Annotated in this window: 106 protein-coding genes, 9 pseudogenes and 1 riboswitch (2 of these 116 only partly in view); of the genes and pseudogenes, 54 read left to right on the top strand and 61 right to left on the bottom strand. The window is 70.8% G+C overall.

What is annotated here, in order from left to right; all coding sequences use genetic code 11:
• The 3 genes from IH68_RS0103390 to IH68_RS59070 all read left to right on the top strand — a co-directional run.
• On the top strand, nt 1-511 hold the 3' portion of the coding sequence (locus IH68_RS0103390; RefSeq protein ID WP_078912295.1) for a TetR/AcrR family transcriptional regulator. Its footprint begins 119 nt before the window's first position; the window shows 511 of its 630 coding nt (coding positions 120-630); its start codon lies beyond the left edge, outside the window; the stop codon is at nt 509-511.
• 372 nt (nt 512-883) lie between these two features.
• Entirely contained in the window at nt 884-1,171 is a 288-nt protein-coding gene (locus tag IH68_RS59075) for an IclR family transcriptional regulator domain-containing protein (protein WP_051833127.1), read from the top strand.
• Nucleotides 1,107-1,439 (top strand): IclR family transcriptional regulator domain-containing protein, encoded by a 333-nt coding sequence (locus tag IH68_RS59070; RefSeq protein WP_267883713.1) that lies wholly within the window; start codon nt 1,107-1,109, stop codon nt 1,437-1,439. Before IH68_RS59075 ends, IH68_RS59070 begins: the two co-directional genes overlap by 65 nt.
• A gap of 337 nt (nt 1,440-1,776) precedes the next feature.
• Here IH68_RS59070 and IH68_RS0103380 read toward each other — a convergent pair whose 3' ends face one another.
• The 17 genes and pseudogenes from IH68_RS0103380 to IH68_RS0103300 form a co-directional block, all read right to left on the bottom strand.
• Nucleotides 1,777-2,388, bottom strand: coding sequence for a helix-turn-helix domain-containing protein (locus IH68_RS0103380; RefSeq protein WP_030928054.1), 612 nt, complete (start codon nt 2,386-2,388; stop codon nt 1,777-1,779).
• Between the two features lie 9 nt (nt 2,389-2,397).
• Complete coding sequence (locus IH68_RS0103375) at nt 2,398-3,210, bottom strand: alpha/beta fold hydrolase (protein WP_234341172.1); 813 nt, start codon at nt 3,208-3,210, stop codon at nt 2,398-2,400.
• Nucleotides 3,211-3,230: 20 nt separating this feature from the next.
• A pseudogene (locus IH68_RS49535) lies at nt 3,231-4,473 on the bottom strand (thiolase family protein).
• A 1-nt stretch (nt 4,474) separates the two neighbouring features.
• Nucleotides 4,475-5,118: pseudogene (locus tag IH68_RS49530) on the bottom strand (CoA transferase subunit B).
• Nucleotides 5,119-5,874 carry a CoA transferase subunit A gene (locus tag IH68_RS0103360; RefSeq protein WP_030928049.1) on the bottom strand — a complete coding sequence of 252 codons (756 nt, stop codon included), beginning with the start codon at nt 5,872-5,874 and terminating at the stop codon, nt 5,119-5,121. It abuts the pseudogene before it with no gap.
• Nucleotides 5,874-6,170, bottom strand: a complete 297-nt coding sequence (catC, locus tag IH68_RS0103355; RefSeq protein ID WP_030928046.1) for a muconolactone Delta-isomerase — start codon at nt 6,168-6,170, stop codon at nt 5,874-5,876. Before catC ends, IH68_RS0103360 begins: the two co-directional genes overlap by 1 nt.
• Before the next feature lie 18 nt (nt 6,171-6,188).
• The gene (gene catA, locus IH68_RS0103350) at nt 6,189-7,058 is read right to left on the bottom strand and encodes a catechol 1,2-dioxygenase (protein ID WP_030928044.1); all 870 of its coding nucleotides are present in this window, start codon (nt 7,056-7,058) and stop codon (nt 6,189-6,191) included.
• 47 nt (nt 7,059-7,105) lie between these two features.
• Nucleotides 7,106-8,209: a mandelate racemase/muconate lactonizing enzyme family protein gene (locus IH68_RS0103345; protein ID WP_030928041.1), complete on the bottom strand. Its 1,104-nt coding sequence runs from the start codon at nt 8,207-8,209 to the stop codon at nt 7,106-7,108.
• Between the two features lie 9 nt (nt 8,210-8,218).
• Nucleotides 8,219-9,271 (bottom strand): NADH:ubiquinone reductase (Na(+)-transporting) subunit F, encoded by a 1,053-nt coding sequence (locus tag IH68_RS0103340; protein ID WP_030928038.1) that lies wholly within the window; start codon nt 9,269-9,271, stop codon nt 8,219-8,221.
• Between the two features lie 81 nt (nt 9,272-9,352).
• Complete coding sequence (locus IH68_RS0103335; RefSeq protein ID WP_030928033.1) at nt 9,353-9,673, bottom strand: phenol hydroxylase subunit P4; 321 nt, start codon at nt 9,671-9,673, stop codon at nt 9,353-9,355.
• 1 nt (nt 9,674) lies between these two features.
• Nucleotides 9,675-11,219 (bottom strand): YHS domain-containing protein, encoded by a 1,545-nt coding sequence (locus IH68_RS0103330; RefSeq protein WP_030928029.1) that lies wholly within the window; start codon nt 11,217-11,219, stop codon nt 9,675-9,677.
• Nucleotide 11,220: 1 nt separating this feature from the next.
• Complete coding sequence (locus tag IH68_RS0103325; protein WP_030928026.1) at nt 11,221-11,508, bottom strand: MmoB/DmpM family protein; 288 nt, start codon at nt 11,506-11,508, stop codon at nt 11,221-11,223.
• Complete coding sequence (locus IH68_RS0103320; protein ID WP_030928023.1) at nt 11,505-12,521, bottom strand: phenol 2-monooxygenase; 1,017 nt, start codon at nt 12,519-12,521, stop codon at nt 11,505-11,507. The genes IH68_RS0103325 and IH68_RS0103320 overlap by 4 nt, the downstream gene beginning before the upstream one ends.
• A 51-nt stretch (nt 12,522-12,572) precedes the next feature.
• On the bottom strand, nt 12,573-12,971 hold the full coding sequence (locus IH68_RS0103315; protein WP_030928020.1) for a hypothetical protein: 399 nt from the start codon (nt 12,969-12,971) through the stop codon (nt 12,573-12,575).
• Nucleotides 12,972-13,184: 213 nt separating this feature from the next.
• Nucleotides 13,185-14,342 carry an acyl-CoA dehydrogenase family protein gene (locus IH68_RS0103310; protein WP_030928009.1) on the bottom strand — a complete coding sequence of 386 codons (1,158 nt, stop codon included), beginning with the start codon at nt 14,340-14,342 and terminating at the stop codon, nt 13,185-13,187.
• A 162-nt stretch (nt 14,343-14,504) separates the two neighbouring features.
• Nucleotides 14,505-15,410 (bottom strand): LysR family transcriptional regulator, encoded by a 906-nt coding sequence (locus IH68_RS0103305; RefSeq protein WP_030928007.1) that lies wholly within the window; start codon nt 15,408-15,410, stop codon nt 14,505-14,507.
• A 50-nt stretch (nt 15,411-15,460) separates the two neighbouring features.
• Nucleotides 15,461-16,627 (bottom strand): PucR family transcriptional regulator, encoded by a 1,167-nt coding sequence (locus IH68_RS0103300; protein ID WP_030928005.1) that lies wholly within the window; start codon nt 16,625-16,627, stop codon nt 15,461-15,463.
• Between the two features lie 153 nt (nt 16,628-16,780).
• Between IH68_RS0103300 and IH68_RS0103295 the strand changes: the two genes are divergently transcribed.
• The gene (locus IH68_RS0103295) at nt 16,781-18,274 is read left to right on the top strand and encodes a long-chain-fatty-acid--CoA ligase (RefSeq protein ID WP_030928003.1); all 1,494 of its coding nucleotides are present in this window, start codon (nt 16,781-16,783) and stop codon (nt 18,272-18,274) included.
• A 92-nt stretch (nt 18,275-18,366) separates the two neighbouring features.
• Here IH68_RS0103295 and IH68_RS0103290 read toward each other — a convergent pair whose 3' ends face one another.
• Nucleotides 18,367-20,712: an ATP-binding protein gene (locus IH68_RS0103290; protein ID WP_030928000.1), complete on the bottom strand. Its 2,346-nt coding sequence runs from the start codon at nt 20,710-20,712 to the stop codon at nt 18,367-18,369.
• Nucleotides 20,713-20,766: 54 nt separating this feature from the next.
• On the opposite strand from IH68_RS0103290, the gene IH68_RS0103285 reads away from it, so the two are divergent.
• Nucleotides 20,767-21,105 (top strand): helix-turn-helix domain-containing protein, encoded by a 339-nt coding sequence (locus IH68_RS0103285; protein WP_199931838.1) that lies wholly within the window; start codon nt 20,767-20,769, stop codon nt 21,103-21,105.
• Nucleotides 21,106-21,356: 251 nt separating this feature from the next.
• On the opposite strand, the gene IH68_RS0103280 is transcribed toward IH68_RS0103285, so the two are convergent.
• Nucleotides 21,357-22,139, bottom strand: coding sequence for an SDR family NAD(P)-dependent oxidoreductase (locus IH68_RS0103280; protein ID WP_199931831.1), 783 nt, complete (start codon nt 22,137-22,139; stop codon nt 21,357-21,359).
• Between the two features lie 200 nt (nt 22,140-22,339).
• Nucleotides 22,340-24,934 (bottom strand): flavin-containing monooxygenase, encoded by a 2,595-nt coding sequence (locus IH68_RS0103275; RefSeq protein ID WP_030927988.1) that lies wholly within the window; start codon nt 24,932-24,934, stop codon nt 22,340-22,342.
• Between the two features lie 254 nt (nt 24,935-25,188).
• Here IH68_RS0103275 and IH68_RS0103270 point away from each other — a divergent pair, with 254 nt between their 5' ends.
• Together IH68_RS0103270 and IH68_RS0103265 are read left to right on the top strand one after the other, a co-directional pair.
• Nucleotides 25,189-27,210, top strand: coding sequence for an NADPH-dependent 2,4-dienoyl-CoA reductase (locus IH68_RS0103270; RefSeq protein WP_030927986.1), 2,022 nt, complete (start codon nt 25,189-25,191; stop codon nt 27,208-27,210).
• Between the two features lie 226 nt (nt 27,211-27,436).
• A pseudogene (locus tag IH68_RS0103265) lies at nt 27,437-27,685 on the top strand (ATP-binding protein); the annotation flags it as partial.
• 12 nt (nt 27,686-27,697) lie between these two features.
• Here IH68_RS0103265 and IH68_RS0103260 read toward each other — a convergent pair.
• From IH68_RS0103260 to IH68_RS0103235, 6 genes are all read right to left on the bottom strand, one after another.
• Nucleotides 27,698-28,582 carry an SDR family NAD(P)-dependent oxidoreductase gene (locus tag IH68_RS0103260; protein ID WP_051833122.1) on the bottom strand — a complete coding sequence of 295 codons (885 nt, stop codon included), beginning with the start codon at nt 28,580-28,582 and terminating at the stop codon, nt 27,698-27,700.
• Nucleotides 28,583-28,618: 36 nt separating this feature from the next.
• A complete protein-coding gene (locus IH68_RS0103255) occupies nt 28,619-30,190 on the bottom strand; it encodes an AMP-binding protein (RefSeq protein ID WP_030927980.1) in 1,572 nt (523 codons plus the stop codon).
• 225 nt (nt 30,191-30,415) lie between these two features.
• Nucleotides 30,416-31,714, bottom strand: coding sequence for an acyl-CoA dehydrogenase family protein (locus IH68_RS0103250; RefSeq protein WP_030927978.1), 1,299 nt, complete (start codon nt 31,712-31,714; stop codon nt 30,416-30,418).
• 40 nt (nt 31,715-31,754) lie between these two features.
• Entirely contained in the window at nt 31,755-32,585 is an 831-nt protein-coding gene (locus IH68_RS0103245; protein WP_030927976.1) for an enoyl-CoA hydratase/isomerase family protein, read from the bottom strand.
• Nucleotides 32,586-32,616: 31 nt separating this feature from the next.
• Nucleotides 32,617-33,843 (bottom strand): thiolase family protein, encoded by a 1,227-nt coding sequence (locus tag IH68_RS0103240; protein WP_030927974.1) that lies wholly within the window; start codon nt 33,841-33,843, stop codon nt 32,617-32,619.
• Complete coding sequence (locus IH68_RS0103235) at nt 33,840-34,964, bottom strand: saccharopine dehydrogenase family protein (RefSeq protein WP_030927971.1); 1,125 nt, start codon at nt 34,962-34,964, stop codon at nt 33,840-33,842. Before IH68_RS0103235 ends, IH68_RS0103240 begins: the two co-directional genes overlap by 4 nt.
• 232 nt (nt 34,965-35,196) lie before the next feature.
• Between IH68_RS0103235 and IH68_RS59680 the strand changes: the two genes are divergently transcribed.
• Entirely contained in the window at nt 35,197-36,804 is a 1,608-nt protein-coding gene (locus IH68_RS59680; protein ID WP_420718968.1) for a helix-turn-helix domain-containing protein, read from the top strand.
• Here the strand turns inward: IH68_RS59680 and IH68_RS0103215 are convergent.
• A pseudogene (locus IH68_RS0103215) lies at nt 36,780-37,139 on the bottom strand (DNA helicase); the annotation flags it as partial. The gene IH68_RS59680 and the pseudogene IH68_RS0103215 sit on opposite strands and share 25 nt — an antisense overlap.
• Before the next feature lie 96 nt (nt 37,140-37,235).
• On the opposite strand from IH68_RS0103215, the gene IH68_RS56235 reads away from it, so the two are divergent.
• The 6 genes from IH68_RS56235 (at nt 37,236) to IH68_RS0103185 (ending at nt 41,256) form a co-directional block, all read left to right on the top strand.
• Entirely contained in the window at nt 37,236-37,559 is a 324-nt protein-coding gene (locus IH68_RS56235) for a hypothetical protein (protein WP_030927957.1), read from the top strand.
• A gap of 394 nt (nt 37,560-37,953) precedes the next feature.
• Entirely contained in the window at nt 37,954-38,553 is a 600-nt protein-coding gene (locus tag IH68_RS0103205; RefSeq protein WP_030927954.1) for a helix-turn-helix domain-containing protein, read from the top strand.
• The gene (locus IH68_RS57725; RefSeq protein ID WP_234341169.1) at nt 38,523-38,825 is read left to right on the top strand and encodes a transposase; all 303 of its coding nucleotides are present in this window, start codon (nt 38,523-38,525) and stop codon (nt 38,823-38,825) included. Before IH68_RS0103205 ends, IH68_RS57725 begins: the two co-directional genes overlap by 31 nt.
• Nucleotides 38,826-39,277: 452 nt before the next feature.
• Nucleotides 39,278-39,913 carry an ATP-dependent Clp protease proteolytic subunit gene (locus IH68_RS0103195; RefSeq protein ID WP_030927951.1) on the top strand — a complete coding sequence of 212 codons (636 nt, stop codon included), beginning with the start codon at nt 39,278-39,280 and terminating at the stop codon, nt 39,911-39,913.
• Nucleotides 39,914-39,920: 7 nt separating this feature from the next.
• Entirely contained in the window at nt 39,921-40,229 is a 309-nt protein-coding gene (locus tag IH68_RS0103190; protein WP_030927948.1) for a hypothetical protein, read from the top strand.
• Nucleotides 40,230-40,567: 338 nt separating this feature from the next.
• A riboswitch (cyclic di-AMP (ydaO/yuaA leader) is annotated at nt 40,568-40,779 on the top strand.
• Between the two features lie 3 nt (nt 40,780-40,782).
• Nucleotides 40,783-41,256: a C40 family peptidase gene (locus IH68_RS0103185; protein WP_030927945.1), complete on the top strand. Its 474-nt coding sequence runs from the start codon at nt 40,783-40,785 to the stop codon at nt 41,254-41,256.
• Between the two features lie 219 nt (nt 41,257-41,475).
• On the opposite strand, the gene IH68_RS0103180 is transcribed toward IH68_RS0103185, so the two are convergent.
• Complete coding sequence (locus tag IH68_RS0103180; protein WP_030927942.1) at nt 41,476-41,934, bottom strand: ATP-binding protein; 459 nt, start codon at nt 41,932-41,934, stop codon at nt 41,476-41,478.
• A gap of 213 nt (nt 41,935-42,147) precedes the next feature.
• On the opposite strand from IH68_RS0103180, the gene IH68_RS0103175 reads away from it, so the two are divergent.
• Nucleotides 42,148-43,008, top strand: a complete 861-nt coding sequence (locus IH68_RS0103175) for a helix-turn-helix domain-containing protein (protein WP_030927939.1) — start codon at nt 42,148-42,150, stop codon at nt 43,006-43,008.
• Nucleotides 43,009-43,017: 9 nt separating this feature from the next.
• Nucleotides 43,018-43,245 (top strand): DUF397 domain-containing protein, encoded by a 228-nt coding sequence (locus IH68_RS0103170; protein WP_030927936.1) that lies wholly within the window; start codon nt 43,018-43,020, stop codon nt 43,243-43,245.
• An 87-nt stretch (nt 43,246-43,332) separates the two neighbouring features.
• Here IH68_RS0103170 and IH68_RS0103165 read toward each other — a convergent pair whose 3' ends face one another.
• Nucleotides 43,333-44,469, bottom strand: coding sequence for an 8-amino-7-oxononanoate synthase (locus IH68_RS0103165; RefSeq protein WP_030927933.1), 1,137 nt, complete (start codon nt 44,467-44,469; stop codon nt 43,333-43,335).
• A 147-nt stretch (nt 44,470-44,616) separates the two neighbouring features.
• Here IH68_RS0103165 and bioB point away from each other — a divergent pair, with 147 nt between their 5' ends.
• The 3 genes from bioB to bioD are packed head-to-tail and all read left to right on the top strand — an operon-like array spanning nt 44,617 to nt 47,802.
• Nucleotides 44,617-45,810 carry a biotin synthase BioB gene (gene bioB, locus IH68_RS0103160; protein ID WP_030927930.1) on the top strand — a complete coding sequence of 398 codons (1,194 nt, stop codon included), beginning with the start codon at nt 44,617-44,619 and terminating at the stop codon, nt 45,808-45,810.
• Nucleotides 45,803-47,083 carry an adenosylmethionine--8-amino-7-oxononanoate transaminase gene (locus IH68_RS0103155; protein ID WP_030927927.1) on the top strand — a complete coding sequence of 427 codons (1,281 nt, stop codon included), beginning with the start codon at nt 45,803-45,805 and terminating at the stop codon, nt 47,081-47,083. Before bioB ends, IH68_RS0103155 begins: the two co-directional genes overlap by 8 nt.
• Nucleotides 47,084-47,085: 2 nt before the next feature.
• A complete protein-coding gene (bioD, locus tag IH68_RS0103150; protein WP_030927924.1) occupies nt 47,086-47,802 on the top strand; it encodes a dethiobiotin synthase in 717 nt (238 codons plus the stop codon).
• A 17-nt stretch (nt 47,803-47,819) separates the two neighbouring features.
• On the opposite strand, the pseudogene IH68_RS49520 reads toward bioD, so the two are convergent.
• The 7 genes and pseudogenes from IH68_RS49520 to IH68_RS0103115 all read right to left on the bottom strand — a co-directional run bounded on the left by IH68_RS49520 (nt 47,820) and on the right by IH68_RS0103115 (nt 52,716).
• A pseudogene (locus tag IH68_RS49520) lies at nt 47,820-48,289 on the bottom strand (SRPBCC domain-containing protein).
• A gap of 35 nt (nt 48,290-48,324) precedes the next feature.
• Nucleotides 48,325-49,470: a pyrroloquinoline quinone biosynthesis protein PqqE gene (gene pqqE / locus IH68_RS0103140; protein WP_051833120.1), complete on the bottom strand. Its 1,146-nt coding sequence runs from the start codon at nt 49,468-49,470 to the stop codon at nt 48,325-48,327.
• The gene (gene pqqD / locus IH68_RS0103135) at nt 49,467-49,739 is read right to left on the bottom strand and encodes a pyrroloquinoline quinone biosynthesis peptide chaperone PqqD (RefSeq protein ID WP_030927918.1); all 273 of its coding nucleotides are present in this window, start codon (nt 49,737-49,739) and stop codon (nt 49,467-49,469) included. Before pqqD ends, pqqE begins: the two co-directional genes overlap by 4 nt.
• On the bottom strand, nt 49,736-50,488 hold the full coding sequence (pqqC, locus tag IH68_RS0103130) for a pyrroloquinoline-quinone synthase PqqC (protein WP_051833118.1): 753 nt from the start codon (nt 50,486-50,488) through the stop codon (nt 49,736-49,738). Before pqqC ends, pqqD begins: the two co-directional genes overlap by 4 nt.
• On the bottom strand, nt 50,485-51,384 hold the full coding sequence (gene pqqB / locus IH68_RS0103125) for a pyrroloquinoline quinone biosynthesis protein PqqB (RefSeq protein WP_030927913.1): 900 nt from the start codon (nt 51,382-51,384) through the stop codon (nt 50,485-50,487). Before pqqB ends, pqqC begins: the two co-directional genes overlap by 4 nt.
• A gap of 8 nt (nt 51,385-51,392) precedes the next feature.
• The gene (gene pqqA / locus IH68_RS0103120; RefSeq protein WP_030927910.1) at nt 51,393-51,533 is read right to left on the bottom strand and encodes a pyrroloquinoline quinone precursor peptide PqqA; all 141 of its coding nucleotides are present in this window, start codon (nt 51,531-51,533) and stop codon (nt 51,393-51,395) included.
• A 46-nt stretch (nt 51,534-51,579) separates the two neighbouring features.
• Nucleotides 51,580-52,716 carry a PQQ-dependent sugar dehydrogenase gene (locus IH68_RS0103115; protein ID WP_030927907.1) on the bottom strand — a complete coding sequence of 379 codons (1,137 nt, stop codon included), beginning with the start codon at nt 52,714-52,716 and terminating at the stop codon, nt 51,580-51,582.
• Between the two features lie 1,021 nt (nt 52,717-53,737).
• Here IH68_RS0103115 and IH68_RS56230 point away from each other — a divergent pair.
• Nucleotides 53,738-53,953 (top strand): hypothetical protein, encoded by a 216-nt coding sequence (locus IH68_RS56230; RefSeq protein WP_159403633.1) that lies wholly within the window; start codon nt 53,738-53,740, stop codon nt 53,951-53,953.
• Here IH68_RS56230 and IH68_RS0103110 read toward each other — a convergent pair.
• Entirely contained in the window at nt 53,903-56,284 is a 2,382-nt protein-coding gene (locus tag IH68_RS0103110; RefSeq protein WP_234341218.1) for a helix-turn-helix transcriptional regulator, read from the bottom strand. The two genes, IH68_RS56230 and IH68_RS0103110, sit on opposite strands and share 51 nt — an antisense overlap.
• Before the next feature lie 118 nt (nt 56,285-56,402).
• On the opposite strand from IH68_RS0103110, the gene IH68_RS0103105 reads away from it, so the two are divergent.
• Entirely contained in the window at nt 56,403-57,089 is a 687-nt protein-coding gene (locus tag IH68_RS0103105) for an esterase/lipase family protein (RefSeq protein WP_030927901.1), read from the top strand.
• A gap of 79 nt (nt 57,090-57,168) precedes the next feature.
• Complete coding sequence (locus IH68_RS0103100; RefSeq protein ID WP_030927898.1) at nt 57,169-57,864, top strand: class I SAM-dependent methyltransferase; 696 nt, start codon at nt 57,169-57,171, stop codon at nt 57,862-57,864.
• 9 nt (nt 57,865-57,873) lie between these two features.
• Here IH68_RS0103100 and IH68_RS0103095 read toward each other — a convergent pair whose 3' ends face one another.
• Nucleotides 57,874-58,248 carry a hypothetical protein gene (locus tag IH68_RS0103095; protein ID WP_030927895.1) on the bottom strand — a complete coding sequence of 125 codons (375 nt, stop codon included), beginning with the start codon at nt 58,246-58,248 and terminating at the stop codon, nt 57,874-57,876.
• 4 nt (nt 58,249-58,252) lie between these two features.
• Nucleotides 58,253-58,492 carry a hypothetical protein gene (locus IH68_RS0103090; protein ID WP_030927892.1) on the bottom strand — a complete coding sequence of 80 codons (240 nt, stop codon included), beginning with the start codon at nt 58,490-58,492 and terminating at the stop codon, nt 58,253-58,255.
• Between the two features lie 198 nt (nt 58,493-58,690).
• On the opposite strand from IH68_RS0103090, the gene IH68_RS0103085 reads away from it, so the two are divergent.
• From IH68_RS0103085 to mug, 9 genes are all read left to right on the top strand, one after another.
• A complete protein-coding gene (locus IH68_RS0103085) occupies nt 58,691-59,536 on the top strand; it encodes an ABC transporter ATP-binding protein (RefSeq protein WP_030927889.1) in 846 nt (281 codons plus the stop codon).
• A 4-nt stretch (nt 59,537-59,540) separates the two neighbouring features.
• Entirely contained in the window at nt 59,541-62,108 is a 2,568-nt protein-coding gene (locus IH68_RS0103080) for an ABC transporter permease (RefSeq protein WP_030927886.1), read from the top strand.
• A gap of 46 nt (nt 62,109-62,154) precedes the next feature.
• The gene (locus IH68_RS0103075) at nt 62,155-63,033 is read left to right on the top strand and encodes an LLM class F420-dependent oxidoreductase (RefSeq protein ID WP_030927883.1); all 879 of its coding nucleotides are present in this window, start codon (nt 62,155-62,157) and stop codon (nt 63,031-63,033) included.
• Between the two features lie 60 nt (nt 63,034-63,093).
• Complete coding sequence (locus IH68_RS0103070; RefSeq protein WP_030927881.1) at nt 63,094-63,519, top strand: GNAT family N-acetyltransferase; 426 nt, start codon at nt 63,094-63,096, stop codon at nt 63,517-63,519.
• Nucleotides 63,520-63,687: 168 nt separating this feature from the next.
• On the top strand, nt 63,688-65,034 hold the full coding sequence (locus IH68_RS0103065; RefSeq protein WP_030927867.1) for a hemolysin family protein: 1,347 nt from the start codon (nt 63,688-63,690) through the stop codon (nt 65,032-65,034).
• On the top strand, nt 65,031-66,044 hold the full coding sequence (locus IH68_RS0103060) for a hemolysin family protein (RefSeq protein ID WP_030927864.1): 1,014 nt from the start codon (nt 65,031-65,033) through the stop codon (nt 66,042-66,044). Before IH68_RS0103065 ends, IH68_RS0103060 begins: the two co-directional genes overlap by 4 nt.
• A gap of 67 nt (nt 66,045-66,111) precedes the next feature.
• The gene (locus IH68_RS0103055) at nt 66,112-66,894 is read left to right on the top strand and encodes an SGNH/GDSL hydrolase family protein (protein ID WP_030927862.1); all 783 of its coding nucleotides are present in this window, start codon (nt 66,112-66,114) and stop codon (nt 66,892-66,894) included.
• A 182-nt stretch (nt 66,895-67,076) separates the two neighbouring features.
• Complete coding sequence (gene purB / locus IH68_RS0103050) at nt 67,077-68,519, top strand: adenylosuccinate lyase (RefSeq protein ID WP_030927860.1); 1,443 nt, start codon at nt 67,077-67,079, stop codon at nt 68,517-68,519.
• A complete protein-coding gene (gene mug / locus IH68_RS0103045; RefSeq protein WP_078912287.1) occupies nt 68,516-69,067 on the top strand; it encodes a G/U mismatch-specific DNA glycosylase in 552 nt (183 codons plus the stop codon). The genes purB and mug overlap by 4 nt, the downstream gene beginning before the upstream one ends.
• Here the strand turns inward: mug and IH68_RS0103040 are convergent.
• Genes IH68_RS0103040 through IH68_RS0103030 form a run of 3 tightly spaced genes read right to left on the bottom strand, consistent with a single transcriptional unit; the run spans nt 69,045 to nt 71,145 of the window.
• Complete coding sequence (locus tag IH68_RS0103040) at nt 69,045-69,458, bottom strand: hypothetical protein (RefSeq protein ID WP_030927856.1); 414 nt, start codon at nt 69,456-69,458, stop codon at nt 69,045-69,047. The two genes, mug and IH68_RS0103040, sit on opposite strands and share 23 nt — an antisense overlap.
• Before the next feature lie 41 nt (nt 69,459-69,499).
• Entirely contained in the window at nt 69,500-70,222 is a 723-nt protein-coding gene (locus IH68_RS0103035) for an ABC transporter permease subunit (protein ID WP_030927854.1), read from the bottom strand.
• A gap of 2 nt (nt 70,223-70,224) precedes the next feature.
• Nucleotides 70,225-71,145, bottom strand: a complete 921-nt coding sequence (locus IH68_RS0103030) for an ABC transporter ATP-binding protein (RefSeq protein WP_030927852.1) — start codon at nt 71,143-71,145, stop codon at nt 70,225-70,227.
• Nucleotides 71,146-71,253: 108 nt separating this feature from the next.
• On the opposite strand from IH68_RS0103030, the gene IH68_RS0103025 reads away from it, so the two are divergent.
• The 3 genes from IH68_RS0103025 (at nt 71,254) to IH68_RS0103015 (ending at nt 74,397) form a co-directional block, all read left to right on the top strand.
• On the top strand, nt 71,254-72,411 hold the full coding sequence (locus IH68_RS0103025; RefSeq protein ID WP_030927850.1) for a sensor histidine kinase: 1,158 nt from the start codon (nt 71,254-71,256) through the stop codon (nt 72,409-72,411).
• Nucleotides 72,412-72,425: 14 nt separating this feature from the next.
• Nucleotides 72,426-73,088: a response regulator transcription factor gene (locus tag IH68_RS0103020; RefSeq protein ID WP_030927848.1), complete on the top strand. Its 663-nt coding sequence runs from the start codon at nt 72,426-72,428 to the stop codon at nt 73,086-73,088.
• Between the two features lie 151 nt (nt 73,089-73,239).
• Nucleotides 73,240-74,397, top strand: a complete 1,158-nt coding sequence (locus tag IH68_RS0103015; protein WP_030927845.1) for an ROK family transcriptional regulator — start codon at nt 73,240-73,242, stop codon at nt 74,395-74,397.
• A gap of 70 nt (nt 74,398-74,467) precedes the next feature.
• On the opposite strand, the gene IH68_RS0103010 is transcribed toward IH68_RS0103015, so the two are convergent.
• Together IH68_RS0103010 and IH68_RS0103005 are read right to left on the bottom strand one after the other, a co-directional pair.
• Entirely contained in the window at nt 74,468-75,229 is a 762-nt protein-coding gene (locus IH68_RS0103010; RefSeq protein ID WP_030927842.1) for a GntR family transcriptional regulator, read from the bottom strand.
• A 190-nt stretch (nt 75,230-75,419) separates the two neighbouring features.
• The gene (locus IH68_RS0103005) at nt 75,420-76,304 is read right to left on the bottom strand and encodes an RNA polymerase sigma-70 factor (protein ID WP_030927839.1); all 885 of its coding nucleotides are present in this window, start codon (nt 76,302-76,304) and stop codon (nt 75,420-75,422) included.
• Nucleotides 76,305-76,414: 110 nt separating this feature from the next.
• Here IH68_RS0103005 and IH68_RS0103000 point away from each other — a divergent pair, with 110 nt between their 5' ends.
• Together IH68_RS0103000 and IH68_RS0102990 are read left to right on the top strand one after the other, a co-directional pair.
• Complete coding sequence (locus tag IH68_RS0103000; protein ID WP_030927836.1) at nt 76,415-77,068, top strand: NADPH-dependent F420 reductase; 654 nt, start codon at nt 76,415-76,417, stop codon at nt 77,066-77,068.
• Between the two features lie 109 nt (nt 77,069-77,177).
• A complete protein-coding gene (locus IH68_RS0102990; protein ID WP_030927834.1) occupies nt 77,178-78,008 on the top strand; it encodes an alpha/beta fold hydrolase in 831 nt (276 codons plus the stop codon).
• A gap of 93 nt (nt 78,009-78,101) precedes the next feature.
• Here the strand turns inward: IH68_RS0102990 and IH68_RS52640 are convergent.
• Nucleotides 78,102-78,887, bottom strand: a pseudogene (locus tag IH68_RS52640) (EamA family transporter); the annotation flags it as partial.
• A gap of 47 nt (nt 78,888-78,934) precedes the next feature.
• Between IH68_RS52640 and IH68_RS0102980 the strand changes: the two are divergent.
• From IH68_RS0102980 to IH68_RS0102965, 4 genes are all read left to right on the top strand, one after another.
• Nucleotides 78,935-80,422, top strand: coding sequence for a PLP-dependent aminotransferase family protein (locus IH68_RS0102980; RefSeq protein ID WP_030927827.1), 1,488 nt, complete (start codon nt 78,935-78,937; stop codon nt 80,420-80,422).
• Nucleotides 80,423-80,607: 185 nt separating this feature from the next.
• Nucleotides 80,608-82,191, top strand: coding sequence for an alkaline phosphatase D family protein (locus IH68_RS0102975; protein ID WP_030927823.1), 1,584 nt, complete (start codon nt 80,608-80,610; stop codon nt 82,189-82,191).
• A 193-nt stretch (nt 82,192-82,384) separates the two neighbouring features.
• Entirely contained in the window at nt 82,385-83,821 is a 1,437-nt protein-coding gene (locus tag IH68_RS0102970; RefSeq protein WP_051833116.1) for a GNAT family N-acetyltransferase, read from the top strand.
• A 158-nt stretch (nt 83,822-83,979) separates the two neighbouring features.
• Nucleotides 83,980-85,671 (top strand): DUF885 domain-containing protein, encoded by a 1,692-nt coding sequence (locus IH68_RS0102965; RefSeq protein ID WP_030927817.1) that lies wholly within the window; start codon nt 83,980-83,982, stop codon nt 85,669-85,671.
• An 11-nt stretch (nt 85,672-85,682) separates the two neighbouring features.
• Here the strand turns inward: IH68_RS0102965 and IH68_RS52635 are convergent.
• The 3 genes and pseudogenes from IH68_RS52635 to IH68_RS0102950 form a co-directional block, all read right to left on the bottom strand.
• Nucleotides 85,683-85,865, bottom strand: a pseudogene (locus tag IH68_RS52635) (SDR family oxidoreductase); the annotation flags it as partial.
• A 137-nt stretch (nt 85,866-86,002) separates the two neighbouring features.
• The gene (locus IH68_RS0102955; RefSeq protein ID WP_030927815.1) at nt 86,003-86,521 is read right to left on the bottom strand and encodes an immunity 21 family protein; all 519 of its coding nucleotides are present in this window, start codon (nt 86,519-86,521) and stop codon (nt 86,003-86,005) included.
• Nucleotides 86,522-86,592: 71 nt separating this feature from the next.
• A complete protein-coding gene (locus IH68_RS0102950) occupies nt 86,593-87,075 on the bottom strand; it encodes a rhodanese-like domain-containing protein (RefSeq protein ID WP_030927813.1) in 483 nt (160 codons plus the stop codon).
• 128 nt (nt 87,076-87,203) lie between these two features.
• Between IH68_RS0102950 and IH68_RS0102945 the strand changes: the two genes are divergently transcribed.
• A complete protein-coding gene (locus IH68_RS0102945) occupies nt 87,204-87,650 on the top strand; it encodes an Lrp/AsnC family transcriptional regulator (protein WP_030927812.1) in 447 nt (148 codons plus the stop codon).
• Here the strand turns inward: IH68_RS0102945 and IH68_RS0102940 are convergent.
• Together IH68_RS0102940 and IH68_RS0102935 are read right to left on the bottom strand one after the other, a co-directional pair.
• Nucleotides 87,644-91,141, bottom strand: coding sequence for an AAA family ATPase (locus IH68_RS0102940; RefSeq protein ID WP_030927811.1), 3,498 nt, complete (start codon nt 91,139-91,141; stop codon nt 87,644-87,646). The genes IH68_RS0102945 and IH68_RS0102940 overlap by 7 nt on opposite strands.
• Nucleotides 91,138-92,301, bottom strand: coding sequence for an exonuclease SbcCD subunit D (locus IH68_RS0102935; protein ID WP_030927810.1), 1,164 nt, complete (start codon nt 92,299-92,301; stop codon nt 91,138-91,140). The genes IH68_RS0102940 and IH68_RS0102935 overlap by 4 nt, the downstream gene beginning before the upstream one ends.
• Before the next feature lie 213 nt (nt 92,302-92,514).
• Here IH68_RS0102935 and IH68_RS57720 point away from each other — a divergent pair.
• The 5 genes and pseudogenes from IH68_RS57720 to IH68_RS49510 form a co-directional block, all read left to right on the top strand.
• Nucleotides 92,515-92,907, top strand: a pseudogene (locus IH68_RS57720) (MFS transporter); the annotation flags it as partial.
• A gap of 74 nt (nt 92,908-92,981) precedes the next feature.
• On the top strand, nt 92,982-93,326 hold the full coding sequence (locus IH68_RS59675; RefSeq protein ID WP_234341168.1) for a hypothetical protein: 345 nt from the start codon (nt 92,982-92,984) through the stop codon (nt 93,324-93,326).
• A gap of 156 nt (nt 93,327-93,482) precedes the next feature.
• Nucleotides 93,483-93,620 (top strand): annotated as a pseudogene (locus tag IH68_RS59670) (alkene reductase); the annotation flags it as partial.
• Between the two features lie 70 nt (nt 93,621-93,690).
• Nucleotides 93,691-93,834: an alpha/beta fold hydrolase gene (locus tag IH68_RS56960; protein ID WP_199931839.1), complete on the top strand. Its 144-nt coding sequence runs from the start codon at nt 93,691-93,693 to the stop codon at nt 93,832-93,834.
• Nucleotides 93,835-94,039: 205 nt separating this feature from the next.
• On the top strand, nt 94,040-94,588 hold the full coding sequence (locus tag IH68_RS49510; protein ID WP_051833114.1) for a TetR/AcrR family transcriptional regulator: 549 nt from the start codon (nt 94,040-94,042) through the stop codon (nt 94,586-94,588).
• A gap of 112 nt (nt 94,589-94,700) precedes the next feature.
• Here the strand turns inward: IH68_RS49510 and IH68_RS0102920 are convergent, their stop codons facing one another.
• The 4 genes from IH68_RS0102920 to IH68_RS0102905 form a co-directional block, all read right to left on the bottom strand.
• The gene (locus tag IH68_RS0102920; protein WP_030927809.1) at nt 94,701-95,327 is read right to left on the bottom strand and encodes a YigZ family protein; all 627 of its coding nucleotides are present in this window, start codon (nt 95,325-95,327) and stop codon (nt 94,701-94,703) included.
• A gap of 25 nt (nt 95,328-95,352) precedes the next feature.
• Nucleotides 95,353-95,907: a SixA phosphatase family protein gene (locus tag IH68_RS0102915; protein ID WP_030927808.1), complete on the bottom strand. Its 555-nt coding sequence runs from the start codon at nt 95,905-95,907 to the stop codon at nt 95,353-95,355.
• The gene (locus IH68_RS0102910) at nt 95,904-96,665 is read right to left on the bottom strand and encodes a hypothetical protein (RefSeq protein WP_030927806.1); all 762 of its coding nucleotides are present in this window, start codon (nt 96,663-96,665) and stop codon (nt 95,904-95,906) included. Before IH68_RS0102910 ends, IH68_RS0102915 begins: the two co-directional genes overlap by 4 nt.
• 156 nt (nt 96,666-96,821) lie before the next feature.
• Nucleotides 96,822-97,154 carry a DUF190 domain-containing protein gene (locus tag IH68_RS0102905; RefSeq protein ID WP_030927804.1) on the bottom strand — a complete coding sequence of 111 codons (333 nt, stop codon included), beginning with the start codon at nt 97,152-97,154 and terminating at the stop codon, nt 96,822-96,824.
• 153 nt (nt 97,155-97,307) lie between these two features.
• On the opposite strand from IH68_RS0102905, the gene IH68_RS0102900 reads away from it, so the two are divergent.
• The 3 genes from IH68_RS0102900 (at nt 97,308) to IH68_RS0102890 (ending at nt 100,863) form a co-directional block, all read left to right on the top strand.
• A complete protein-coding gene (locus IH68_RS0102900) occupies nt 97,308-97,715 on the top strand; it encodes a CoA-binding protein (protein WP_030927801.1) in 408 nt (135 codons plus the stop codon).
• Between the two features lie 210 nt (nt 97,716-97,925).
• Nucleotides 97,926-99,563, top strand: coding sequence for an APC family permease (locus tag IH68_RS0102895; RefSeq protein ID WP_030927798.1), 1,638 nt, complete (start codon nt 97,926-97,928; stop codon nt 99,561-99,563).
• Between the two features lie 79 nt (nt 99,564-99,642).
• Complete coding sequence (locus tag IH68_RS0102890) at nt 99,643-100,863, top strand: 4-hydroxybenzoate 3-monooxygenase (protein WP_037884506.1); 1,221 nt, start codon at nt 99,643-99,645, stop codon at nt 100,861-100,863.
• A gap of 12 nt (nt 100,864-100,875) precedes the next feature.
• Here IH68_RS0102890 and IH68_RS0102885 read toward each other — a convergent pair whose 3' ends face one another.
• Nucleotides 100,876-101,235 (bottom strand): ArsR/SmtB family transcription factor, encoded by a 360-nt coding sequence (locus tag IH68_RS0102885; RefSeq protein WP_037884505.1) that lies wholly within the window; start codon nt 101,233-101,235, stop codon nt 100,876-100,878.
• Between the two features lie 60 nt (nt 101,236-101,295).
• Between IH68_RS0102885 and IH68_RS0102880 the strand changes: the two genes are divergently transcribed.
• A complete protein-coding gene (locus tag IH68_RS0102880; protein ID WP_030927788.1) occupies nt 101,296-102,372 on the top strand; it encodes a cation diffusion facilitator family transporter in 1,077 nt (358 codons plus the stop codon).
• A 209-nt stretch (nt 102,373-102,581) separates the two neighbouring features.
• On the opposite strand, the gene IH68_RS0102875 is transcribed toward IH68_RS0102880, so the two are convergent.
• Together IH68_RS0102875 and IH68_RS0102870 are read right to left on the bottom strand one after the other, a co-directional pair.
• On the bottom strand, nt 102,582-103,136 hold the full coding sequence (locus IH68_RS0102875; protein WP_030927785.1) for a YbaK/EbsC family protein: 555 nt from the start codon (nt 103,134-103,136) through the stop codon (nt 102,582-102,584).
• Nucleotides 103,137-103,168: 32 nt separating this feature from the next.
• Complete coding sequence (locus tag IH68_RS0102870) at nt 103,169-103,741, bottom strand: helix-turn-helix domain-containing protein (RefSeq protein ID WP_030927780.1); 573 nt, start codon at nt 103,739-103,741, stop codon at nt 103,169-103,171.
• Nucleotides 103,742-103,856: 115 nt separating this feature from the next.
• On the opposite strand from IH68_RS0102870, the gene IH68_RS0102865 reads away from it, so the two are divergent.
• Entirely contained in the window at nt 103,857-104,714 is an 858-nt protein-coding gene (locus tag IH68_RS0102865; RefSeq protein WP_030927777.1) for a DMT family transporter, read from the top strand.
• 7 nt (nt 104,715-104,721) lie between these two features.
• On the opposite strand, the gene IH68_RS0102860 is transcribed toward IH68_RS0102865, so the two are convergent.
• Entirely contained in the window at nt 104,722-105,486 is a 765-nt protein-coding gene (locus IH68_RS0102860) for an acyltransferase (protein WP_030927774.1), read from the bottom strand.
• A gap of 129 nt (nt 105,487-105,615) precedes the next feature.
• Between IH68_RS0102860 and IH68_RS0102855 the strand changes: the two genes are divergently transcribed.
• The 3 genes from IH68_RS0102855 to IH68_RS0102845 all read left to right on the top strand — a co-directional run bounded on the left by IH68_RS0102855 (nt 105,616) and on the right by IH68_RS0102845 (nt 107,700).
• A complete protein-coding gene (locus tag IH68_RS0102855; protein ID WP_037884504.1) occupies nt 105,616-106,227 on the top strand; it encodes a hypothetical protein in 612 nt (203 codons plus the stop codon).
• Nucleotides 106,224-106,667: an RDD family protein gene (locus IH68_RS0102850; protein WP_030927768.1), complete on the top strand. Its 444-nt coding sequence runs from the start codon at nt 106,224-106,226 to the stop codon at nt 106,665-106,667. Before IH68_RS0102855 ends, IH68_RS0102850 begins: the two co-directional genes overlap by 4 nt.
• A gap of 505 nt (nt 106,668-107,172) precedes the next feature.
• A complete protein-coding gene (locus IH68_RS0102845; protein ID WP_030927765.1) occupies nt 107,173-107,700 on the top strand; it encodes a gamma carbonic anhydrase family protein in 528 nt (175 codons plus the stop codon).
• Nucleotides 107,701-107,788: 88 nt separating this feature from the next.
• Here IH68_RS0102845 and IH68_RS0102840 read toward each other — a convergent pair whose 3' ends face one another.
• The 3 genes from IH68_RS0102840 to IH68_RS0102830 all read right to left on the bottom strand — a co-directional run.
• The gene (locus tag IH68_RS0102840; protein ID WP_030927763.1) at nt 107,789-108,433 is read right to left on the bottom strand and encodes a DedA family protein; all 645 of its coding nucleotides are present in this window, start codon (nt 108,431-108,433) and stop codon (nt 107,789-107,791) included.
• Nucleotides 108,434-108,519: 86 nt separating this feature from the next.
• On the bottom strand, nt 108,520-110,079 hold the full coding sequence (locus tag IH68_RS0102835; RefSeq protein WP_030927760.1) for a carboxylesterase/lipase family protein: 1,560 nt from the start codon (nt 110,077-110,079) through the stop codon (nt 108,520-108,522).
• Nucleotides 110,076-112,488, bottom strand: the 3' portion of a protein-coding gene (locus IH68_RS0102830; RefSeq protein WP_030927758.1) for a beta-glucosidase family protein. The gene runs 53 nt beyond the window's last position; only the last 2,413 of its 2,466 coding nucleotides appear in the window; its start codon lies beyond the right edge, outside the window; its stop codon occupies nt 110,076-110,078. The genes IH68_RS0102835 and IH68_RS0102830 overlap by 4 nt, the downstream gene beginning before the upstream one ends.

The following is a 112,488-nucleotide window of genomic DNA, read 5'->3' as shown; positions in this document are numbered from 1 at the left end:
GCTGCGGGAATCCGGTTACGAGGCCCTGACCATGGACGCCGTGGCCGCCCGGGCCCAGTGCAGCAAGGCCACCCTTTACCGCCGGTGGACGGGCAAGCCGGAGCTGGTCGCTATGGCGCTACGCCATCAAAAGCTTGCCACCCTTTCCCGTGTCGACACCGGATCCCTGCGAGGTGACTTCCGGGCGATGGTGGCGCAACTGGACGAACGGCAGATGATGGAGAACGCGTCGCTCATGCGCGGCCTCGTCCAGGCCGTGCACACCCATCCCGATCTGTTCCAAGCGCTGCGTGACCTGCTCGTACACCCGGAGCTGACGGGACTCGACAAGGCGCTCGCCCGGGCGGTCGAGCGGGGTGAGATCAGCGCGGCCTCGCCGACCCTGACCTACGTGCCACACATGCTCCTCGGTGCCCTGATCGCCCGTCAGTTGATCGAGGACAAGTCGGCCGATCGAGCCTTCGTGAGCCATTACCTCGACGCCGTTGTCCTCCCCGCCCTCGGCGCCTGAACCGCCGCACAACGGCGTACGGCACAACAAGCGTCGTGCAGCGCCACAGCGCCCCTCTCGCCCCACCTGACGTGCGCCACTCTCGTACGGTGGGCGCTTCTGGCCGTCGTCGCCGTAATGCACTATCGCGATGCGGCCGATACCGGTTCGTCTTCTCCCTCCACCTGGCGTTGTGCCAGGCGGCGGGCCGCCTGGATCGCGACATCGTCACTGCCCGGATCGTATCGGCGCGCGCCCGCCCGCTCTGTAGGTGTTTGCACTCCTCAGGCTTGGCGCCGCGCCGCCAACATCGGATCGTCCCCCACCGACAGGCAGGCGCCCTCGACACTCAGCCGAGACCTGTTCGCCCCGAGGCCGTTCCGTGCGACGCCGGTGCTGCTCCACGAGCAGCTGCTGCCGCATCTCGCGGACCTGTACGAGCTGACGCACGAGACCGTGCACCTGGCGGTCCTACGTGGCACCGACATCGTGTACGTCAACAAGATCCAGGGCCACCGGGCGACCCGCTCCCCCTCCCGGATCGGCGCCCGCCTGCCCGCCTACTGCACCGGCGTCGGCAAGGCCCTGCTCGCCTTCGACCCCGACGCGGCCGAGGCTGCCCTCGGCCGGCCTCCCGGCCCGCACCCAGTACACCCTCGCCGACCCGCGACGGTTCCGTGAGGAGCTGCGGCGCATCCGCCAGGACGGCATCGCTTACGACCGGCAGGAAGCCGCCCCCGGTCTGACCTGCGTCGCAGTGCCGATCATGGGTGCCTCCGGACGTCCGGTGGCGGCGCTCTCGGTCGCCGGCGCCCACCACCGCTTCGAGCCGTCCCGATACGCCCCGGCCCTGCGCCGCGTGGCCTTCGAGGCAGCAAGCGCCCTCACCGCAGCGAAGGGACGCCAAGCGGCAGCGCCGTACGACGTGAGCAGGCCGCCGGCGGCCTGAGCGGACCGCCGGTGCCCCCGGCATGCGCGGCACCGAGGTCACCGGGGAAGCGGATCGGACACGCCGACCCGGCCGATCCGCCTGCCATGCCGTCGCGGACTGTCCGGCCCCACCCGTTTGTGGAGGGATCCCGGTCTCCGACACGACCATCCCTGGTCTGGACGCGGAGAACGGTGGCCAGCCAGGCGTGCGCGCAAGAGCACCACGGTATTAGCCCGGACGCTCACGCCTGGCGGCCCCGGACCGCCCTGACGAGCGGCCAACGCCAGATTCCGCCCCGTCCCGGGGGTGGGCCAATCGGTTGTGCCGAGATGCGGCACACCAGGTGCGGCGAAGCTCAGCGTCTTTCGTTCCCGTGGGTCCGTGCCAGGTTCGTACCGCCGGTGCCGGGCTGGACGCGCGGCACGCTCACCACGATGTGCACCAGGCTCTCGTCCGCCAGTGACTCGTACACGTGGGGCCGGTCGCCCGGATAGCGCGCGAAATCCCCCTCGCCAAGCTCCAACGGGCTGTCGACAGGCCCCACGCGTACCTTGCCGCTGATGACGTAGAGGTGCTCCAGTGTGCCCACCGGGTGCGGTTCGGACGGCATGTCCGCACCGTCGCTGTGCCGGCCGATGCGCACCACGTAGTTCTCGATGACACCTGAGCCGTAGATGTGGTCGAGCGACCGTGACTCGTACCTTCCGTGCTGCTCCCAGACGACCTCGTCGCCCCGCTGCACGTTGATGACCTGTTCCCGCTCGGCGACCAGCCGGGTTACCGGCACGCCGAGGGCCGTGGCGATGGAGAACAAGGTGTCGACCGTGGGGTTGCCCGTGCCCTGTTCCAGATTCGACAGCGTCTGTTTGGCCAGCCCCGCCCGGCGGGCCAGCTCGGCCAGGGACAGGCCGCGCTGCTCCCTGAGAAGGCGCACATTGCGCGCGACTACGGCGTTTCCTTGTGACACACGGCCACTCTACGAGCTGCGGTCGGCGTCCTCCGCGCCGCCCGCCATTCGGAGATGGGCCAGCAGCGCCGCTCCGACGGCCTGTGGCTCTTCCACGGCGAGATGACCTGTATCGACCGTCACCAGCTTCGCCCCGGAAATCCCCTCGGCTAGTTCCCTGGCATGTGGCGGGGGTGTGGCGGTGTCCTGGGAACCATTGAGCACGAGCGTGGGGGCGGTGATCCTTCTCAGGTCGCGCCGAACGTCGTAGACGGCAAGGGCGTCGCAGCAGGCGGCGTAGCCGATCGGGTCGGCAGCGGCGAGGTCCTCCAGGAACGTCTTCCCGAGGGAGGTCGCGGCTGTGCCGGGATCGGCGAACCAGCGGCCGGGCATGGCCTCGAGCAGGGCGCCGGTCCCCTCGCGTCGTACGAGATCGGCGCGCTCCTGCCAGAACTGCGGCGGGCCGAAGTACGCCGAGGAACAGACCAGCGCCAGCGAGGCGACGCGGTCCGGGTGGTGCAGTGCGAGGTGTGTCCCCACACCGCCGCCGAGCGAGATGCCCGCGTAGTGGAAGCGGTCCCGGCCGTGGTGGGCGATGAGTTCGAGAACCATGTCGGCGAGGTCGCCGACTGTCGTACGGCCGGGTTCGTGAGCCCGGACGAGATCGCTCGGCGAGCCGCCGTGCCCTGGAAGGTCGTAGCACAGCACGCGGTGGCTCTCGGCCAGCGCCGCCACATGGGGGTCCCATACGGTCGTCGCCGTGCCGAGCGAGGGTCCCAGGACGAGCAGCGGCGCGTCGGTGGGACCGAGCACCCGGTGATGCAGCAGAGGGCGGCGTTTCACTGCGGCTCCTGTGGAGGTTCTCAGCGTTCGAGGAGGAGGGCGAGGCCCTGGCCTACGCCGATGCAGAGGGTTGCGATGCCGGTGCCACTGCCCCGGCGGGCGAGCTGGTGGGCGACGGTGCCGGCGAGGCGGGCGCCAGAGGCGCCGAGGGGGTGACCGAGGGCGATGGCGCCGCCCTGGGGGTTGAGGACCGCCGGGTCGAACTCGGGCCATTCGGCTAGGCAGCCGAGGACCTGGGCGGCGTAGGCTTCGTTGAGTTCCAGGACGTCGAGGTCGGCGAGGGTCTTGCCGGCCTTGGTCAGGGCGCGGTTGACGGCCTCGACTGGGGCAAGTCCGAAGTAGTGCGGGTCAATTGCCGATGTGCCGCTGGCGCTCATGCGGGCGAGCGGCTCGCGACCGGTGGCTTTCAGACCCTCCTCGTCGACCAGCAGCAGGGCTGCCGCGCCGTCATTGAGGGGTGAGGCGTTGCCCGCGGTGATCGTGCCTCCCCCAGCCTCCGGCCGGGGGGACCCCCATCTCGCTTCGCTCGCGGTGCGGAAGGACGGCTTGAGCTTGGCCATCGCCTCCAGCGAGGCGCCCGGCCGGACGCCCTCGTCGCGGTCGAAGGAGACCGGGTCGCCCTTGCGTTGCGGGATGGTGACGGGGACGATCTCGGCGTCGAACAGGCCCTGTCGCTGAGCTGCGGCGGCCTTGCGGTGGCTGTGCAGGGCGAACTCGTCCTGCTGCTCGCGGCTGATCTTGTGCTTGTCGGCGATGAGCTCGGCGGACTCGCCCAGGGGGATGGTCCACTGCGGGTCCATCCTCGGGTTGACCATGCGCCAGCCGAGGGGGGGTGGAGTACAGCTCGGCGTGCCCGGCCGGGAAGGGCCGGTCGGACTTGGGCAGCACGTAGGGCGCGCGGGTCATGGACTCCACCCCGCCCACCACGATGACGCTCGCGTCTCCGAGCGCGATCGCCCGGTAGCCCTGGATGACGGCTTCGAGGCCGGAGGCGCACAGCCGGTTGACGGTCACCCCCGGCACGGAAGTGGGCAGTCCGGCGAGCAGGGCGGCCATGCGGGCGACATTGCGGTTCTCCTCGCCGGCGCCGTTGGCGTTGCCGAAATACACGTCGCCTATGGCGGACGGGGCCAACTCGGGTGTGTGGCCCAGGAGTTGTCGGATGACTTGGGCGGCCAGGTCGTCGGGGCGGGCGGCGGCGAGGGCGCCGTTGTAGCGGCCGATCGGGGTGCGCACCGCATCCACGATGTAGACGGTCTTCATGTCAGGCGAGGCCCTCCGGGAGGATCAGCTTGGCATCGGTCCGGGCGGTGACCTCCTCGACGGAGATGCGCGGCGCGGTTTCGACGAGGACCAGTCCGTCGTCGGTGACGTCGAGGACGCAGAGGTCGGTGATGATCCGGTTCACGCACGCCCTGCCGGTGAGCGGCAGGGCGCACTCGGTGAGGATCTTCGGGCTGCCGTCCTTGGCGGTGTGGGTCATCACCACGATCACTTGGCGGGCGCCGTGGACCAGGTCCATCGCCCCGCCGATCCCGGTCACCAGCTTTCCCGGAACGGCCCAGTTGGCCAGATCACCGCGCTCGGAGACCTGCATCGCGCCCAGCACGGCGACGTCGATGTGCCCGCCGCGGTCATGGCGAAGGAGAGCGCCGAGTCGAAGAAGGAGGCGCCGGGCAGGACGGTGACCGTCTCCTTGCCGGCGTTGATCAGGTCCGGGTCGACCTGGTCCTCGGTGGGGTAGGGGCCGGTGCCCAGGACGCCGTTCTCCGACTCCAGCACCACCTCCACGTCATCGGGCAGGTAGTTGGGGATCAGCGTGGGCAGTCCGATGCCGAGGTTGACGTACTGCCCGTCCTTCAGCTCGCGGGCGGCGCGAGCGGCCATCTGTTCGCGAGTCCAGGCCATCTAGAGGCTCACCGTCCGCTGCTCGATCTTCTTGTCCGCCGCCTGCTGAGGGGTGAGCGCGACCATGCGCTGCACGAAGATGCCCGGCAGATGCCCTGCATCGGGGTCGATCGCGCCGGGTTCGACCAGTTCCTCCACCTCGGCGATGGTGATGCGCCCGGCCATCGCCGCCAGCGGGTTGAAGTTGCGGGAGGACTTGTTGAACACCAGGTTTCCGTGCCGGTCTCCGCGGGCCGCGCGCACCAGGGCGTAGTCGGTGCGGATGCCGCGCTCCAGGACGTACTCCACGCCGTCGAACTCCCGCACCTCCTTCGGCGGCGAGGCCAGCGCGACGCCGCCGGAACCGTCGTAGCGCCAGGGCAGCCCACCCTCGGCGACCTGCGTGCCCACCCCGGCCGGGGTGTAGAAGGCGGGGATCCCGGCGCCCCCGGCACGCAGCCGCTCGGCCAGCGTGCCCTGGGGAATCAGTTCCACCTCCAGCTCCCCGGCCAGGTACTGGCGGGCGAACTCCTTGTTGGCGCCGATGTAGGAGCCGGTCACCCGGGCGATCCGGCCCGCGGCCAGCAGGACCGCGAGTCCGGATTCCAGGGCGCCGCAGTTGTTCGACACCACGCTCAGCCCGCCGACCCCGCGCTCGTACAACGCCTGGATGAGCACGTTCGGCACACCGCTGAGCCCGAACCCGCCCACCGCCAGCGAGGCACCCTCCGGTATGTCGGCCACCGCCTCGTGGGCGGTGGCCACCGTCTTGTCCATCAGGCCGCTTCCTCGCCGGCCGCGAGGTCGGACGGGTGCTGGGCCAGGGGCGTGACCTCGACGCTCATGTAGGGGAAGAGCGGCAGGTTCCACAGGATCCGGTGCAGCGCCTCGTTGTCGGCGACGTCGAAGACGCTGATGTTGGCGTACTGGCCGACGCACCGCCAGATGTGCACCCACTCACCGGTCTTCTGCAGTTCCTGGCAGTAGGCCTTCTCCCGGGCCACCAGGTCCGCGCGGACCTCGGGGTCGAGGTCCCGCGGAATACCCACGCCCATGCGCACCGCGAACAGCATCGCGTTTCCTCCGGTCCCTCACTGTTCCGGCGCGAGCTCGAGGTCGTAGTGGACCTCGTGCCCGTTGCCGTCCGCCGCCGGGGCGGGGTCGAGGACCAGCTCGGGCTTGACGGCGGAGGCGATGTCATCGGTGACGTGCTCGCCGCCGCGGAAGTACAGCTGGGTGGTGAGCGTCTGGTGGCCGGGTGCGCTGACCTTCAGGTGGAGGTGGGCGGGGCGCCACGCGTGCCAGCCGGCGGCGGCGATCAGCCTGCCGCAGGAGCCGTCCGTCGGGATCTGGTAGGGGGCCGGCTGGACGGTGCGGATACTGAACGAGCCCTTCTCGTCGGCGGTGAGCCGTCCGCGCAGGTTCCATTCCGGTAGGCCCGGCGCGAACTGCGCGTACAGGCCATCGGCGTCGGCCTGCCAGATGTCGACCAGGGCGCCGGGCAGCGGGGTGCCGTCGGCGCTGCGCACCTGCCCCTGGAAGACGAGGGGGGTACCGCTCTCGCCCTCACGCATGGGCAGGGTGGCGTCCGCGGACAGGGCCGGGGCGCCCAGCACGTAGTACGGCCCTTCGATGGTGCCCTTGCTGCCAGGGCGGGCCTCGTTGTTGACCTCCTCGACCACATGCTCCACCCACACGTCGAGGAAGAGCGGCCACTCGCCGTCGATGCCGACCTGGATCAGCCAGGCCTTGAGGGCGTCGTACTCGGCGTAGGTGACCTTGTGACGGCGGATCACGTCGTGCACCGCGGCCAGGACCTCCGAGGCGAGCGTGCTGACCCGCTCCTTGCTGCTGGCGGCCTCGCTGCGCTCTTTGGCCTGGAAACGCTCGGTCGCCGAGGCCCCGGAGGCAGCGGCGGTGGCCTTCTGTTCCGTGCTCTGCTGTGTGGTGACATCAGTCATGTCCGGCTCTCCTTCGAGCTGGTCGTCGAGTCAGATGTATGGGCGGTTCAAATGTCCTGGCGGTAGTGCTTCAGCTTGTTGTCGTCGATCTCGATGCCGAGGCCGGCGGCCGCGCGTACGCGGACCGTGCCGTTCTCGATCCGCAGCGGCTCGGCGAGCAGGTCGTCGGTCATGTCGAGGAAGTTGGACAGTTCCGCGGGGCGCCGCGCGGTGGTCGGGAAGGCGGCTCCGAACGCGGCGCTGCACAGGGAGCCGATCTGGCCGTCGATCTGGTTGCCCATCACCACATCGACGCCCAGGCCCTCGCACTGGTGGACGATGCGCTGGGACTGGGTGAAGCCCGTGCGTGCCGTCTTCACGCTCACCCCGTGCGCCGCCCCGGCGAGGAGTTCGCGGGTGACCTCGGCGGGCCGGGTGGCGCTCTCGTCGGCGTACAGCGGGATGCTGCTGTGCTCGGCGAGCCAGCGCCGGCCGAGGACGTCGTCGGCCGGGCACAGCTCCTCGGCGAAGGTGAGGCCCACGTCCTCCAGCTCGCGCAGGGCGCGGGCCGATTCGGCCGCGGTCCAGCCCCGGTTGCCGTCGATGTAGAGCTCCACGTCCTCACCGAGGGCTTCCCGCAGGGCGCGGGTGGCCTCGACGTCGTCCCGGTAGGGGCGGCGCCCGACCTTCACCTTGAAGGCGGTGATGCCGTACTCGGCGCGCAGTTTCTCGGCCTCGGCCACCACCTCGGCCGCCGGGGCGAAGCCAACCATGTGGGCGACCCGCATCCGGTCGGTGAACCCGCCGAGGAGCTCGGTCACCGACACGCCCAGCGACTGGCCTATGACGTCCCACAGGGCCATGTCGAGGGCGGCCTTGGCGGTGGGGTTGCCGACCGTCCTGGCCAGCCGGGTCCAGATCGCCTCGCGGCGCAGCGCGGACTCGCCCAGGATGTGCGGAGCGAAGACGGTGTCGATGACGGCGATGATCGACGCCTGGGTCTCGCCGTAGGTGAAGGGGCGGGGTGGCGCCTCCGCCGTGCCGGTGATCCCGTCCTCGGTGTGGACGCGGACGAGTACGTGCTCGGCCGTGCCCACCTCTCCGCTCGCGAAGCGCAGCGCCTTGCGGTAGGGGATGGCGAACGGGATCGTCTCGATCCTGGTGATCTTCACGTCTGGTCCTTATCGGCGGATGAGCGGACTGCGCACGACGTGAGTGCCGGCAGCGCGGTCGGCTGCGTCGAAGAAGTCCTCCCGGTAGATGTCACGTGGGAAGAGGCGCGCTTTCATCAGGGCCTTCAGCGTGTCGGCGACCATGGCGGGGCTGCCGCATACGTAGGCCACGTGGCCGGAGGCGCGGGGATAGTCCTCGGCCAGCAGGGCGGGGACACGCCCGCTGCGGCCCCGCCAGCTGTCTCGGGAGAGTGCGGGACGGTAGGTGAACCAGTCGTGCTCCGCCTGAAGCGTCTCGAACCACTCCGCGTCGTAGAGGTCGTCCTGGGCGGCGACGCCGTGGTAGAGCACGACCTCGCGCTCGATGCCGGTCTCGACCAGGTGCCGGAGCATCGACACCATCGGGGCGAGACCGGTGCCGCCGGCCAGCAGCAGAACGGGTTCCTCGCGCAGCGGCCGGAAGGAGAACTGGCCGTACGGACCGGAGAGTGTGACCCGCTCCCCCGCACTCAGCGTCTTGAAGATCCAGCCGTCGGTGCACACCCCGCCCTCGGAACGCTTGATGTGCAGTTCGATACGGCCGCCGTCGGCGGGGCTGCTGGCGATGGAGTACGGCCGCTGCTCGCTGCCAGGCACATCCAGCAGGACGTACTGTCCCGGGTTGAACGCGAGCGGCTCGTCCAGCGTGATGACGACCCGCCGTACGTCCGGGGCGATGTCCTCGATGACGGTCACCTGGCCCGCCCGGTCCCGCACCGGGTGGATGTCCACGCCCTCCTCGACGTCCACCTCGCCCTCGATGACGAGGTCGCTTCGGGGGCAGGCCACGCACAGCAGTGCGCAGCCATCCTCCCGTTCGCTCTCCAACAGCGCGTACGGGGAGGCGTCACCGAGGTCGGCGTCGCCCTCGATGATCTGTGCCTTGCAGGTGCCGCAGGTGCCGTGGGTGCACGCGTGCGGCAGCCAGATGCCCTCGCGCAGGGCGGCGTCCAGTACCGTCTGGTCCTCACGGCACTCGATCTCCGCGCCGAGCGGCTCGATGCGGACGGTGTGAGTGGTCACTGCGGGTTCTCCCTTGCCGGACCCGCGGGTGCGGGGCTTCTCGGGCAGCGCCTGCACCCGCGGGTGGATTGCGGTGGCCGCTCAGGCCGCGAAGCTGAGCAGAGCCTTGTGTCCGATGCCGAGGTCGGCCAGCGACTTGTCGTGTCCGCCGTAGAGCTGTTCGTCGAACAGCCGCCAGTCGGTGACTGACGCGGGGTCGAAGTCGGGGTCGGACGCGGCCCAGCCATGCACCATCGAGGTGACGAATTCCGCGAACGGCATGTTCTTCGGTACGCGGAAGCAGGCGGCCGAGCAGAACAGCGGGTTGCCCCGCCAGTGCACGTAGACCAGCTGGTCGTCGCCGAACACCTCGGCGCGGTCGGCCGACGGGAACTCGTAGTCGTACAGCGCCTTGACCGTCATCTCACACCGCCTTGCCGTCGCCGTCGCTGTGCCATGCGGCCCAGGCGAGCTGGTCGGGGGAACCCGTGTACTCGCCGTTGTCGCCCTCCTGGATGCCGTACCAGGCAAGGACGTCGGGGACGGTGGGGCCGCCGCAGTTGCCCTGGTAGATCTGGTGGACGGGGAGCCAGGCCTGGACGTACTTCTCCGGCTCCCGTTCGAAGATCCACTGGCAGCCGTCGCTGCAGGTGTGGAAGGTCTCGTCGCGGAAGGTGCTGCGCCGGAAGGAGATCCGGGCCGGGTTTCCGGGCTCGGTGAAGGCCATCGGAACTTGGCAGACCTGGCACAGCTGCGGCAGTCCTTGGAAGAACACCCGGCCGCCGTCGGCCTCGATCTTCCGGTGCTTCTCCCAGACCGGCCGGTAGACCTGGTCGAAGGAGTCCGGGTACTGCTCCGCCAGCCACGCCATGTGGGCGTCGTCGGGCGTCTTGGTGGTGAAGGCGGCGGCGAACGAGAAGTTGTGCAGGATCTTGTAGACCTGGTGCGAGAGGTGGTCCTTCTCGGCGATCGCGTCGTTCACGTGGCGGGGCGGCTGAATGCCGTAGTACTCGAGGTCGGGGAAGAGCCCCCCGAGCATCTGCTCCTCGAAGTACAGCTCGAATGCCTCGCGCCAGCTCATCACCGGCTTGGGCAGCATGTAGTCCATCATCCCCGCGACCAGCGCGGACATCCGGTACGCCCGCCAGAACCACTTGTCGATCCAGTCCTGGATGATCGGCACGTTGCCCTCGTCCTGCTCCAGCAGGAACTTGATGGCCTCCAGGCCCAGCGTCATGTGCCGGCTCTCGTCGGACTGGGCGGAGAAGCCGAACGACATGGTGGGCATGTCGCCGTTGAAGCTGGCGCCGCTCATGAACGGCACGAACAGGAGGTTCGTCAGCAGGTACTCGAAGCTGAACGAGATGGAGATGAGGAACTCGAACGGCCCGGCGGTCATGGCGTCGTCGAAGAGGGACTTGGGCACCGACAGGTACCAGACCCGGTCGTGCATCTTCGACCAGCTGTGGAAGCCGCCGTAGTACTTGTTGTAGTTGCTGATGGTGTGGATCTGCGTCTGGCAGTGGCGCAATTCGTCCACGCTCTGGCACAGCGCCGCGAACCGGGGGGCGGGGCCCTCGAGGTGGCGGGCCAGGTAGGCGAAGTGGCGGTGCGCGGCGTATTCCAGGGGAGTGACGCCCTGGATGAACAGCTTGATGGCGTTCAGGTAGCTGGCGTCCGACAGCGACAGGTGCCCCTGACTCTGAGCGAAACCGTCCAGCACGGCGTACAGCCGCTTGTCCTTCTCGGCCTGGTACTTGTAGTAGGCGTCCACCGTCAGCCGGAAGGGATCCTGCCAGCCGTCCCAGTCGTGGATCTTGATGCCCTCGTAGCGGGTGTGCGGAAAGAGCTGCTCACGGTCGACGTAGCCCGGCTCCCAGTCCAGATCGCGGGTCAGCAGCGCATAGCGCTCCTTGAGCGGCAGCTTGCGGGCCGGCTTCGAGGCGGCCTTCTTCGTCGGCACGCTCATGTCAGTGCTCCCAACTCACGATGATCCGGTCGTCGTCCCACTCGGAGAAGTTGCCGGTGTAGGAGACGATGGCCAGCTGGAACTCGCCGGTCTCCCACTCCCGCCCGAGGCGGTTCTCGACGCTTTCGCGGTTGATGACGATCCGGCCCGCCGCCTGCAGCTTGACGAGGCCGGGAAGGTGACGGAGGGTCAGTTCGGGGTTGTCGTCCTTGATCGCCTCGATCAGGGCCCGGTTCTCCTCGGACTCCTGGAGGTCGATGGCGACCTGGCGCAGTGTTCCGGTGCTCATGCGGCGCCTCCGGTGGTCTTGGTCCATGCGGTGGCGTGGGCGCCGGCGAGGTCGCCGAGCACAGTGGTGCTCGCCGCCTGCGGGAGCGCCTGGTCGATCGCCTCGGTGAGGGCCGCGACCGCCTCGCGCGCCCGGTCGGCCCAAGTGGCGGCGATCCGGGTCAGGGCGGCGCGGTTGTCCTCGCCGCGTTCCGGGTCGTTCGCCCAGCAGGTGAGCAGCGCGTCCAGCCACTTGCGCTGGTCGGCGTACCACGTGGCCAGGTGCTGTGCGACCAGGCTGTACGCGCCGGCCCCGCCGAGCAGCGCGGCCTCGTCGAGGTGCTGGTACAGCAGCGGGTAGACGAGTGAGTCGACGAGGTCGACGGCCAGCAGGCCCTCCGCCCAGTCCTCGACGACCATGATCTCCTCGGTCAGGCGGCGCAGTGGCTGGAGGTGCTCGCCGTCAAGCCATTGCCGCTTGGCCTCCTTGAGCGCCTCGGCGGTGCCGCCGCCGGCGGCGATCCCGGCCCGGGAGAGCATCTGCGCGTTGCCGATCCGGTCGAACGCGGCGAAGGTGCAGCACTGCTCCAGGGAGGTGCCGTAGGCGAAGCGGGCGCCGGAGACGCTCACCAGCTGGGCCCCGGACTCGTAGTGCCTGAGCGGGACGACCACCGAGGTCAGCACTGTGTGCCACGCCTCGGGCAGCTTCGCGAGCAGGTCGCGCGCCTCCAGGTAGCCCAGCGTCTTGCCGAACTCGTCGTGCAGCGCGGCCCGTTGAGTCACGTACGGCGTGTAGTAGTACTGGCGCGGATCGGTGTAGCTGTACGGATCCGTCAGCCGCAGGGCGGAGAACCGCTCGTCGTACAGCTCGCGGTCCTGCGCCCAGGTGGGCCGGTAGTGGAAGTTCTCCCTCGGCTCGACGTCGAGTGTCGCTTCGAGATAGCGGCTCGCCGGCTGGTCGCCGAGGCGGTCGATCACGTTCTGGTAGGTCTGGCGCCTCGGTTCGAGGACCCGGTAGCGCAGTTCGTATTGCACGAGCTTCTCCTGACGGGCTTCATCGGCATCAGGGACGGTTGCCGCGCTGTTTCAGCGGCGTACGGAGGCGGCGATCAGGCCGAGCAGGAGTGTCTGAAGCTCGTCCTCGCCGGTGAGCCGGCGCGGTCCGTCGTCCGGGAGACAGGGGGCGGTGAGCCGGGCGACGGCGGTACGGCCGGACACGGCGGTCTCCACCCGGGCTTCGGCTTCGCCGCAGCCGATGGTGAAGGACAGGCTCCCGGGACCGGTCTCGTCCGCCAGGGTGAAGGCGGTGCCGTGCTCCCGGAGGACCGAGTTCGCCTCACAGACCAGCTGCTCGGCCAGGGACCGGACGACGACCTGCGTGTCGGTGACGACCGCCACCGGGCCGGCCTGGCTCGGCTCGGTCTCCGGCACGGGCGGTGGCGCCCCGTCGAGCAGGGACATCACGGAAATCATGAACGGCGTCATCGGGCGCTCCTTGCTCCGAGCCGACGTCCGCAGGGCCGCTCGGGCGGTGCGCCACTGCCGCGGCCTGCGGTTGCTCTGAGTGTTACAGCGCCGCAATGACGTGTGAAATATCGATTACTAATGGATTGATATCCGGGGCGTCATGTTCAGAAGACGTCCTGCTCGATCTACTCGACGTCGAGCCGATCGAGCAGGGACTGGAGTGCCTGATGCCTACAGACCCATGTCCTTGGCGATGATCGTCTTCATGATCTCGTCGGTGCCGCCGACAATCCGGTTGACGCGGTTGTCCGCGTACAGGCGGGCGATCGGGTACTCGTTCATGTAGCCGTAGCCGCCGTGCAGTTGAAGGCAGCGGTCGATCACGCGGTGGGCGACCTCGGTGCAGAAGAGCTTTGTACTGGCAGCCTCGGCGGGGGTCAGCTCGCCGGCCTCGAGAGCCTCCGTGGCGCGGTCGACCACGGCCTCGGCCGCGTCCACCTCGGCCTTGCAGGCGGCCAGCTCGAACTTGGTGTTCTGGAACGTGGCGACCGGCTTGCCGAAGACGACCCGATCCTGCACGTACTGCTGGGTGAACCGGACCGCGGCCTTGGCCTGCGCGTACGCGCCGTAGGCGATGCCCCAGCGTTCGGAGGCGAGGTTGTGGCCGAGGTAGTAGAAGCCCTTGTTCTCCTCGCCGAGGAGGTTCTCGACGGGCACCTTGACGTCGACGAAGGCCAGCTCGGCGGTGTCAGAGGTCTTCATCCCAAGCTTGTCGAGCTTGCGACCGACCGAGTAGCCCTCGGACTTGGTGTTCACCACGAGGAGGGAGATGCCGTGGCGGCGGTCCTCGGCCGTCGGGGCGGCGGTGCGGGCGCAGACGATCACACGGTCGGCGTGCACGCCACCGGTGATGAAGGTCTTGGCGCCGTTGAGGACGTAGTGCGTGCCGTCCTCGGAGAGCTTGGCGGTGGTCTTCATGCCCGCGAGGTCGGAGCCGGTGCCCGGCTCGGTCATCGCGATGGCCCACATCTCCTCACCGGAGACGAACTTGGGCAGGTAGCGCTTCTTCTGCTCGTCGGTGGCGAGCATCTTGATGTACGGCAGGCAGAGGTTGACGTGGACGCCGGACCCGCCGAAGGTGATACCTGCGCGGGCCGTTTCCTCGTACTGGATGGCCTCGAACTTGTGGGTGGCCAAGCCCGCGCCGCCGTACTCCTCCGGCACGCTGATCCCGAACAGGCCCAGCTCGGCGAGCTTGTAGTAGAACTCGCGCGGCGCCTGGCCGGCGGCGAGCCATTCGTCGTGGACCGGAACGACCTCGGCCGCGATGAAGGCGCGGAGGGTCTCCCGGAACGCCTCGTGATCTTCGTTGAATACCGTACGGCGCACGGACATGCTCCTTCGTCAAGGCTCGCGACCGGCGGAGACCAGCGGACCGGCGAGCACACAGAGGGGACCAAGCATCTGACTAAGCGCTTGCTTTTTCGAGATTACCGGCCGGCCGTCGTGGCAGTACAGAGACGCACGACACGTCAGAGCAGGTCCGAGGCGTCAGCGGGCGGCAGGTCGGCCGCCGCCCAGCAGCCACCGCAGGCGGGGCATCACCCGGGCGAGCAACGCGGAGTCCTCGCCCGCTCGGGTCGCGACGGCCAGCTCGACCTCCTCGGTCGTGCCCGACAGGGGTCGGTATGTGGCCCCCGTGATGTGCAGGTGCCGCACCGAGGCGGGCACGAGCGCGACGCCGAGCCCGCCGGCGACAAAGGCGACGAGTGTCGAGGTCTCGGCCACCTCCTGCACTGCCGAAGGATGGAAGCCCGCTCGCTGGCAGGCATCGAAGACGGCGTCGTACACCACCGATCGATGCTGGGAGGGGTAACAGATGAACGGTTCGGTCTGCAGCTCGGCCAGCGGCACGCTCTTCCGGCCGGCGAGTTCATGCCCCTCCGGCAGCACGGCGATGAGCGGTTCCCGACGGAACACCAGGACGTTCAGCTCGGGATCGCGGACCGGGGGGCGCAGGAACGCGATGTCCAGGGACCGGTCGTGCAGCGCTTCCACCTGGCGTGGTGTCAGCATCTCCCCCTCGAGCTCCAGCTCGATCCCCGGGAACTCCTCGCGCAGCGCGCGGGCCACCGTCGGCAGCAGCTCGTAGGTCGCCGAACCCGTGAAACCGATGGCGACCTTGCCGACCAGGCCGGAGGCGACGCGCCCTGCCTCGTCCGCGGCGGCGTCCACCGCGGCGAGGATGCCGCGCGCCCGCTCCAGGAACCGGGCACCGGCGGGTGTGAGTTCCACCCGGCGTGTCGACCGGGTCAGAAGTTGTACGCCGAGTTCCGTCTCCAGCTGTTTGATCTGCTGCGACAGCGGAGGCTGGGCGATGTGCAGACGCTCCGCGGCGCGCCCGAAGTGGCACTCCTCGGCAACGGCGACGAAGTACCGGATGTGCCGTAGCTCCATGCGGGGAGCATAAGGTGGCCGGTCGCGGCTCCCGGGCCCGTACCGCCTGATCAGTGAGGAAGGACGCGCAGGGCCTCCAGCGCCGCCCCGAGATCGGCCAGGGTGCGGGGGTCGGACAGGGAGCGACCGGTCAGTTCCTCGATCCGGCGCAGCCGGTAACGGACCGTGTTCGGATGCACGAACATCCGCTCGGCGGTGTCCTGTGCCCGGCCACCTGCGGCGAACCAGTGGCGAAGAGTCTCCAGGAGGCGCGTCCGGTCCTGCGGGGGCAGAACGAGCACGGGTTTCAGGATGACGTGCACCAGGCGTGTCGCCTCCTCGGGCGCCGCCGCGACGACCATGGCCAGCGGGTGGTCGTCGAAGCAGGCCGCGCCCGCCGACTCCCGGGCCAGCCCGGCGAGCGCCAGCCGTGCGAAGCGCAGTGCCCGGGGGGTGTCGCCGAGCGAGTCGAACAGCGGGCTGATCCCCATCCGGGCGCGGCGCCGCCGCAGGGTCCGGAGGCTGAGCGTCTCGGCGTCCGGCACGGCGAGGGACAGCACACCGATCTGCTGGTCCAGCAGCAGTCCCCAGGCCGAGGGCACGTGAGCCTCGCGCAACGCCGCCTCGATCCCGGGCAACGGTTCCTCTCCCGCCCCGAGGCCCGCGGCCACCACCACCGCATACGGTCCGTCCTTGGGCAGCCCGAGGTGGTGCGCCGCGTCGTCGAGCCCGGCACGGTCCGTGATGTCGCCCCTGCACACTGCCTCGACCAGTGCTGAACGTCTCGCCTCGCGCTGCCGGCTCAACTCGGTGGAGGTCTCCCGGTATGCGGTGGCGAGCACCTCCGCGTACCGGCCGAACAGCATCCAGATCTCCGAGGATCCGGCTGCGAGCTGGGCCTCAGCCACCTCGGGGTAGCGCCGGGCCTCGTCGAGGATTTGCGCCCAGAGCGAGTCGAACGCGATCCGGTAGGCATGCAGGGCGTCCACCAGCGGGACGCCCTGCTCGGCGCGGATCCGCCCGGTCTCGCGCGCCGGGCGGGTGTCGGGCTCGCTGCCCTCGGCGAAATACGCCAGGACGACGCGCGCATTGCGTTCGAGGGAAAATCGAAGCGATTCCCCGGGAACAACCGAATCATCGGCGTAGGAATCAACCTCTGCGCGAATGCGCACCGCCAACGCCTCACTGATTTCGTGAAGGCGCTCCTGCAGCACCGAAGCGACACCGGAGAGGTCCATCTCCGCAGCTTATGGCGGTGTCCTTGTTTCTGGGAACAAGTAGTCCACAGCGATGCTGTATGTGCTGCCATAGACGCTCCTCATTACGGACGGCAGCATGCCGCCAAGCATCGCTGGGACGCGCGATGCACGTAGTCGCAAGAGGAGACAGGCATGCCCAATCTCGCGGAGTTCCTGGTGGCGACGGCCGCCCGACAGCCGGAGCGCCCGGCGCTGCGGCTGGGAACGGCGACCATCAGCTACGCGGAGCTGGACGAGGCAACCGCCCGAGCCGCCGCACTGCTGCGCGCCGAGGGGGTCCGGCCCGGCGACCGGGTCGCCCTGATGCTGCCCAGCTCACCCGAGTTCGTCATCCTCTACTACGGCATCCTGCGCGCCGGCGGCATAGTCCTGCCGCTGAACCCGCTGCTCAAGGAGCGGGAGGTCGCCTACCACCTGGGCGACTGCGGTGCCGTGCTGCTCTTCGAGTGGCACCAGGCACCAGGTGAGGGCGACAAGGGCGCTGCCGCCGCCGGCGTGCGGCACCTGGTCGTCGAGCCCGCCGACTTCGCCGAGCGTCTCGAGCGGCACGAGCCCGATCGACAGGTCGCCGCGGTCGACGGGGACGACATCGCGGTCCTGCTCTACACCTCCGGCACCACCGGCCGCCCCAAGGGCGCCTCGCTGACCCATGCGAACCTGCGCCACAACACCGAGATCATCGTCACCGACCTGGCCAGGATGACCTCGGACGACGTGGTGGTGGGCTGCCTGCCGCTCTTCCACATCTTCGGCCAGACCGCCACCCTCAACGCCGCGGTGAAGAGCGGCGCTCTGCTCGTGATCGTCCCCCGTTTCGACGCGGAGACCGTGCTCGACATCCTCGCTCGTGAAGCTGCCACCGTGTTCGAGGGCGTCCCCACCATGTACGCGGCGCTGCTGCAGCACCCGGCTGCCGCGAACGTGGATGTGTCCGCCCTGCGTACATGCATCTCGGGCGGGGCCGCGCTGCCGGTGGAGATCCTTCACGGCTTCGAGCGCCACTTCGGCTGCATGGTGTTGGAGGCCTACGGCCTGTCCGAGACGAGCCCCGCCGTCTCCTTCTGCCGCCCTGACCGCCTGCGCAAGCCCGGTTCGGTGGGGACGCCCGTCCGTGACGTCGAGGTACGGCTGCTGGACGCCGACGGACAGGAAGTGGCCACTGGCGAGGTGGGCGAGCTGGTCGTGCGCGGCCCGAACGTGATGAAGGGCTACTGGAACCGCCCCGAGGAGACGGCGGCGGCCCTCTCCGACGGCTGGTTCCGCACCGGTGACATGGCCCGGCGGGACGAGGACGGCGACCTGTACATCGTCGACCGCAAGAAGGACCTGATCATCCGCGGCGGCTACAACGTCTATCCGCGCGAGATCGAAGAGGTCCTGCACGAGCACCCCGCCGTCGCCCTGGCCGCCGTCGTGGGCGTGCCGGACGACAAGCTCGGTGAGGAGGTGGCCGCCGCGGTCGTCCTGCGCCCCGGCGCGCAGGCCACGCCGGAGGAACTGCAGGAGTTCGTCAAGGAGCGGGTGGCCGCGTACAAGTACCCGCGCCGCGTGTGGCTGACCGACTCCCTGCCGACCGGGCCCACCGGCAAGATCCTCAAGCGGGAGATCACCGCATCCGGCGTCTGAGGATAAGGGATGAGGGCCTCCGAGCAGCTGTGGCGGCTCGGAGGCCCTCACGTCTGACTGGCGACAGCAGTCGGAGCCGGGTGCGGTCGGCGCTATCCGATCCCGCCCGTACGCCCGGCGACCTGTGCGCGTCGCCGGGCCATCCACGCGGCGATCTGGGCCCGCGAGGTGAACCCGAGCTTGGCGAGGATCCGCTCGACGTGACCGTCAGCGGTGCGCTTCGCGATCACCAGCCGATGGGCGATCTCCCGGTTGGACAAGCCGGATTCGATCAGGGCGGCGACCTCCAGCTCCCGCTTGGTGAGTGGCTCGGTGGCATCGGCGCGCCGGGCCACGGCCGTACTCCCCTCGGCGCCCAGGGCCAGATCGATCACGTCCCGCAGGCGCCACAGAGGAACGGAGAGCTCGCCACCCCCGGAACTCAGCAGATCGGGCCGGTGGGCGCAGTGGCGTTCCGCGAACTCCGACACCTGCGGCCCGAATGCGGCGATCGACGTGCCGAGGGAACGCCACACTCGCCGTGCCGCCTCGCACAGGGCGGCCGCGCGGTCCACCTCACCACGGTCGTAGGCCACCCAGGCCAGCAGGTCGGTGCACAGAGCGACGCCGATCCCTTCGGACGGGAGCTGAATCCGCAGTGCCGCACGGGCCGATCGCTCCGCCTCTTCCAGGTGGCCCAACGTCCACTCGGCCAGGCCCGCAGCCCAGAGGGAGAAGGCGCGGCCGGACCTGTCTCCATACGTCTCGCACAACGCCACCGTGCTGCGGCTGATCTCCACGGCCTCGGTTGCCCGGCCAGCGCAGGCGAGCGCGGTGGCGAGCATATAGCGAGCGGCGAGTTCCAACTCACGATCACCGCGGTCGCGGTGTCCGTCAACAGCGGTCCGCAAGCCCTGCACCGCGGTGTCTGCGTCTCCGGTGAAGAGCGCCCACAGCGCCCCCCAGTGGGTGACACGCAGCTTCACGCCGGGGTCGTCCAGTTCCTCGGCGAGGTCCGCAAGTGTGCTGAGCCACCGTGCGGCACTGTGGTGGTCCCCCTGGATCAACGCGATCCAGATCATCACCCACACGCCCTCGGCCCGATCCGGCGACGGCGCGGTGACCGCGGCGAGCGCCGCCTCCATTCGCGTCCGGCCGTCGGCGAGGAACCCTCCGGACAGCCAGTGGTAGCGCAGCCGTGCCATCAGGCGCAGAGCGGCTCGTTCCTCCCCCGGAGTGGAGAGGCTCCACTGCACCGCTGCGACATGGTCCGCGTGTTCCAGGCGCATCCGCTCCAGCAGGGCCTCCTGCTGGGGACCGCACCACTGGTCGAGGACCCACTGGGCCCGGCGCAGCATCACGTCGCGATGTCTGCGCCGCAACTCGTCCGCTTCGCCGGCCTGTTCGGCGTGTTCGGCCGCGATCTCACGGACGGGAGCGAGCAGGCGGTACCGCATGGTGCCGACATCGCGCTCGGCCAGCAGGATCGACTGCCCGACCAGACGCTCGATGGAATCGACGACGTCGTCGGGGTGGAGCTCGCCGAAAGCACAGACCTCTTCAACGAGCTCAAGATCGAAGGTTGCGGGAAACACCGACAATCGGCGCCAGAGGATCTGCGCGGTCTGCGGGCAGAGCTGGTGGCTCCAATCCACCATCGCCCGCAGTGATCCGTGCCGCGGCCGGGACTCGGCGTCCGGCGCGGTCAATGACGCCAGTCGTCGGCCGAACCTCTCCACCACCTGCTCGACGGTCAGCGCTCGCAGCTTCGCTGCTGCCAGCTCGATGGCCAGCGGTATGCCCTCCAGCAGTCGGCACAGCTCGACCACGGCCTCAGCGTTGTCTTCGGTGACATCGAACTCGGGATCGACGGCACGCGCCCGCTCCACCAGCAGGCTCACCGACCCGTCCGCGATCAGCTGCGCTGCCGGGGTGGCCGGTTCGGGCACGCTCAGTGGCAGCACCGGCCGCAGCACCTCCCCCTCGACACCGAGGGGTTCCCGGCTCGTGGCCACCACGCGCAGCTGCGGGGCCTCGCGCAGCATGACCGGCACCGCCGCCCGCACAGAATCCAGCACGTGCTCGCAGTTGTCCAGAACCAGCAGCAGTTTGCGGTTGCTCAAGAAGGACAGCAGCTTCTCACGCGGCTGCGTGGCGGACTGATCGTTGATGTCCAAGGCGCTGACCACCGCGGACTCCACCTCCGCGCCCCCTGCACCGATGCTCAGATCGGCCAGTCGGACCAGCCACGCGCCGTCGGGGAAGCCGTTGCGAGCTCGATAGGCCAATTCCAGGGCCAGCCGCGTCTTACCCACACCGCCTGCCCCGACGAAGGTCAGCAGCCTGGATTCCGACAGTGTCCGCTGTGCGACGTCGAGATCGCTCCTTCGCGCGATCAAGCGATTCAGAGACGGACCGACCCGGTTCCCTCCTCGTTGAGGGGCCTGGGCGCTAGTCATGCAGAGATCCTAGGCGAGTCCAACCCGAACACCACACCCTCGCGGGTCTGATCAATTCTCGCGACCACCCCCAGCAAGCAAAAGCCTGCTCGCAGCATCCACCCGCGACACCCATCTTGTCCCCGGCCTCAACCCGAGAGTCGGCGGTCCGACATCGCCCGCCGGCTCGGCGTGGCCAAGAGCACGGCGCACCGGCTGCTGACCATGCTGTGCAGCCGCGGTCTCGCGGAAGAGAAGCCGGCCGCCCGCCGGGCGAAGCGGCGCCGGCCCACGCACTGCTCCAGCGCCGGCAAAGCGATCGCGGCCTTCGACCCTGCCCTGGCGGCGGCCCGCAGGGCCGCCGGATGCCCGCCCCGCACGGACGCCTGTGCCGCCGTCTCTCTTGTGACGTAAACGTCGGGTTCACCAGGGACGTGGGCCGCCCCGGTCCGATTGGTGATGGTCGCCGCCCGCAAGGTCGCCAAGAGCCTCGGCGCCTGACGCCGCCGGTGAGCACGTTTGCCCCACCGAGTGGGTGCGCCGGCGGTGAGTGGCAGTCGGGCCCAAGGCCCGGAGGCCGGCCGTCGCGCGCAGGCCGACCAGCGGCCTGTACGGGTGGCACCTGGAATAGTCCGAGAGACGGCGAAATGGGCAGATCCGTCCCCTCACAGTCGCTGCACGTTCATTCCCCCGTCGATCACGGTGGCGGTGCCGTTGACGAACGAGGCGCCCTCCGAGGCCAGGTAGGTGGCCAGTGAAGCCACTTCCCCGGGTGTGCCGAGCCGTCCCTGCCCCCGAGTGATCAGATCCTTCAGCGGCGTTCCGGTGGCGGCCTCGAACTCTGTGAAGGCGCGCTCGATCATGGGGGTGTCGATGAACCCGGGACAGATCGCGTTGGCGCGCACGCCAAGGTCGCGCAGCTCAAGCGCCATCACTTCGGTCAAGCGCACGACACCGGCCTTGACCGCCGCGTAGGCGCCGAGCAGGGGGAACCCGACGACGCCGGCCAGCGAGGCGATGTTGACGATCGCGCCGCCGCCGTCCGTCAGGGCGGGAACCGCGTGCTTGTAGACCAGCCATGTACCCCGCAGGTTGACCGAGTACATCCGATCGAACTCGTCCTCGGTCAGTTCGTGGAGGAGACCGAAGCACTCGACACCGGCGTTGTTGACCAGCACGTCGAGTCCGCCCAGGGCACGCGTGGCCTCGGCGACCGCCGAGGCCACGCTGTCGCCGGAGCGGACGTCGCAGGTGACGCCGACGGTGTCGTGGCCGATCTCCAGAGCTGCCTTGTCGGCCCCCTCGATGTCGGCGATCACGACGCGGGCGCCGGCGGCGACGAACGCTTCGGCGACCGCCCGGCCGATGCCCCGGTGCGCGCCGGTCAGCAGCGCACGCTTGCCCTCCAGAATTCCGGTCATGCTGATGTCCTCTCCGGTCTGCGTCATGGTGATCGCGTTGTGGTGCCCCGCCGTCGCACGCCGGACGGTGGCAGGTATCCCTGGCGTGCGATGCGCGAGCGTCAGAAGCGGTGCTGCGGGGGCATCAAGCCATCGATGCCGCGCCAGGCACAGGCCCGGCCAGGCGCCGGGCAAGCACTCGGCCCCCGTCGTTCACGGCTCGTGTGCCGTGAAGTCGCTGGGCCTGCTCAGCCGAGGGTGGCCGCGGCCTTCGCCTTCCCGGCCTCGGCCGACAGCAGCGGCGCGAGGAAGTCGCTGATGGCGTCCTGGATCTCGGCGGCGCGAGGGATCGAGCCTGAGAGCACGAACGTGGTGTGGATCAGACCGTCGAGGCGCTTGCAGACGGTCGGCACACCGGCGTCCGTCAGCGCTCGCGCGTAGTCCTCGCCCTCGTCGCGCAGCGGATCGATCTCCATGGTGACCACCAGTGCGGGCGGCAGGTTCGACAGGTCCGGCGCGTGTGCCGGGGCGGCCCAGGACGACGTCACGTGGGCAGGGTCGCCGAGATACCAGGCCGCCATGCGCCCGCCCAGCTCGGTGGAGATGATCGGGCCGCGCGCGAAGGTCTTGCGGGACTCGGTGTCGGCGGTGAAATCGGTCGGCGGAGTGACGAGGACCTGGGCGGCAAGGCGCGGTCCGCCCTCGTCCCGGGTGCGCAGCGCGGCCACTGCGGCCAGGTTCGCACCGGCGCTCTCGCCACCGACGGCGATCCACTCCGGGTCGCCGCCATACCCGGCGATGTTCTCCGCCGCCCAGCGCAGAGCCGCCATCGTGTCGTCGATCGCCGCCGGGAACGGGTGCTCGGGGGCGAGCCGGTACTCCGGGGACACGACCAGAGCGCCGAGGCGCCGGGCCAGGGACGCGCAGGGCTCGTCGTAAAGGTTCAGGCTGCCGGCGACCCAGCCGCCGCCGTGGAGGAAGACGACCACGGGCAGCGGGCCCTCGACCGGCGGCCGGTACAGGCGCACCGTCCGCTCACCACCGGCGGTCGGGTACTGGGTGTCGGTGATGCCGACATCCGAGGGAACCGGCAGCTGCAGGTGCTTGAAGGTCTCGATGCCTGCTCGGATCTCCTCCAGGGAGGACTCCTCGAGCGGCTTGGCGCCCATGTTCATCAGGCCGGCGAGGAGGAAGACCGCCGCACCGTCGATCTTGATCGAGTTCGGCAGGTCTCGCGCGTCCCCGTCGAGCGAGAAACCGGCGTACTCGGTCGCCTGGACCTCGGCGCAGATTGCGCGGTACATCGGCGCACCGGTGAACAGCGAGAGCGGAGTCCGCGGCTTGCCCGGAATGTTGTCGCCCATGTACCAGGTGACCGCCTTGGGGAACAGGGTCACCTCGGCGACCTCCCGGACCACCTCGTTGTACCGGTCCTCGGCCGCGGCCGTCACCTCGGCCGTCCGGTGCCCGTGCGCGTCCGTATAGGCGATGAGGTCGGCGATGAAGTCGACGCTGTCCTCGATGGCGATCGGGTTGTTGAAGAGGGCCGCCGCGCCCTGCGGCCCGTTGACGTGGAACAGGTTCGGGAAGCCGTGGTTGGCCATACCGATGTACGCGCGCTGCCCGTCGGCCCAGTGGTCGGTCAGTTTCCGGCCGTCGCGGCCCACCACGCCCATCCGCATCAGGGCGCCCGCGCCCACGTCGAAGCCCGTGGCGAGCACGATCACGTCGAACTCGTATTCCTGGGCCGTGGTGGCGATGCCCTTCTCGGTGATCCGCTCGATCGGGGTCGTCTTGGCGTCGACGAGACGCACGTGCGGCAGGTTGAACGTCTCGAAGTACTTCGTCTCGAACGTGGCGCGCTTGGCGCCGTACGGGTGCCCCTTCGGAGTCAGCAGTTCCGCGGTCTTCGGGTCCTTGACCCGCTCCCGGATCCGGTCCCGGATGTAGTCCGCCGCCGTCTCGTTGGCGGCCGGGTTGTAGATCAGGTCGAAGTAGGTGGACGCGAGCATCCGGAAGCCGCCGCCGTTGTAGTACGCGTCGTACGTCTTGCGGCGTTCCTCGGGGCTGTCCGCCATCGCGGAGCGCGTGGCGCGCGGGTACGCGGCGCCGGCCAGGCTGTTGCGCGACTCCTCCCGCAGCCTCGGGTAGTCGGCGACGGTCTGCTCGAACTCCTCATCGGTGAGCGGACGGTTCCCGAGGGGACAGGCGAAGTTCGCGGTCCGCTGGAACACGGTCAGTTCGGCGACCTGCGGGGCGATCGTCTGGATGACCTGGATGCCGGTCGAGCCGGTGCCGATCACGGCGACACGCTTGCCGGCCAGATCGACGCCGTCGGCCGGCCACCGGCTGGTGTGGACGACCGTGCCTCGGAACGTCTCCTGGCCCGGGAAGTCGTTCGGCTTGTTCACCGAGAAGGCGCCGGCCGCGTTGATGAAGAACCGCGCGATGGTGACGCCGCCGTCGTCCGTGCCGACAACCCAGCGCTGAGCGGCGTCGTCCCAGACCGCAGACGTGACGCGCGTGCTGAACCGGTAGCTGCGGCGCAGGTCGAACCGGTCGGCCACATGCTCCAGGTAGGCCAGGATCTCCGGCTGCGCGGCGTACCGCTCTTTCCAGCGCCACTCCCGCTGCAGGTCCTCGTCGAAGGAGAAGGAGTAGAAGATGCTCTCGAAGTCGCAGCGCGCTCCGGGGTACCGGTTCCAGTGCCAGACGCCGCCCGGCCCCGAGGCCGCCTCGAAGGACTGCACCGACAGGCCCTGCTGGTTGCGGAGGCGGTGGGTGGCGTAGAGGCCGGAGAAACCGGCACCCACGATGACTGCGTCGACATGTGTTTCGTTCATGTGCCGACTGTGGGTTCAGCACGTTGCGAGGGCTACGGGTAGGGATACCTGATGCCATACCTGATCCCGTACCTGTCTTCTACCGGGACGGTCGGCTGCGGCGACCCGGTTCAGGTGCGAAACCGCTGGTGAAGGGGGTGAGCAGCCTGATTCACCAGACTTCCGCGATCTTTTGCAACTGATTGCACTAGCGCTCCCCGGGCCCTACAACTGCTCCCATGCCGCAGCACGATTCAGAAGCAGGAGCCCTTGCGATGTCCCCCTACCCTCACCTGCTGAGCCCCCTCGATCTTGGGTTCACGACCCTGCCGAACCGTGTCCTGATGGGCTCGATGCATCTGAGCCTGGAAGAGGCCGAGCGAGGCTTCGAGCGAATGGCCGCCTTCTACGCCGAGCGAGCCCGCGGGGGCGTCGGGCTCATCGTCACGGGCGGGATCGCCCCGGATGGCCGAGGTCGGGCCTTCCCCAGAAGCGCCATGCTCACCACCGAGGCGGAGGCCGAGCAGCACGCGCTCGTCACCGAGGCGGTGCACCGCGAGGGAGGCCGGATCGCGATGCAGATCCTGCACACCGGCCGGTACGCCTACCACCCCGATCTGGTCGCCCCCAGCGCACTCCAGGCGCCGATCAGCAGATACGTGCCGCATGTGCTGACCGATGACGAGATCGAGGAGACGATCGAGGCGTTCGTCCGTGCGGCCGCGCTCGCCAGGACAGCCGGCTACGACGGCGTCGAAATCATGGGGTCCGAGGGCTACCTGATCAACGAGTTCATCGCCCCGGCCACCAACCACCGCACCGACCGCTGGGGTGGCACCTACGAGAACCGAGTCCGGTTCCCTCTGGAGATCGTCCGTCGCGTGCGCGAACGGGTCGGCCCCGACTTCATCCTCATCTACCGCCTGTCCATGCTCGACCTCGTCCCGGACGGCAGCACCCTGGACGAGGTGGTCACGCTCGCCAAGGCGGTGGAGGCGGCCGGCGCCACGATCATCAACACAGGGATCGGCTGGCACGAGGCACGCGTCCCCACCATCGCGACCTCAGTGCCGCGCGGCGCGTTCTCATGGATCACTCAGCGCCTGAAGGGAGTCGTTTCCGTCCCCCTGGTGACCAGCAACCGCATCAACACCCCAGAGGTCGCGGAGGAACTGCTGGCGGAAGGCAGAGCGGACATGGTCTCGATGGCCCGTCCGTTCCTCGCCGACCCGGACTTCGTCGCCAAGGCACGCGCCGGACGCCCGGACACGATCAACACGTGCATCGGCTGCAACCAGGCGTGCCTGGACCACGGCTTCAGCGAGAAGACGATCTCCTGTCTGGTCAACCCGCGTGCCGGCTACGAGACGGAGCTGGTGCTGTCTCCGACGCGCCGCCGCAAGCGCCTGGCCGTGGTCGGGGCAGGTCCGGCCGGGCTGGCGGTGTCGGTGACGGCCGCCCAACGCGGCCACGACGTCACGTTGTTCGACGCCGACGACAAGATCGGCGGCCAGCTCAACATCGCCCGGCAGGTCCCGGGCAAGGACGAGTTCGACGAGACCCTCCGCTACTTCCGCGTCCAGCTCGAGGAGCACGGTGTGGACGTCCGCCTCGGCACGAAGGTCACCGCTGAGGTGCTGGCAGAGGGCGCCTACGACGAGGTCGTCGTCGCGACGGGCGTCGCCCCCCGCACTCCCGACATCCCGGGCCGGGATCGCCCGAATGTCGTCAGCTACCTGGACGTGCTGCGCGACCGGGTGCAGGTGGGCGAGCGGGTGGCGGTCCTCGGGGCGGGCGGTATCGGGTTCGACACCGCGCTCTACCTGACCGACCCGGGCGACGAGGCCAGCCGCCGTCCGGACGTCTACTTCCGGCACTGGGGCGTCGACACCGAATACCGCACGCGTGGCGGACTGTGCCGCCCTGAGCGGCCCACGGTGCCGCGTACCGTTCACCTCCTCCAGCGCAAGACCAGCAAGGTCGGCGCCGGTCTGGGCGCGACCACCGGGTGGATTCACCGGGCAGAGCTGAAGCAACGAGGCGTCACCATGGTCTCGGGAGTGACGTACCGACGCATCGACGATGAGGGTCTGCACGTCACGGTCGACGGCGAGGAGCGAGTGATCCCGGTCGACACGGTTGTCCTGTGCACGGGCCAGGAACCCAACCGAAACCTCTACGAAGAACTGCGCGAGGACGGGCTGTCGGCCCACCTCATCGGTGGCGCGGACCTCGCCGCGGAACTCGACGCCAAGCGGGCGATCCGCCAGGGCACGGAACTGGGGGCGGCGCTCTGACCCCAAGCCGTCTCGGTGTTCCGGCAGGTCCCACGTTCCGGCCTCCGTGTCCCACCCGCGCCTCGGACCACGGCACAGGGGCGGTACCGGCCGGGTGGCAGCGGTGAGCCGCGTGACGACGACCACAGCCAGCAGGCGCAGGACAACGCAACGTCGCCGCGACGAGAGTCCGCGGCGACGTCATGACCGGGCAGCCGCGCTCGGCCCGCCTCGTGCCGGCGGATCAGTGCGGAGCGAATTGGTCACCAACGCGATCCGGTATGCCACGGAGCCGATCTGGCTTCGCCTCATCACGGAACAGACCCTGATCTGCGAGGTCTCCGACGCCGGCAACACCAGCCCCCACCTGCGCCGCGCACGCGTCTTCGACGAGGGCGGTCGCGGCCTTTTCCTTGTCGCCGAGCTCACGCGACGATGGGGCACCCGCAACACCCTCACAGGCAAGACCATCTGGGCCGAACAGTCCATTCCATGAGTTCAGGTCCGTTCAGTCTCCTCCCGGCTGAGACTTCTGTGATCTCAGCACGGCCTCGCTCCAGCCGCCCGCGACAGCACCTCTGCCGGCAACCTTCTGTTCGGTGAGCTGATCCACCTCCACGGCGATCGGCTGCAGTTTCCGGTCCAGCAAAGCGGAAAGGAAGCCGCGCAGCAGGTATTGCAGACGCAGTGAACCCGGGATGAACACCCGGCGCTGCCTTCGCTGGATGCCCCGCACGATGCGGTCGGCGGCCAGCGACACCGGGAAGGTCTTGCCGGCAGCCCCGGGCAGCCGCGCCCGCGTCCGGGCGAAGTCCGCGTGCTCGTGGTCGGCGTCGCGCACCATCGGCGTGTCGATGAACATCGGGTAGGCGACGCCTACGCCGACGCCGAGGTGAGCCACCTCGACCCGGAACACGTCCAGCAGAGCCTCCAGTCCCGCCTTGCTCGCCGCGTACATGCCCTCGCCGGGCGGGGCGAAGATCGATGCGGCCGAGGCCACTCCGAGTACGTACCCTCGGCTGGCGATGAGGTGGGGCAGGCATTCCCGGATGAACCGCCAGTTGCCGGTCACGTTGACGTCGAGCACCGTGGCGAGCACCGACGGATCGAGGTGCCGTGCCGTGCCCACCGGACCGATACCCGCATTGGACACGGCGACATCGATGGCCCCGAACTCCTCGACCACGGCTCGCACGGCGGCCTCGACCGACTCCGGGTCGGTGATGTCGCACCGAAGCGCGAGAGCCGTACCTCCCAGATCCCTGGCGGCCTGCCGAACCGCGTCACCGTCGATGTCCAGCAGCGCGACCCGGTGCGTGCGCGCCAACCGCCGCGTCACAGCGAGGCCGATTCCACTGGCCGCGCCCGTGATCACCGCCACAGGTCGGGCCATCCGTTGATCCTTGCCTGTCGGGTCCGCCATGGCCGGTCAGATCCTCCGGTCGTGCCCGCGCCAGAAGGGCTCGCGGATGTCCTTCTTGAGCACCTTCCCGTTGGCGCTGCGGGGTAGGGCGTCGACGAACACGATCTTCTTCGGTGTCTTGATGCCGCCGAGCTTCGGCCGGCAGAAGGCCACCAGCTCCTCCTCCGTCAGCTGCGCAGCGTCGTTCAGTTCGACCACGGCGGTGACCGCCTCGCCCCAGTCTGCGTGCGGGGTGCCGATCACGGCGCAGTCCTGCACTGCCGGATGCGTCCAGATGACCTGCTCCACCTCGCTCGGGTAGACATTGAAGCCACCCGAGATGATCATGTCCTTCTTGCGGTCGGTGATGTGCAGGAAGCCTTCGTGGTCGAGGTAGCCGACGTCGCCGGTGTGCAGCCACCCGTCGACGATGGTCTCCGCGGTCTTCTCCGGGGCGTTGCAGTACCCCTTCATCAGCAAGTCGCCGCGCACGCAGATTTCGCCGGTCTCCCCGGTGGGCAGGATGGTGCCGTTGTCGTCGAGGATCTCGACGCGCACCAGCGGTGCGGGCCGCCCCGTCGCCGACAGCCTGGCGTCGTCGGCGATCTCACCGTTGCGGAAGTGCTCCTCGGGGCGCAGGAAGGCGATCGCGGTGGGGGCCTCCGCCTGACCGTACCCCTGGAACATCACCGGGCCGAAGACGTCGATCGCGCGACGCAGCTTCTCGGTGGACATGGGGGCCGCACCGTAGGTGAAGTACTTCAGCGAGGAGAAGTCCCGCTGCTCGATGCCCGGTATCTCCAGTATCCGGTAGATGACGGTGGGCGGCAGGTACAGCTCCGTGACGCGGTGCTTCTCCAGGAGGTCGAGCAGTTCGAGCGGGTCGGGGCGGTGCATCACCACGATCGTGCCGCCGCGGGCCGTGACCGGCAGCGTGAGGGTGCCCGCGGCGTGGGTCATCGGCGCGGCGACCAGGTTCACGATCGGCTCGTCCGAGGAGTACGGCGCGGCGAACATGTGGTGCAGTGCGCTGACGGTAAGGCTCCGGTGCGTGTTCATCGCACCCTTCGGCGCCCCGGTGGTCCCGCCGGTCGGCATGATCCCGGCCACCACGTCCGCATCCGGGATGTAGTCGGGAAGCTCGCTGGACGCTCCCTCGGTGAACGACTCGAGCAGAACCGCGTCCGCCGCCGACAGGGCTTGCGCGTCCCCGCTCAGCGCGATCACGGTCTTCAGTTGCTTCAGTTCTGGGCGGAGCTGCTCCACGACCGGCAGGAACTGCTCGTGGCAGAACAGCACCTCGCAGTCGAAGGTGTCCAGCATCCGCTGGATCTCCTCCTTGGGGTATGCGGGGTTGACCGGGACCCAGGCCATCCCCGCCCGCCACATGCCAAGAACACAGGCCCACGCGAGGGGATCGTTGGCGGCGAGAACCGCGCCCTTGGTCTCGGGCTCGATGCCACGTGCGAGCAAGGCGTTCCCCACGCGGCACGAAAGCTCACCGATCTCGGTGTAGGTGAACGTCTGCTCCCCCGAGATGAAGGCCACCCGGTCCGGGTAGGCGCGCCAGCCGCGGTCGAAGAAGTCGGTCACAGCCATGCTGGTGGTTCCTTATCTGTGGAGTCGACCCCGAGATGCGGGGATCGGTCGGTCGTACTGGTCTGTGGGACTGTCGCGGCCCGCGCCGTAGGGTGCGGCGTGCCGTGACGCGCCGCGGCCAAGTGCCCGCCGGGGCGCACGGGAACGGACGGTCCTGGCATGGCGAGGACCGTCCGGGCCCGGATGGCGGGAACCGACGAAGCCGGCGGTACCCGCCTGGTGCGGTCAGGACCCGATCCGTCCGCCCTTGTACAGCTGCGTGTTCAGGTAGCCGAACTTCATGTTGAGCAGATGGTTCTCGCCGTCCTCGATACGGGCCGCCCGGGCGTCGCGGAAGAGCTTCTCCATCGGGTACTCGCGGGTCAGTCCGTTGCCACCGAACAACTGCAGGGCCTCATCGGCCACCTCGAACGCGAGGTCGGTGCAGGTGACCTTGGTTCCGCCGGTGTAGTAGGGGTGCTTGGCCGGCGACAGCGCGGTGTACTCGGCGGCCCGCCGGGCCAGTGCGCGCATCGTCTCCACCTTGCGGGCCATGGCGCCGAGACGGCTCTGCACCATCTGGTGCTCGGCCAGCAGCGCGCCGCCCTGGCGGCGCTCGTGGACGTACTCCAGCGCGTACTCGAGGGCCGCCCGGGCCAGCCCCGTCATGAGCTCGCCCATCGCCACACCTGCCGTGGACCAGGTGGAGGCGTGGCCGTGCCAGTAGTCGTCGCCGAGTGAAACGGCGTACCGCGCGGGGACCTTGACGTCGTCGAAGAACAGCTCACCCTGGGGCAGGGCCCGCTTGCCCAGCTTCTCCAACGGCTTGCCGTGGGTCACCCCGGGCAGGTCGAGGGGAACGACGACCTCGACGCCGTGCGGGTGGCCCTCGCCGTCGAAGTACCCATCGCCGTAGTCGGCGACGATGGACAGGATCGCGACCTGGGCGACCGGGCCGTTGGAGACCCAGGCGGAGCTCTGCCCGTTGATCACGATGTCGCCGCCGCTGATTTTCGCGGTCAGGTTGCCCTTGTTGCCCTGCGGGGCGAGGGCGTGGCGCTCGGCGGGGTAGAGCATCGTGCCGTCCGAACCGCGGTCCGGCTGGGTGGCGACCCAGGCGCCGATCTTGCCCGCCGTCAGCTCGACCAGTTCCTGGTTGCCGGCTCGCTTGGCCATCATGTTCGGGAAGGCGGCGCCCGCCAGCGAGACCGCGAGGCCCGCGTCACCCCAGCCGAACTCCTCGACGACGATCGCCTGGAGCTTGGCCAGCTCCTGCGGCGGCACGTCGTCCGAGGCCGCGTCGAACTCGATTCCCGACGCCGCGGCCGTCGCCATGAACTCCCAGTACGGAGAGCCCTGTGCGATCACTTCATCGGCGCTCAGCTTGTCGATGGCGATACCCGCCGGGCGCATCACCTCGCGCGCGAACTTGTGCATCGCCTGCTGGACGGCGCGCTCCTCCTCGCCGAGGATCTCGAAACCGCTCTGTTCCACGAACGGCAGCCCGGGCCGTACCGATGCCGCGCCCTTGCCTTGCTGTGTCATGACTGTGTCGTCCTCTTCGCGTTCCTGTGGGCGGCTGGCGCTACTGCGCGGCGGCGATCGCCGCGGGCAGGTCCCGTTCGTGCTCCAGGTCCTGCAGGCCGGTCATCAGCTGCAGGGCCTCCTTGGTGCCGGGAACCTCGAGCAGGTTCCGCAGCGCGGTGTTCTCCGCGGCGAAGCCGGCGAACTGGGCGTCGACCAGGGCGCCGTAGACGTTCTTGAACACCTCGTTCACCGCGGCGACCGTGCTCGCCGGGCGCTTGGCGATGTTGCGCGCCAGGGTGTCGGTGTAGGCGTCCAACTCCTCGCGCGGGAGCGCGCGGCTGACGATGCCGTAGGCCGCGGCCTCCTCACCGGTGAAGTCACGGGCCGAAAGGATCACCTCGCGGGCGCGGGCCGGGCCGATCTGCATCGCCAGTCGTGTCGTACCGCCGCCGGCGGGGAGGATGCCGCCGCTCGTCTCGGGCAGGGCGAACCGGCTCTCCGGCGTGGCGAACCGCAGGTCCGTCGCGAGCAGGAACTCCAGTCCGGCGCCGCGGCAGATCCCGTCGACCACGCTGATGGTCACCTGGGGCAGGTTCTGCCACATGGTCGTCAGGGCCTGCAGGGCGTTGATGTCGTCGTAGCGGCTCTGCGGAACCGACGGGTCGCTGTCCATCCGCAGGATGTCGCCCAGGTCGAAGTGGGCGATGAAGAACTCCGGGTTGGCGCTGCCGAAGACCACCACCGCCGTCTCCCGGTCGGTGACGAGTGACCCGCCGAGGTCGAAAAGTTCCCCGGCCATCTGGAAGGTCATCAGGTTGACCGGCGGATGGTTGAAGTCGACGTAGAGGATCCGGCCGTCACGCCGGACGTTGAGTGTCTGATAGGTCATCGCTGACTCCTCGGTTGGTGCAGGCGGACGGTCAGGGGCTGAGGATGGTGATCGCGGCGGCGGCTTCCTCGCCGGCGTACAGGCCGCCGCCGTTCTCCGCGAGGGCGATGCGGGCGTCGGGGACCTGGCGGGCTCCGCAGGTACCGCGGAGCTGGTGGACGAGCTCGTAGATCTGCGCGAGGCCGGAGGCGCCCATGGGGTGGCCCTTGGACTCCAGCCCTCCGGACGGGTTGACGGGAAGGCGGCCGCCGAGCCGGCTGGCGCCGGACTCCGCGAACTCACCGCCCGAACCGATCTCGCAGAACCCCACCAGCTCGGTCTGCAGGAGTTCACCGAACGCCGACGCATCGTGGACCTCTGCCACCGAGACGTCCTCCGGCCCCACGCCTGCCTCCTCGTAGGCCTGCAGGGCGGCGAGCCGGGTGGCCGAGCGGTCCCAGGCCGACAGCGAGCGCACCGTTCCGGTGCCCAGCACCGCGGCCAGTACCCGGATCGGGTGCTGAGCGCCCAGCCGTCGCAGGCCTGCGGCGTTGCAGACGATGGCCGCCGCCGCGCCGTCGGTGAGCGGCGCACACATCGGAACCGTGAGCGGCCCCACGACGGGCCGGGCCGCGAGGATGTCCGCCGCCGACATCTCCTCGCGGAAGTGCGCGAGCGGGTTGTGCACCGCGTGCGCGTGGTTCTTCTCGGAGATGACCGCGAGCTGCTTCTGGGTCGTGCCGAAGGCGTCCATGTGCGCCTGGGCGAGTGCCGCGTAGTAGTCCATGAACACGCTGCGCGGCTTGCCGTCGTCGGGAAGCTCGCCGCCGAGTTCGGTCAGTAGGGCGCGCACGCCCTCGGGGTCCGAGACGTCCATGCCGCCGTCGAACACCCCGAGTGCCTTGCGCTTGTCGCCGATGCTCAGCTTCTCGGCGCCGACCGCGAGCACGACATCGGCCGCGCCGGAGCGCACATGCATGATCGCCTGGTGCAGCGCGGTGGCGCCGGTGGCGCACGCGTTCTCGACATTGACCACCGGGATGCGCTCGAAGCCCATCGAGCGCAGCGCCATCTGGCCGGCGACCACGACCTGCCCCTCGAGCACGTCCTGGCAGGTGTTGCCGAAGTACGCGGCCTGCACGGCGCCGAGCTCGGCACCGGCGTCGGCCAGCGCCTCGGTCACCGCTTCCCGGGTCAGGTCCTTGACCGAGGCCTCCGGCCGGACCCCGAACCGGGTCATGCCGACCCCGGCGACCCACACCTGTGAGCTGCTGGTCACGCCGCGCTCTCCTCGGTCACACGCGCCAGCCCGTACGCCTCCAGAGCCCCCATGAGCTCACGGTGTCCCACCAGCTGCGCGGGCGAGCGGAACCCGACCCCGTTGAAGGTGTTGCCCAGCAGCCGCATCGCGGCGTAGGCCTGGACCAGGCCGGTGATCTGGTATCCGGACGTGCCGTGGATGACCGCCCGTGCCGTGACGTTGTTGCCGCGGCCCGTGCACCAGTCGACCGAACGATTCACCTGCCGGTTCTCACGGGCCGGTGTATCCGGCGTCATGGTGGCAGCCACCTTGTCGAGCGCCGGGTAGAGCTTCTCCTCGGGCAGCCACTGGAAGAGGACCTTGAACATGCGCTCCGCTTCGCGTACCCGCTGGGGGATGTCACCCTTCTCGTTCTGCATCGCCACGAACATGCGGCAGTTGCGTACGCGGCGGTCGTCCCGGAAGAACACCGGCATGGCGGTGCCGCCCCAGTTCAGGCCGGGGACCACCAGGGTGGTGCCGGGCACGACCATGTCCTGCTGGACGATGCCGTCGTACTTCTTGAGGACGTTGTCCTCCAGGTAGTAGGCGTCCTTGCGGATCACGTCGAACATCGACTGCGTCGATCCGACCGTCGGGATGTTCCGGGTGTACTGGCCGATCTCAAGCGTGTCGATGCCGGGGGTCTCCAGGACGATGCGGGCGACGATGTCGGGAACCGCGTACTGCATGGAGACGGCGGTGGACACGGCAAGTCCGGCTGCTGCGTACTTCGGGCCCCACTCGTCCAGGACCGCGAGCTGGTGGGACTGCTCACCGGCGGTGTCGAGATAGTGACAGCCCGCGCGCAGCGCGGCCTCGAGTACTGCGGGCGCGTGCCGCAGGAAGGGACCGACCGTGTTGCAGACGACCTTCCTGCCTTCGAAGAGCGCGGCCAGGGACTCGACGGAGCCGTCGACCTCGGCGATCTCGTAGTCGGCCGTCTCGATGCCCGGGACGGCGTTCATGATCTCCTGCAGCCTGGCCTTGTTCCGGCCGGCTGCCACGAACGGAATGCTGTACTCGCGCAGGTATTCGGCCACCAGGCGGCCGGTGTAGCCGCTGGCTCCATAGATGACAACCGGTCGGCGATCGCTCACGGCTGCTTCCCTTCCGTGATGAGTCGAGGCGCTGGCGCCGCGGCTCTACGCTTTTTACGTTGCGGCAAACTCTGGGCAACATCCGGCCACCGTGCTTCCGTGAGAGCGCACTCCGGGTTCCGCATTCGTGCATCCCGCGCCCGACGGCTGGTCCGACAGACGGCACGGGCGCTTGTCACGACCCGGCGGAACGGGTTTCACTCGATTCATCCGCCGACGAAGGCGATGGCGCATGACAGCAGCCCTGACCTGGTCAACCCACGGGTCCCCACAAGATCACGTCCCGGACGCCTGGAGCAGCAAGATGTCCCAGCTGCACCTGGGCTGGGCACTGTCGTTCTCAGAGCCCGAACCCGTCGGCGTGTCAGTGCGGTACCGGAGGCTGGACCAGCTGACCGTCGGAGAACTCCGCTGCGGCCGAATCACCGGCCGACAGGCAGCCACGAGCGAGGGCCCGCTCGTGGGCGTCCTCGTGACCCTCTCCGGACGGCTGATGTGCCGGTACGTCGGCGGCAGCGAGGTCGAACTCGGTCCCGGCGACCTGCTGGTTTGGGACAGTGAACTGGCGCACGACTTCGAGGCCGTGGGGGACCACCGTGAGCTATACCTGCTCCTGCCCCGCGAGCGGCTGCCCCAGGCGATTGCCGGAAGTGCCTCCCGCGCCGACGGTGTCGTTTCCGTGCGGCCAGGGTCAGGGCTCGCCTCGATCGCTGCCGCTCAGCTACAGGCCATCACGCGCGAGTTCGACCACCTGTCCGACACGGATCTGGCCATTGCCTCCCAGACCTTCTTCGACACCCTCGAAACGGCCCTCGTCCCCGCTCCGGAGCAGCCTGTTTCCAGCAGCGCCCGCGAGGCGCTGGTCATACGGACCCGCCGGTACATCGAGGATCACCTGGATGATCCGGACCTTTGCGCTTCCTCCATCGCCGAGGCGTTCGACATCTCCGTTCGCACGCTGCATCTCGCTCATGCCGGTACGGGCGCAACAGTGGGTCGCTGGATCCGGGAGCGTCGCCTGAAGGCCTGCTACCGGGACCTCTCACGTGCGCATGGCGGCACGACGGTCACCGACGTTGCCTTCCGCTGGGGCTTCAGCAACATGGGCCACTTCAGTACAGCAGGCATTCGGCGTGACACCCAGCAGCGTCTTGCTCCAGGGCCAGCACAGCTGGACCGGCACGGACAACGGCTGATTCCGAGGCACACCGCCCTGCCGAGGCGAGCCCAGTGGGTAGCAGGATTGCGTGCCCGGGGCCAGGCTGACGGTCGAGGCCTTCACGGCGACAGCCTCGAACATCGCTCTCAACTGGCCGTTCGCCGCCTCAAAACGCTGCTCCACCAAATTGTCCACGGCCTGGCGGTAGCAGTTCCTGGCGACGGTCAACCCGAGCCGGTCGAATTCGTGCTCCAGCGCTGTGATCTCGTCACTCAGCGGCGCGCGGGGCCCGTGGAGAGGCAGGAGACGCGCACCAAGCAGCCGCGACCTGGACCTGCCCCACATCTCCTCGGTGGTCTCGTACTCCGCGACAAGATCCAGGCCATCCGACCTGAGCGCCTCCCGCAGCTGCCAGAACGGGGTACCGGCAGGAACATCCCCCTCCTCGGCGGGCGCCGTCCGCTCCGCGACCAAGCGGACGAACTCGTAGAGCGCCTTACGGGATGCCAGATCGGCGTTTCCAACCCCGAATGTCCCGCGCCTACGGGATCGAGTTCACCAGGCGCTCGGCATCGCCGACGCGGAATCGGCTCACCCCCGTCACTCACAGTGAGCATCCAAACCCATGATTCGCCAACTAGAGTTCTCGGTCACAACAAGGTCCGGTGGCTGATCTCGTGATCACCGATACGGACGGGCGCTCTGAGCCCCAGGGCCTGCCCGATCCGCCAGGCGGGCTGGCGCGGGCTGCTGAGCCGATGGGCCAACCGGTGACCGACGGCTGCGAAGGCGGTGGCGTGAGCGGTCCGGCACAGTACGGAGCGCGGGAACCGGGTGGAGGCGTCGTCGGCCATGTCCTTGTTGAAGGCGAGATAGCGGCCTCGGCGTCGGGTAGTCGCTGCAAGTAGACCCAGCGTGCTGGTCTTGCCGGTGCCGGCGCCGGCTTGGAGCACCATGTGGTGGCCGCCCCGGAAAGTGTCGACAGCATGGGCCTGTTCGTCGGTCGGCGTGTGCAACAAGAGCTCCGCGGTGGAGAAGGGGCAGGGGGCGGTGTGTGCGTCGCTTCACCGGAGGTCGTCCGCGGCACGCGAGGCCCTGGACAGTGGGCGCTCGTGGTCGAGCAACACGCGTGCCGCGCAGGCGAGTACGACTTCCGGGATGTGTTGGACGAGGAGGTCCTGGAGCTGCACGATCAAATGCTGGTTGCGGGCCTGCTCGTCAAGTTCAACGGCTTCTACGACGGTTTGGGCGAGGAAGTGTGCAGGCTTCTGTTCACGGGTTGTTGCGGCCTGGCAGACCACGGAGTGCAGCGCGCGGGTGAGTGCGACGTTGAGCAGGATCTGGCCCGATGGGTCGGGGTAGTGGGTCGTCAGAACGTCGATTGGCAGGAGCCGATTGAGTTCGTGGCGGAGGGACCGCAGTGCGCGCCCTGGTGACTTGGCCCGGTGCAGGGCCATCAGGTGGGTGCGGTCCGTGTTCGTAGCAAGCGGCACTGTCAGCGAGAGGAGCGACCCGCGGCAGCACTATGAGCAGCGGTGACAGCCGCCACGCTCGATCTCTAGACCCACGGAAACGCTCCCGCCGAACAGCCCGTCCTGCGGTAACCAACCCGCGCATATCAGCATGGACCACGCGTCGAGACCGACACGCGCGCCACCGGGCACCGACCGTCCCCATGCACACAAGCGGCGCCCAGACCCCCATCCCGGGCGTCGCTGAAGACTGCCCCTTGACAGACCGGCCCCACATATCAGTGCTGTATTCCGCTTTCGATGGGTATAGCTGCTGGTAGCGGGGCGGTTGCGGGTACTCGGGGGCGGGTGCTGGGTCATGGTGCTGAGGGCGCGGCCGGGCCGTGACGGGGGCGAGCAAGCGGTGGTCCACCGCCTGGCGTCGGCCAGAAAGGCGCCGAAGGATGTGGTGCGGTGCCGGATGGTGGAGCTGAGCTGGGACGAGTGGCTGGTCCCGGAGATCGCCGACGAGCTGAGGTGCAGTCAGAAGACGGTGCGTCGCTGGCTGCACCGCTTCAACCTCTTGGGGCTGGAGGGCCTGGAGGATCTGGGCGGGCAGGGCCGCAAGCGAAGGGTCACCGAAGCCGAACGCTCGAGGATCGTCGGCCTGGTCAAGCAGACCCCGCCCGGCCGGCTCGAGGTGCAGCCGTCGAACGAGATGTGGGCCGCGGACGAGTCAGGGCCCTCGGAGTGGCCCCTGGACACGCTGGTCACCGCGACCCGGGACCTGGGCATCGAGGTCAGCCGCTCCCAGGTACGCCGGATTCTGCTCGCGGAAGGGGTCCGCTGGCGACGCACGCGATCCTGGACACGCTCGAAGGATCCGGACTTCGAGGGAAAAGGACGCGGATCGTCGAGCTCTACACCAGCACGCCCGCCGGCGCGACCGTGGTCTGCGCCGACGAACTCGGCCCGGTGATCCCCCGCGCTTTCCCACCGGCACCGGGCTGGTCGCCGGACGGGCACCGCATCAAGAACGAGATCGACTACTCCGGCGGGCCGGAGAAAACCTGGGTCTACGGCGCCTTACGCGTCCGCGACGGTCAAGCGATCACGATGACCGCCACCTCCCGTAACAGCGCCTTCTACCAGCGATTTCTCCAGTTGGTTGAGGAAGCCAACCCGACCGGCGAAATCTGGATCGTCACCGACAACCTGTCCTCCCACAGCAGCCTGTCCACCCGAACGTGACTGGAGGACCATCCCCGCATCCATCATGCCTTCATCCCCGTCGGCGCCTGCTGGCTCAACCTGCAGGAAGGCTGATGGCGCATCTTCCGCAATACCGCCCTCGCCGGCCGGTCATTCGCCGACCGCGACGACATCGACCAGGCCACAACCCTCGCGACCGACCAACTCAACGCCCGTGGCCAATCCCTGAATCTGGGGCAGGCCTGCCCCGCCGACTCGCCGGCTGGGGCCAGCAGTATGTGTACGCCGTCTGAGGAACCAAGCACTAGTTGCCGAATGCAACGGCACCCACGCTCCCGCCAAAGAGCCGTCAAACGGTGACAGGAATGTGAGACGCGAGAGCAATAAAGCCCCTCTGACCTGGGCATTTGACTTGATCACTAGAATCCGGTCCCATCATAACGTCGTGTACGTCCTGTACATTTTTTACAGAAGCAGAAGGAGGGGTACCGATGATCCGACCGTCCGCCCGTTACGTCCTGCCCGAGTTCACCGAACGCACCAGCTCCGGTACCAAGACGATGGATCCGTACTCCAAGCTGCTGGAGGAGCGGATCGTCTTTCTCGGGACGCCGATCGACGACACCTCGGCGAACGACGTGATGGCCCAGTTCATGCACCTCGAGTACCAGGCACCGGACCAGGACATCTCGCTCTACATCAACTCCCCCGGCGGCTCGTTCACCGCCATGTCGGCGATCTACGACACGATGCAGTACGTCGGATGCGACGTGGAGACGATCTGCCTGGGGCAGGCCGGCTCGTCCGCCGCGGTGCTGCTCGCAGCGGGCACGCCGGGCAAGCGGTTCGCACTGCCGGGCGCGCGCATGGTGATCCATCAGCCGCTCCTGGCCGAGCCCATCGAGGGACAGACCAGCGATCTGGCCATCCAGGCCGAGGAGTTGGGCCGGATGCGGGCCCGGCTGGAGGAGATGCTCGTGCGGCACACGGGACGCAGCCCGGAGCAAGTCGGCGCGGACATCGAACGGGACAAGATCCTGAACGCCCAAGAGGCAGTGGAATACGGCCTGGTGGACCGGATCATCCCCAGCCGCAAGGCCACCCTCGCCCCGCCCACCGGGCGGTGAGCGGCCGGTGCTCCCACCCGAACTTCCGCCACTGCCCGCCCTCACCCGCGCCGAGGGCGAGTTGATCGACCGTTACCTCGACGTGGTCGACCTGCTCGGCCGCATCAACCCGGCGCAGCACGGCGACACCTATCGCGGGCTGCGGGCCGCGCAGGCGCTGGTGAGCAAGGCGGCCGAGCTGCGCGACGCCCTGGCGCTGATGCACCAGCGGGGCGAGACCGAACTGCACGCCCCGACGCTGGGGCGTGCCCTGCGGGTGCTGGACGGGGAGCGGCGCACGGCCCGGGTCACGGTGCCGCCGCAGTCCGGCAATTGACGCAGGTACGACCGGTCCGGGCCTTGCGCCCTGTCGGCGGAGCGTCCGGACCGGAGTTCAAACGGACCAAATGAGGTACCCCCTTTTGGCGTAGTCGCGGCTCCTTTTTCGCGACCGTCAGGGTTGCGCAACGCGCCTGCCCCGAGGGCGGAATGTGATGCTCCGGTGCTGGTCCGAGCCTCCTCGGGGGCCTCAACGCTCCCTCGAACACAGGGGTGTCCACCCGAACGGGTGAGTGGTGAGTAACGACACAAACCCCCGGTTCCATTGGGATTTTCGGACTTGTATGGGTGAAGATCCCTGTCTGACGACAAGCCCCCGCCGCAGCGGCGGGGCGATCCGGGTGGACGCCGAGTCCTGCCGCCGCCCGGATGACCGGTCGACAGGAGTGGATCGGCAGGAGTGGAGGACCCAAGCACGACGGGTCACCGGAACGGTCAAGCCATGGCCGGGTCGAGCAGCCCTTGGGGTGAAGCCGCAGCAGCGGCCGGGCAACTTCGCCAGCCCGAATCCGACAGGTCATCCTTCACAGGCGGCTGACGAAGGGTTGCGCATGACTGCGCTCAATCGTGTCCCGTCGCTGATGGTCCGGGCCGGTACGGCCTCGGCTCTCACCATCGCCGCAGTGGGCGGCTCCATCGTGGTCCCGGGTGTCGCCTCCGACGCCGCGGCAGCCACGTCGGCGACGAAGGCGCTCCAAATCGCGGCTTCAAAAAAGGGTTCCCCGTACAAGTGGGGCGCCGCCGGACCGCGCCGGTTCGACTGCTCAGGGCTCACGCTGTACTCGTTCAAGAAGGCGGGCAAGACGCTGCCCCGTACGGCGGCCCAGCAGTACAACAAGACCCGGCACATCTCCGCGAAGAGCCGGAAGGCCGGAGACCTTGTGTTCTTCCACTCGGGCTCCAACGTCTACCACGTGGGCATCTACGCAGGGAAGGGGAAGATCTGGCACGCCCCGAAGACCGGGGACGTCGTGAAGCTGCAGAAGATCTGGACCAGAAGCGTCTGGTACGGCCGGGTCAGCTGACTCTCCCGCGGGGGCGACGGCAACCTGACACGCCGTCGCCCCCGCGGGGCCTTACGCGGCTCCAGAGCGCCCCAGAGGGACGCGGGGCTGCGACATCAACGGCTCCGCCGCGCGGGCGCGACGAGCCATGATGGTGCCGCAGACGATCGACGGCACATTGTCCCCCAGCGCGGGCGCTGTTGCGCGGCACGTTGGGCCGGACGCGGCACGGTTGAGCGGCTACGGCTCCTGTTGCCCCGCCGCCGTCACCGGCTGGACCGGCACCGTCCAGGGAAGTTCGATGGTGACCGTCTTGCCACCCTCGCGGGTGGGGCGGACATGCATTCGGCCACCGCACTCGGCAGCGAGCCAGCGGATGATCACCATGCCGCGGCCGTTGTCCTGCTGCACGGCTGCGGGCAGGCGCTTCGGGAAGCGCGGATGGCTGTCGGTGACACCGATGCGGAGTTGCTCGTCACGGTGGAGTTCGATGTCCACCGTGAAGGTGGGTGACTGACCGAAGGTGTGCTGTACGGCGTTGGTGGCGAGTTCGGAGACGATGAGGCGGATGGTCTCGGCGGCTTCCGTGTCCGCCGGCAGCCCCCACTCCGCCAGCGTGCTGACCACGAAGCCGCGGGCCGCGGAGACCGAGGCGGGATCGCTCGGCAGAGTGACGGATGCTTCCAAATGGTCTGCCATGGCGCGGTCGTCCCTTTCCCACGGGACCGGAGTCCGACACGGAGCGGATGGTTCGAGTACGGTCCCGGACTGGTGCTTCGTCGCCAGACTGCCATTACCGCGCCCGTCACGGGTGGCGATCCACCAAGATATGCATATATCTGTCGCTCAAAGCGGTGAACTCTGCGACGGGAGACCGTATTTGGGTGGCACGGAAGGAGTAAGGAGAAGCGCATGCAACACGGTCCCGCGGTGCGCCGCCGGAAGCTGGGCGCCGAACTGCGTGCGTTGCGCACGAGCGCGGGGCTCACCAGTGGTGAGGCCGCCCGGCTCGTGGGCTGGCACCAGTCGAAGGTGAGCCGGATCGAGACCGGTGCCAGCGGGGTGAAACCGGCCGATGTGCGGTTACTCCTGGACGCCTACGCCGTGGCAGACGCCCAACTCCGTGAGTTGCTGCTGGTGTTGGCGGGCTCGGACGAGGGAGGCGGCCGGCATCACTGGTGGCACGCCTATCGCGGGGTACTGCCGCCGACCTACCGCGATTTCATCAGTCTGGAGTCCCAGGCGAGCGCGATGAGCACGCTGGAGACGTCGGTCGTACCCGGCCTTCTGCAGACGCCCGCATACGCACGTGAGGTGACCCGGGCAGCGGTCGGCGGGCTGGACGACGAGCGGCTCGACGCCCTGGTCGAGGTACGGCTGGCCAGGCAGGACGTGCTGCGTTCGGATCCGCCGCTGGAGCTGAGTGCGGTACTGGACGAGGCGGTGCTGCGCCGGGAGATCGGCGGCCCCGACGTCATGGAGCAGCAGCTCGAGCGGCTCCTGGAGGCGGCACAGCTGCCTCAAGTGCGGCTTCAGGTACTGCCGTTCGCTGCCGGAGCACATGTCGGCGTCACCGGACCTTTCGTAATCTTCTCATTTTCGAGCACTTCTGATCTCGACGTGGTTGTTCTCGACCACTTGACGAGTAGCCTCTACCTCGAACGGAAAGAAGACCTCCGGGCCTACACCGAGGCCTTCAACGCCCTTCAGTTCCACGCCCTTTCGCCCGAGGACTCGTTGGACTACATCGCCGGGATAGGTGACGGCGCGTAAGGAGGCACCATGTCAGCACTGCCTCGGAACGTACCTTCCAGTACCGATCTGCCCGACGTGCAGTGGTTGCGCAGCAGCTACAGCACGGGCGCGAACAACTGCGTCGAGACGGCACGGCCGCGCTCCGGCCCCTGGGCCGGGCTGCTCGCCGTGCGCGACTCCAAGGACCCGGCCGGGCCCGCCCTGCTCCTCTCCCCCGAGAGCTGGACGGACTTCACGGCCGCATACAAGTCCTGATCAGTCCCGCTCGGCCCTGGTCAGTTCCGATCAGTTCCGCATCGAGTCAGTTCCGCATCGAGCGGCACACGGCCGTGTCACGCCGACTCATGGTCGCGTCTCGCCGATCACCCGTACAGCGCGTTCGATCTGTGCCTCGGAGAGGTCCGCGCGTGCGGTCAGCCTCAGCCTTGAGATGCCGTCGGGCACGGAAGGAGGACGGAAGCAGCCCACGGCGAGGCCTGCCGTTCGGCAGTCGGCCGCCCACTGCACGGCCCCCTCCGGGGACGGCGCGCGCACGGAGACGACCGCGGCGTCCGGGCGTACCGCCTCGTGACCCGCGGCGGTCAGGCGTGCGTGCAGTTCGGCGGCGACCGCACGCGCGCGTGCCGCACGGTCCGGCTCGCGGCGCAGCAGTCGCAGCGCCGCCAGGGCCGCGCCCGCCGCGGCGGGGGCGAGACCCGTGTCGAAGATGAAGGTGCGGGCCGCGTTGACGAGGTGGTCGATGACCCGGGCGGGGCCGAGGACGACGCCGCCCTGGCTGCCGAACGACTTGGACAGCGTGGCGGTCACGACGACGTCGTCGGCGCCCGCGAGGCCCGCCGCGTACGGGGCGCCGCGGCCGCCGTCACCGAGGACGCCGAGCCCGTGCGCGTCGTCGACCAGCAGGCCCGCGCCGTGCTCCCGGCAGGCGGCGGCCAGTTCGGCCAGCGGCGCGGCGTCGCCGTCGACCGAGAAGACCGTGTCGGAGACGACGACCGCGGTGGCCGCGCTGTCCTCGTGTGTCTGCAGCGCCTTGCGCACCGCCTCCGGATCGGAGTGCGGCACGACCTGCGTGGTGCCGCGGGCCAGCCGGCAGCCGTCGATCAGGGAGGCGTGGTTGCCCGCGTCGGAGACGATCAGCGAGCCGTGCGGGGCCAGCGCGGTGACCGCCGCGAGGTTGGCCGCGTAGCCGGAGGAGAAGACGAGTGCTGCCTCGAACGCGCAGAACTCGGCCAGCTCGCGCTCCAGCTCGGTGTGGAGCTCCGTCGTGCCCGTGACGAGCCGCGAACCGGTCGAGCCGCCGCCCCAGGTCCGCGCGGCCACCGCCGCGCCCTCGGCGACGGCCGGATGGTGGGCCAGCCCCAGGTAGTCGTTGCTCGCGAGGTCCAGCAGCGGGGAGTCGGCCGGGCGCGGGCGCAGGGTCCTTACGAGTCCGGCGCGGCGGCGCAGCTGCGCCTGTTCGTCGATCCAGCCGAACGCCATGGCTCCTCCGGGGCTTTTGTAGGCAGTGAACAGACACTAGCCGGAGGGGCCGCACCCCATGGTGTGGCAATACACACACGACGAAGTGCGCCTGTTGTTCATTCTCTCCTTGGCCGGGAGCGCTTCCGTAGGACAGGATCGGCTCTCATGGACCTGCTGAACACGCTGGTGGACAAGGGGCTTCGGCGCGAGCTGCCGACCCGCGAGGAAGCTCTGGCCGTCCTCGCCACTTCCGACGACGACGTGCTCGATGTGGTGGCCGCGGCCGGAAAGGTGCGCCGGCACTGGTTCGGCCGACGGGTGAAACTCAACTACCTCGTCAACTTGAAGTCCGGACTGTGTCCGGAGGACTGCTCGTACTGCTCCCAGCGGCTCGGCTCCAAGGCCGACATCCTGAAGTACACCTGGATCAAGCCGGACGAGGCCTCGCAGGCCGCGGCGGCCGGTCTGGCGGGTGGCGCCAAGCGGGTGTGCCTGGTGGCGTCCGGGCGTGGGCCGACCGACCGGGACGTGGACCGGGTCGCCGGCACCATCAAGGCGATCAAGGAGCAGAACGAGGGCGTCGAGGTGTGCGCCTGTCTCGGTCTGCTCTCCGACGGCCAGGCGGAGCGGCTGCGCGAGGCGGGTGCGGACGCCTACAACCACAACCTGAACACGTCCGAGGCGACGTACGGGGACATCACGACCACGCACACGTACGCCGACCGGGTGGACACCGTGACCAAGGCGCACGCGGCCGGTCTGTCCGCCTGCTCCGGTCTGATCGCGGGCATGGGCGAGACCGATGAGGACCTGGTGGACGTGGTCTTCTCGCTGCGCGAGCTGGACCCGGACTCGGTGCCGGTCAACTTCCTGATCCCGATGGAGGGCACCCCGCTCGCCAAGGAGTGGCACCTCACCCCGCAGCGCTGCCTGCGGATCCTGGCGATGGTGCGGTTCGTTTGTCCGGACGTCGAGGTGCGCATCGCCGGCGGCCGCGAGGTCCACCTGCGCACCATCCAGCCCCTGGCGCTGAACCTGGCGAACTCGATCTTCCTCGGCGACTACCTCACCAGCGAGGGCCAGGCCGGCAAGGCCGACCTGGAGATGATCGCGGACGCCGGCTTCGAGGTGGAGGGCGCCGGCGAGGTGACGCTCCCGGAGCACCGCGCGACGTCCGGTGGCGGCTGCGGGTCGCACGCTGCTGCAGGCTGCAGTTCCCACGAGGGCGCCGGCTGCGGGTCGCACGAGGACGGCGGTGTCTGCGGTACGGCTGCCCCGGCGGCCTCGGCCGAGCCCCGCACCGACCTGGTCGCCATGCGCCACCGCGGTGTCGGAACGGATCTCGCGCCCAATGCCTGACCTGCCCGTCTCCGAGCTGCTGGAGCTCGACCGGCGGCATGTCTGGCATCCGTACGGGCCCATGCCCGGCCGCGTCGACCCGCTCGTCGTCGAGTCGGCGAGCGGGGTGCGGCTGCGGCTGGCGGACGGCTCGGGCGAGCTGGTCGACGGCATGTCGTCCTGGTGGTCGGCCATCCACGGCTACAACCATCCGGTGCTCAACGAGGCCGCGCGCGAGCAGCTCGGCCGGATGAGCCATGTGATGTTCGGCGGGCTCACCCACGAGCCCGCCGTCCGGCTCGCCAAGCACCTTGTCGACATGTCACCCGAGGGTCTGGAACATGTCTTCCTCGCCGACTCCGGTTCGGTGTCGGTCGAGGTCGCGGCCAAGATGTGCCTGCAGTACTGGCGTTCACTGGGCCGGGGCGGCAAGCAGCGGCTGCTGACCTGGCGCGGCGGCTATCACGGCGACACCTGGCAGCCCATGTCGGTGTGCGACCCCGAGGGCGGGATGCACGAACTGTGGAGCGGGGTACTGCCGCGCCAGGTGTTCGTGGACGCGCCCCCGGCCGAGTACGAGGAGTCGTACGCGGAGCAGTTGCACTCGGCGATCGAGCGGCACGCCGACGAACTGGCCGCGGTGATCGTCGAGCCGGTGGTGCAGGGAGCGGGCGGGATGCGCTTCCACTCCCCTGCGTATCTGCGGGTGCTGCGCGAGGCGTGCGACGCGCATGACGTCCTGCTGGTGTTCGACGAGATCGCGACCGGGTTCGGCCGTACGGGCGCCCTGTTCGCCGCCGACCATGCCGCTGTGACGCCGGACGTGATGTGCGTGGGCAAGGCCCTGACCGGCGGCTATATGACGCTGGCGGCAACCCTGTGCACCTCCCGGGTGGCCGACGGGATCTCGCAGGGCGAGGTGCCGGTCCTGGCCCACGGTCCCACGTTCATGGGCAACCCCCTGGCCGCGTCCGTCGCCTGCGCCTCGATCGAGCTGCTGCTCGGCCAGGACTGGCTCGGTGAGGTCAAGCGGATCGAGACGGGGCTGCGGGAGGGTCTGGCGCCGGCTCTCGAGCTCCCGGGCGTGCAGGACGTGCGGGTCCTCGGCGCCATCGGAGTCGTGCAGTTGGACCACGCCGTCGACATGAAGGCGGCGACGGATGCGGCCGTACGCGAGGGCGTGTGGCTGCGGCCGTTCCGCGACCTGATCTACACGATGCCGCCGTACGTCACCGGGGACGCCGACGTGGCACGGATCGCGCGCGCGGTGTGCGCGGCGGCTGGAGGAAGCTGAGCATGACGATCCTGGTGATCACGGGCACCGGCACGGAGGTCGGCAAGACGGTCACGACCGCCGCGGTCGCCGCCTGCGCCCTCGCGGCGGGCCGGTCGGTGGCCGTGCTGAAGGCCGCGCAGACGGGCGTAGGGCCGGACGAGCCCGGGGACGCCGCCGAGGTCGCCCGGCTCGCGGGTGCCGTGACGACGGCCGAACTCGCCCGTTTTCCCGAGCCGTTGGCGCCGGGGACGGCGGCCCGGCGGGCCGGGATGCCCCCGGTGCGCCCGCGGGACGTCGCCGAGGCCGCCGCCAAGCTGGCCGCCGAGCACGACCTGGTGCTGGTGGAGGGAGCGGGCGGGCTGCTCGTCCGCTTCGACCCGGAGGGCGGGACGCTGGCGGACGCGGCAGAGCTGTTGAAGGCGCCGGTGCTGGTGGTGGCGTCGGCCGGCCTGGGCACGTTGAACACGACGGAGCTGACGGCGCGTGAACTCCGGTCCCGGCGGCTCGACCTGGCCGGGATCGTGATCGGCAGCTGGCCCGGTTCCCCCGACCTCGCCTCCCGTTGCAACGTGGCGGACCTGCCGGAGGTGGCCGGCGCACCGCTACTGGGCGCGCTGCCCGCCGGAGCGGCCTCGCTGGCGCCCGCCGACTTCCGTACGGCGGCGTCGGGTTGGCTGGCGCCGCGGCTGGAGGGGACGTGGGACGCGGAGGCGTTCGGGGGGCGGGAGGCGCCGTAGGCGCGCAGTCCGGGTGATCAGCCGGAGTGCTCGTTCGCCTCGACGAGGCGGGCGAGGTTCGCCAGGGCCATGCGCGTGCCGGTCTCGTTGTCTGCGGCCGGCACGGCGTCGGGATCCCCTCGTGCACGACGAGGACGTCGGTGCCTCCGTCCGCCGCGGTGAGCGTGGTGGTCATCGTCATCGTGCCCCGCAGCGCGGGATCCGCGGTCTCGAACTCGAGCACCTCGACTACCTGCTCGTCCGGTACGAGCTTCGCGAAGTGGCCGTGGTAGGTGTCGGTGTGCGCGGCCGACTTGCCGGTGCCGACCGGTGCGTCGTAGGTGAGCGAGACGCGGAACCGCCCGCCTTCGCGCGCGTCGAATTCATGGACGTGGCTGCTCATGCCGTCCGGTACGCGCCATCGGGCGATCGCGTCCGCGTCCAGCAGAGTCCGGTAGACCGCCGAAGGCGGGGCTTGCACGTGCCGTGAGACCTGTGCCGAGTACATGGAGCCAACGTAGTCGGCGAGGTCTCACGCCGCGATCAGGGCAGCTTCCGCACTTTCCCGGGCCGGCCCGGTACCCGCCGCCTGATCGCCGGTCGCCCGTCCGTGCTGTCGTCGGCCAGTGCCCGGATGAGTGCGTGGTCGGGGGAGAGCCGGCAGGCGGGGTCCGTGCGGGCTGCGTTGCCCGTGAGGGCGTACGCCTGGCAGCGGCAGCCGCCGAAGTCCTCCTCGCGGCGGGAACAGCTGCGGCAGGGGTCGGCCATCCAGTCGGTGCCGCGGTAGCGGCTGAAAGCCGGGGAGTGGTCCCAGATCCAGGCCAGCGGATGGTCGCGGATGTTCGGCGGGTCCAGGTCCGGCAGTGAGGCCGCGGCCGGGCAGGGCAGGACGGTGCCGTCCGGGGCGACGGTGAGCGAGATCGCTCCCCAGCCGCCCATGCACGGCTTGGCCACACCGTCGAAGTAGTCGGGGACGACCCAGACCAGCTCCGGGCCGTCCGGCGTGAGCCGCTCCCGCCACCGCTCGACGGCGTCCCGTGCCCGGGCGAGCTGGTCGCGGGTGGCGAGCAGGGCGGCGCGGTTGAGCAGACCCCAGCCGTAGAACTGCGCGTTGGCCAGTTCGATGCGGTCCACGCCCCAGGACAGGCCCAGTTCGACGACGGCGTCGACCGCGTCGAGGTTCTCGTGGTGAAGGACGACGTTGAGGCCCAGGGGCAGGCCTGCGGCCCGTACGAGTGCGGCGACCCGTTCCTTCTCGCCGAACGAACGGCGTCCGGCGATCCGGTCCGAGGCGCGCGGGTCGGCATGCTGGACGGACAGCTGGACGCTGCGCAGCCCGGCGACGGTGAGCGCGGAAAGCCGCTCCCGGTCCAGGCCCACACCGCTGGTGACCAGCTGTGTATAGATCCCGGCGGCCTCGGCCGCGGCAACGACCTGCTCCAGGTCCCGGCGCAGCAGCGGCTCACCGCCCGAGAGATGGGTGTGGACCACGCCGAACTCGCCCGCCTGACGCATCACGTCCGTCCACTGCCCGGCGGTCAGCTCGCGCGAACGCCGCGTCAGCTCCAGCGGGTTGGAGCAGTACCCGCAGTGCAGCGGGCAGGCGTGGGTGAGTTCGGCCAGCAGTGCCCAGGGCCGGGCGGGCGCGGACGCCGGAGGGGCGGGCGCGGTCGGATCGGTGAGGGTCATCGCAGCCAGCCCTCCTTGCGCAGCCGTTCGAGGAAGGGAGGGACGTCGGTGGCCACGGGGGCGCCCGGGAAGCGTTCGGACAGTTCGTCGACGATGTCGCGCACGCTGCGGGCGCCGTCGCACAGGGCGACGACCGTACCGGCCCCGCCCTGCAGCACGACGACACGTTCGGGAAGGAGCAGCAGGTCCGTGTCCCGGGTGTGGTCGTGCCGCAGGAGGACGGCGGGCGCCGGTACGGGCCGCCAGTCGGTCACCGACGTCGCCCTCACCCCTGCTCCCGGCGGCCCGCCTGGTCCACGGCGTCCAGCAGCGACCACAGGACATCGCACTTGAAGCGCAGCGCTGCCAGGGCCCGTTCCTGGTCGTCCCGGGTGCGGGCCCAGCCGAGCACCAGGTCGAGTGCCTCGCGGCTGTCGCGCCGTCCCTGGGAGACCCGGGTGCGGAAGTAGGCGAGGCCCTGGGGTTCGATCCACCGGTAGTGGCGCTGGAAGGCCTCGATGCGGGTGCGCATCAGATCCGGGGCGGACAGTTCGGTCAGTGACGCGGCGACGGCTTCGAGGGACGTGCGCAGTCGGCAGAAGTTGACGTAGCCGTCGACCGCCAGCCGAACGCCCGGCAGCACGCCGTCGCCGGCGAGCAGCGTGTCCTGGGGCAGGCCGGCCGCCTCGCCGAGCCGCAGCCACCGGTCGAGGCCGCCCTCGCGGTCCTGCTGCCCGTCGTGGTCCTGGATGCGGCGCAGCCACATCCGGCGCAGCACCGGGGTGTCCAGCTTGGCCGTGATCAGGGCGTCCTTGACGGGGATGTGGCGCTGGTAGTGGAAGCGGTTGACGATCCAGCGGCGCAGCTCGTCCTGGCTGAGATCGCCGCTGTGCATACGGAGGTTGAAGGGGTGGCTGTCGTGGTACCGCTCCTCCCCCACCGCACGCAGTCGTGCCTCGAACTCCGCGGGGCGCCAGGGCTCGGCGAGCGGGTCGGGTGCCGTGTTCAGTACGGTCGTATTCAGTGCTGTCGTGCTCATAGGTCGATCACCATCCCGTCGTACGCCACCTCGAGGCCCAGCCGTGCGAGCCGCTTGTGCTGGGGCACGGCCGGGTCGACGAGGGGGTTGGTGTTGTTGAGGTGGGTGTAGAGGCACCGGGCGGAGAGACGGGCCAGGCGTTCGGCGGTTCCGTCCGGTCCCTCGATGGGCAGATGGCCCATGCCGGTGGCGGTGCGTTCGGAGATGCCCGTGCTGCGGGGCTCCTCGTCGTCCCAGAAGGTGCCGTCCACGATGACGCAGTCGGCCTCGGCGGCAGCCTGCTGGAAGCGGTCGGGCCAGGCGGCGAGGGCGGGTGCGTAGAGCGCGGTGGCGCCGGAGGCAGGGTCGTACAGGCGCAGCGCCACGACCCATGCGTCGTCGTCCGGGGCGTCGGCGGCGTACCGCGGGCGCTTGCCCGACACCGGGATACCGCTGATCTGCAGGCCCGACGCGCCGCGGTCCAGAGGTTCGGCGCCGCGCGACGGCAACTCCCGCCAGGTGAGGGAGGTGTACGGCGCCAGTACGTCGCCGAGGTGCAGGCGGTCCAGGAGCGCGCGCCGGACCGGGGCCGTGGCGAGCACCTGGAGGCCGTCGGCCTCGCGCAGCCGTGCGATGCCCAGGGTGTGGTCGAGTTCGGCGTCGGTGAGGACCAGTCCGGCGAGTGGCGTCTGCCGGGAGCCGGGCCCGGGGTGGAGTTCCGGCCGGGCTTCGATCTGGTCGCCGATGTCGGGGGTCGCGTTGACGATGTACCAGCGGCCGTCGTCGGTCCGTACGGCGAGGGAGGCGTGACGGCGGCGTCGGCCCGGGTGGGCGCGTGCCCCGGCGCATCCGGAGCACGCGCAGTTCCACTGGGGGATGCCGCCGCCGGCGGCAGTGCCGAGTACCAGCAGCAGCATGGCGTCGGCTAGCGGGAGCTGAGGGAGTAGGCGGTGACCTCGAGCGCGGTGTCGACGACCTCGTAGCCGGGCGTCTGCCAGGTGGCCCCGTCCGTCTCCTGCGAGGCGATCTGCTCGACCGGCTTGAGCTGCTCCGTGGCTTCGTTCATGGGTGGTACGTCCTCTCCGGTGGGATTTCGGTGTGTGCAGGGGGGGTCACTTGAGGGAGACGCGGAGGATCTTGTCCTTGCCGTATCCGAGATCGCTGGTGCCCACCCAGAGTTCGTCCGCGCCGGGCACCTTGGCAATGGCGCGCAGGCGACCGAACCGGCCGGGGTAGAAGTCGACCGGCGTGCCGGTGAACTCGCTGTCCCCGTCGATCGGGATGCGCCACAGCCGCTTGCCGCGCAGTGACGTCACGTAGATGACGTTGTCCACGATGGCGAGTTGGGCGGGCACGCCCCACTCCGGGTGGAACACGACCCTCGGGGTGGTCATGCCCTTGACGTCGCAGCCGCCCTCACAGGCGGGAAAGCCGTAATTGGCGCCCGGCTTGATCAGGTTGACCTCGTCCCAGGTCTGATCGCCGACCTCCGTCTCCCACAGCCGGCCGTTGCGGTCCCAGGCCAGGCCCTCCGGGTTGCGGTGGCCGTAACTGTAGACGCGGGTGCCGAAGGGGTTGCCGGGGGCCGCGGCGCCGGTCCTGGTGATGCGGAGGATCTTTCCGTTGAGTGACTTCTTGTCCTGCGCGAGCTTCGGCTGGTAGGCGTCGCCGGTGGAGACGTAGAGGTAGCCGTCGGGGCCGAAGGCGATCTGGCCGCCGTTGTGGTTGCCGACCCGCTTGATTCCGCCGAGCACCAGCTTGTAGTTCGAGAGCGACCTGCCGTCGTAGTCCATTCTGACGACCTGGGTCCGGGTCCTCGTGGTGTGCACGAAGAACACCTGCTTGTCGGTCGTGCCGTTCCAGGTCGGGGAGGGAGCGACACCCAACAGGCCGCCGGGGCCGTCGTCATAGGGTTCGGGGACCGTGTTCGGCACCTCGCCGACCAGTGTCCTGCTCCCGTCTCGGTCGAGGCGGTAGACCTGGTAGGTGAGCCGCTCGGTGACCAGCGCCGAGCGTCCGTCCGGCATGAACTTGATCTCCCAGGGCGTCTGCCATCCCGTGGAGAGCGTGCTGACGTCGTCCGTCGGAGCACCTCCGTCCGCGGCGGCAGCCGTGACCGCGAAGGTGGACGGCGCCGCGGCGGCGGGCGCCGACTGCGGCAGACCGGCCGCCAGCAGGGCGGCGGCAGCGGCGAGCGAGCCCAGAACGATCCGGGATGGACGCCGCACTGCGCGGCCTGGGTCTGTCATGTCGACGCCCTTCGTCGTTCCTCGAGTGAACCGTCGTGACGCGGCGTGTCCACACGCTCGCGAAGGGCAGCGTATTTCGCGGAGATAGCTACAGCCTGTATTGAAATCATGACAATTGACCCGGTATCCGCCATTCGGATGAACCTTCGACACTCGGGCCGCGGGTGCGGCGGAGGGCACGACTGCGGGACGGGCGGGCCGGCGCGGAGCGGCCCACCGTGCGGCCGGTCGGGGCAAGTCACCTACAGGGCATGGGACTTGCCGGTGAGCACGCTGGGCAAGGGTGCCTTCCACGACGCTGCGTGCCCGGCCGTGGAAGGAGCGCAATGCCTCCCCTTCGCCCAACTCGCCGTGTCCTGCTGGCCGGTGGCCTCGGAACACTTGCCGCCCGCACCGCACCATCCCCTGCCGCGGTCGCCGCGCCCGGGCAGGCACCTTCGCCGGCCGCCGGCTCCATTCCTCTCCACCTCGCCGGGCCGACCGGACCCGACCTGTCCAGCGGCAAAGGTGTACGGCCACGCGATGCTGCCATGGCTGCCGGGGGCGCCGAGCGTGCGCTGAAGGCGCGCACTGCGGGGGCACGCTGGACGCCTTCGCGCTGCCCGCGACGGACTCCGCGCCGGCCCGGGGCGGAGGTGGAGTTCCCCGACGGCCGCGTGGTGCTCTCCCGGCCCGGCGGCGACGACGACGTCAGGCGCAGAGCGGTCGCGGTGCGCGCCGCCGACCTGCGTTTCGTGCTGGACTGCCTGGCCGTGCGGAACAGGGGCGGCAATCCCGACGCGGGGCGGCGCGGCGGCAGCGGCCGTCATGGACCTGGATTCGCGGGTGCGGGCCGGTGTCGACCTGGACGGCGCCTTGTACGGGCCGGCCCGTCAGCGCGGGCTCGACCGGCCGTTCCTGCCGATGGACACGGCGGTCCACGACAGCCTGAACAAGGACGAGTCCCCGGGGTGTTCTGGGAGAACCTGCCCGGCTGGCGGCGCTGTCTGCGGCTCGCCCCGGGCTGCCCCTGCGGGTCTGCATGATCCCAGCCGGCGCGGCGGTGGCGGGCGTACGGGCGACCGTGCGGGCCTTCCTCGACGTCCACCTGCGCGGCGGCCGCCCCGAGACCTCGCATGTCCTGACGGGCGCTTCACCGCGCCATCCGGACATCCGCTGCGTCGCCGGTCGAGCGCCCGGCACCATGTCATTGCGCATGTCCGCCGTCGCCGAGCAGCCGTACCAGGTCGATCCGTGAGCGGATGTCCAACCGGCTGAACACGCCACGCAGATGGTGGTCGATCGTACGGGGGCTCAGGGCGAGGCGGGCGGCGATCTCGCGGTTGGTGGCGCCGTCGGCGGCCATCCGGGCGATCAGCAGCTGCTGGGCCGTCAGGCGCGTGACGGGGTCGTCGCTGCGGGCGGGGGCGGGGGCGGCCGGAGCGCCCAGCGCGCGGAGTTCGGCGCGGGCCTGCGTCGCGCAGTGCGGAGCACCGAAGTACTCGAACGCCTCCACGGCGCTGTACAGCCGGTCGCGGGCCTCCGTGCGGCGGCGCAGCCGGCGCAGCGCGCTGCCGAACAGCAGCTCCGTGCGGGCACGTTCGAAGTCGCGGTCGCCCCGCGCGTGCAGGTCGAGTGCCGTGCGGTAGTGCTCGACGGCCTCGGCGCCGGGCGCGAGCAGGGCGCGGCAGCGCGCACTGAGGGCCAGGTCGTCGGCGCTGCGCACGGCACTCGCCCAGCGGTGGTAGTCGGCGTGTGCCGCCCGGGCGACGCGGGTGTCGCCGGTCCGTACGGCGGCCTCGACGTAGTGCGGGGTGGCCAGGTGGCGGATGGCGCGATGGCCGTGGCCCGGGCCGAAGCCGGCGAGGGCGCGCAGCCGGGCCGCAGCTCCCGCGAAGCGGCCTTCGGCGAGGTCGAGGAAGGCGAGCGCCCACTGGGCGAGCGCGGCGGGCAGGCCGAGGCCACGGGCGAGGGCGTAGGACCGTGCGGTTGCGGCACGTTCGCGGCAGGTGGCTGCGTCGCCGGTGACCGCCGCGAACATGGCGAGGGCGGCCTGCAGATGGCAGGCTCCGTTGTCCTGTCCGGTGGCGTACGCCTGCCGCAGGGCGTCCGTGGCGGTGGCCGCGCCGGCCTGCGGGCGCCCGGTCCAGAAGTCGGCGTAGGCGCGGAACTCCAGCGCCTGTGCCACGGTGGCGGTCGCGCCCCGCGCCCGGGCCGAGGCGGCCGCCCGGACGGTGGCGGTGGCGGCCCGGGTGTGGTCACCGAGCATCAACGCGGCGATACCGGCGTGCACCAGCAGCGTGGGGTCGCCTCCCGGCCCGCACCGCCCGGCCGCCGCCTCCAGCAGTCCTCTCGCATCCTCGTACCGCCCCTCAAAAGCGGCGACGAGCCCGCCCAACGTGCCGGGCACCCCGATCCCCAGCCGCCCCGCCAGCACGGCAGCCTCCCGGCAGCGACGCAGGTCACCGGTGTAGATGGCGGCTTCGGTGGCGCGGGCGAGGAGGTGGGGAGCGGGCGCGGAGGCCGCCGGGGCCGCGGTGGCTCGGGCAGAGGCGCCAGGGACCGGACGACCGCGAACGGCTCCCGCGCCGCCCGGTGCTTCTGAAGGGCCCGGCACTCCCCCGCCCTCCCGGTCCCGCAAGCCGTTACCCGCACCAGCGCCTCGCAGCTCCCGCCGAGCGCGTACGGAACCATTCCCTCCCGTTGGGGAACTCCCCTGAACGTCCTCCCTGTCACCTCCCTGAACAACCGCCGTCAGCAACGCGTCGAAGGCCTCCGTCGCGTTCCCCGCGCGGAGTGCGAACAGGCCCGTCAGTCCGTCGTCAGGGGTGGCAGTGGCCGCCAGTCGGCGGGCGCGGTCCGCGTCGCCCGAGTGCCAGGCGGCCGTGGCGGCGCGGGCCCGGAGGCGGGACTGCTCGGACGGGGTGGGGCTGAGGGTGGCGGCGCGTTCCAACAGGGCTCGGGCCAGGGTGAGTTGGCCCGCGGCGCGGGCCTGTTCCGCTGCGGTGCGCAGTTCCGCCGCCAGGCGGGCGCTCGGGCCGAGGGCGCCCGCGCCCCGGTGCCAGGAGCGGCGGGGTGTTTCACCGGCGCCGTGCAGGACGCGCGCCAGCAGGCGGTGGACGTCGCGGCGGTCCGCCGGGGAACCCGTCTCGTACGCCGCGATCCTCGTCCAGGCGTCCCGGAAGACCACGCCGCCCGCTCCCGACTGCGCGATCCCGGCCGCCTCGGCGGCTTCCAGCGGGCGGGTGCCCAGGCCGACGGCCGCGACGGCGCGCAGGAAGGCGTGGGTGGCGACCGGGTACTGGTCCGCCGCCGCGAGCAGCAGGAGCAGGCGGGTGTCGTCCGGGAGGGCCTGGATCTCCGCGCGGTGCGCACGCAGCAGGCCGGGGGCGAGCGCGGACGGTTCCGTGGGGAGCGGGTCGAGGCCCGCCGACTGACGCTCGGTCAGCAGCGGTACGAGTTCGGCGGCGGCGCGCGGATCACCGTAGACGGCGTGCAGGACCCGTACGCGGACGCCCTCGGGAAGCCCGGACGTCGTGCGCTGCGGTGGCGAAGTGCGGTCGAGAGGAGGGGGGTTCACCGGAGTCACCACTCAACTGACGTTACTGGCGAGTTAATTGAACCGTAAAGACCGGCGATTTCGCCGATGCGTCGCGCGTAGACCCGAGCCGACACTCCTGGCGACCCCACCCGTGTCAGGAGGCACCATGCAGCGCCACAAGCGTCGTATCGCCACGGCATTCTCGGCCGTGGTCGCATCGCTCCTGCTGTCCCTCTCCCTCTCCGCCGCCCCCGCTCAGGCGGCGACCCACAACCCGATCGTGTTCGTGCACGGCCTGAGCAGCGACTCGAGCAGCTGGAACGACTGGGTCGCGGACTTCGAGGCGGACGGCTACTCGTCCTCCGAGCTGTACGCGTGGTCGTACGACTGGGGGCAGTCCAACGCCACCACCGCGCAGCAGCTGGCCACCGAGATCAAGAACGTGCTGGCGAAGACCGGTGCGTCCAAGGTCGACATCGTCGCTCACTCGATGGGTGTGCTCAGCTCCCGTTACTACCTGAAGAACCTCGGCGGAACCTCGTACGTCGACGACTTCGTCTCGGTCGCCGGCGTGAACCACGGCACGTCCGTCGCCTCGTGGTGCGCATGGCTGTACACGTCCTGCAAGGAGATGCAGATCGGCAGTTCGTATCTGACCGCCCTGAACTCGGGCGACGAGACACCGGGCGCCGTGTCCTACGCGAGCTACTGGTCGGACTGCGACGACGCGGTCGTCCCGAACAGCTCGGCACTCCTGAACGGCGCGACCAACGTCGACGCCGGCTGTATCTCGCACACCGACATGAACAACGACCACGGTGTGTACGAGCAGGTGCGCGGCTTCGTCTCGTGAGCCGCGTCTGAACCGGCGGGGTGCGCGGGGCCCGTACGGGGGAGAATTGCGGTAGGCCCGTCCTGTCGAGGAGGTCCTCATGCCGCTACGGTCCCCGGGCGCCACGAAGGTGGCGCGGGATCCCGTGCACCATCCGCTGTTCGCCCGCTACTACGCCCGGATCAGCGTGACTGCCGAGACCCGGCTGGGAATGGGCGGCGTCCGCGACCGGCTCCTGTCCGGACTGTCCGGGCGGGTGATCGAGATCGGCGCGGGCAACGGACTGAACTTCGCGCACTATCCACGCACCGTCTCGGAGGTCGTGGCGATCGAACCGGAGCGCCGGCTGCGGCAGTTGGCCCTCGACGCCGCACGCCGCTGCGAGCTGCCCGTGGATGTCGCGCCGGGCGCCGCGGAGGCACTGCCCGTCAAGAGCGAGGCCTTCGACGCTGCGGTGATCTCGCTGGTGCTGTGCAGTGTGCGGGACGTGCCGCGCGCGCTCGCGGAGATACGGCGGGTGCTGCGGCCCGGCGGCGTCGTGCGGTTCTTCGAGCACGGCCGGGGCGGCGGCCCGGCGATGACCTTCACCCAGCGCGCCCTGGACCGCACGCTGTGGCCGCCCCTCAACGGCGGCTGCCATCTGGCCCGCGACCCGGTCGCCGCGCTGCGCGAGGCCGGGTTCGAGCTCGGGCCCTACCGGCGGCTGCTGATGCCCGCGACGGGGCCGAGGCTGCCCACCTCGTACTGCGTGCTGGGCACGGCGTGGCGGCCGGATCCCGGCGGGACCGCCACCTGAACGCCCTGCTCACATGGTCCAGCTGCGCAGCTCCGCCGCGATGTCGTACACCGTGGCATTGCCCTTCTTGACCAGGCGGGCCAGGTCGCGCACCTGCACCGGCGAAGTGGTGACCCTGAGGCCGCTGGCGACGAGGTAGGCGTATGCGACGGCCGAGGCGAAGAGGGCGTTCGAGCGCTCCAATGCGGGAATGTGGATGAGGAGCTGGAGCAGAGCCGCCGCGCGTACGTGCGGGTCGTCGTAGACGGGGACGTCGAATATCTCGGCCTCGTGGCGCGCTACGGCCGCGACGAGGGCACCCCAGTCGGTGACCTGGGGGTCTCCGGGGGTCTTCTGTTCGGCGAGCATGAGAAGCCAGGCGAGATCGATGCTGAGGTTGCTCAAGGGATCAGCGGCGACCTTCGCGCGTGCCCTCGTCCTCGCCGGCGAACTCCTCGGCGAAGACCGCCTCGTACTGCTTCATGAAGTCGGCGGCGGCCTCGACGAACGTCTGGCCGACCTCCCCGGTGTCCTGTCTCACGAGTTCCTCGATGTAGCGGTTGACGCTCATGCCGCGGGCCAGAGCGCGCTCGCGAGCGGCACGGGCCGTGCCCTCGTCCACTCTCACGTTCAGCTGGGTCTTCGCCATACTTCAAAGCTAGCGCTGAAGCGCTAGCACGACAAGAGCTCCTCCCACGGGTGGAGCGTGTCCCTTACATCGGAATCAGGGACCCGACCTGCGGTGGAGACCACCCGCGACCTTCGGCGGATATCCGATGTGGGCGGGATCACACTACTCTCGGCCGGGACGAAGGAGTCGACACTCCGAGCGAGCGAGGAGGCAGCGTTGTCCACAGCAACTGCGGGGCACGCCCTGGGCCATGCGTCGGCCGACGGGATCGCGGCCCGCGCCCGCGGTCTGACCAAGGCGTACGGCTCGGGCGAGACGACCGTACTGGCCCTGGACTCGGTGGACGTGGACATCGCGCGCGGCCGCTTCACCGCGGTGATGGGGCCGTCGGGGTCCGGGAAGTCCACGTTGATGCACTGCCTGGCGGGGCTCGATTCGGTGTCGGCCGGACAGGTGTGGCTCGGCGACACCGAGATCACGGGGCTGAAGGAGCGCGAGCTGACCCGGCTGCGCCGGGACCGGATCGGGTTCATGTTCCAGTCCTTCAACCTCATCCCGACACTGAACGCCGCCGAGAACATCACCCTGCCCATGGACATCGCGGGCAAGAAGCCCGACGAGAAGTGGCTGGACCAGGTCATCGACACCCTCGGGCTGCGTGACCGCCTCAAGCACCGGCCCTCCCAGCTGTCCGGCGGCCAGCAGCAGCGGGTGGCGTGTGCACGGGCGCTGGCCTCCCGGCCCGAGCTGATCTTCGCGGACGAGCCGACCGGCAACCTCGACTCGCGGGCCGGCCTGGAGGTGCTCGCCTTCCTGCGCGAGGCCGTCGACAACCTCGGCCAGACCGTCGTCATGGTCACCCACGACCCGGGCGCCGCCGCCCACTCCGACCTGGTGCTCTTCCTCGGCGACGGACGGATCGTCGACGAGATGGAACGGCCGACGGCTCAGGCCGTGCTGGAACGAATGCGCCTTTTTACTGGGGGAAACCCCCAGACCCCCGGATTCGACGTGATCCGCAGCCAGTTCGACGAGAGCGCTGCTCCCGCCGAGGAGGACTGACACCGTGCTCAAGGCGACACTCCGCAGCTTCCTCGCCCACAAGGGGCGGCTGCTGCTCTCCGCGCTGGCGATCATCCTGTCCGTGGCGTTCGTCGCGGGCAGCCTGATCTTCTCCGACACGGTCACCCGCACCTTCGACCGGCTCTTCCACTCCACCTCGGCCGATGTGACCGTGGAGCCGAAACAGGACCTCAAGTCCCAGGTGCCGACGGGGGCGGCCGAGACCGTGCCCGCCTCGCTCGCGGCACGGGTGGCGAAGGTCGACGGGGTCGCCTCGACCCACGCGGATGTCAGCGTCCAGAACATCACGGTCGTCGACAGCAGGAACAAGTCGGTCGGCCCCACCACCGGGGCGCCCACCATCGCCTCCGACTGGTATCTCACCGACCGCAGCCCCGTGAAACTGACCTCGGGCCACGCCCCGCAGGGCGGCGGCGAGGCGCTCCTGGACGCCGACACCGCCGACAAGAAGCACGTGAAGATCGGCGACGCCCTGACCGTGCTCGCCCAGCCGGGCACCTTCAAGGTCAGGGTCGTCGGTATCGCGACCTTCACCACGACCAACCCGGGCGCTGCCCTGGTCTTCCTCGACCCGAAGACGGCGGCGGCCCAGCTGCTCGGCTCGGCGGACAAGGCCACCAGCATCCAGGCAGACGCGGCCAAGGGCGTGAGCGACGCCCAGCTGAAGAGCCGTGTCGCCGCAGTGGTCGACACCGGCACCTACGACGTGAAGACCGCCGACGAGCAGGCCAAGTCGGCCGCCTCGGACCTCGGCGGCTTCCTCGACGTCATCAAGTACGTGATGCTCGGCTTCGCCGGGATCGCCGTCCTGGTCGGCATCTTCCTCATCGTCAACACCTTCTCCATGCTGATCGCCCAGCGCACCCGCGAGCTGGGCCTGCTCAGGGCCCTGGGTGCCGACCGGCGGCAGGTGCGGCGGTCCGTGCTCATCGAGGCGATCCTGCTCGGCCTGGTCGGCTCGACGCTGGGCCTGGCGGCGGGCATCGGGCTCGCGGCCGGGCTGATCAAGCTGATGAGTGTGTTCGGGATGAACCTCAAGACCACGGAGATGGTCGTGGGGTGGGGAACTCCCGTGGCGGCGTACGTCGTCGGGGTCGGCGTCACCTTCGTGGCGGCCTATCTGCCGGCCCGGCGCGCGGCGGGCGTCTCGCCGATGGCCGCGCTCGCGGATGCCGAGATCGCCGACATCGGCAAGCCGCTCAGGGTGCGTGCGATCGTCGGCTCGGTCGTGGGAGCCCTCGGCGCGGCGGCCCTCGTCGGCTGCGCCACGGCGACGAAGACGGCATCGTCGGCCTCGCTGCTGGGCCTCGGCGTGGTCCTGACGCTGATCGCGACCGTCATCGCCGGCCCGCTCCTGGTCCGGCCGGTGATCCGGGTCCTCGGCGGCGCCTTCCCGGCTCTCTTCGGCTCGATCGGCCGCATGAGCCAGCGCAACGCACTGCGCAACCCCCGCCGCACCGGCGCCACCGCGGCCGCCCTCATGGTGGGCCTCGCCCTGGTCGGTGGCATGTCCGTGGCCAGTGCCTCCATGTCGAAGTCCTTCGACCAGCAGATCGACAAGACGCTGGGCGCCGACTTCATCGTCCAGAACACCAACTTCGTGCCCTTCAACAAGGAGGTCACCGACAAGGTGCGCTCCACACCGGGCGTCGGCCTCGTCGTACGGCAGCGGTTCGCGCCGGTCGCCGTACGCCTCCCGGACGGCAAGCGCATCGAGACGACGGCCGCGGGCTACGACGACGGAGTCGACAATGTCGCACATGTGACCTACGCGGCCGGGAACACGGCGGCGGCGCTGGCGGGCGGCAGCATCGGCATGGACGTCAAGTTCGCGAAGAAGCACGACGTCAGGATCGGCAGCACGATCCCCGTCGAGTTCCCGGCCGGCCGGAGCACCGAGCTGAAGGTCGGCGCCCTCACCGACCAGGACCAGGCCGAGGGCTTCGGCATGCAGGGCGGGCTGTTCTTCGGGATCGCGACGGTCGAGAAGTACGTGCCCGGCGGGCAGGACTCCGCGCTGTACGTCAACAAGGCCTCCGGCACGAGCGCCGACCAGCTGCGCAAGAACCTGGAGCACACGCTCAAGCCGTATCCGCAGGTCCAGGCCCGCGACCAGGCCGACTACAAGAAGCTGGTGCACGACCAGATCGCCGTGCTGCTCTACCTCGTGTACGCGCTGCTGGGGCTGGCGATCATCATCGCGGTGCTCGGCGTCGTCAACACCCTCGCCCTGTCGGTGGTGGAGCGGACCCGGGAGATCGGGCTGCTGCGGGCCATCGGGCTCGCCCGGCGACAGCTGCGCCGGATGATCCGGCTGGAGTCGGTGGTGATCGCGGTGTTCGGCGCAGTGCTCGGGCTCGCGCTCGGACTGGTGTGGGGCGTGTGCACCCAGCAGGTGCTGGCGCTGCAGGGGATGAAGGCGCTCGCGATCCCGTGGACCACGATCGTCGCGGTGGTGATCGGCTCCGCGGTGGTGGGCATCGTGGCTGCACTGCTGCCCGCGTTGCGTGCATCCCGCATGAATGTGCTGGCGGCCATCGCGCACGAGTGATGGAATCGCGGCACCGGCTCAAGTCCCGTATCGGTGAGGAGAGTTCATGCCGCGTCCGTTCCGTTTCGGTGTCAACCTGCTCGACCCCGCCCCCGCCGAGGAGTGGCAGGCCAAGTGCCGCCGGGCCGAGGAACTCGGCTACGACGTGATCCAGGTCCCCGACCACCTCGGCATGGTCGCGCCGTTCCCGGCGCTGGTCGCCGCGGCCGCGGTCACCGAACGGCCGCGGCTGGGCACGGCCGTGCTCAACGCAGGCTTCTGGAACCCCACGCTGCTCGCCCGCGAGGTGGCCACCACGGACACCCTGACCCGCGGCCGCCTCGAACTCGGCCTTGGCACCGGCTACATACAGGCCGAACACGACACGGCCGGGCTGCCCTTCGGCTCTCCGCGCGAGCGCGTGGACCATCTGCAGCGCACGATCGAGGAGTTGGGCCGGCTGCTCGGATCCGACGACCTCCGCCACTCACAACGGGTTCCGCTGATGATCGGCGGCAACAGCGAGCGGACGCTGAGGCTCACCGCCGAGCATGCGGACATCGCGGCGTTCACGGGTGCGCGCCTGGTGCCGGGCAGCACCACGGGACAGCTGCTGCCCGTCGGGGCCGGGGAACTCGAGGAGAGCGTGGCGCGCTACCGGCGGCTGGCCGAGGGCCGCAAGGAGCCGGCCGAACTGAACCTGCTCATCCAACAGGTGATCGTGACCGGCGATCGCGCCGCCGCGGTCCGGCCGCTGGTGGAGCGAGTGCCCGGAGCGACGGTGGAGGGGGCCCTGGAGCTGCCGATTCTGCTCGTCGGCAGCGTGGACGAGATCGTCGCCCAGGTGCTGGCCCAGCGCGAGCGGTACGGATTTACGTATCTGACGGTCCTGGAGCCGTGCATGGAGGCGTTCGCGCCGGTCGTCGCGGAGCTGGGCGGGCACTGACCGTCCGTCCGGATGCTGGAATTCCGGGTCCGGGACGGGCGTGCGTGCTGGGATCTCCGTATGACCGATCTGCAGATACGGGCCGCGACGGCCGCGGACCTCGACAGCGTCCTCGCCTTCTGGAAGGTGGCCGCCGAGGGCACGAGCATCAGCGACGACCGGGACGGCGTGCAGCGACTGGTCGCCCGCGATCCCGAGGCACTGATCCTGGCCGAACGGGGCGGCGAACTCGTCGGCACGGTGATCGCCGGCTTCGACGGCTGGCGCTGCCATCTGTACCGGTTGGCGGTGCACCCGGACCGCCGCCGCCAGGGCATCGGCTCGGCGCTGCTGGCCGCGGCCGAGGAACGGTTCGTACGGCTCGGGGGACGGCGTGGCGACGCGATGGTGCTGGTGCGCAACGAGACCGGGCAGCATGCCTGGCGGGCGGCCGGGTACACGCCCGAGGAGCACTGGCGGCGCTGGGTGAAGCACCTCACACCCTGACCGCCTTTGCCGGTCCTTTACTATTGGAGGACGGCATCCGGATCCGTTCCGGCCCTCCGATGAAAGGTGTGAGCGTCCGCCCATGGGCGAGCCTCCCAGTAGTGCGCGCAGTGCACGACATCGCGCGTTCCTCCCGCCCCTGTCCGACGATGGGACGGAGGTGACCCGATGACCGAAGTGCTCCTCCTGCTGGTGGCGATCCTGCTGTCGCTCGCCTGCGGCGCCTTCGTCGCGGCCGAGTTCTCGCTGACCACGGTCGAGCGCGCCGAGCTCGAACGGGCCGTGGAGCGCGGCGAGCGGGGCGCGGCGGGCGCCCTCAAGGCCGTCCGCAGCCTGACGTTCCAGCTCTCCGGCGCGCAGCTCGGCATCACCGTCACCAACCTCGTCGTCGGCATGCTCGCCGAACCGTCGATCGCCAAGCTGATCGCGGGCCCGCTGGAGGCACTGGGCATCTCCAGTTCGGCGGCGAGTTCCCTCGCCCTGGTGCTCGGTACGGCCCTGTCGACCGTCTTCCTGATGGTCGTCGGCGAGCTGGTCCCCAAGAACTGGGCGATCTCCTCGCCGCTGGCCGTGGCCAAGCGGGTGGGGAACGCGCAGCGCCTGTTCAGCGCGGCCTTCCGCCCCTTCATCAGCCATCTCAACAACACGGCGAACCGCGCGGTGCGCCGCTTCGGCCTGGAACCCACCGAGGAGCTGGCCTCGGCGCGCGGCCCCAAGGAGCTGGCCGCGCTGGCCCGGCACTCCGCCAAGGAGGGCGCCCTGGAGGCGGACACCGCGGAGCTGTTCGTACGAACCCTGAACCTCGCCGACCTGACCGCGGAGAACGTGATGACGCCCCGTGTCCAGGTCATCGCCCTCGAAGTCCAGGCCACCTGCGAGGACGTGGCGAACGCGACCCGGGCGACCGGGCTGTCCCGCTTCCCGGTCTACCGCGGCAACCTCGACTCGGTCGTGGGCACCGCGCACATCAAGGACGTCCTGGCGATACCTGCCGACCGGCGCACCCACACCCGCGTCTCCGAACTGATGCGTGAGCCGCTCCTCGTCCCCGAGACCCTGACCGTCGACCGGCTGCTGGACCGGCTGTCCGGCAAGCGCACCATGGCCGTCGTCATCGACGAGTACGGCGGCACCGCGGGCGTGGCCACCCTGGAGGACATCGTCGAGGAGGTCGTCGGTGAGGTGCGGGACGAGCACGACCCGCACGAGACGCCCGACCTGGCCCCCGCGGGCAGCGACGACGCGGGCCGCGCGCTGTTCTCGGCCGACGGCTCGGCGCGGGTGGACCAGCTCGTGCGCGTCGGCCTCAGGGCGCCGGAGGGGCCGTACGAGACGCTGGCCGGCCTCGTCGCGACGGAGCTCGGCCACATCCCGGCCGTGGGCGACTTCGTCGAGGTCACCGGATGGCGGCTCGACGTGGTGGACGCCTCCGGGCGCAGGGCCGCACGGGTGCTGATGCACGCACCACTCGACGACACGGTGGACGGGACGACGAACCGGGAGGGCACGAAGTGACCGCCGTACAGCTGCTGATCGGCCTTGCGACCCTCGTCGTCAACGCCTTCTTCGTCGGCGCCGAGTTCGCGCTGATCTCCGTACGGCGTTCGCAGATCGAGCCGCATGCCGAGGACGGCGACCGGCGGGCCAAGAGCGTGCTGTGGGGCCTTGAGCACGTGTCCGCGCTGATGGCGGCCGCGCAGCTCGGCATCACGCTGTGCACGCTGGTCCTGGGTGTGGTCGCGGAACCGGCCATCGCGCATCTGCTGGAGCCGGTGTTCCACGCCGTGGGCGTGCCCGAGTCCGCGGGGCACGCGGTGTCCTTCGTGATCGCGCTGACCCTGGCGACGTATCTGCACATGCTGCTCGGCGAGATGGTGCCGAAGAACATCGCGCTCGCGGAGCCGGTGCGCAGCGCGCTGCTGCTCGGGCCGCCGCTGGTAGCCCTGGCGCGGGCACTGCGCCCGGTGATCTTCGCGATCAACGCCTTCGCCAACACCCTCCTGAAGCTGCTGCGGGTGGAGACCAAGGACGAGGTCGCGGCCACCTTCTCGGACGCCGAGCTGGCCCGGATCGTGCGGGACTCGGGCGAGGCGGGACTGATCGACGACCGCGCGCTGGAGCGGCTGCACGACGCGCTGGAACTGGGGCGCCGTCCGGTGCGCGACGTGGTGCTCCCGCTGGAACGCATCGTCTACGCGCGCGTGGGCGTCACCCCGGAGGAGCTGGAGCGGCTCTCGGCCCAGTCGGGCTTCTCCCGTTTCCCGGTGGTGGACGAGGGCCGTCGCATCGTCGGCTATCTGCACGTCAAGGACGCGCTGGACGCCTCACCGCGGGATGTGCCGTTCCGGGTGCGGGACATGCGTCCCATTGCCCGGGTGCGGGAAGGCACACCGCTGGACGACGTGCTCACGGCCATGCGCGGCAGCCGTACACACCTGGCGGCCGTGCTCGGCGGTGACGGCCGGCTGGCCGGTCTTGTGACCATGGAGGACGTGCTGCAGGAGCTGTTCGGGCAGCGGACCTGAGCCGCCCGACGAAGGAGCAGGGCCGACCGACCGGCGGGTATGGAACCGGGATACCATCTCTTCCGCCATGCAGAAGAACCCCATACACACCAGTCTGGTCGCGGTCGGCGACTCCTTCACCGAAGGCATGTCGGACCTGCTGCCGGACGGCTCCTACCGAGGCTGGGCCGATCTCCTCGCCGCGCGGATGGCCGCCGTCAACCCCGGGTTCCGGTACGCCAACCTCGCGGTGCGCGGCAAGCTGATCGGGCAGATCGTCGACGAGCAGGTCGACGTGGCCGCCGCCATGCAACCCGACGTGATCACGCTGGTGGGCGGCCTCAACGACACCCTGCGGCCCAAGTGCGACATGGGGCGGGTACGGGACCTGCTCACCGAGGCCGTGGAGCGGCTGGCCCCGGCCTGCAAGCAGCTGGTGCTGATGCGCAGCCCCGGCCGCCAGGGACCGGTCCTGGAGCGCTTCCGACCGCGCATGGAGGAGCTCTTCGCCACCGTCGACGAGCTCGCCGCACAGCACGGCGCGGTGGTCGTCGACCTGTACGGGGCCCCGTCGCTCTCCGACCCGCGCCTGTGGGACGTGGACCGGCTGCACCTCACGGCGGAGGGGCACCGCCGGGTCGCCGAGGCCGTCTGGCAGACGCTCGGCTACGACGCCGAGGACACCGAGTGGCGCACACCGCCCGCGGTGACGCCGCCTCCGGGGTGGGCCAGCCGACGGGTGGCGGACGTCCGCTTCGCCCGGCAGCACCTGCTGCCGTGGATCGGCCGCCGGCTGACGGGCCGCTCCTCCGGGGACGGCCGACCGGCCAAGCGGCCGGAACTGCTGCCGTACGAGGGCCCAGCGACGTAAGGGTTTCGCCCCCGCCGCCCCTTCCCGTCCCGACCCGGGGGCTGGCCCCCGGGTCGGGACGGGAAGGGGCGGCGGGGGCGAGGACATTCCGGCCGAATTCCCGGGGTGACGCAGGTCTCGTAGGTTCCGCCGAACGCACCCGTGGCGCTGGCCTGCACGAATCGCCAGTAGAATCCGTCTACGTGACTTCTGCGCCCGCCAAGCCCCGCATCCCGAACGTCCTCGCCGGACGCTACGCCTCCGCCGAGCTCGCCACGCTCTGGTCGCCCGAGCAGAAGGTGAAGCTGGAGCGGCAGCTCTGGCTCGCCGTGCTGCGGGCCCAGAAGGACCTCGGCATCGAGGTGCCGGACGCGGCGATCGCCGACTACGAGCGTGTCCTCGACACCGTCGACCTGGCCTCGATCGCCGAACGCGAGAAGGTCACGCGGCACGACGTGAAGGCGCGGATCGAGGAGTTCAACGACCTCGCCGGGCACGAGCACGTGCACAAGGGCATGACCTCCCGCGACCTCACCGAGAACGTCGAACAGCTGCAGATCCGGCTCTCCCTGGAGCTGATGCGCGACCGCACGGTGGCGGTCCTGGCGCGCCTGGGCAAGCTGGCGGGCGAGTACGGCGAGCTGGTCATGGCCGGCCGCTCCCACAACGTGGCGGCGCAGGCCACCACCCTCGGCAAGCGCTTCGCGACCGCCGCCGACGAGCTGCTCGTCGCGTACGGGCGGGTCGAGGAGCTCCTTGGCCGCTACCCGCTGCGCGGTATCAAGGGCCCGGTCGGCACGGCGCAGGACATGCTGGACCTGCTGGGCGGCGACGCGGGCAAGCTGGCCGATCTGGAGAACCGGATCGCCGGGCACCTGGGCTTCGCGCAGGCCTTCACGTCCGTCGGCCAGGTCTATCCGCGCTCCCTCGACTACGAGGTCGTGACCGCTCTGGTGCAGCTGGCGGCGGCGCCGTCCTCGCTGGCCAAGACGATCCGGCTGATGGCCGGGCACGAGCTGGTGACCGAGGGCTTCAAGCCGGGTCAGGTCGGCTCCTCGGCGATGCCGCACAAGATGAACACCCGGTCCTGCGAGCGCGTCAACGGCCTGATGGTCATCCTGCGCGGCTACGCGTCGATGACCGGCGAGCTGGCCGGCGACCAGTGGAACGAGGGCGACGTGTCCTGCTCGGTGGTACGCCGGGTCGCGCTGCCGGACGCGTTCTTCGCGCTGGACGGTCTGCTGGAGACGTTTCTGACGGTGCTGGACGAGTTCGGGGCGTTCCCGGCGGTCGTGGCCCGTGAGCTGGACCGCTACCTTCCCTTCCTCGCCACGACCAAGGTGCTGATGGGCGCGGTGCGCGCGGGTGTCGGCCGTGAGCTGGCGCACGAGGCCATCAAGGAGAACGCCGTCGCGTCCGCCCTGGCGATGCGCGAGCAGGGCGCCGAGCGCAACGAGCTCCTCGACAAGCTCGCCGCCGACGAGCGCATCCCGCTCGACCGCGCCGGGCTCGACGCGCTGATGGCCGACAAGCTGTCCTTCACCGGTGCCGCCGCCGACCAGGTCGCCGCGGTCGTCGCCCGCGTCGAGGAGATCGTCAAGCAGCACCCGGAGGCCGCGGGCTACACGCCGGGGGCGATCCTCTGACCCGCTTCACGGCGGCGGAACTGGAGGCCGCCCGCGACCGCCTCGTCCCGGACGTGGTCGCGGACGGCCTTTTTGTGCTCTTTTGCGGCATCAATCCCGGCCTGATGACGGCGGCTACGGGACATCACTTCGCCCGCCCCGGCAACCGCTTCTGGCCGGTGCTGCACCGGTCGGGTTTCACCCCGCGGCTCATGAAGTCGTCGGAGCAGAGCGAGTTGCTGTCGTACGGGCTGGGCATCACGAACGTCGTGGCCAGGGCAACGGCGCGGGCCGACGAGCTCGGCTCGGAGGAATACCGCGAGGGCGGACGGCTGCTGGCACTGAAGGTGGCACGGCTGCGGCCGCGCTGGCTGGCGGTGGTGGGAGTCACCGCGTACCGGGCGGCGTTCGACGACCGCAGGGCCCAGGTGGGGCCGCAGGAGCGGACGTTCGGGGAGACGCGGGTGTGGGTGCTGCCGAATCCCAGCGGGCTGAATGCGCACTGGACGGTGGAGACGATGGCCGAGGAGTTCGGGCGGTTGCGGGTCAGGGCGGGGCTATCTCAGTGACCATGAGGAGGAGTTCCGGCTCCTCCTCGGTGTTGCGGTCGGCGACAGCCAGGTTGACCCAGCGTCCTGTGCCGGTCGCTGCCCAGGTACGCAGGTCGTCGGCGCGAGTGCTGAACATGTCCCAGGGCTCGGGTATGTCCTCTCCCCGACTGCGCCGCTCCTGGAGCGTCACACCGCCCCAACGTGACCCCTCTCCCCATCTCTCCTCGTACCGCTGCACCAAGGCGGCCTCGTGGGCGTACAAATCGTCGGCACTCGGCCAGGAACCAGTCCCTAAGGGGGCTATGAAGTAGCCGGGTCCCCCCGTGGCGAACCGCAGCCTGCTGTGCTCCGCCGGAAAGTCCTCGGTGCACAGCAGGTCGGTCAGAGCCAGGTCCTTCGCGATGTCCATGTGATCCAGTAAAGCGTCTGGCACTGACAATTGGTGAGGTGTCAGGCGTCCCGACGCCTGATGCTCCACGCCCCCGCCAGCAGCGCGGCCGCCGCCCACAGCCCCGTCACCCCAAGCCCGGTCCACGGCCCGAGGGGGCCGTCCCACGTCTCGTGGAACACCACCTGCCCGGCCCGGTCCGGCAGGACGTCCGCCACGGAGCCGGACATGTCCCCGATGACGAAGGAGACGATGAGCAGGAACGGGATCAGGATGCTCAGCGTGGCGACGCCACTGCGCAGCACGGCCGTCAGTCCCGCCGCGAGCAACGCCATCAGCGTCAGATAGACGGCGCAGCCGATGACTGCGCGCGCTTCCTCGCCCCAGGTCAGCCCGTTCGCCTTCGTCCCGAGAACCGCCTTGCCGACAGCGAGGCTCACACCTCCCGTCACCAGACCGACCCCCAGCACGGGGACGGCGATCGCCACCGTCTTGGCGAGGAACCACCGGCCGCGCCGCGGCACCGCGGCCAGCGTGACGCGCAGGGCGCCGCCCCGGAACTCGGACGACACGGCGGTCGTGCCGAACGCGATCGCCGCGATCTGCCCGAAACCGACGCCGAAGAACACCGAGAACAGTGGGTCGAAGGCCGCTCCTTCGGTGTCGGCTCCGGCGAGTGCCGAGAACGCGCTGGTGGCGAGCAGGACGGCTGCCAGACCGCCGACGAGCGAGCGCAGCGTACGGATCTTGAGCCACTCCGAGTGGAGTACGGGGGTGAATTCCATGATCAGGCCTCCTGGTGCTGTGCGGTGAACTCGGTCTCTGCGCCGGTCAGATCCAGATAGGCCTGCTCCAACGTTCCTTCCTCCGCCGCCAGTTCAAGGAGCGGCACCCCCGCGGCGGAGGCGAGGCGTCCGATGTCGTCCACGCGTGCGTGGTTGACGATCCAGTGCCCGTTCTCGTGCTCGACGGCGTCGTGTCCGTGCCGGGCGAGCGTGCTCTTGAGCGCCGTGGGGTCCGTCGTCCGGATCCGCACGCGCGGCTGCACGCGCGCGTCGATGAACTCCCGCATCGGGGTGTCGGCCAGCAGGCGTCCGCGTCCCAGGACGACGAGGTGGTCGGCGAAGGACGCGGTCTCGTTCATGAGGTGGCTGGAGACCAGGACCGTACGGCCCTCACCCGCGAGCCGGCGCAGCAACGCGCGGATCCAGATGATGCCTTCGGGGTCCAGGCCGTTGGAGGGTTCGTCGAGCATGACCACCTCGGGCTCGCCCAGCAGCGCGGCGGCGATGCCCAGCCTCTGGCGCATGCCGAGGGAGTACGTCTTCACACGGCGCCGCGCCACCGGTGCGAGCCCGGTCTCCGCGAGCACCTCGTCGACCCGGCGCTGCGGGATGCGGTTGCTCGCCGCCAGCGTGCGCAGGTGGTCGCAGCCGGTACGGGAGCCGTGCGCGGCCTGCGCGTCGAGCAGGGCGCCGACGTGCCGCAGGGGTTCGTGCAGTGCGGCATAGGGGCGGGCGCCGATCGTGGCGGAGCCGGAGGTGGGCCGGTCGAGGCCGAGGACGAGCCGCATGGTGGTGGACTTTCCGGCGCCGTTGGGGCCGAGGAAGCCGGTGACCCGACCGGGGCGGACGCTGAACGTCAGGTCGTCCACGGCGCGCCTGCTGCCGTACTCCTTGGTGAGGTTCTGGACGTCGATGCTGGTCATGGCAGCAGCGTCGCCGCTCGGGCGGGGTGATCGCCTCCCCCGCCGGTGGAGAGCGGCTCCCCCGCGCGGGGGAGGTCCGTTGTCAGTGGCGGCTGGCACGATGACGAAATGGCCCGCCTTCTGCGCCCGTTGCTCCGGGGGACGACGTACACACGCCTGCTGCACCTGTGGGTGCCGATGCTCGTCGTCAGCGTGTGGCTGTTCATCGACATGTCGACGCCCTGGATACCCGCGGCCGTCCTCGTCCCGGTCGGGCTCATTCCTGCCGTGCGGATGGGCGAGGGTGTGCAGGCGCGGCTGCTGCTGACGCCGGGCGAGCAGGATTCGGGGATCTCCGTGAACCCGTCCGCGACATGGCGGGACCGGCTGCGCACCGTGTTGTGGCTCGAGGTGCGGATGGGCCTGGGCGCGGTGGCGATGGCGAGCTGCGTCTGGCTGCCGGCCCTGGTCTACGAGCTGGTCCGCATCGCGCTCGGCCACGTACCGGACGACGCCGTCCCCCTGTTGAGCGAGGCTCAACCACACTGGGTGTACGCCCTGTTGGTGCCGTTGCCGCTCCTCGCGCTCTACGGCGCCGTGGTCGGCCTCGGCGAGCTGGTCACCGCCGTGGCGCGCCGGCTCCTCGGCCCGTCGGCGGCCGAGCGTCTCGCGGCCCTGGAGGAGCGCACGGATCAGCTCCTGGAGCGCAACCGCATCGCCCGCGAGCTGCACGACTCCATCGGCCATGCCCTGACGGTGGCGGTCGTACAGGCGGGCGCGGCCCGCGCGGCGGGCGACCCGGAGTTCACCGACCGGGCCCTGAGTGCCATCGAGGACACCGGGCGGGCCGCGCTGGAGGACCTGGAGCGGGTGCTGGGCGTGCTGCGCGAGGCGGACCGGCCGGTGAGCAGCCGTCCGAAGCTGGCCGAGGCGGACCGTCTCCTGGAATCCGCGCGCACGTCCGGGGCGAAGATCGACATGGAGGTGTCCGGTCCGCTGGCGTCGATACCCGGCCCGGTCTCCCGGGAGGGCTATCGCATCCTCCAGGAGGCCCTGACCAATGTGCTGCGGCACGCGGGGTCCGTCCCCGTGCGCGTCCGTGTGGAGGTCACGGGCAGCAGGCTCGCCCTGGAAGTGCGCAATCCGCTGACCGCCGGCATACCGGGGCCGGGGCGGGGCAGCGGGCTGCGCGGCATACGTGAGCGCGCGGCACTGCTCGGCGGCCGCGCGCGGACCGGCCCCGACGAGGGCGACTGGCAGGTACATGTGGAGCTGCCGTTGAGTTGATCTACGCTTGCCGGATGCCGGTGACCGTTCTCCTCGTCGACGACGAGCCCCTCGTACGCGCCGGTCTGCGGGCCGTGCTGGAGGCACAGCCCGACATCGAGGTCGTCGGGGAGGCGGCCGACGGGGCGGCGGTGATCCCCCTGGTGCGGCAGCTGCGACCCGACGTGGTCGCCATGGACGTACGGATGCCGCTGATGGACGGCATCGAGGCCACGCGCGCGGTGCTGCGGACGGTCGACGAGCCGCCGAAGATCCTCGTGGTGACGACGTTCGAGAACGACGAGTACGTGTACGAGGCGCTTCGGGCCGGCGCCGACGGGTTCCTGCTGAAGCGGGCCCGCCCGTCCGAGATCGTGCACGCGGTGCGCCTGGTCGCCGAGGGCGAGTCGCTGCTGTTCCCGGCGTCCGTGCGACAGCTGGCCGCCGCATACGGCGACGGCGACGGAAACAGAGCGGCCCGCGCCGCGATGGAACGAGCCCGCCTGACCGAGCGGGAGGCCGAGGTGCTGCGCCTGATGGCCCGGGGCCTGTCGAACGCAGAGATCGCCGCCCGGCTGATCGTCGGCACGGAGACAGTGAAGTCGCACGTCAGCGCTGTCCTGGCAAAGCTGGGAGCACGGGACCGCACCCAGGCCGTGATCACGGCGTACGAATCTGGCTTCGTGGCGCCAGGCTGACCAGCCAAGGGCCAGCGCCCCGAAGGGGCGCGGGGAACTGCGCGACCAGCCACAACGGCGCAGCAGACAAATCACAACCCATCGCGGCCCAACCCAGCGGAGCGACCTGTACGATCCGGCCAACACGCGCACGAGCTGGGAGGACGGGACGTTGGGGCGGCTGACCGGCGGGGATCCCTCGCTGCTGCGAAGGATCAACTCCGCGGTGGTGCTGCACGCGCTGCGTGCCACGGACGCGGCGACACTGACGGAGATCACCCGCGTCACCGGCCTGTCCCGGCCGACCGTCGAGGGCGTCGTCGAGGGGCTCATCGAGGCGGGTTACGTCGTCGAGAAGGCGGCCGACGAGAGCGTGGTGCGACGGCAGGGGCGGCCCGCCCGGCGCTTCCGGTTCCGGGCCGAGGCCGGGCACCTGCTTGGCCTGGACATCGGCTCCCACCGGGTCGCCGCGCTCCTCGCCGACCTGGACGGCCGGGTGCTCGGCTCGGTCGCCAAGGACGTCGACGAGACCGCTCCGGCCGACGAGCGCCTGGAGCGGCTGCGCACTGCGGTGGCCGAACTGCTGCGCCGCGCCGGGGTCGCCCGCGGCTCGCTGCGGGCCGTGGGGGTCGCCTCACCCGGCATCGTCGAGGCCGACGGCACGGTGCGGCTGTGCGCGGCGCTGCCCGAGTGGACGGGGCTGCGCCTCGGCGAGCGGCTGAGCAGGTCCTTCAAGTGCCCGGTGCTGGTCGAGAACGACGCCAACGCCGCGGCCGTCGCCGAGCACTGGAAGGGCGCGGCCACCGAGTCCGACGACGTGGTGTTCGTGCTGGCAGGTCTGAGCCCGGGAGCCGGTTCGCTGATCGGCGGGCAGCTGCACCGGGGGTACGGCGGTGCGGCCGGCGAGATCGGCGCGCTGCACCTGCTGGGCCGCGAGGTGACCCCGGAGACGCTGCTGTCCACCACGGACGAGCCACTGCACCCGCTCGACGAACAGGCCGTCGCCGAGGTCTTCGCACAGGCCCGCGAGGGCGACCAGCGGGCCCGCGCGGCCGTCGACCGCTTCATCCAGCGGCTCGTCCACGACGTGGCCGCCCTGGTCCTGGCGCTCGACCCGGAACTCGTCGTCGTCGGCGGCTGGGCGGCCGGCCTGGACGGCGTACTGGAGCCCCTGCGCCGCGAGTTGGCGCGCTACTGCCTGCGCCCGCCGAAGGTGGCGCTGTCGCTGCTGGGCGAGGCGGCGGTGGCGACGGGAGCGCTCCGGCTCGCCCTGGACCACGTGGAGGAGCAGCTGTTCGCGGTGGAGGGCACGGTGACAGGGCGGCGCTGAGCCACCGGCGCCGCAACGCGCTGTGCCCCGGTGGAGTTCCGGGGCACAGCAGGTCCGGCGAGGCCGGGGCTCAGGAGGCCTGGCGCTCGGGCCCCTGGTGGATCTCCACGCCGCCGGAGTCACCGAAGGTCAGGCGGCAGGTGTCCGCGCGGTAGGTGGCTACGGAGAGTGCCGCGGTGCGGCCATCGGCGAGGAATCGGGTCGTGACCACGAGGACGGGCGCCCCCGGGAGCCGGTCGAGTTCCCTGGCGTCGTCCGCCCGGGCGGAACCGAGCTCGACGGCGCTCTCCCGGCCCTCCAGCTCCAGGCGCTGCAGCTCACGCAGCACCGCACGCGCGCGTGCCGGTCCCGACGGTGCGTCTATGGCGGAGAGGTCAGGCACCGACGACTCCGGGACGTAGAGCAGTTCCGCCGCGACGGGCTGGCCGTGGGAGACGCGCGAGCGGCGCACCGTGTACACGGTCTCCTCCAGGCCCGTCTCCAGCGCGGCGGCGACGGCCGCGGGCGGGGCTGCGGGCGTGCAGTCGACGGCCTGCCAGACGTCCCCGGAGGCCCCCGGCCAGGCGTGCTGCTCGGTGCCGACCGCGACGCCCACGCGCGGCGGGGCGACCGTCGTCCCGACGCCGCGGCGGCGCTGCAGCCTGCCTTCCAGTTCGAGCTGCTCCAGGGCCTGCCGCAGCGTGGCGCGCGCGACGCCGAAGCGGGCGGCCAGGTCGCGTTCGTTGGGCAGGATCTCGCCCACGGAGAACTCGGAGTCCAATGCCTCACTGAGCACGGTCTTGAGATGCCAGTACTTCGGTTCCGGCACCGATTCCAACTGCGTGGTCCCCACCCTGTCCTCCGCAATCGCCGTGGTCCGGCGGCGTTTTGGCGCCCTTGTTTATTAAAGGTTGTTGCACTTATCTGCGACCATAGGGCGGCCCAAACCCTTGGTCAAGACCAATCCTGGATTCCATGGGCGCTACACAGGGCGCTCGCCGCGCAGGGTTCACAAGGTGTTCGTACGGGACCGTCCTCGTCGCCTACGCGGAGGCCAGCGAGAGCAGCTTGTCCGGGTTGCGGATGATGTAGAGCGACTGGATGCGCCCCTCGAAGACGTCCACCTGGAAGACGCTGTCCGGCTTGCCTGCGGACAGGACGACGACCGCGAGGCCGCCGTTGAGCTCCATGAAGCGGAAGGACTGGTCCGGCACGCCCTTCCGCGCAGCCCCGACGAGGAAGCGGCCCACCTTGTCGGCGCTCTCCAGGACCCGCAGCGGTGCCCTGGACTTGCCGCCGCTGTCGCCCACCAGCCGCACATCGGGCGCCAGCAGCGCCATGAGCCCCTCCAGATCCCCCTCCGCCGCGGCGGCGAGGAACCGCTCGGTCAGCTCACGGCGCCGCCCGGGATCGACCTCGTAGCGCGGCCGCCGCTCCTCGACGTGCTTGCGGGCCCGCCCGGCGAGCTGGCGCACCGCCGCCTCACCGCGGTCGAGCATTTCGGCGATGTCCGCGTACGGGTAGCCGAAGGCCTCCCGGAGCACGAACACCGCCCGCTCCAGCGGCGACAGCGACTCCAGGACGACGAGGACGGCCAGCGAGACGGAGTCGGCGAGCACGGCCCGCTCGGCGGTGTCCGGGACGGTGTCCCCGAAGTCGGTCGCATAGGGCTCGGGCAGCCACGGGCCGACGTACGCCTCGTTGCGCGCCTTGACCTGGCGCAGCCGGTCGATGGCGAGGCGGGTGGTGATGCGCACCAGGTAGCCGCGCGGTTCGCGCACCTCGCTGCGGTCGGCGCCGGACCAGCGCAGCCAGGCCTCCTGGACCACGTCCTCCGCGTCGGCCACCCGCCCGAGCATGCGGTAGGCGACCCCCAGCAGGACGGGGCGGTGCTCTTCGAAGACGTCTGTCCGGGTGTCGGTGGTCACGGCCCCATCCCATGCGACGCGTCCGGACATGTCCAGGAGAAATCCGCGTGTCCCGGAGCAGAATGACCCGCGGGCCGCCGGCTGTCGGCGGCCGGACTTCGGAGGTGGCCATGCGGTACGCGGTTCTGGGCACGGGCGACGTCGGCCGCACTCTCGGCGGCAGGCTGGCACAGCTGGGCCACGAGGTGACGCTGGGCTCGCGCACTAAGGACAATCCCGCGGCCCTGGAGTGGGCGCGGGGCGCGGGCGCGCAGGCGCGGGCCGGCACGTTCGCGGAGGCGGCCTCGTCCGCCGAGGTGGTGGTGGTCGCCGTCGGCGGGCGGGTGGCGATCGCCGCTCTGGAGGCGGCCGGGGCGGCGAATCTCGACGGGAAGGTCGTCGTCGACGTCTCCAACCCGATGGCGTTCGAGGACGGGGAGCTGCGGCTGTCCCCCGTCGAGTCGGACAGCGTGGGCGAGCAGATCCAGCGCGCCTTCCCGCACGCGCGCGTGGTGAAGACGCTCAACACGGTCAACTCCAGGGTGATGGTGGATCCCGCGCTGGTACCGGGCGAGCACCACGTCTTCGTGTGCGGCGAGGACGCGGGCGCCAAGGAACAGGTCACCGGTCTGCTCGGGGAGTTCGGGTGGCCGCCGCACCGGGTGCTCGACCTGGGCGGCATCCGGTCGGCCCGCAGCGTGGAGATGCTGCTGCCGCTGTGGCTCGACCTCTTCCGGCATCTCGGGCATGCGGAGTTCAACCTGGAGGTGCGCAGGGGCCATTGAAAGCCGTACGGCCGGGATGTCGGCCACCATCAGGGGCTACCCGTCGGTAGCAATTGCTGACAAGCTGTCTACGGCGTCCGTCAGCGAGCCCCAGACGAGGAGCACCCCCATGTCCGCCACCGTCTCCTTCAAGGTCCCCACTCCACGCGGCCCGCAGCCCGTGACCGTCTCCTACGCGCGCGTGGGCAGCGGCGAACCGCTGCTCCTGCTGCACGGCATCGGTCACCACCGGCAGGCCTGGGACCCGGTGGTGGACATCCTCGCGACCGAGCGGGACGTGATCGCCGTGGATCTGCCCGGCTTCGGCGTCTCCCCGGCCCTGCCGGAGGGGCTCGACTACGACCTGCCCACGACGACGGCCGTCTTCGGGGCGTTCTGCGAGGCGCTGGGACTCGACCGTCCGCATGTGGCGGGCAACTCGCTCGGCGGTCTGCTCGCCCTGGAGCTCGGCCGTGAGCAGCTCGCACGGTCCGTGACCGCTCTGTCCCCGGCCGGGTTCTGGTCCGAGGCGGAGCGGCGCTACGCCTTCGGCGTGCTGCTCGCCATGCGGCACATCTCGCGGCGGCTGCCGCTGCCCCTGGTGGAGCGGCTGTCCCGCTCGGCGGCCGGCCGCACCATGCTGACGAGCACCATCTACGCCCGCCCGGGCCGCCGTTCACCCGAGGCCGTGGTCGCCGAGACGCTGGCTCTGGCGCAGGCGACGGGCTTCGACGCGACCCTCCGGGCCGGCAGCACCGTCCGGTTCACCGAAGACATCCCCACCGTCCCGGTCACCGTGGCCTGGGGCACCAGGGACATGCTGCTGGTACGGCGCCAGGGGGTGCGCGCCAAGCAGGTCGTGCCCCGGGCCCGGCTGGTGCGGCTGCCCGGCTGCGGGCACTGCCCGATGAACGACGACCCGGCGCTGGTCGCCCGCGTGATCCTCGACGGCAGCCGCTGACCGGGCACGCCTCAAGGTCAACGCGCCGGATCCGAGGGCGACTCCGGCGCCGACCAGAGCACTGCCGACGGCCTGGGCGGCCCCGTAGGAGCCCGTTGCGACGAGCGGGGCCGTGCAGGCGGCGGCGACCGGGATGAGGCCGGAGAAGAGCGTGGCGCGCTCGGCGCCGAGCCGCTGCATGGCCATGTACCAGCACACGAAGCCGACGACGGTGACGACCGCCGCCTGCCACAGCAGCGCGGCGGTCTCGGTGGTGTCGGGGCGCCGCAACCACGCCGTACCGTCCGCGAGCAGTCCGGCCGCCGCGGACTCGACCGCCGCGAGGCCGCACACCGTGGCCGACAGCAGCCGGGGCCCCAGGGGACGCAGAACGGGCACGGCGAGTACGGCGAAACCGACCTCGCCGGCCAGCGCGCAGGCCGAGAAGGCGATCCCCGTGCCGTCCGTACGCCCCCACCCCTGGACCGTGGAGGCACCACCGGCGACCAGCAAAGCCCCGTACAACACCCGCCGTTGGGGGCGGCGACCCTCAAGGAGTGGGACGACGACGGCCACCACCACGGGCGCGCATCCCACGAAGACGCCCGGCACCGCAGGTTCCGCGGATCGCTCGGCCGCGATGACGGCCAGGTTGAAGCCGACCATGCCGACGCCGGCGAGCAGGGCGAGGCGGGCCCAGTGGCGGGGTGCGAGCAGCCGCAGCCGCGCCGTCGCCCCCGCGCCGGCCAGCGGGGCGAGCAGCAGACAGGCGAGGCCGTAGCGGAGGAACTGGCCGCCCGCGTACGGGTAGTGGCCAAGGACGCTGTTCGCGGTGAAGGACCCGCCGACCAGGACACAGGCGAGTGCGGCGAGAAGGGCTCCGCGGGTGGTGGCGTTCATGGCAGCGACGCTAGGCAGCGCTGCGGTCCCGTTTAAGGTCCATTTCCATGACGTCATCGGAGACCAATCGGGCCGGCGATCCGCACGGCGACCGGAGCGGGAGTGCCGATCCGGCCGGGAGTGCGGACCCGGGCTCGCCCGCCTGGGAGCTGCTCCTGCCGGCCGCCGCCGCACCGGCACGCACGCGTGGACGTTCGCTGCAGGCAGCGCTGCGTGAGGCGGTGCGCACGGGGAGGCTGGCGCCGGGCACCCGGCTGCCGTCGAGCCGGGATCTCGCCGCCGATCTCGGAGTGTCACGGGGGCTGATCACCGAGGCGTACGAGCAGCTGACGGCGGAGGGCTATCTGCGCAGCGGGCGGGGCGCGGGCACCTGGGTGGGAGGCGCGGTGCGGGCCGCGCCGCCACGCGCGCGTGATCTCGCTCCCCGCTCCCCCGGTGCGCGCGCCGACTTCGTGCCCGGCACACCGGACCTGTCGCTGTTCCCGCGCGCCGCCTGGGCGGCGGCGCAGCGCGCGGTCCTGGCCGAACTGCCCCACCAGGACCTCGGCTATCCCGACCCGCGCGGGCTGCCCCAGCTGCGTACCGCCCTGGCGGAGCTGCTGGCGCGCCGCCGGGGTGTGGTCGCCGATCCGGAGCGGATCGTGGTCGTCTCCGGGGTGGCGCAGGCGACGACGCTGCTCGGATTCGCGCTCCACGCGCGCGGGTTGCGCACGGTCGGCGTGGAGGATCCCGGCAGCCCCCAGCATGACGCGCTGTATGCCTCCGCCGGTGTCAGCACCGTGCCTCTGCCCCTGGACGGCGAGGGAATCGTCGTCGAAGCGCTCCGGGACTCGGGCGTGCGGTCCCTCGTGACGACGCCCTCCCACCAGTTCCCCACCGGGATCGCCTACTCCGCGCGCCGCCGCACCGAACTGCTCGACTGGGCGCGGTCCGTTGACGGACTCGTCCTGGAGGACGACTACGACGGCGACTTCCGCTACGACCGTGCCCCCGTGGGCGCGCTGCAAGGACTGGACCCGGAACACGTGGCCTACACGGGCTCGGTCAGCAAGTCACTCGCCCCCGGACTGCGGCTGGGCTGGCTGCTCGTGCCCGAGGCGCTGGCCGACGAGGTCGTCGAGCGCAAGCGCACCATGGACCTCGGCCATCCCACCCTCGACCAGGCGCTGTTCGCCCACTTCGTGGAGCGCGGCGACTACGACCGCCAACTGCGCCGCTGCCAGCGCGCGTACCGCGAACGACGCGATGCGCTCGTGGCCGCGCTGCAGGCGCACTTCCCGGGCGCGGAGGTCGCCGGGATCGCGGCGGGACTGCACGTCATCGCCGCGCTCCCGCACCGGTACGGCCCCCAGGCGGACTTTCTCGCGCGGATGGCGGCGTCCGGTGTCGCCGTACGCCCGCTGGCGGACTACACGCACGGGCGTGCCGAGCACGAGGGCAGCGGCGGCATACGGCTGGTCCTCGGGTACGCACATCTGTCGCCCGCCCGGATCCGCGCAGGTGTACGACTGATGGCGCAGGCAGCCGGTGCATGACCGTGGGGTGGCCGGTGCGGAAAGAGACGGATGGCTCATCCCTTTCGCCCCGGTTGCCGCCCCGTCGCACACCGGTTCCCTTGTCCCGGCGGTCAGTTGTTCACTTGTGGTTTCCGTGTGCGCTGCGGCGCACCAGTAGTTGTGGCATCGCACACTGGCCGGATCCCGTCCCTGGAGGCGCTTCCATGACACACCGTCCGTTCCCCGGGCGCCGCAGCGTCCTGCGCGGCTCCCTCGCCGCCTCGGCTGCCCTGACCCTGCCCACCACCCTCGGCGCGGCACCGGCGTTCGCCCTCTCGGGGCGCCCCCAGGCCGGCTGGGGCGTGCAGGCGGGAGACGTGACCTGCGACTCGGGGCTGGTGTGGGTGCGCTCCGACCGTCCGGCCCGGATGATCGTCGAGACGTCCGCGACCGAGTCCTTCCGCAACCCGCACAGATGGCACGGCCCGCTGCTCGGCGCGGACTCGGACTTCACCGGCACCACCCGGCTGCACGGGCTGCCGTCCGGCGAGCAGATCCACTACCGCGTGCTGCTGGCCGACCCGGACGACCCGCGCCGCACGGGTGAGCCGGTGACCGGCACGTTCCGTACGGCCCCGACGAAGCGCCGCCAGGGCGTGAAGTTCGTGTGGTCCGGCGACCTGGCGGGACAGGGCTGGGGCATCAACGAGTCGATCGGCGGCTACCGCATCTTCGATGCGATGGCGAAGGTGAACCCCGACTTCTTCCTGTGCAGCGGCGACAACATCTACGCCGACGGCCCGATCTCCGCCACCGCCACACTGCCGGACGGCAGCATCTACCGGAACGTCACCACCGAGGAGAAGTCGCACGTCGCGACCACTCTGGACGACTACCGGGGCAACTTCCGCTACAACCTGCTCGACCAGGCGCTGCGCCGGTTCAACGCCCAGGTCCCGAACATCATCCAGTGGGACGACCACGAGGTCCGCAACAACTGGTACCCGGGCGAGGTCATCGGCACCGGCACGCCCTACCCGGCCGGCACCAGGCTCGACGACCTGGCGCTGCGCTCCCGGCAGGCCTTCTCCGAGTACTTCCCGATCTCCACCATCAGCGGGCGCCCCGACGGCCGGATCTACCGCAAGGTCAGTCACGGCCCGCTGCTGGACGTGTTCGTGCTCGACATGCGCACCTACCGCAACGCCAACTCGCCGGACACCCAGACCACGGACCCGGTGGGCATCCTCGGCCGGGAGCAGCTGGAGTGGCTCAAGCGGGAACTCTCCCGGTCCCGCGCGGTGTGGAAGGTGATCGCCAACGACATGCCGCTCGGACTGGTCGTGCCCGACCCGGTCGAGGGCAAGCCGAACTTCGAGGCCGTCGCGCAGGGCGACCCGGGCGCCCCGCTGGGCCGCGAGCTGCAGATCGCCGAACTGCTGCGGTTCATCAAGCACCGGCGGATCACCGGCACCGTGTGGCTGACGGCCGACGTGCACCACACCTCCGCCCAGCACTACGACCCGACGCGGGCCGCGTTCAAGGACTTCGAGCCGTTCTGGGAGTTCGTGTCCGGCCCGCTCAACGCCGGCGCCTTCCCGGCCAACGCACTCGACAACACCTTCGGCCCCGACCGGGTGTTCGTGAAGGCGCCGACCACCGCGAACGTCTCACCGGCCCAGGGCTACCAGTTCTTCGGCGAGGTCGACATCGACGGGGACAGCGGCGAGTTGACGGTGCGGCTGCGCGAGTACGACGGCACCGTGCTGTTCACGCAGGTGCTGCAGCCGGGTCGGGTCGGCCAGTAGCTCCCGTACCCTTTTCGTGGACCGCGCACCGGCGTCATCCCCCGGTGCGCGGTGCCGTTCCGCAGCTGCGAGCTTGCACGCCCGTACGCGTTTTCGCAGCTACAAAGGGGCATAACCACACTTTACCGATCAGTCACAAAGCGTTCGTGATCACGCAACACGTTTCCTTCACAGTGGTTGCATGAGTCGAGAAATGTCTGATGTAACCCGTGCCAAGCACGGACGTCCCGTACACCACTGGCGGCGCGACGTCGTCGAACTCGCCGCCCTGTTCACGTCCGTCGCCGTGGCCGACGGCGTGGCGGACCTGGTCGGGCACGGGCCCGACGGTCCGGCGCTGCTGGTGATCTCGGCGGTCGCCCTGGCCGCCACGGCGGGGTTCCACACCTGGTGGACACGCCGCCACGGTCATGCACCTCCGGCCGGCGATACCGACGCCCGGTCGCTGCCGCAGGAGCAGCAGGCCGGGCCGTCCGACGAGTCTTCGGCGACGCAGGAGACCGTGCCCGGTCAGAGCTCGCTGTGGCGGATGCGGACGACGGTGAAGGACGAACCGGGGTCGCTGGCCGCGCTGTGCACGGCGCTGGCCGGGCGGCAGGTCGACATCCTGAGCCTGCAGACGCATCCGCTGGCCGAGGGCACGGTGGACGAGTTCCTGCTGCGGGCTCCGGGCGGGCTCATGGCAGGCGAGCTCACCAAGGTGGTCTCGCTGGCCGGGGGTGCCGACACCTGGATCGAGCGGGCCGACGCCCACGATCTGGTGGACGCGCCGACCCGCGTCCTGGGCCTGGCCACCCGCACCGCGTTGGACGCGGCCGAACTCCCGCTCGCACTGCGGCAGTTGCTGGGCCGATGCACCATCCGCCAGTTGCCCGCCGCGCCGGTCGGCGGCGGCCGGGGCCCGGGGGACGTGCCGGTGGAGGGAGCGCTCGAGGACACCGTGATGCGGCTGCGGGCGCCGGAAGGCGGAGTCATCACCGTGGAGCGGCCGTATCTGCCGTTCACCCCGACCGAGTTCGCCCGCGCGCGGGCGCTGGTGGAGCTGGACGCCCGGCTCGGGCCGCGCGTGCCGCACAGCCAGGACGTGCTGACACTGCCCGAGGGCAACGAGATCACCGTACGCCGGGCCGACGCGAGTGACCTGGAGGCCGCCAAGGCGATGCACGAGCGGTGCTCCGCGCGGACGCTCGCCATGCGCTACCACGGGCCGGTCGGCGACGCGGACCGCTATCTGAGCCACCTGCTCAGCCCGCGCTTCGGCCGCACCCTCGCGGTGCAGACCACCTCGGGGCGCCTCGTCGGCCTCGGCCACCTGCTGTGGGACGGGGACGAGACGGAGGTCGCGCTGCTCATCGAGGACAAGTGGCAGCGCCGCGGCATCGGAGGTGAACTGCTGGAACGGCTGGTGGCAATGGCGGTCGAGGGAGGCTGCGAGAGCGTGTACGCCGTGACACAGGCCTCCAACACCGGCATGGTCGCGGCGATGCGCGGCCTGGGGCTCCCCCTCGACTACCAGATCGAGGAGGGCACCCTGGTCATCACGGCCCGCCTGCAGACGGGCCAGGCAGGCTCCCGGCTGCCGTACGGGGTGGCGGAGGAGCACGTCGGCGAGCGGATCGCACGGGACTAGGGCCCGGCACAGGACACCTGGGACGGCCCGGCGGGAACGCCGGGCCGTCCGGCGTCCGGGGGTCGGGCCCCGGAGCGCGTCGTATGCCCGCTCCGCCGGGTACGCCCTCGGCTCAATCAGGGTGACGTGCGGCGGCTACTCGTATGAGGATGGACCGCATGTCACAGACGACGAACCCGCTGCCCCGCGAGGTCGCCGACGCATACGTCGACGAGCTCATCGCCCTCGACCCGGTGACCGGAACGTACCTCGGTGTGAAGGAGAGTTCGAGCAGGCTGCCCGACCTCTCGCCCGCCGGTCAGGAGGCGCTCGCGGAACTGGCACGGCGGACCCTGGCGCGGCTCGACGAGGCCGAGCGGCTACCCGGCGCGGACAGTGACATCGAGCGCCGTTGCGGCCGGCTGCTGCGTGAGCGGCTGACCGCCGAACTGGCCGTGCACGAGGCCGAGGAGGGTCTGCGCCGCGTCGGGAACATGGCCACGCCCGCGCACTCGGTGCGCGAGGTGTTCACCGTGACGCCGAACCAGTCCGAGGAGGACTGGGCGGCGATCGCCCAGCGGCTGCGTGCCGTGCCGGCCGCGTTCGCCGGTTACCGCGAGTCCCTCTCCCTCGGTCTGGAGCGCAAGCTGTACGCGGCTCCGCGCCCGACGGCCACGTTCGTCGAGCAGCTCACCGAATGGTCGGACACGGACGGCAAGGGCCGCGGCTGGTTCGAGGACTTCGCCTCGGCGGGCCCCGAGGCGCTGCGGGCGGAGCTCGACGAGGCGGCGAGTGCGGCGACCGCGGCCGTCGTGGAGCTGCGCGACTGGATGCGCGACGTGTACGCGCCGGCGATCGAGGGCGCGCCGAACACCGTCGGCCGTGAGCGGTACGGGCGCTGGGCGCGCTACTTCAACGGCACGGACCTCGACCTGGACGAGGCGTACGCGTACGGCTGGGCCGAGTTCCACCGGCTGCTCGGCGAGATGAAGCAGGAGGCGGAGAGGATCCTGCCCGGCGCCGAGACGCCGTGGGTGGCGCTCGCGCACCTCGACGAGCACGGCAAGCACATCGACGGCGTCGACGAGGTCCGCGACTGGCTGCAGGGCCTGATGGACCAGGCGATCGACGAACTGGACGGCACACACTTCGAACTCGCCGAGCGGGTACGGAAGGTGGAGTCCTGCATCGCCCCGCCCGGCGGCGCGGCAGCCCCGTACTACACGCCTCCGTCGGAGGACTTCTCCCGTCCGGGCCGCACCTGGCTGCCGACGATGGGGCAGACCCGTTTCCCGGTCTACGACCTCGTCTCGACCTGGTACCACGAGGGCGTCCCCGGCCATCACCTCCAGCTGGCGCAGTGGGCGCACGTCGCCGCGGACCTCTCCCGCTACCAGGCCACCATCGGCGGGGTCAGCGCCAACGCCGAGGGCTGGGCGCTGTACGCGGAGCGGCTGATGGACGAACTGGGCTACCTCACGGACGCGGAGCAGCGGCTCGGCTACCTCGACGCGCAGATGATGCGGGCGGCCCGGGTCATCGTCGACATCGGCATGCACCTGGAGCTGGAGATCCCCGCGGACTCCCCCTTCCACCCCGGCGAACGCTGGACTCCCGAGCTGGCCCAGGAGTTCTTCGGCGCGCACAGCAGCCGGCCGGCGGACTTCGTGGAGAGCGAGCTGACCCGCTACCTGACCATCCCCGGCCAGGCGATCGGCTACAAGCTCGGCGAGCGGGCCTGGCTGCAGGGCCGCGCGAAGGCGCGCGAGCGGCGCGGCGAGGCCTTCGACCTCAAGGCCTGGCACATGGCGGCGCTCTCGCAGGGCTCGCTCGGCCTGGACGACCTGGTGGACGAGCTGGCCCAGCTCTGACAGCCGGCAGGTCAGTGGCGGAAGCCGCCCTCCAAGTCGATCACCTGGCCGGTGATCCGGTCCGCCTCGTCCGTGGCGAGCCACGCGATGAGGCGGGCGGGGCCGTCGGGCATGCCCCAACGCCCGGACGGGAAGCGGGAGGCGACCGCCTGGTACGTCTCCCCGGTCACGTCATCCGTGTCCACCGGACCGGGGGCGCAGTTCTTCGGGGGCGGGATGCGGCAGTCGGGGCATGGATGAGCGTGATGGGCAACGCTTCTGCGCGGCGCACGCGATTATCCGTGCTCGACCATGAGTGCTCGACCGTCCGTGCTGGACTGTCGGTGCTGGACTATCCGTGCTCGATGCGTCGCAGCTGGACCAGGCCCAGCCAAGTCTCCGGTCCCGGCTGGACGTTGGCCGCGCGCACGGCGTACCGCCCCGGTTCCAGCACGATCCGCAGGCAGTCGGTCCGCTCCGTTTCGGATCCGGGCCAGGCCGAGTCGAACAGTACGACCGTGCCGGGCACTTCCCAGCGCACCTCGGGTCCCCAGTCCGCCGTGGCGAGGGCCGCGGGGACGCCGGCCAGGAGCTCGGCCTCGGAGTTCGCCGCCCACCACCGTATGAAGGCGGCGTGCTCGGGCAGGAAGGCGGTGGAGGCGGGTTCGTCGCCCAGGACCAGGGCAGCCGAGTCACCGACCGGGAGCAGCCCGACGAATCCGTCGACCTCGCAGGCCCGGTCGTAGTCGGAGGCGGTCTCCTCACCGTCGGCGCCCGACCAGAACGGCAACACCGTCTCCGGCACCGCAATGAGCGGCCCGCCGCCCGACTCGACCCATTCCAGCGCACCGGGTTCCGCGTATCGCACCATGGCGCAGAACCGTACACGGCCGCGGAACCCAGGAATCCGCCGTCCCCCGTCCCTCCCCGCAGCCCTTCGGTTCAGCAGCCGCAGTCCTCCGCGTCGACCGGGGCCGTCAGCGGGTCGGCGGGGCGGCGCTCGCGGCCCTGCCAGGTCTCGTACTCGAAGCCCTCGCGCGCCCAGTACTCGAAGCCGCCGAGCATCTCCTTGACCTGGTAGCCGAGTTCGGCGAGGGCGAGCGCGGCGCGGGTGGCGCCGTTGCAGCCGGGGCCCCAGCAGTACGTGACCACCGGCACCGCCTTGTCGAGGAGCTGTTCGGCCTGCTCGGGGATGAGCGCGGTCGGCAGGTGGATCGCACCGGGGATGTGTCCCTGGTCCCAGGACTCGGTGGAGCGGGAGTCCAGGACCACGAACCCCGGGTCGCCGTCGGAGGCGAGTGCTGCGGCGACGTCCGACACGTCGGCGTGGAAGACGAGGCTTGTGCGGAAGTATGCGGCGGCCTCGGCCGGGGCCGCCGGGGCCACGCGCAGGACAGGGTTGACGGCGGTCGCGGTGCTGCTCATGATCCGGCCTGCTTTCTCCGAGGTTGTCGCTTCAGCCAGAAAATCTACGGCCGCCGATGATCTCCCAGAAGGGGCATTCCGCTGCCTGTGCCTTGCCCGGCCGGGGATTCCCCTGCTATCTCTGCGCCATGACCGTGTTTTCCCCGGACGCCACCGACTGGCGCATCCTCGATGTCCTCCAGCGCGAGGGTCGGGCCAGCTTCGCAGAGCTGGCCCGCGCCGTCTCCATGTCGCCGAGCGCGGTCACCGAACGGGTGCGCCGCCTGGAGGAGGCGGGCGTCATCCAGGGGTACGCGGCCGTCGTGGACCCCGAGCGGCTGGGGCTGCCGATCCTCGCGTTCGTCCGGCTGCGCTATCCGAACGGCAACTACAAGCCCTTCCACGACCTGGTCGCCGTGACGCCCGAGATCCTCGAGGCCCACCATGTGACGGGCGACGACTGCTTCGTCATCAAGGTCGCCGCCCGCTCGATGCGTCACCTGGAGGAGGTGTCGGGCAAGATCGGCGCACTCGGCTCGGTGACCACGAGCGTCGTGTACTCGTCCCCGCTGCCCCGACGGCCTCTCGGTCATTGACCTCGCTGCCGCAGCACCGAGCCCGATCTTCCCTTGACGACCTCCAGTTGGGCGTGGATACGGCGTCTGAGGTCGGCGACGTGGCTGACGATGCCGACGCTGCGGTCGCGCTCGCGCAGGGAGTCGAGCACGTCGAGGACCTCGTCGAGCGTCTGGTCGTCGAGGCTGCCGAAGCCCTCGTCGATGAAGAGCGTGTCCAGGCGGACTCCGCCGGCCTCGTCGGTGACGACGTCCGCGAGACCGAGGGCGAGCGCCAGGGAGGCGAAGAACGTCTCGCCGCCGGACAGCGTCGCCGTGTCCCGCTCGCGTCCGGTCCACGCGTCGACGACGTGCAGTCCGAGACCGCTGCGGCCGCGGCCGGTCCGGTCGTCGGAGTGGACGAGGGTGTAACGGCCGGACGACATGCGCTGCAGACGTACGGTCGCGGCGGCGGCCACCTGTTCCAGACGGGCCGCCAGCACATACGACTCCAGGCGCATCTTCCGTTCGTTGTCCGCAGAGGTGCCCGCGGCGAGGGAGGCCAGCCGGGCCACCCGGTCGTACTCCTCGCGCAGCGGGGCCAGCCGCCGTACGCCCGCGGCGGACCGGGCGGAGAGCCGGTCCAGTTCGGTGCAGCGGCGGGCCGCCGCGTCGCGTGCGGAGGCGGCGTCGCGCAGCCGCTGGGCCGCCACGGCGGCGGCCCGTTCCGCCGAGGCGAGGTCGGCGGGCGGCTGCTGGGCGGCGGCCGCGGTGTCGACCTCGGCGAGGACGGCGCGCACGGCGGCCTCCTCGGACTGCCAGGCATCCAGGCGGCGTTGGAGTTCGCGGTGGGCGGTGTCGTCCAGGAGTGCGGCGGCCGCGGCCTGCGGGGTGTCGAAGCCGGCCCTGAAGGCGGCGTCGGCGAGCCGTGAGTCGGCGTGCTTGAGCCGCTGGGCGGTGTCCTCGGCCACCCGCGCGGTGTCGGCGCCCTCGGTGAGCAGCGCGACCTGCCGCTCCAGCTGCGCGGCCCGCGCGGCCACGCTCTCCGCCGTGCCGCGCGCCTGCGCCAACTCCCCTTCCAGGCCGCTTCGTTCGCGGTCGAGCCGCTCGCGGTGGCCCACCCGCGAGGCGGCCCTGACCGCGGCATCCTGCCGCACCGCGGTCCGCCGCCCGTGCTCCTGCTCCGCCCGCCGCAGCTGATCGCTCGCGGGGTGCAGGTCGGAAGCGGCAGCGCGCACCTGCGCGTACAGCCGCTCCAACTCCTCCACTTCTTCGGCGAGTCGGGCTGTGGGCGTGTCGCCCGCCTCGGCGGTGGCGGCGGCCAGCGCCTCTCGTACGACGCCGAGGCGCCGCTCGTCCTCGGCGCGCTGTTCGTCGGCGCGCTGGTAGGCGGCGAGGGCGCGCTCCTCGGCCTCGCGGTCGACGTGCCCGGCGACCTTGCGCGCGGGGGCGGGGTGTTCGGTGGCGCCGCAGACGGCGCACGGCTCGCCGTCGGCGAGGCTCGCGGCCAGCTCGGCCGCGATGCCGTTCAGCCGCTGTTCCTTGAGGTCGAGCCAGTGGGCGCGGGCCTCGGTGGCACGTTCGCGGGCGGCGAGCACGCGCGCGTGGGTCTCGTCGGTGTCGCGGGCGAGCTGGTCGCGCTGGCGGGCCGCGCCGAGCCTGCGCTGCGCGGGCTCGCGCTGCACGCCGAGTTGCTCGGCCCTGGTCGCGGCCTCCTGCGCGGATTCGATACGGGCCTGCAGTCCGGCGCGGGTCGTCTCCCAGTCCGCGAGCCAGGCCTCGGCCTCCTGCAGCACGTCCTCGTCGGCGCGCTCCTGCCGGTCCAGACCGGCACGCTCCGCGACGAGTTCGGCCAGTCGCTGTTGGGCGCGCCGGGCGGACTCCAGGCCACCGAGCTCCTCGGCGGTCCGCCGTGCGGCAGCGGCCAGTCCTGCGGCACCGGCGTCGGCAAGAGCACCACGCGGCTCCTCGCGCGTGCCGGTGCCGCCACGCGCGCCCGGCAGCTCCCCGCGCGTGCCCGGTTCGGCGACCGCGTCCCTCGGCCCCGCAAGTCCGGTCGCTCCGGCTTCGGCATCAGCGTCCCGCGGCAGCGCAGAAGCGGACCCATCGGCAGCCGCGAGCCCATCCCGCGACCCCGCAATCCCGGCCGCATCCACGCAACCGTCCTGCGCCCCCGCAAACGCAGCCGCGCCGGGACCCGCGCAACCGCCCCGCGGCACCGCAATCCCAGCCGCATCGGTGTCCCCGTCACCAGCTCGCCACCTCGTGAGTCCACCCCCGCCGACCTCGTCGACGGCCCGCGGCCTCGCAGTCCCGACTGCACGGGCATCGCCATCAGCACCTTGCCATCCCGTGCGTCCAGCCGCACCGGCCCCACCGATGGCGTCACGCGGCCCCGGGAACCCGGCCGCACCCACCTCGGAGCCCTCCGCCCGGGAACCCGCGTGCCCCTCAGCGAGGGCTTCCCGCAGCAGTGCACGCGCGCGTGCCGCCGCCTGTGCAGCGCGCCGGTGTTCCTCCTCGACGGCCTCCCGCAGCTCCAGCGCGGGCGCCACCGCCTCGGCCTTGCGGGCCCGCTCCATGCGCGCCTGTGCCTCCCGGTGCGCGTCGGCCCGCTCCTCCAGCCGTGCGGCGCGCTCGCGCGCCTCGGCGAAGCGCTGCTGCAGCCGGGCCACTTCGTGTACGTCGCTCAGCGCGCGCTCGGCGGCCGCCTGCGCCGATTCCGCGGCCGTGAGGCGGCAGTGGGCGATGGTCAGCTGTTCCCGCGCGGTGCTGCGGGCGACAGCCGCGGCACTGACGACGGCCTCCGCCAACCCCGGCTCCCCCGGCGCCAGTTGAGGCAGTTCCATCGCGCCGCCCGCCGCCTGCTGCATACGGTGTGCGTCGGCCAGCAGTGCGGCGTCCCCCTCGCGCACCTGCGCCTCGGCCGCGCGGCGGCGCTCCGCGAGCCGCTTCTCGACCTCGGCGAAGCGGTGGGTGTCGAAGAGGCGGCCCAGCAGCTTGCCGCGCGCCTCGGCATCGGCGCGCAGGAAGCGCGCGAAGTCGCCCTGGGGCAGCAGCACGACCTGGCAGAACTGTTCGCGGCTCATGCCGAGCAGCTGAGTGATCTCCTCGCCGATCTCCTGGTGCGAGCGGCTGAGGTCCTTCCAGGCACCGGCCGTCGCGTCGTACTCACGCAGCCAGCTCTGGGCCTTCTCCAGGGTCGTGCCCGAGCCGCGCTTCTTGGGGCGCTCCCAGGGCGGCTGCCGGGTGACCTCCAAGCGGCGTCCGGCGACGGTCAGTTCGAGGGTCACCCCGGTGCGCGTACCGGATGCCGCGTGATCGCTGCGCAGGGCCAGGCCCTGGCTGCTCTGGCGGGCGCCGGGAACGGAGCCGTACAGCGCGTAGCACACCGCGTCGAGGACGGACGTCTTGCCCGCACCCGTCGGTCCGTGCAACAGGAAGAGCCCGGCGGCCGACAACTCGCCGAAGTCGACGGTCTGGGAGCCGCCGAACGGCCCGAACGCCGTGATGTCCAGCCGGTGCAGCCTCATCGCGCGACCTCCCGTACGGCCTCGTCGGCACGCACCGCGTCGAACGCGTCCCGCAGCACGGCCTGTTCACGCTCGTCGGGTCCGGCGCCACGCACATGGGCGACGAAGTCCTCGGCGATCTCCTGGTCGCTGCGGCCCGCGAGCCGCCTGGCGTAGGACACGTCCGGGTCGTCCGGTGCCCGCTCGGGGTCGAAGGCGAGGCTGAGGGTGTGCGGGAAACGCTCGGTGAGCCGCGCCATGGGGTCGGCCGGGCGGACCGGGTCGGTGAGGGTGGCCTCGACCCACGCCTCCTCGTGCCCGGCGAGCCCGGGATCGGCGAGCAGTTCCTCCAGAGGGCCCCGGATTCTGGCCAGCGCGCGCGGCACGGGGCAGTCGACGCGCTCGGCGGTGACGGAGCCGTCGGCGTCGAGGTCGACGAGCCACATGGTCTTGCGGTGGTCGGCCTCCGAGAAGGAGTACGGCAGCGGGGAGCCGGAGTAGCGCACGCGCTCGGTGATCGTCTGGCAGCCGTGCAGATGGCCGAGTGCCGCGTAGTCCACACCGTCGAAGACCCCGGCGGGCACGGCCGCCACCCCGCCGACGGTGATGTCCCGCTCGCTGTCGCTGGCCTCGCCGCCGGTGACGAAGGCGTGAGCGAGCACTACGGAACGGGTGCCCCGCGCGCGGGTGGCGAGGTCGGCGCGGACCCGGTCCATGGCTGCGGCGAGCACCGCCTCGTGTCCCGCTTTCTCCACGCCGAACTCGTCCTTGACCAGGGCCGGTTCGAGATACGGCAACCCGTAGAAGGCCACGTCACCGTGGGCGTCGGACAGCACGACCGGTGTCCCGCACGCCGACGGCTCGGTCCTCAGATGGATGCCGGCCCGCCCGATGAGACCGGCACCGACGCCCAGCCGACGGGCCGAGTCGTGGTTCCCGGAGATCATCACCGTGGGCACGCCCAGGTCGGCCAGGCGGTGCAGCGCGTCGTCGTACAACTCGACCGCGGCCAGCGGCGGCACCGCCCGGTCGTACACGTCCCCCGACACGACCACCGCGTCCACACCGCGCTCACGCACGGTCGTGACGAGGTGACCGATGAACTCGGCCTGGGCCCCGAGCATGTTCACCCGGTGGAACGCCCGGCCCAGATGCCAGTCGGAAGTGTGCAGCAATTTCATGAAATCGCTCTGACCTGCACGTTTACCCCTACTGCGCCTCAAGAACCAGCACGAACCAGCACGGGGCTCGCCGTCAACGCTTGCCACGCTAACGCATGCCGCCCCCTGATCCACCGCACACCTCAGATCACCCTGGAAATCGAGAGTCCTCTCCCACTGCCGCTCCCTCCCACCGCCCGGCACGCGATACCGCGCGGTCCGTCGTGGCCGGCCCCGGTCGTCGGGGCGGGAATGATCCTCAACGCGGTGGGCCTGGGGCTCTGGGCGCTGGCCGTCGAACCCGACGCGTCGTACACCGCCTTGCTGCCGGCGCTGATCGTCTGCGGCATCGGCATGGGGACGTTCTTCGCCCCGTCCGCGAACCTCGTCATGAGCACCGTCCGCCCGGAGGAGGAGGGCATCGCCTCGGGTGCCAACACCGCGATCCGCGAGGTCGGCGGCGCCCTTGGAGTCGCGTCACTGGCAGCCGTCCTCTCCGCCCAGGGCGACTACGGGTCCGCCTCACTGTTCGTCGACGGCCTGACCTCGGCGCTCTGGGCCGGCGCCGGTGCGGTCGCCCTGGCCGCTGTGCTGCTCTTCGCGATCCCCGGGCAGCGCAAGGTCGGCCGCCACACTGCCGACGCCCTGGCCTCGGGCGATGCCACGGCCGATGCCCCGGCCGCTCTTGTGCTCAACGCCCTGTGGAACCCGACATTCGCCGGAGACATCCCGCTGCCGCACCGGCTGGCGATGGCCCCTCTGACACGGAGCCGATCCACCCCGGAAGGGGTATCGTCCGAGCTGAACGCCGAGTACTACGCCAGCGCTCCTCCCACGCCCTTCTCATTACCGAGGGCACCCAGCCCTCGGCCGACGGACAGGGCTACCCGGTCACCCCCGGCATCTACACCGAGGAGCACATCGCCGGCTGGCGCAAGGTCACCGACGCCGTACACGCCGCCGACGGACGGATCGTCATCCAGCTCATGCGCGTCGGACGCATCTCCCACCCCGACAACACCCCCCCCACGGCCGACAGCCCGTAGCCCCCTCCGCGATCAAGCCGGCCGGCGTCACCTTCACCGCATCCGGCCTGCAGGAAATGCCGGAGCCCCGCGCACTGTCCACCGAGGAAGTCACCGCGACCGTCGACGACTTCCGCCGCGCCGCCGCGGCCGCCATCGCCGCCGGGCGCCGACGGTGTGGAGATCCACGGCGCCAACGGCTACCTGGTGCATCAGTTCCTCTCCACCCACACCAACCAGCGCACCGACCGCTACGGCGGCTCCATCGAGAACCGCATCCGCTTCGCCCTGGAGGTCGCCACCGCCGTGGCCGACGAGATCGGCGCCGGCCGCACCGGCATCCGGATCTCTCCCGGCAACCCCTTCAAGCGGCGAGAGCGACAGGATGGTGCCGACGAAGAACTCGCACGACATGGCCCGGCGCCTGCCCAACGCCGAGTTGGTGGTCTACCCCGACGCGGGTCACGGCGGCATCTTCCAGCTCCACGACCAGTTCGTGAAGACAGCCAACGAGTTCCTCGACCGGTAGCAGGCGCGAAACGCAGCCGGCGCGTGACCCGAGGACGTGCCCAGGGCCGAAGAGCCCTCTGAACAAGTGGCTCGCGCCGAACGTTCTGGCGACAGAGGCGGACTCGGACAACCGAGGGACCGTGGGGGAAAGGCCGCCCTTCGAGTGAGGACAGGAGTGCTGGGTGCGATACGGGAAAGAGCACTAGCAGGCGAAAAGGCAGCGAATCGTCGAGACGGCCGGCCGCCGGTTCAAGCGAGACGGTATCGACGGCTCCGGGGTCGCAACGCTCATGGCGGACGCCGGGCTCACCAACGGCGCCTTCTACACCCACTTCGCGTCCAAGGAGGACCTTGTCGCCACCGCGGTCGCCGACCAACTGCGCGCGCAGAACGCGAACGTCGTCGCGCTAGCGGCGCCCGGTCGCGCCGGACTCGATCAGATCGTGGCCCGGTACCTGTCCGTCCGGCACCGCGACAGCCCGGCGGACGGCTGCCCCAACGCCGCCCTGCTGGATGAGATCGCGCGCTGCACGGACACGACCAGGAAGGCTTACACCGGCGGCGTGCTGACGCTCATCGACGGCATCACCGCCCGCATGGCGCCCCACGACCCGCTCTCGGTGCGCGTGCAGGCACTCGGTCTCCTCGCCATGATGGCCGGGACACTGCAGCTCTCCCGAGCTCTGCACGACCAGCAACTCGCCGACGCACTCCTCGCACAGGGCATCGACAACGCCCTGGCACTGCTCGGCACCGCCGAGCAGGTCAGCTGACGCACCGCATCACCAGCACGACCCACCGCGGAGACACCCCGGTGCGTTCTCCCGTATCGGCCCGTCATGAGCGGTCCCACGCTTGTCCGTTACGCCCTTTTCATTCCGATGCTCACACGTCCCCGTACGCCTCCCCGCCCAGTTCGAAGCCGGCCGTCCCGGCGGTCACGTCGGCGAGCCAGGCCCGGAAGGCGTCGACGTCGGAGTCCGGCAGGCCGACCTCGATGGTGACCGCCTCCCCGTAGCGCACGTCGCGCACCTCGCGTCCCGTCGAGTGCAGGTCGTTCTGGACCTTGCCGGCGCGCTGGTGGTCGACGGTCACCGTGGCCAGCCGGAACCTGCGGCGGGTGCGGGTGCCCAGTGTGTCCAGGGCCTCGCCGACCGCGCCGCCGTACGCCCTGATGAGTCCGCCCGCGCCGAGCTTGACGCCGCCGTAGTAGCGGGTGACGACGGCGACGACGTACCGCATGTCCCGGCGCAGCAGCATCTGCAGCATGGGGACGCCCGCGGTGCCGCCCGGTTCGCCGTCGTCGCTGGCCTTCTGGACGGAGGCGTCGGCGCCGATGACGTAGGCCCAGCAGTTGTGGGTGGCGTCCGCGTGCTCCTTGCGCACGGCGGCGATGAAGTCCTGGGCCTCCTGCTCGGTGGCCGCCGGCGCCAGGGCGCACAGGAAGCGGGAGCGGTTGACCTCGGTCTCGTGCACGCCCGCGTGGGCGACCGTGCGGTACTCGTCCTGCATCCGGTCAGCCTATGCGCCGCCCGCGCTACTTCTTCCCGCCACCCTTCCTGCCCCGCGGCACGAGCATGCTCGTCAGCAGTGCCGTGCCCGGGGCGAGCGCCTCCCAGGCGGTTCCGTGCCAGGCCAGTACCGCGATCGCCGAGGTCGGGAACTTCAGCCGTACCTCGTCGAGGGCGTCGTCGAGGCTGTCCCCCGCCAGTTCCAGTACGAGTTCCTCCAGGCCGGGGTTGTGCCCGACCAGGAGCAGCGTCTCGACCTCGGCGGGCACCTCGTGCACGGCGGTCAGCAGGTCGGACACGTCGGCGGCGTACAACCGCGGGTCGCGGCGTACCGGCGGCGGTGTGCCCCACTGGGCCGAGGCCAGTTCCCAGGTCTGGCGCGCGCGTACGGCGGTGGAGCACAGGGCGAGGTCCGGCAGGCAGTCGGACTCGGCGAGGGCACGGCCGGCGGCCGGCGCGTCCCGGCGGCCGCGCGGCGCGAGCGGGCGTTCGTGGTCGGGGACGCCCGTCGGCCAGGCCGACTTGGCGTGCCGCAGCACCACCAGGCGGCGCAGCGGGCCGGCTCCCGCGCGCGCGGTCACGCCGGGGATCCGAGGTCGCGGGTGAGATCCAGGCCGAGCAGCCGGTCCGCATAGGCGTACGTCTCAAAGCGGGCGCCGTCCGGCAGCTCGGACTCGGCCACCCAGGTCAGCACATCCAGCACGGAGGGCACGTCCAAGTCGTCCTCCCAGGCGGTACGGAGGCGGGCGCGCGCCTCGTCGGGAATCGGCCGCGACGGCTGCTGCGCCCAGGCGGCGACCGCGCGGCGCCAGCGTGCGAGGGTTTCGCGGGCCTCGGTCAGGGCGGCCGCGTCGAGCCGCAGGGGCGTGCTCCGGCGCCGGGAGAGCAGGGCCAGGCGCAGGGCGGCCGGGTCGGCGGCCTCCGTGGTGCCGGGTGTCTCCGAGTCGACGGGGGCGACGGCGACCCGGACGCCGTCGGGTGTCTCGCCGCCCTCCCCCACGACGTGCAGCACCTGGGCCTCGCCCAGTCCTGGGCCGACGTCCCGCCGGTCCTCGAAGGGTCGGATGCCGAGCGCAGCCGCTCCGGCCCGCAGCTCGGCCTGCCCCCGCTCAGCGGTCAGCACGCCCCACACGGGGGTGCCGCCGAGTTCCAGGGCCCGCACGAGGAGGTCGGCGACCAGCAGCACCCGCAGGGCGCCGGTGTGGAAATCCGGCACATGGGCTTCGACCCGGGTCAGTCCCCGGCGGGCCGGAGCGGCGTCGACGGACTCGCCGGTTCGGGCGTCTGTGATGTGCAGCACGGGCTGAGCGTAGGCGGGCGGACGGCCACGCGCAGGCATCCGGCGCGAATTCCGGACACGGCGGCGGGATTCCACCAGGTGCGGGGAGGTACGTGACGCGCACGCGCGGGTGCCGCCGCCTCCGCGCGGAGGTGACGTACGCGCGCGTGCACAGCCCATCCCCACTCGCTCGCACCTCGCCCTCATGCGTGAGACTCACTCATCCGCGCTCGGCGTATGGATCCGTACCCGGTCGAGCACCGCCACCGCCGACGTCTCCCCCAGGACGTCCGCCACGTGCGGCAGGAAGTCCCGCAGCCGGGGTTCCTCGTCGATGATGACCACGGCGCACGGCCCCTTCGGTGCGAGGGGTGACTGCTTGGGGTCGCCGGCGCCGAAGCCGGTGACGCCGTGGAAGACGCTCGCTCCGATGAGGCCCTCGCGGTGCGCCCGGTGCACGAGTTCGGCGTAGGCAGGCCTGTGGTGCCACAACACGGCGGCGTCGAGGTGGATGGTCAGGCGTGCGGCGAGCATGTCATTGCCGGGCATCGGCCACCCCCTGCCGTACGGACTGTCCAGACGGTACTGCTCCGACGTCCTGCCGAACAGGCGTTCAGGGCGCGGCAGAAACCGGGGAATCATCGCGCGTTCCCGGCCGTTGTCGGTCACGGGAACAGGTTCGCGAGGGGCAGGGAGGCCGCGGTGTACGGCGACGAGGCAACGGTCCGCAAGATCCTCACCGAGTCCGGCGACACCTGGGCCGTGGTGGGCCTCTCGTCGAACCGGGGACGCGCCGCATACGGCGTCGCCCAGGTGCTGCAGCGCTTCGGCAAGCGCATCGTGCCCGTCCATCCCAAGGCGGAGACGGTGCACGGCGAGCAGGGCTACGCCTCCCTCGCCGACATCCCCTTCGACGTGGACGTCGTCGACGTCTTCGTCAACAGCGACCTCGCCGGACCGGTCGCCGACGAGGCGGTTGCCAAGGGCGCCAAGGCCGTCTGGTTCCAGCTCGGCGTGATCGACGAGGCGGCGCACGACCGTACGCGCGCGGCGGGACTCGACATGGTGATGGACCGCTGCCCCGCCATTGAGATACCGCTGCTCGGCTGAACGGGGCGGGGCACACCGGGACGTGTCGTACACATGAGTGGTCACACTGGGTTCTGCTGCGCACACGGCGCCTGAAGGGCAGTCCAGGAACCCCCCGTGCGTTGGTCAAAACTTCACCATGAGCCTTCTGTTCGACGGCCATTGTTTCCTAATCTGCGACGTCGCACGCGCTGAAAATGCGTATTCACAACGTGAGAGGTCGCTGAAAATATGGTGAGCGTCGAGGAGGCCTCCGTAGAGGAGGCCAGGGGTCCAAGCGGTCTCAGGCGTGACGTCGGACTGATCGGCCTGATGTGGGCCTCCGTGGGCTCGATCATCGGCTCCGGCTGGCTGTTCGGCGCGCACGACGCGGTGATGCAGGCGGGACCCTCGGCGATCATCTCGTGGGTGATCGGCGCGGTCGCGATCGTGCTGCTGGCTCTGGTGCACGCCGAGCTCGGCGGCATGTTCCCGGTGGCCGGCGGTACGGCCCGCTACCCGCACTACGCCTTCGGCGGACTGGCCGGCATGTCCTTCGGCTGGTTCTCCTGGCTGCAGGCCGCAACCGTGGCCCCGATCGAGGTCTACGCCATGATCGGGTACGCCGGTCACTGGTCGTGGGCCCAGCGGTTCCAGCACGCCGACAAGACGCTGACGACCAGCGGTCTGCTGGTGGCCATCGTGCTCATGGCGCTCTTCGTCGGCGTGAACTTCTTCGGCGTACGGGCGCTGGCGCACGCCAACAGCGCCGCGACCTGGTGGAAGATCGCCGTCCCGCTGGGCGCGATCTTCATCATGGCCGCGACCCACTTCCACCCGGCCAACTTCCACTCCGAGGGCTTCGCGCCGTTCGGCGCCAAGGGCGTGCTCGCCGCGATCAGCACCAGCGGCATCATCTTCGCGCTGCTCGGCTTCGAGCAGGCCATCCAGCTGGCGGGCGAGAGCCGCAACCCCAAGCGGGACCTGCCGCGCGCCACGCTCGGCTCGGTAGCGATCGGCGCCGTCATCTACGTCCTGCTCCAGGTCGTGTTCATCGCCGCGCTGCCGCACAGCAGCTTCGCGCACGGCTGGGCCCACCTCGCGTACGAGGGCGACACCGGCCCGTGGGCCGGTCTCGCGACCGTGGTGGGGCTCGGCTGGCTGGCCTGGGTCCTCTACTTCGACGCGATCATCTCCCCCGGCGGCACCGGCCTGATCTACACCACCGCCACCTCCCGCGTCTCCTACGGCCTGGCGAAGAACGGCTACGCGCCGAAGATCTTCACGAAGACCGACGGGCGCGGTGTGCCGTGGTTCGGCCTCATCATGTCCTTCGTCACCGGCGTGATCTGCTTCCTGCCCTTCCCCAGCTGGCACAAGCTGGTCGGCTTCATCACCTCGGCGAGCGTCCTGATGTACGCGGGCGCGCCGCTGGCGTACGGCGTCTTCGCCGACAAGCTGCCGAACCACGAGCGGCCGTACCGGCTGCCCGGCGGCAAGGTGATCTCGCCGGTGTCGTTCGTGGTGGCCAACCTGATCATCTACTGGGCCGGCTGGGACACCCTGTGGCGGCTCGGGCTGGCGATCGTCCTCGGCTACCTGCTCCTCGGCAGCTACGCCTGGTGGGCCAACTCCACCAACCAGCCCGACGCGCCCCGGATGGACTTCAAGGCTGCGCAGTGGCTGCCGGTCTATCTCCTGGGCATGGGCGTGATCTCGGCCGAGGGCGGCTTCGGCGGCTCGGGCAACATCGGTCTGTGGTGGGACATTCTGGTCATCGCCGTCTTCTCCCTGGCCATCTACTACTGGGCCCGGGCGACCTCCTCCAAGCGTGAGGACATCGAGCGCAGCATCGAGGAAGTCGTCGTCACCGACGCCCCCGCGCACTGACCGACCGCCCCTCCCCCGACCCGGCCCGTCGGCCGCGGCTCCCCTGCCGCGGCTGACGGGCCACCGTCATAATGCTCGGGTGACTTCCACCGACCCCCACTCCAACTCCCCTTCCCCGCAACGCTTTCCGGTGGTGATCGTGGGCGCCGGGCCCGCCGGCCTCACCATCGGGAACATCCTGCGGGCCGCGTCGGTCGACTGCCTGGTGCTGGAGACCGAGACGCGCGAGTTCATCGAGCAGCGGCCACGGGCCGGTGTGCTGGAGGAGTGGGCCGTGCGCGGGCTCCAGGAACGGGGCCTCGCGGACAATCTGCTGGAGCGGGCGCAGCTGCACACCCAGTGCGAGTTCCGCGTCGAGGGGCAACGGCACCGGCTCTCCTACACCGACCTGACGGGACATCACCACTTCGTCTATCCGCAGCCGCTGCTGGTGACGGACCTGGTGCGCGAGTACGCCGACGTGCGCGGCGGCGCCATCCGTTTCGGCGTGCGGGACGTGCAGTTGCACGGCCTGGACACCGACCGGCCGGCGGTGTCGTACCTCGACCCCGAGACCGGCCGACGCACGCTCGTGACGTGCGACTTCGTGGCGGGCTGCGACGGAGCACGCGGGGTGACGCGGACCGTGCTTCCGCAGCAGGCCCGGATCGCCCGGCACGACTACGGCATCGGCTGGCTGGCGCTGCTGGCTCAGGCACCGCCGTCCAGCGACTGCGTGGTGTTCGGCGTCCATCCGAACGGCTTCGCCGGGCACATGGCCCGCAGCCCCGAGGTCACCCGCTACTACCTGGAGTGCCCGCCGGGCGACGACCCGGAAAACTGGCCGGAGGACCGCGTCTGGGCCGAACTGCAGGAGCGGCTCGGCGCCGCCGACCGGCCGCCGCTCACAGAGGGACGGCTGATCGAGAAACGCGTCCTCGACATGCACAACTACGTGGTCGAACCCATGGTGTTCGGCCGTCTCTTCCTGGCCGGGGACGCAGCCCATCTCACCGCGCCCATCGCGGCCAAGGGCATGAACCTGGCCCTGCACGACGCCTTCCTGCTCGGCGACGGGCTCATCGCGTACCTCGCCAAGGGGGACGCCCGCGGCCTCGACGGCTACTCCGCGGCCTGCCTCGGACGTGTGTGGGACTACCAGGAGTTCTCGCAGTGGCTGTCGGAGGTGTACCACGGCGCGTCGTCGGGCGACGCCTACCGCGCGGGCACGACGCTGGCCCGGCTGCGCCGCCTCTTCGAATCCCCGGCAGCCGCCGCGGCGTTCGCGGAGCAGTACCTCGGCAAGAGCTCCGCGTCCTGAATTCCGTGATCCTCAATCGTGCAGCGGCCGATCGCTGAGCCGGTGGTCCGCCACCTTCAGCGCCTCGTCCACGAGCCGCCGCAGATGGCCGTCCCGCAGTGAGTAGATGACCCTGCGGCCCTCCTTGCGCGTGTTCACCAGGCCCGCCAGCCGCAGCCGCGCCAGGTGCTGGCTGACCGCGGGCCGGGCCGCCCCGCTCGCCTCCGTGAGGGTCGTGACGTCGGCCTCGCCGCCGGTCAGGGCATGCAGCAGCGCCAGACGGGTGCGGTCGCCCAGCAGGGCGAGGAGCTCGGCGGCAAGCGCGAACTGCTCCTCGCCCGGGGTGCGCGGGTGCGCATCGTGCGCAGTTGATAGGTGCATGCGTGCGCTCATACGCACATAATGGTCCCGTGGGCGCCCCGCGTCCACCACCGCGCACCGGAAGGAGCCCATGTGAGCGACCATCACGATCACCATGACGAGCACCACGACCACGGGCACCACCGGCACCATGACCACGGGCACTCGCACGAACACCGCCCGACCGGCCTCAAACACCGCCTCGGCCACCTGCTCACCCCGCACTCCCACGAGACCGCCGACAAGCTCGACTCCGCGCTGGAGTCCTCGGCCCGCGGAATGCGTGCACTGTGGGTCTCGCTGGCCGCCCTCGGGGCGACGGCCGTGGCGCAGGCCGTGGTCGTGGTCATGTCCGGTTCGGTGGCCCTGCTCGGCGACACGGTGCACAACGCCGCCGACGCGCTGACCGCCGTACCGCTGGGGATCGCTTTCGTGCTGGGCCGACGGGCGGCCACGCGCCGCTTCACCTACGGCTACGGCCGGGCCGAGGACCTTGCGGGGATGGCGATCGTGCTGACGATCGCAGCGTCGGCGGCGTTCGCGGCCTGGGCGGCGGTGGAGCGACTGCTCGATCCGCGTCCCGTCGCGCACATACCGGCGGTGGCGGTGGCCGCGCTGGTCGGCTTCGCCGGGAACGAGTGGGTGGCCCGCTACCGGATCCGGGTGGGCCGGGAGATCGGCTCGGCCGCGCTGGTCGCCGACGGACTGCACGCCCGTACGGACGGGTTCACTTCACTGGCCGTGCTGCTGGGTGCCGGTGGCTCGGCGCTGGGGTGGCAACTCGCGGACCCGCTCGTGGGGCTGGCGATCACCGCGGCGATCGCGCTGGTGCTGCGGGACGCGGCGCGCGAGGTGTTCCGGCGCGTGATGGACGCCGTCGACCCGGAGCTGGTCGACCGGGCCGAGGGGGCGCTGCGCGAGGTGCCGGGCGTGCGGGAGGTCGGTGAGCTGCGGCTGCGCTGGATCGGGCACCGGCTGCGCGCCGAGGTGGCGGTGGTGGTCGACGGCGAGGCGACCGTACGTATGGCGCACGCCATCGCGGTCGAGGCCGAACACGCCCTGCTGCACGCCGTGCCGAGACTGACGGCGGCCCTGGTGCACGCCGATCCGGCACCGGCGCCGGGCGAGGCGGACCCGCACCTGGCCTTGGCGCACCATGCGACGCACTAGGCGGCCTCAGCAAAGTGCCGTGCGGTCCGGGAGCGCCGGGAAGGGGCGCGGGGCCCCGCCGCGGCAGCGGCTGATGTCACAGCCGAGATGCGGCTCCGCCGCGATGAAGGTCCCCCGCTCGAGCGAAGTCGAGAGTGAGGGAGCGACCAGCCACGACGACGCCGCAGACGAATGACGACACATCGCCGCGCAACCCGCGCAGCGCGGCCTCAGACGCCGAGCCCCTCCAGCACCACCGCGCCCGGCAGTTCCGCGAACGCCTTGCCCGGGACCAGCAGCTTGCCGCGGCGGCGGCCGCTGCCGACCAGGACGTAGGGCAGGTCGGCGACGGCCGAGTCCACCAGCACCGGCCAGCCGTCCGGGAGTCCGATCGGGGTGATGCCGCCGTACTCCATGCCGGTCTCACCCGTTGCCGTGTCCATGGACGCGAACGAGGCCTTGCGGGCGCCGAGTTGGCGGCGGACGACGCCGTTGACGTCGACCCGGGTGGTGGAGAGCACGAGGCACGCTGCGAGTTTCGTCTCCCCGCCCCGCTTGCCGGCCACCACCACGCAGTTCGCCGACTGCTCGAGCAGTTCCTGCCCGTAGTGCTCCACGAAGACGGTGGTGTCGGCCCACTGCGGGTCGGTGTCGACGTAGACGATCTGGTCGGCGGGGACGCTGCCGCTCCAGTGGCGTACGGCGTCGGCGACCGGGCGGGTCAGTTCGTCGAGGGCGTCGGGGGCGGGGATCGCGAGGTCGAAGTGTCCGATGGGTGGGCGCATGGCCGCACGTTAACAGGACGTCCCGGGCCGGCTCAGTGCACGGGCGGGACGGAGACCGCCAGCACGAGCTCCATCGGCACATCGCCTTGATTGCCGTAGCTGTGCGGGGCGTTGGCCTCGAAGGTGACGCTTGCGCCGGCCGGGACGCGGTACTCCGCGCCCTCCACCGTGAGGGTCAGCTCACCCGCCGTCACATGGGCGATCTCCACCGTCCCGGCGGGATGCGGGTCCGAGGCACTGCTGTCGCCCGGCATCAGCCGCCAGTCCCACATCTCCAGCGGTCCCGGCGCCTCGGTACCGGCGAGCAGCCTGCTGTAACTTCCCGCGTCGGTGTGCCACAGCCGTACCACCTGTTCGGCCGGGACGACCCGCACCTTCGGGCCCTGCTCGTAGTCGAGCAGTGTGGTGACGCTGACGCCGAGCGCGTCGCCGATCTTGACGACGGTGCCGATGCTCGGGTTGGTGCGGGCCTGCTCGATCTGGATGAGCATGCCGCGGCTGACCCCGGCGCGGGCGGCGAGCGCGTCCAGGGTGAAGCCCCGCTCGCCTCGCCAGCGCTTGACGTTGCGGGCCAGGGACTGGGTCAGCAGATCGAGGTCCGACACGTTCCGTCCAATATCGATGTACTGCGCGGTCAATATTCTGGATGACAGGGTTCACTTCACTGAACTACGATGTTGTGCACCCGATCGTTCACCGAACTGTACTGCGAGGCGACCCGTGACAGCATTCTTCGCCCTGGCCACCAGCCTGCTCTGGGGCCTTGCCGACTTCGGCGGCGGACTGCTGACCCGGCGCACGCCGGCGCTCACGGTGGTCGTCGTCTCGCAGGGGATCGCCGCGGCCGTGCTCGGGGCGATCGTGCTGGCCACGGGCGGCTGGAGCGAGGCCGGTCCCCGGCTGTGGTTCGCCTTCGCCGCGGGGCTGGTGGGCCCGGCCGCCCTGTTCTCCTTCTACAAGGCCCTGGCCCTGGGGCCGATGGGCGTCGTCTCCCCGCTCGCGACCCTGAGCGTGGCGGTCCCCGTGAGCGTGGGCCTCTTCCTCGGCGAACGTCCCGGTCTGACGCAGGTCGCGGGCATCGCGGTCGCTGTCACCGGAGTCGTGCTCGCGGGCGGACCGCAGCTCAGGGGCGCCCCGGTGCAACGTCAGGCCATCCTGCTCACCCTCGTCGCGGCCCTCGGCTTCGGCACGGTGTTCGCACTGATCACCGAGGCGTCCACGACCGTCACCGGCCTCTTCCTCGCCCTCTTCGTCCAGCGCCTGACGAGCGTGACCACGGGCGGCATCGCGCTCTACGCCTCCGTGCAGCGGGGCGGCGAGGCCCTCCCGGCCGGCGGCTTCGCCTGGACGTCCCTCCCGGCACTCGCCTTCGTCGGCCTCGCGGACGTCGCGGCGAACGGCACCTACTCGGTCGCCGCCCAGCACGGCCCGATCACCGTGGCCGCCGTCCTCGCCTCGCTCTACCCGGTGGTGACCGCACTCGCCGCACGCGGCCTCCTCAGGGAGCGCCTCCGCGGTATCCAGGCGGCGGGCGCGGGCCTCGCGCTGGTGGGCACACTGCTCCTGGCGACGGGCTAGGCCCCGCCTAGGACTCCGGCTCCAGTTCGGCCAGCCTCGCCACGGTCTCCTCGTCCAGCTCCGAGAGCGCCCGCAGCTGGTCGGGCGTGACCCCGTCGGGAATCGGCACGGGGGCAGGCGTCCTGAGCGGCGGCTGCCAGCCCTCGGCGGCCGTCCAGCGGCGTACGACACGGGCGGGCGCCCCCGCCACCACGGCATGGTCGGGCACGACACCCCGGACCACGGCACCGGCGGCCACGACCACGTTCCGTCCGATCCGCGCACCCGGCAGGATCACCGCACCGGTGCCGATCCAGCAGCCCGGCCCGATCTCCACCGGCTCCATGCGCGGCCACTGCTTGCCGATGGGCTCGTGCGGATCGTCGTACGAGTGGTTCGTGGACGTCACATACACATACGGCCCGAAGTAGCAGTCGCTGCCGATGCTCACCGTCGTGTCGGCGATGACGTGGCTGCCGCGGCCCAGCACGACACCGTCGCCGATGCGCAGGATCGGGTCGGGGCCGAGGTCCAGGTCGGGCATCAGCCCCGCGGTGAGGGTGACCTGCTCGCCGACGATGCAGTGCGAGCCGATGTGGATCCAGGATTCGCCGAAGACGGTGCCGAGCGGGAAGGCGAGCCGGGTGGCTTCGCCGATCGAGCCGAAGCGGAAGCGGCCGGGGCGCTCGGCCGTCACCGAGCCCGTGCGCTGCACCCAGGCCCAGCCCGCGTGGACGGCCCGCTGGGCGAGGCTTCGCCGCCAGGATGAGAACGTGTTCTTGCTCTTCGGCACGGAGTCACCGTACTGACCGTGCGGGGCGCCGATGAGGTGCGGAGGCTGTGATCTTCACCCCACCCGAGCGCACGCGGATCACCCGTGACGGATGAGGCGAAGGCGCCGAAGCCGTGGTGCGATGGTGGTATGACCTGGCGCAGCTTGGTGGATCCCTTCGACGTCAGCGGACGGCTGACGCGATATGCACTGGGGACCGCCGGCTCGGTCGTCGACCGTGTCGTCCGCGCGGGCACAACCGCTGTCGTGGACCGACTCGACCTCGACGGCCTGGCCGCCCGTATCGACGTCGACCGGATCGCCGACCGGATGGACGTGATGCGGGTCGTGCGGCGCGTCGACATCGACCTGATCGCGGACCGGGTCGACGTGGACCGCATCGCCGACCGCGTGGACGTGAACCGGGTGGTGGCTCGGGTGGACGCGGATGAGATCGCGGCCCGGCTGGACGTGGACCGGATCGCGGCGCGCATCGACGTCGACCGCATCGCCGCCCGGCTGGACCTCGACTCCGTGATCGCCAGGATCGACCTGGTCTCGCTCACCAGGGCGGTGCTGGAGGAGATCGACCTGGGCCGGATCGTCCGGGACACCAGCGGCGGGATGGCCGAGGAGACGGTCGACGCGCTGCGGCTGCGCACCGTGCGGGCCGACCGGATGGTGAACCGCGTCGCCGACCGGCTGCTGCACAGACCCGGCGTGACCCCGGCGCACCCCGACAGGCTCGGGCAGCCACCATGACGCACGGGGACCAGGGCTCCGGGGGCGACACCGCGGGAGTGGTGTCGCGATGTCTCGCGGCGCTGGTCGACGCGATCGTGGTGGCCGGCATCGGGTTCGCGGTGCAGTTCGCGTACGGGGGTCTCCGACTGCTCGTCGCCGGGCCGCCGTTCCGTATGCCGGACCTGTCCGGCTGGCGGACGGGGGTGCTCGGCTGGGCTGTCGCCGTGCTCTATCTGGGCGTGAGCTGGGCGTCGACCGGCGGCACCCTCGGCGACTGGCTGCTGGGCCTGCAGGTCACCGGCCGCACCGGGCGGCTGCTCGGCATCCCCCGGGCCCTGCTGCGGGCCGTGTTCTGCGTCGCTCTCCCCGTGGGTCTGCTCTGGATTCCCTTCAGCCGACGCCATGCCTCGGTCCAGGACGTCGTCATGGCCAGCGCTGTGCGGTACCACCGGTTCTGACGGACGGCCTGCACTGTGGCGTCCGGCGTGGTGCCGCAGGACGGTGGCCTCCGCGGGCACCGGACGAGGCCCGTCATCACCCTTGCGAGGTGATGACGGGCTCGTGCGGGCCGTGTAGGAGTCGTACAAGAAGGGCCGCGCCCGGCGGCCCACCGGGGGCGGAGAGGGCCGAGACGACCGCAGGAGGTCCGCGATGGCAGACCCCGGAGGCCGTTACGTCCCGCCGGGGTCTGCGCACGCCGTCGGCGTACCGGCGCGAATGGCTGGTCAAGGACGACGTCGCGGGTGTCGTCCTGACCCACGCTGCTGGTCCCGCAGGGCACTGTCATCCTGGCGGTGCCCTCCGCGCTCTTCTCCGGCAGGTCGGGGGCCCGGGCGTCGGCATCCTGATGGCCACATCACGGCCGCCTGCGACTCGCCGCAGGGGGTGGCGCGCGGCCCCGGCGCCCGGCAGCAGGGTGTCATCGCCTACGGTGCGTTCTGTGTCGACGACGAGGAGAGGGCGATGACGCAGAAGGCGTTGATCACAGGTATCGGCGGTCGGGAACCGAAGATCGACGGGGAGGCCTTCGTGGCGCCTACGGCGTCCGTGATCGGGGACGTGACGCTGGAGGCGGGGGCGAGCGTCTGGTACGGGGCGGTGCTGCGGGGGGACGTCGAGCGGATCTTCGTGGGGGCTCAGGCCAATATCCAGGACAACTGCACGCTCCATGCCGACCCGGGGTTTCCTGTCAGCATCGGTGAGCGGGTGTCCGTGGGGCACAACGCGGTGGTGCATGGGGCCACCGTCGGGGACGACTGCCTCATCGGGATGGGGGCGACTGTTCTGAACGGCGCCGTGATCGGGGCGGGGTCGCTTGTTGCCGCGCAGGCCCTGGTACCGCAGGGGATGCAGGTGCCGCCCGGGTCGCTGGTCGCGGGGGTGCCGGCGAAAGTGAAGCGGGAGCTCACGGAGGAGGAGCTTCAGGGGGTCACGCTGAACGGCACGATGTATGCGGAGCTGGCGAAGGCGCATCGCGAGGTGCACGAGTAAGTTGCGTGGCGGGTGCGGGTTTGTGGGGGCTGGTCCCGCCCACGCGGCGGAGCCGCATAGTGCTACAGCCCCGCCCCTTAAGGGCGCTTCAGTCCCCGGCGGGTACCGGTTCCGGCTCTTGCTGTGCCGCCTGCGCCTTCTTCGCCTTGCGCTTCACGATCAGCATCGACGCCAGGCCGATCAGCACCGCCGCCACCAGGCCCAGGTACGAGAACCGCTTCAGCCAGTCCTCGGCGACGACGCCCACGTAGTAGATGACCGCCGTCGTGCCGCCCGCCCAGCAGATGCCGCCGAGGACGTTGGCGGTCAGGAACTTCCAGTACGGCATGTGGAGGACGCCCGCGAGGGGGCCGGCGAAGATGCGCAGGAGGGCGACGAAGCGGCCGAAGAAGACCGCCCACATCCCCCACTTCTCGAAGGACTTCTCGGCGGTGGCGACGTGGCCCTCACTGAAGTGCCTGGGGAACTTCCTGCCGAGCCAGGCGAGCAGTGGGCGTCCGCCCTTGCGGCCGATGGCGTAGCCGATGGAGTCACCGATGACGGCGCCGGCGGTCGCGCACGCGCCGAGCACGATCGGGTTGATGCCGGAGTGCTGGGAGGAGAGCAGTGCGGCCGAGACCAGGATGATCTCGCCCGGCAGCGGGATGCCCAGGCTCTCCAGACCGATGACCAGTGCCACCACGGCGTAGACGGCTGCCGCGGGCACCGTGTCGAGCCACTCCTGGACGTGCAACGCCGGTTCCTCCCGATTCGTAACCTTTTGGTTGCTGTGTTCCCGGCGTGCGCCGCACGGGGGCGCACGCCGGGAAGCCTACCGGGTCAGCCTGCCGACGCGCCGTCCCAGAGATCGCACTGGTGATCCTGGTGGACCGAGGTGCTCAGAGTGTTTCCACCCTTGGACGCGGTCTTGAGGGAGAGGATCACGCCCGGGCCGGCGGGCATCGGAGGCTGCCCCGCGGCCCGCGGCACACCGTCCCGTACGAAGGATCCCCAGTACTGGACCATCTGCCGCGACAGCACCTTCTGCTCGGCGTTCAGCGGGCTTTCCAGTCCGAAGTGCTTGAAGAGGTACTGGACCTCGTTGACGTGCGTCGCGCCGAAGTCGAAGTCCGTGTGCAGGTTGCGCAGGGAGGCGAAGGGCGGGGAGGTGCGGTCGGCGAACTCGTACGAGTAGACCGGACCGCGGGTGGCGAGCAGCGCGTCGAGCCGCAGTGCCGGACAGCTGAACAGGACGTCGCCCAGCGCGGTGGCGTACGCGATGGTCGGCGTCGGGTACGCCGACAGCGGATAGCGCTGCAGCGCCTGCTCGCCGAAGTCCTTGCGCATGGCCGCCGGGTACTGCTCGGCCGTGAGCGGTGTGCCGTTCAGGTCGAACGAGGAGTAGGCGAACAGCCGGCCCTCGTCCTGGTTCGAGCCGTTGATCACAGGCACCCGGGCCGCGGTCCCCTTCGCGACGGCCTGTTCGGGCTGCACCGGCAGGAAAGCGCCCCCGACCACCGGGTTCCAGTCGAAGTCGGCCTGGGCCTCGAGGACCTCGCGGGCGGACTTGCCGCGCAGACACGCCACGGTGGCGCAGCCGAGCTTCTTGGCGAAATCGACTCCCTGGGACACCGCGTCCTGGTGGGTGCGTGCGGTGCAGTCGTCGTAGGCGCCGCTCTCGATGATGCCCGCGCGGAACAGGCCCCTGGCCGTCGGTGAGGCCAGCTGGGTGCAGACCGAGCGGCCGCCGGCCGACTCGCCCGCGATGGTGACGCGGCCCGGATCGCCCCCGAAGCGGCCGATGTTGGCCCGCACCCAGCGCAGCGCGGCCTGCTGGTCGAGCATGCCGAAGTTGCCGGAGACACCGTCGTGCGCCTCGCCGTCGAGACCCGACGTGGCGAGGAATCCCATCGCACCGAGACGGTAGTTGACGGTCACGACGACCGTTCCGGTCTTCCGGGCGAAGGTGTCCGGGACGACGTCCTGACCGGCGCCGGCGGTCAGCCCGCCGCCGTGGAACCAGACCAGGACCGAGCGTTTGGCGGAGCCCTCGGGGACGTACACATTGAGGTCGAGACAGTCCTCGGTGTACGAGGGCTGGTCGTAGCCGGGGTCCCAACTGGAGTTCTGTACACACTTGTTGCCGAAGTCCCGTGCGGACCTCACCCCTTGCCAGGGCCGCACGGCGTGCGGCTCGCGCCAGCGGAGCCTGCCGACCGGCGGCTCGGCGTACGGGATGCCGAGGAACTGCCGTCCCTCGCCGGTGGTTTCGCCGCGCACGAGACCCGCGTCGGTGCGGACGACCGGGTTGCCGCCCGACGGTGCGGCCTGCGCCGCCGGGACGGGTGCGACGAGGGCCGCCGCGAGGGCCGTCAGGCCGATGACGATGCGTCGTATCACGTGCCCACCTCCACGTTCGTACGCAACCGCAGATCACGCGAGGACGCCCCGACCCACACGGTGCGCCGGCCGGTCCCGAGCACCCAATCGTGACGCTTCGGGTCCCATGAGGACAATGTGCGTGCGGTGACTTCCACGGCGATCCGCCGCCGCTCCCCCGCCCGCAGGGTCAGCCGCCGGTAACCGCCCAACACCCGTACCGCCTGGTCGAGTCGGAGATCCGGCGAGGGTCCGACGTACACCTGCGGCACGGCGACGCCGCCGCGCCGGCCGGTGTTGCGGACGGTGAAGGAGACCTCGATGCCGGCTCGCGTCGGGCGGGCCCGCAGGTCCTCGTACGAGAAGGAGGTGTACGACAGTCCGTGCCCGAAGGGGAACAGCGGCCGCACTCCTTCGGCGTCGTACCACCGGTAGCCGGCGTGGATGCCTTCGGAGTACTCCTCGGTGCCGTCCACGCCCGGGTAGCGGCGTGGGTCGCCTGCCACGGGGTGGTGGTCGTCGTCGACCGGGAAGGACTGGGTGAGGCGGCCGCCGGGGTCGCACTCGCCGTACAGGACGGCTGCGGTGGCGGCCGCGCCCTCCTGCCCCGGGTAGTACATCTGGAGCACGGCGCCGGTGCGCCGCAGCCAGGGCATCGAGGTCGAGGACGAGGTGTTGAGGACGACCGTGGTGCGCGGGTTGGACGCGGTGACGGCCTCGATCAGCTGCTGCTGGTGGCCGGGAAGGGCGATGGTGGTGCGGTCCTGGCCCTCGGTGGCGTCCTCATAGGCGAAGAGGACGACGTCCCGGGCGGCGCGGGCGGCCTTGACGGCCTCGGCGACGTCCTGTGCACGGGTCCCGCCGGTGCTGCGCCGCAGCCGGAACAGCAGACCGTCGGCCCCTCCCTGCGCGGTGATCTTCAGGGTGTGGGCACCTTTGGCGAGGGTGAGGGTCTTGCGGCGCACGGACAGCCCGTCGGGGGCGGCCGAGACCAGGCCGCCCGTGAAGAACTCGCCGTATCCGGAGGCCTGCGGGAACAGTTCGGTGCCGTCGAGGAGGACCTTGGGGCGGGCCGTGGGCGCGGAGGAGAAGTGCAGGACGAAGGTCCACTCGTCGCCCTCGGGGACGGTGAGCGTTCCGTCGTACGTCCACACCTTGCCGGCGTCGACCCCCTGCCCCTCGCTGTCGAAGGCGGGGCTCAGCGCGGACGCCGGGACCGCCTTGCCGAACAGATCCTCGCCGAGGGAGTAAGTGACCTTCCCCGCACGCGACTTGATGGCGGCCAGCGGGCTGTCGGCGTGATCCGGAACGACGTGCGCACTGCCGCCGCCGCTGACGAAGGGCAGGGTGCCGGTCGGGCCGATCACCGCGACGGTGCCGCCGCGGGCCAGAGGGAGCGTGTGGTGCTCGTTGCGCAGGAGGGTCGCGCCGGCCTTGGCGACCTCCAGGGCCACGGCGGCGCCCGCCGGTGCGTCACGGTCCGGGCGTGGTGGTGCGCTGCCGTCGAGGAGGCCGAAGCGGTCCATGACGGTGAGGATGCGGCGCACGGAACGGTCCACGTAGCGCTCGGGCACGCTGCCGTTCTGCACGGCCGATTTGAGCGCCGTGCCGAAGTGGGTGCCGTCGGGCATCTCCATGTCGAGGCCGGCGGTGATCGCCGCGACGGTGCTGTGCGCGGCGAACCAGTCGGTCATCACCCAGCCGTCGAAGCCCCAACGGTCGCGCAGGATGTCCGTGAGCAGGGTCTTGTTCTCGCAGGAGAACGTGCCGTTGACCTTGTTGTAGGCGCCCATCACCGCGCCAACGCCGGCGCCGACGGCCGCCTCGAAGCCGCGCAGTTCGCTCTCGTGCATGGTCTGCTCGTCGATCCGCACATCGATCGACATGCGGTCCTTCTCCTGGTTGTTCATCGCGTAGTGCTTGACGGTGGCGATGAGGCCCTCGCCCTGGATGCCCCCGATCTCGGCGGCGACCATGCCGGAGGCGAGCAGCGGGTCCTCGCTGAAGGTCTCGAAGTTGCGGCCCGCGTACGGGGTGCGGATCAGGTTGACCATCGGGGAGAGCAGGACGTCCTGGCCGAGGGCGCGGCCCTCGCGTCCGATGACCTGTCCGTAGCGGCGGGCGAGGTCCGGGTCGAAGGCGGAGGCCAGCAGGACGGGGGCGGGCAGCGCGGTGGCGTGCCGGGTGACACGGACGCCGGCGGGGCCGTCGGCGAGGCGGAGGCGGGGGATGCCGAGGCGTTCGACTGCGGGGACGTATCCCGCCTGGCCGAGCGACTTCGCGTCGGTGGCGCCGTGCAGGAGGGAGATCTTCTCGTCGAGGGTGAGCTTGCCGATCAGGCCTTCGACGCGGGAGCCGGCCCCCGCCTCGGGTCTGTCCAGTGCGTGCGCGGGGGGCGTGAGTCCGCTGGTGGCCGCCGTGGCGACGGCG

Origin of the sequence: Streptomyces sp. NRRL S-646, assembly GCF_000720765.1 — a bacterium.
In the GTDB taxonomy this organism is placed as follows: Bacteria; Actinomycetota; Actinomycetes; order Streptomycetales; family Streptomycetaceae; genus Streptomyces.
Note: the sequence above shows the minus strand (reverse complement) of the source record. Positions and strands in the feature narration are given on the sequence as shown.

Excerpts from the sequence above, each read along its gene's own strand:
- IH68_RS0103275 (WP_030927988.1), bottom strand. The coding sequence starts at position 24,934 with ATGAACGAAACACATGTCGACGCAGTCATCGTGGGTGCCGGTTTCTCC.
- IH68_RS0103295 (WP_030928003.1), top strand. The coding sequence starts at position 16,781 with ATGCCCAATCTCGCGGAGTTCCTGGTGGCGACGGCCGCCCGACAGCCG.
- IH68_RS0103115 (WP_030927907.1), bottom strand. The coding sequence starts at position 52,716 with ATGACAGACCCAGGCCGCGCAGTGCGGCGTCCATCCCGGATCGTTCTG.
- IH68_RS0102905 (WP_030927804.1), bottom strand. The coding sequence starts at position 97,154 with ATGCCCGGCAATGACATGCTCGCCGCACGCCTGACCATCCACCTCGAC.
- IH68_RS0103000 (WP_030927836.1), top strand. The coding sequence starts at position 76,415 with ATGCGGTACGCGGTTCTGGGCACGGGCGACGTCGGCCGCACTCTCGGC.
- IH68_RS0103195 (WP_030927951.1), top strand. The coding sequence starts at position 39,278 with ATGATCCGACCGTCCGCCCGTTACGTCCTGCCCGAGTTCACCGAACGC.
- pqqB (WP_030927913.1), bottom strand. The coding sequence starts at position 51,384 with ATGCTGCTGCTGGTACTCGGCACTGCCGCCGGCGGCGGCATCCCCCAG.
- IH68_RS0103330 (WP_030928029.1), bottom strand. The coding sequence starts at position 11,219 with ATGAGCGTGCCGACGAAGAAGGCCGCCTCGAAGCCGGCCCGCAAGCTG.
- IH68_RS0103155 (WP_030927927.1), top strand. The coding sequence starts at position 45,803 with ATGCCTGACCTGCCCGTCTCCGAGCTGCTGGAGCTCGACCGGCGGCAT.
- IH68_RS59680 (WP_420718968.1), top strand. The coding sequence starts at position 35,197 with ATGACAGCAGCCCTGACCTGGTCAACCCACGGGTCCCCACAAGATCAC.
- IH68_RS0103030 (WP_030927852.1), bottom strand. The coding sequence starts at position 71,145 with ATGACCAGCATCGACGTCCAGAACCTCACCAAGGAGTACGGCAGCAGG.
- IH68_RS0103245 (WP_030927976.1), bottom strand. The coding sequence starts at position 32,585 with ATGACCTATCAGACACTCAACGTCCGGCGTGACGGCCGGATCCTCTAC.
- IH68_RS0103105 (WP_030927901.1), top strand. The coding sequence starts at position 56,403 with ATGCAGCGCCACAAGCGTCGTATCGCCACGGCATTCTCGGCCGTGGTC.
- IH68_RS0103255 (WP_030927980.1), bottom strand. The coding sequence starts at position 30,190 with ATGGCTGTGACCGACTTCTTCGACCGCGGCTGGCGCGCCTACCCGGAC.
- IH68_RS0102945 (WP_030927812.1), top strand. The coding sequence starts at position 87,204 with ATGACCGTGTTTTCCCCGGACGCCACCGACTGGCGCATCCTCGATGTC.
- IH68_RS0102895 (WP_030927798.1), top strand. The coding sequence starts at position 97,926 with ATGGTGAGCGTCGAGGAGGCCTCCGTAGAGGAGGCCAGGGGTCCAAGC.
- IH68_RS0103100 (WP_030927898.1), top strand. The coding sequence starts at position 57,169 with ATGCCGCTACGGTCCCCGGGCGCCACGAAGGTGGCGCGGGATCCCGTG.
- IH68_RS0103055 (WP_030927862.1), top strand. The coding sequence starts at position 66,112 with ATGCAGAAGAACCCCATACACACCAGTCTGGTCGCGGTCGGCGACTCC.
- catA (WP_030928044.1), bottom strand. The coding sequence starts at position 7,058 with ATGACTGATGTCACCACACAGCAGAGCACGGAACAGAAGGCCACCGCC.
- IH68_RS0102965 (WP_030927817.1), top strand. The coding sequence starts at position 83,980 with ATGTCACAGACGACGAACCCGCTGCCCCGCGAGGTCGCCGACGCATAC.
- IH68_RS0103290 (WP_030928000.1), bottom strand. The coding sequence starts at position 20,712 with ATGACTAGCGCCCAGGCCCCTCAACGAGGAGGGAACCGGGTCGGTCCG.
- IH68_RS0102990 (WP_030927834.1), top strand. The coding sequence starts at position 77,178 with ATGTCCGCCACCGTCTCCTTCAAGGTCCCCACTCCACGCGGCCCGCAG.
- IH68_RS0103270 (WP_030927986.1), top strand. The coding sequence starts at position 25,189 with ATGTCCCCCTACCCTCACCTGCTGAGCCCCCTCGATCTTGGGTTCACG.
- IH68_RS0103260 (WP_051833122.1), bottom strand. The coding sequence starts at position 28,582 with ATGGCCCGACCTGTGGCGGTGATCACGGGCGCGGCCAGTGGAATCGGC.
- IH68_RS0103020 (WP_030927848.1), top strand. The coding sequence starts at position 72,426 with ATGCCGGTGACCGTTCTCCTCGTCGACGACGAGCCCCTCGTACGCGCC.
- IH68_RS0102885 (WP_037884505.1), bottom strand. The coding sequence starts at position 101,235 with ATGAGCGCACGCATGCACCTATCAACTGCGCACGATGCGCACCCGCGC.
- IH68_RS0103165 (WP_030927933.1), bottom strand. The coding sequence starts at position 44,469 with ATGGCGTTCGGCTGGATCGACGAACAGGCGCAGCTGCGCCGCCGCGCC.
- IH68_RS0102875 (WP_030927785.1), bottom strand. The coding sequence starts at position 103,136 with ATGCGCCCACCCATCGGACACTTCGACCTCGCGATCCCCGCCCCCGAC.
- IH68_RS0103305 (WP_030928007.1), bottom strand. The coding sequence starts at position 15,410 with ATGGAGCTACGGCACATCCGGTACTTCGTCGCCGTTGCCGAGGAGTGC.
- IH68_RS0103335 (WP_030928033.1), bottom strand. The coding sequence starts at position 9,673 with ATGACGGTCAAGGCGCTGTACGACTACGAGTTCCCGTCGGCCGACCGC.
- IH68_RS0103180 (WP_030927942.1), bottom strand. The coding sequence starts at position 41,934 with ATGGCAGACCATTTGGAAGCATCCGTCACTCTGCCGAGCGATCCCGCC.
- pqqA (WP_030927910.1), bottom strand. The coding sequence starts at position 51,533 with ATGAACGAAGCCACGGAGCAGCTCAAGCCGGTCGAGCAGATCGCCTCG.
- IH68_RS0102910 (WP_030927806.1), bottom strand. The coding sequence starts at position 96,665 with ATGCCTGCGCGTGGCCGTCCGCCCGCCTACGCTCAGCCCGTGCTGCAC.
- IH68_RS0103175 (WP_030927939.1), top strand. The coding sequence starts at position 42,148 with ATGCAACACGGTCCCGCGGTGCGCCGCCGGAAGCTGGGCGCCGAACTG.
- IH68_RS0102980 (WP_030927827.1), top strand. The coding sequence starts at position 78,935 with ATGACGTCATCGGAGACCAATCGGGCCGGCGATCCGCACGGCGACCGG.
- IH68_RS0103025 (WP_030927850.1), top strand. The coding sequence starts at position 71,254 with ATGGCCCGCCTTCTGCGCCCGTTGCTCCGGGGGACGACGTACACACGC.
- IH68_RS0102950 (WP_030927813.1), bottom strand. The coding sequence starts at position 87,075 with ATGAGCAGCACCGCGACCGCCGTCAACCCTGTCCTGCGCGTGGCCCCG.
- IH68_RS0103070 (WP_030927881.1), top strand. The coding sequence starts at position 63,094 with ATGACCGATCTGCAGATACGGGCCGCGACGGCCGCGGACCTCGACAGC.
- IH68_RS0102955 (WP_030927815.1), bottom strand. The coding sequence starts at position 86,521 with ATGGTGCGATACGCGGAACCCGGTGCGCTGGAATGGGTCGAGTCGGGC.
- IH68_RS0103250 (WP_030927978.1), bottom strand. The coding sequence starts at position 31,714 with ATGACACAGCAAGGCAAGGGCGCGGCATCGGTACGGCCCGGGCTGCCG.
- IH68_RS0102850 (WP_030927768.1), top strand. The coding sequence starts at position 106,224 with ATGACGCACGGGGACCAGGGCTCCGGGGGCGACACCGCGGGAGTGGTG.
- IH68_RS0103360 (WP_030928049.1), bottom strand. The coding sequence starts at position 5,874 with ATGGACAAGACGGTGGCCACCGCCCACGAGGCGGTGGCCGACATACCG.
- IH68_RS0103325 (WP_030928026.1), bottom strand. The coding sequence starts at position 11,508 with ATGAGCACCGGAACACTGCGCCAGGTCGCCATCGACCTCCAGGAGTCC.
- bioB (WP_030927930.1), top strand. The coding sequence starts at position 44,617 with ATGGACCTGCTGAACACGCTGGTGGACAAGGGGCTTCGGCGCGAGCTG.
- IH68_RS0102855 (WP_037884504.1), top strand. The coding sequence starts at position 105,616 with ATGACCTGGCGCAGCTTGGTGGATCCCTTCGACGTCAGCGGACGGCTG.
- catC (WP_030928046.1), bottom strand. The coding sequence starts at position 6,170 with ATGCTGTTCGCGGTGCGCATGGGCGTGGGTATTCCGCGGGACCTCGAC.
- IH68_RS0102935 (WP_030927810.1), bottom strand. The coding sequence starts at position 92,301 with ATGAAATTGCTGCACACTTCCGACTGGCATCTGGGCCGGGCGTTCCAC.
- IH68_RS56230 (WP_159403633.1), top strand. The coding sequence starts at position 53,738 with ATGATCCCAGCCGGCGCGGCGGTGGCGGGCGTACGGGCGACCGTGCGG.
- IH68_RS0103205 (WP_030927954.1), top strand. The coding sequence starts at position 37,954 with ATGGTGCTGAGGGCGCGGCCGGGCCGTGACGGGGGCGAGCAAGCGGTG.
- IH68_RS0103315 (WP_030928020.1), bottom strand. The coding sequence starts at position 12,971 with ATGACGCCGTTCATGATTTCCGTGATGTCCCTGCTCGACGGGGCGCCA.
- IH68_RS0103075 (WP_030927883.1), top strand. The coding sequence starts at position 62,155 with ATGCCGCGTCCGTTCCGTTTCGGTGTCAACCTGCTCGACCCCGCCCCC.
- IH68_RS0102970 (WP_051833116.1), top strand. The coding sequence starts at position 82,385 with ATGTCTGATGTAACCCGTGCCAAGCACGGACGTCCCGTACACCACTGG.
- IH68_RS0102845 (WP_030927765.1), top strand. The coding sequence starts at position 107,173 with ATGACGCAGAAGGCGTTGATCACAGGTATCGGCGGTCGGGAACCGAAG.
- IH68_RS0103065 (WP_030927867.1), top strand. The coding sequence starts at position 63,688 with ATGACCGAAGTGCTCCTCCTGCTGGTGGCGATCCTGCTGTCGCTCGCC.
- IH68_RS0103040 (WP_030927856.1), bottom strand. The coding sequence starts at position 69,458 with ATGGACATCGCGAAGGACCTGGCTCTGACCGACCTGCTGTGCACCGAG.
- IH68_RS0103035 (WP_030927854.1), bottom strand. The coding sequence starts at position 70,222 with ATGGAATTCACCCCCGTACTCCACTCGGAGTGGCTCAAGATCCGTACG.
- IH68_RS0102975 (WP_030927823.1), top strand. The coding sequence starts at position 80,608 with ATGACACACCGTCCGTTCCCCGGGCGCCGCAGCGTCCTGCGCGGCTCC.
- IH68_RS0102940 (WP_030927811.1), bottom strand. The coding sequence starts at position 91,141 with ATGAGGCTGCACCGGCTGGACATCACGGCGTTCGGGCCGTTCGGCGGC.
- IH68_RS0103280 (WP_199931831.1), bottom strand. The coding sequence starts at position 22,139 with ATGACGCAGACCGGAGAGGACATCAGCATGACCGGAATTCTGGAGGGC.
- IH68_RS0102920 (WP_030927809.1), bottom strand. The coding sequence starts at position 95,327 with ATGCAGGACGAGTACCGCACGGTCGCCCACGCGGGCGTGCACGAGACC.
- bioD (WP_030927924.1), top strand. The coding sequence starts at position 47,086 with ATGACGATCCTGGTGATCACGGGCACCGGCACGGAGGTCGGCAAGACG.
- IH68_RS56960 (WP_199931839.1), top strand. The coding sequence starts at position 93,691 with ATGGTGCCGACGAAGAACTCGCACGACATGGCCCGGCGCCTGCCCAAC.
- IH68_RS0103090 (WP_030927892.1), bottom strand. The coding sequence starts at position 58,492 with ATGGCGAAGACCCAGCTGAACGTGAGAGTGGACGAGGGCACGGCCCGT.
- pqqE (WP_051833120.1), bottom strand. The coding sequence starts at position 49,470 with ATGACCCTCACCGATCCGACCGCGCCCGCCCCTCCGGCGTCCGCGCCC.
- IH68_RS0103170 (WP_030927936.1), top strand. The coding sequence starts at position 43,018 with ATGTCAGCACTGCCTCGGAACGTACCTTCCAGTACCGATCTGCCCGAC.
- IH68_RS0103300 (WP_030928005.1), bottom strand. The coding sequence starts at position 16,627 with ATGGACCTCTCCGGTGTCGCTTCGGTGCTGCAGGAGCGCCTTCACGAA.
- IH68_RS0103185 (WP_030927945.1), top strand. The coding sequence starts at position 40,783 with ATGACTGCGCTCAATCGTGTCCCGTCGCTGATGGTCCGGGCCGGTACG.
- pqqC (WP_051833118.1), bottom strand. The coding sequence starts at position 50,488 with ATGAGCACGACAGCACTGAATACGACCGTACTGAACACGGCACCCGAC.